Annotated in this window: 84 protein-coding genes, 1 tRNA gene and 1 pseudogene; 41 read left to right on the top strand and 45 right to left on the bottom strand. The window is 54.4% G+C overall.

Going from position 1 to position 89,186, the window contains the following annotated elements; all coding sequences use genetic code 11:
- Nucleotides 1-357 precede the first annotated feature (357 nt).
- A complete protein-coding gene (locus ACUW6V_RS19170) occupies nucleotides 358-534 on the bottom strand; it encodes a hypothetical protein (RefSeq protein WP_012125942.1) in 177 nt (58 codons plus the stop codon).
- Nucleotides 535-569: 35 nt separating this feature from the next.
- A complete protein-coding gene (locus tag ACUW6V_RS19175) occupies nucleotides 570-1,271 on the bottom strand; it encodes a pirin family protein (RefSeq protein WP_004385840.1) in 702 nt (233 codons plus the stop codon).
- A gap of 102 nt (nucleotides 1,272-1,373) precedes the next feature.
- On the opposite strand from ACUW6V_RS19175, the gene yhaJ reads away from it, so the two are divergent.
- Nucleotides 1,374-2,273 (top strand): DNA-binding transcriptional regulator YhaJ, encoded by a 900-nt coding sequence (gene yhaJ, locus ACUW6V_RS19180; protein ID WP_004385839.1) that lies wholly within the window; start codon nucleotides 1,374-1,376, stop codon nucleotides 2,271-2,273.
- On the opposite strand, the gene ACUW6V_RS19185 is transcribed toward yhaJ, so the two are convergent.
- The 8 genes from ACUW6V_RS19185 to ACUW6V_RS19220 form a co-directional block, all read right to left on the bottom strand.
- Nucleotides 2,270-3,283: a LacI family DNA-binding transcriptional regulator gene (locus ACUW6V_RS19185; RefSeq protein WP_105568313.1), complete on the bottom strand. Its 1,014-nt coding sequence runs from the start codon at nucleotides 3,281-3,283 to the stop codon at nucleotides 2,270-2,272. The genes yhaJ and ACUW6V_RS19185 overlap by 4 nt on opposite strands.
- A gap of 28 nt (nucleotides 3,284-3,311) precedes the next feature.
- Complete coding sequence (locus ACUW6V_RS19190; protein ID WP_012125939.1) at nucleotides 3,312-4,721, bottom strand: sucrose-6-phosphate hydrolase; 1,410 nt, start codon at nucleotides 4,719-4,721, stop codon at nucleotides 3,312-3,314.
- Nucleotides 4,721-6,091 carry a sucrose-specific PTS transporter subunit IIBC gene (locus tag ACUW6V_RS19195; RefSeq protein ID WP_007854161.1) on the bottom strand — a complete coding sequence of 457 codons (1,371 nt, stop codon included), beginning with the start codon at nucleotides 6,089-6,091 and terminating at the stop codon, nucleotides 4,721-4,723. Before ACUW6V_RS19195 ends, ACUW6V_RS19190 begins: the two co-directional genes overlap by 1 nt.
- Nucleotides 6,092-6,163: 72 nt before the next feature.
- Nucleotides 6,164-7,681 carry a carbohydrate porin gene (locus ACUW6V_RS19200; protein WP_014729737.1) on the bottom strand — a complete coding sequence of 506 codons (1,518 nt, stop codon included), beginning with the start codon at nucleotides 7,679-7,681 and terminating at the stop codon, nucleotides 6,164-6,166.
- Between the two features lie 166 nt (nucleotides 7,682-7,847).
- On the bottom strand, nucleotides 7,848-8,771 hold the full coding sequence (locus ACUW6V_RS19205) for an aminoimidazole riboside kinase (RefSeq protein WP_454038779.1): 924 nt from the start codon (nucleotides 8,769-8,771) through the stop codon (nucleotides 7,848-7,850).
- Between the two features lie 134 nt (nucleotides 8,772-8,905).
- Nucleotides 8,906-9,271, bottom strand: a complete 366-nt coding sequence (locus ACUW6V_RS19210; RefSeq protein ID WP_004385834.1) for a DUF805 domain-containing protein — start codon at nucleotides 9,269-9,271, stop codon at nucleotides 8,906-8,908.
- 155 nt (nucleotides 9,272-9,426) lie between these two features.
- The gene (locus ACUW6V_RS19215) at nucleotides 9,427-10,413 is read right to left on the bottom strand and encodes a glutathione S-transferase family protein (RefSeq protein ID WP_015387061.1); all 987 of its coding nucleotides are present in this window, start codon (nucleotides 10,411-10,413) and stop codon (nucleotides 9,427-9,429) included.
- Between the two features lie 75 nt (nucleotides 10,414-10,488).
- Nucleotides 10,489-10,881, bottom strand: coding sequence for a DoxX family protein (locus ACUW6V_RS19220; RefSeq protein ID WP_004385832.1), 393 nt, complete (start codon nucleotides 10,879-10,881; stop codon nucleotides 10,489-10,491).
- Between the two features lie 614 nt (nucleotides 10,882-11,495).
- Between ACUW6V_RS19220 and ACUW6V_RS19225 the strand changes: the two genes are divergently transcribed.
- The 11 genes from ACUW6V_RS19225 (at nucleotide 11,496) to ACUW6V_RS19275 (ending at nucleotide 21,321) form a co-directional block, all read left to right on the top strand.
- Nucleotides 11,496-12,173 carry a DUF1120 domain-containing protein gene (locus tag ACUW6V_RS19225; RefSeq protein WP_227003032.1) on the top strand — a complete coding sequence of 226 codons (678 nt, stop codon included), beginning with the start codon at nucleotides 11,496-11,498 and terminating at the stop codon, nucleotides 12,171-12,173.
- A gap of 132 nt (nucleotides 12,174-12,305) precedes the next feature.
- Nucleotides 12,306-12,989 carry a DUF1120 domain-containing protein gene (locus ACUW6V_RS19230; RefSeq protein WP_105622584.1) on the top strand — a complete coding sequence of 228 codons (684 nt, stop codon included), beginning with the start codon at nucleotides 12,306-12,308 and terminating at the stop codon, nucleotides 12,987-12,989.
- Between the two features lie 68 nt (nucleotides 12,990-13,057).
- Nucleotides 13,058-13,756: a DUF1120 domain-containing protein gene (locus ACUW6V_RS19235; RefSeq protein ID WP_014729733.1), complete on the top strand. Its 699-nt coding sequence runs from the start codon at nucleotides 13,058-13,060 to the stop codon at nucleotides 13,754-13,756.
- Between the two features lie 68 nt (nucleotides 13,757-13,824).
- Nucleotides 13,825-14,517, top strand: coding sequence for a DUF1120 domain-containing protein (locus tag ACUW6V_RS19240; protein ID WP_014729732.1), 693 nt, complete (start codon nucleotides 13,825-13,827; stop codon nucleotides 14,515-14,517).
- 68 nt (nucleotides 14,518-14,585) lie between these two features.
- Nucleotides 14,586-15,233, top strand: coding sequence for a DUF1120 domain-containing protein (locus tag ACUW6V_RS19245; RefSeq protein ID WP_007896894.1), 648 nt, complete (start codon nucleotides 14,586-14,588; stop codon nucleotides 15,231-15,233).
- 112 nt (nucleotides 15,234-15,345) lie between these two features.
- Nucleotides 15,346-16,029: a DUF1120 domain-containing protein gene (locus ACUW6V_RS19250; RefSeq protein ID WP_014729730.1), complete on the top strand. Its 684-nt coding sequence runs from the start codon at nucleotides 15,346-15,348 to the stop codon at nucleotides 16,027-16,029.
- 167 nt (nucleotides 16,030-16,196) lie between these two features.
- Nucleotides 16,197-16,898: a fimbria/pilus chaperone family protein gene (locus tag ACUW6V_RS19255; RefSeq protein WP_454038780.1), complete on the top strand. Its 702-nt coding sequence runs from the start codon at nucleotides 16,197-16,199 to the stop codon at nucleotides 16,896-16,898.
- 94 nt (nucleotides 16,899-16,992) lie between these two features.
- Complete coding sequence (locus ACUW6V_RS19260) at nucleotides 16,993-19,353, top strand: fimbrial biogenesis outer membrane usher protein (protein WP_004385825.1); 2,361 nt, start codon at nucleotides 16,993-16,995, stop codon at nucleotides 19,351-19,353.
- Entirely contained in the window at nucleotides 19,344-19,895 is a 552-nt protein-coding gene (locus ACUW6V_RS19265) for a DUF1120 domain-containing protein (RefSeq protein WP_202629929.1), read from the top strand. Before ACUW6V_RS19260 ends, ACUW6V_RS19265 begins: the two co-directional genes overlap by 10 nt.
- Nucleotides 19,896-20,001: 106 nt before the next feature.
- Nucleotides 20,002-20,652, top strand: coding sequence for a DUF1120 domain-containing protein (locus ACUW6V_RS19270; protein WP_097649786.1), 651 nt, complete (start codon nucleotides 20,002-20,004; stop codon nucleotides 20,650-20,652).
- An 18-nt stretch (nucleotides 20,653-20,670) separates the two neighbouring features.
- Nucleotides 20,671-21,321 carry a DUF1120 domain-containing protein gene (locus ACUW6V_RS19275; RefSeq protein WP_014729725.1) on the top strand — a complete coding sequence of 217 codons (651 nt, stop codon included), beginning with the start codon at nucleotides 20,671-20,673 and terminating at the stop codon, nucleotides 21,319-21,321.
- Between the two features lie 125 nt (nucleotides 21,322-21,446).
- On the opposite strand, the gene ACUW6V_RS19280 is transcribed toward ACUW6V_RS19275, so the two are convergent.
- From ACUW6V_RS19280 to ACUW6V_RS19315, 8 genes are all read right to left on the bottom strand, one after another.
- Nucleotides 21,447-21,743: a YqjK-like family protein gene (locus ACUW6V_RS19280; protein ID WP_004385821.1), complete on the bottom strand. Its 297-nt coding sequence runs from the start codon at nucleotides 21,741-21,743 to the stop codon at nucleotides 21,447-21,449.
- Complete coding sequence (locus tag ACUW6V_RS19285; RefSeq protein ID WP_004385820.1) at nucleotides 21,740-22,138, bottom strand: phage holin family protein; 399 nt, start codon at nucleotides 22,136-22,138, stop codon at nucleotides 21,740-21,742. Before ACUW6V_RS19285 ends, ACUW6V_RS19280 begins: the two co-directional genes overlap by 4 nt.
- Nucleotides 22,139-22,140: 2 nt before the next feature.
- A complete protein-coding gene (locus ACUW6V_RS19290) occupies nucleotides 22,141-22,443 on the bottom strand; it encodes a DUF883 family protein (protein ID WP_004385819.1) in 303 nt (100 codons plus the stop codon).
- A gap of 35 nt (nucleotides 22,444-22,478) precedes the next feature.
- Nucleotides 22,479-22,847, bottom strand: a complete 369-nt coding sequence (locus ACUW6V_RS19295; protein WP_007854187.1) for a DUF1090 domain-containing protein — start codon at nucleotides 22,845-22,847, stop codon at nucleotides 22,479-22,481.
- A gap of 152 nt (nucleotides 22,848-22,999) precedes the next feature.
- Nucleotides 23,000-23,383 (bottom strand): EnvZ/OmpR regulon moderator MzrA, encoded by a 384-nt coding sequence (gene mzrA, locus ACUW6V_RS19300; protein WP_004385817.1) that lies wholly within the window; start codon nucleotides 23,381-23,383, stop codon nucleotides 23,000-23,002.
- 3 nt (nucleotides 23,384-23,386) lie between these two features.
- Entirely contained in the window at nucleotides 23,387-24,049 is a 663-nt protein-coding gene (yqjA, locus tag ACUW6V_RS19305; protein WP_004385816.1) for a DedA family general envelope maintenance protein YqjA, read from the bottom strand.
- Between the two features lie 315 nt (nucleotides 24,050-24,364).
- Nucleotides 24,365-25,144, bottom strand: a complete 780-nt coding sequence (gene exuR / locus ACUW6V_RS19310; protein WP_004385815.1) for a transcriptional regulator ExuR — start codon at nucleotides 25,142-25,144, stop codon at nucleotides 24,365-24,367.
- 113 nt (nucleotides 25,145-25,257) lie between these two features.
- Nucleotides 25,258-26,559 (bottom strand): MFS transporter, encoded by a 1,302-nt coding sequence (locus ACUW6V_RS19315; protein ID WP_007872954.1) that lies wholly within the window; start codon nucleotides 26,557-26,559, stop codon nucleotides 25,258-25,260.
- Between the two features lie 470 nt (nucleotides 26,560-27,029).
- Here ACUW6V_RS19315 and uxaC point away from each other — a divergent pair, with 470 nt between their 5' ends.
- The 3 genes from uxaC to ACUW6V_RS19330 all read left to right on the top strand — a co-directional run bounded on the left by uxaC (nucleotide 27,030) and on the right by ACUW6V_RS19330 (nucleotide 30,561).
- A complete protein-coding gene (gene uxaC, locus ACUW6V_RS19320; RefSeq protein ID WP_454038781.1) occupies nucleotides 27,030-28,442 on the top strand; it encodes a glucuronate isomerase in 1,413 nt (470 codons plus the stop codon).
- A gap of 17 nt (nucleotides 28,443-28,459) precedes the next feature.
- Complete coding sequence (locus ACUW6V_RS19325) at nucleotides 28,460-29,947, top strand: UxaA family hydrolase (protein WP_012125924.1); 1,488 nt, start codon at nucleotides 28,460-28,462, stop codon at nucleotides 29,945-29,947.
- Between the two features lie 71 nt (nucleotides 29,948-30,018).
- Nucleotides 30,019-30,561 carry a YgjV family protein gene (locus ACUW6V_RS19330; RefSeq protein WP_007891210.1) on the top strand — a complete coding sequence of 181 codons (543 nt, stop codon included), beginning with the start codon at nucleotides 30,019-30,021 and terminating at the stop codon, nucleotides 30,559-30,561.
- Nucleotides 30,562-30,593: 32 nt separating this feature from the next.
- On the opposite strand, the gene sstT is transcribed toward ACUW6V_RS19330, so the two are convergent.
- From sstT to ACUW6V_RS19355, 5 genes are all read right to left on the bottom strand, one after another.
- On the bottom strand, nucleotides 30,594-31,841 hold the full coding sequence (gene sstT / locus ACUW6V_RS19335; RefSeq protein WP_004385810.1) for a serine/threonine transporter SstT: 1,248 nt from the start codon (nucleotides 31,839-31,841) through the stop codon (nucleotides 30,594-30,596).
- 294 nt (nucleotides 31,842-32,135) lie between these two features.
- Complete coding sequence (locus ACUW6V_RS19340) at nucleotides 32,136-33,104, bottom strand: TerC family protein (protein WP_014729720.1); 969 nt, start codon at nucleotides 33,102-33,104, stop codon at nucleotides 32,136-32,138.
- Nucleotides 33,105-33,369: 265 nt separating this feature from the next.
- Nucleotides 33,370-34,368, bottom strand: coding sequence for a Gfo/Idh/MocA family protein (locus ACUW6V_RS19345; protein WP_105576572.1), 999 nt, complete (start codon nucleotides 34,366-34,368; stop codon nucleotides 33,370-33,372).
- Nucleotides 34,369-34,451: 83 nt separating this feature from the next.
- Nucleotides 34,452-35,144, bottom strand: coding sequence for a SanA/YdcF family protein (locus ACUW6V_RS19350; protein WP_454038782.1), 693 nt, complete (start codon nucleotides 35,142-35,144; stop codon nucleotides 34,452-34,454).
- 24 nt (nucleotides 35,145-35,168) lie between these two features.
- Nucleotides 35,169-35,681: a M48 metallopeptidase family protein gene (locus ACUW6V_RS19355; protein ID WP_014729717.1), complete on the bottom strand. Its 513-nt coding sequence runs from the start codon at nucleotides 35,679-35,681 to the stop codon at nucleotides 35,169-35,171.
- An 85-nt stretch (nucleotides 35,682-35,766) separates the two neighbouring features.
- Here ACUW6V_RS19355 and rlmG point away from each other — a divergent pair, with 85 nt between their 5' ends.
- Nucleotides 35,767-36,897: a 23S rRNA (guanine(1835)-N(2))-methyltransferase RlmG gene (rlmG, locus tag ACUW6V_RS19360; protein ID WP_454038783.1), complete on the top strand. Its 1,131-nt coding sequence runs from the start codon at nucleotides 35,767-35,769 to the stop codon at nucleotides 36,895-36,897.
- Nucleotides 36,898-37,351: 454 nt separating this feature from the next.
- On the opposite strand, the gene ACUW6V_RS19365 is transcribed toward rlmG, so the two are convergent.
- Nucleotides 37,352-39,370: an oxidoreductase gene (locus ACUW6V_RS19365; RefSeq protein WP_454038784.1), complete on the bottom strand. Its 2,019-nt coding sequence runs from the start codon at nucleotides 39,368-39,370 to the stop codon at nucleotides 37,352-37,354.
- A gap of 178 nt (nucleotides 39,371-39,548) precedes the next feature.
- Nucleotides 39,549-40,946 (bottom strand): putrescine aminotransferase, encoded by a 1,398-nt coding sequence (gene ygjG / locus ACUW6V_RS19370; protein WP_074154757.1) that lies wholly within the window; start codon nucleotides 40,944-40,946, stop codon nucleotides 39,549-39,551.
- Nucleotides 40,947-41,356: 410 nt separating this feature from the next.
- Between ygjG and ACUW6V_RS19375 the strand changes: the two genes are divergently transcribed.
- From ACUW6V_RS19375 to ACUW6V_RS19385, 3 genes are all read left to right on the top strand, one after another.
- The gene (locus ACUW6V_RS19375; RefSeq protein WP_454038785.1) at nucleotides 41,357-42,244 is read left to right on the top strand and encodes a diguanylate cyclase; all 888 of its coding nucleotides are present in this window, start codon (nucleotides 41,357-41,359) and stop codon (nucleotides 42,242-42,244) included.
- Between the two features lie 192 nt (nucleotides 42,245-42,436).
- Nucleotides 42,437-43,960, top strand: coding sequence for a methyl-accepting chemotaxis protein (locus tag ACUW6V_RS19380; protein WP_004385797.1), 1,524 nt, complete (start codon nucleotides 42,437-42,439; stop codon nucleotides 43,958-43,960).
- A gap of 444 nt (nucleotides 43,961-44,404) precedes the next feature.
- A complete protein-coding gene (locus tag ACUW6V_RS19385; RefSeq protein ID WP_004385795.1) occupies nucleotides 44,405-45,952 on the top strand; it encodes a methyl-accepting chemotaxis protein in 1,548 nt (515 codons plus the stop codon).
- Nucleotides 45,953-45,987: 35 nt separating this feature from the next.
- On the opposite strand, the gene ACUW6V_RS19390 is transcribed toward ACUW6V_RS19385, so the two are convergent.
- Complete coding sequence (locus ACUW6V_RS19390) at nucleotides 45,988-46,521, bottom strand: PadR family transcriptional regulator (protein ID WP_007780593.1); 534 nt, start codon at nucleotides 46,519-46,521, stop codon at nucleotides 45,988-45,990.
- 238 nt (nucleotides 46,522-46,759) lie between these two features.
- Between ACUW6V_RS19390 and ACUW6V_RS19395 the strand changes: the two genes are divergently transcribed.
- Together ACUW6V_RS19395 and ACUW6V_RS19400 are read left to right on the top strand one after the other, a co-directional pair.
- Nucleotides 46,760-47,524 carry a siderophore-interacting protein gene (locus ACUW6V_RS19395; protein ID WP_104658458.1) on the top strand — a complete coding sequence of 255 codons (765 nt, stop codon included), beginning with the start codon at nucleotides 46,760-46,762 and terminating at the stop codon, nucleotides 47,522-47,524.
- Between the two features lie 123 nt (nucleotides 47,525-47,647).
- Nucleotides 47,648-49,801: a YgiQ family radical SAM protein gene (locus ACUW6V_RS19400; RefSeq protein WP_454038786.1), complete on the top strand. Its 2,154-nt coding sequence runs from the start codon at nucleotides 47,648-47,650 to the stop codon at nucleotides 49,799-49,801.
- 51 nt (nucleotides 49,802-49,852) lie between these two features.
- On the opposite strand, the gene ridA is transcribed toward ACUW6V_RS19400, so the two are convergent.
- The 9 genes from ridA to ACUW6V_RS19445 all read right to left on the bottom strand — a co-directional run bounded on the left by ridA (nucleotide 49,853) and on the right by ACUW6V_RS19445 (nucleotide 57,949).
- A complete protein-coding gene (gene ridA / locus ACUW6V_RS19405) occupies nucleotides 49,853-50,239 on the bottom strand; it encodes a 2-iminobutanoate/2-iminopropanoate deaminase (RefSeq protein ID WP_004388683.1) in 387 nt (128 codons plus the stop codon).
- 73 nt (nucleotides 50,240-50,312) lie between these two features.
- Nucleotides 50,313-50,774 carry an aspartate carbamoyltransferase regulatory subunit gene (gene pyrI / locus ACUW6V_RS19410; RefSeq protein ID WP_007891315.1) on the bottom strand — a complete coding sequence of 154 codons (462 nt, stop codon included), beginning with the start codon at nucleotides 50,772-50,774 and terminating at the stop codon, nucleotides 50,313-50,315.
- 10 nt (nucleotides 50,775-50,784) lie between these two features.
- Nucleotides 50,785-51,720, bottom strand: a complete 936-nt coding sequence (gene pyrB / locus ACUW6V_RS19415) for an aspartate carbamoyltransferase (RefSeq protein ID WP_004388681.1) — start codon at nucleotides 51,718-51,720, stop codon at nucleotides 50,785-50,787.
- 253 nt (nucleotides 51,721-51,973) lie between these two features.
- On the bottom strand, nucleotides 51,974-52,453 hold the full coding sequence (locus ACUW6V_RS19420) for an arginine repressor (RefSeq protein ID WP_007780604.1): 480 nt from the start codon (nucleotides 52,451-52,453) through the stop codon (nucleotides 51,974-51,976).
- Nucleotides 52,454-52,621: 168 nt separating this feature from the next.
- Nucleotides 52,622-54,025 (bottom strand): YfcC family protein, encoded by a 1,404-nt coding sequence (locus ACUW6V_RS19425; RefSeq protein ID WP_454038787.1) that lies wholly within the window; start codon nucleotides 54,023-54,025, stop codon nucleotides 52,622-52,624.
- 48 nt (nucleotides 54,026-54,073) lie between these two features.
- Nucleotides 54,074-55,078 carry an ornithine carbamoyltransferase gene (gene argF / locus ACUW6V_RS19430; RefSeq protein ID WP_054624545.1) on the bottom strand — a complete coding sequence of 335 codons (1,005 nt, stop codon included), beginning with the start codon at nucleotides 55,076-55,078 and terminating at the stop codon, nucleotides 54,074-54,076.
- Between the two features lie 36 nt (nucleotides 55,079-55,114).
- A complete protein-coding gene (gene arcC, locus ACUW6V_RS19435; protein ID WP_007866195.1) occupies nucleotides 55,115-56,026 on the bottom strand; it encodes a carbamate kinase in 912 nt (303 codons plus the stop codon).
- 10 nt (nucleotides 56,027-56,036) lie between these two features.
- Complete coding sequence (gene arcA, locus ACUW6V_RS19440) at nucleotides 56,037-57,257, bottom strand: arginine deiminase (RefSeq protein WP_032988949.1); 1,221 nt, start codon at nucleotides 57,255-57,257, stop codon at nucleotides 56,037-56,039.
- A gap of 368 nt (nucleotides 57,258-57,625) precedes the next feature.
- Nucleotides 57,626-57,949 carry a hypothetical protein gene (locus ACUW6V_RS19445; protein WP_097649801.1) on the bottom strand — a complete coding sequence of 108 codons (324 nt, stop codon included), beginning with the start codon at nucleotides 57,947-57,949 and terminating at the stop codon, nucleotides 57,626-57,628.
- Here ACUW6V_RS19445 and ACUW6V_RS19450 point away from each other — a divergent pair.
- Complete coding sequence (locus tag ACUW6V_RS19450; RefSeq protein ID WP_454038788.1) at nucleotides 57,929-58,381, top strand: YhcH/YjgK/YiaL family protein; 453 nt, start codon at nucleotides 57,929-57,931, stop codon at nucleotides 58,379-58,381. The two genes, ACUW6V_RS19445 and ACUW6V_RS19450, sit on opposite strands and share 21 nt — an antisense overlap.
- A gap of 334 nt (nucleotides 58,382-58,715) precedes the next feature.
- Here ACUW6V_RS19450 and argF (ACUW6V_RS19455) read toward each other — a convergent pair whose 3' ends face one another.
- Nucleotides 58,716-59,720: an ornithine carbamoyltransferase gene (argF, locus tag ACUW6V_RS19455; RefSeq protein WP_454038789.1), complete on the bottom strand. Its 1,005-nt coding sequence runs from the start codon at nucleotides 59,718-59,720 to the stop codon at nucleotides 58,716-58,718.
- Nucleotides 59,721-59,883: 163 nt separating this feature from the next.
- Between argF (ACUW6V_RS19455) and rraB the strand changes: the two genes are divergently transcribed.
- From rraB to ACUW6V_RS19470, 3 genes are read left to right on the top strand one after another with little or no spacing between them, the layout of a single operon-like run.
- Complete coding sequence (gene rraB, locus ACUW6V_RS19460; RefSeq protein ID WP_007854269.1) at nucleotides 59,884-60,303, top strand: ribonuclease E inhibitor RraB; 420 nt, start codon at nucleotides 59,884-59,886, stop codon at nucleotides 60,301-60,303.
- 47 nt (nucleotides 60,304-60,350) lie between these two features.
- Nucleotides 60,351-61,115 carry a tRNA isopentenyl-2-thiomethyl-A-37 hydroxylase MiaE gene (gene miaE, locus ACUW6V_RS19465; RefSeq protein ID WP_007854271.1) on the top strand — a complete coding sequence of 255 codons (765 nt, stop codon included), beginning with the start codon at nucleotides 60,351-60,353 and terminating at the stop codon, nucleotides 61,113-61,115.
- Nucleotides 61,116-61,159: 44 nt separating this feature from the next.
- Nucleotides 61,160-61,966, top strand: coding sequence for a hypothetical protein (locus ACUW6V_RS19470; RefSeq protein WP_012125895.1), 807 nt, complete (start codon nucleotides 61,160-61,162; stop codon nucleotides 61,964-61,966).
- A gap of 46 nt (nucleotides 61,967-62,012) precedes the next feature.
- Here the strand turns inward: ACUW6V_RS19470 and ACUW6V_RS19475 are convergent, their stop codons facing one another.
- Nucleotides 62,013-62,516 (bottom strand): GNAT family N-acetyltransferase, encoded by a 504-nt coding sequence (locus tag ACUW6V_RS19475; RefSeq protein WP_015387054.1) that lies wholly within the window; start codon nucleotides 62,514-62,516, stop codon nucleotides 62,013-62,015.
- Nucleotides 62,517-62,710: 194 nt separating this feature from the next.
- Here ACUW6V_RS19475 and ACUW6V_RS19480 point away from each other — a divergent pair, with 194 nt between their 5' ends.
- A complete protein-coding gene (locus ACUW6V_RS19480) occupies nucleotides 62,711-63,913 on the top strand; it encodes a YjgN family protein (RefSeq protein ID WP_069682167.1) in 1,203 nt (400 codons plus the stop codon).
- 117 nt (nucleotides 63,914-64,030) lie between these two features.
- On the opposite strand, the gene ACUW6V_RS19485 is transcribed toward ACUW6V_RS19480, so the two are convergent.
- From ACUW6V_RS19485 to pepA, 3 genes are all read right to left on the bottom strand, one after another.
- The gene (locus ACUW6V_RS19485; RefSeq protein WP_105573937.1) at nucleotides 64,031-66,886 is read right to left on the bottom strand and encodes a valine--tRNA ligase; all 2,856 of its coding nucleotides are present in this window, start codon (nucleotides 66,884-66,886) and stop codon (nucleotides 64,031-64,033) included.
- A 2-nt stretch (nucleotides 66,887-66,888) separates the two neighbouring features.
- Nucleotides 66,889-67,350: a DNA polymerase III subunit chi gene (locus tag ACUW6V_RS19490; protein ID WP_014729699.1), complete on the bottom strand. Its 462-nt coding sequence runs from the start codon at nucleotides 67,348-67,350 to the stop codon at nucleotides 66,889-66,891.
- Between the two features lie 181 nt (nucleotides 67,351-67,531).
- On the bottom strand, nucleotides 67,532-69,043 hold the full coding sequence (gene pepA / locus ACUW6V_RS19495) for a leucyl aminopeptidase (RefSeq protein ID WP_007780838.1): 1,512 nt from the start codon (nucleotides 69,041-69,043) through the stop codon (nucleotides 67,532-67,534).
- Between the two features lie 269 nt (nucleotides 69,044-69,312).
- Here pepA and lptF point away from each other — a divergent pair, with 269 nt between their 5' ends.
- The 5 genes from lptF to ACUW6V_RS19520 all read left to right on the top strand — a co-directional run bounded on the left by lptF (nucleotide 69,313) and on the right by ACUW6V_RS19520 (nucleotide 75,974).
- On the top strand, nucleotides 69,313-70,425 hold the full coding sequence (lptF, locus tag ACUW6V_RS19500) for an LPS export ABC transporter permease LptF (RefSeq protein WP_454038790.1): 1,113 nt from the start codon (nucleotides 69,313-69,315) through the stop codon (nucleotides 70,423-70,425).
- Nucleotides 70,412-71,494 (top strand): LPS export ABC transporter permease LptG, encoded by a 1,083-nt coding sequence (gene lptG / locus ACUW6V_RS19505; protein WP_007891268.1) that lies wholly within the window; start codon nucleotides 70,412-70,414, stop codon nucleotides 71,492-71,494. The genes lptF and lptG overlap by 14 nt, the downstream gene beginning before the upstream one ends.
- A gap of 64 nt (nucleotides 71,495-71,558) precedes the next feature.
- Entirely contained in the window at nucleotides 71,559-72,026 is a 468-nt protein-coding gene (locus ACUW6V_RS19510; protein ID WP_454038791.1) for a hypothetical protein, read from the top strand.
- A 60-nt stretch (nucleotides 72,027-72,086) separates the two neighbouring features.
- Nucleotides 72,087-73,730: a dihydroxyacetone kinase subunit DhaK gene (locus tag ACUW6V_RS19515; protein ID WP_454038792.1), complete on the top strand. Its 1,644-nt coding sequence runs from the start codon at nucleotides 72,087-72,089 to the stop codon at nucleotides 73,728-73,730.
- 579 nt (nucleotides 73,731-74,309) lie between these two features.
- A complete protein-coding gene (locus ACUW6V_RS19520; RefSeq protein WP_012125888.1) occupies nucleotides 74,310-75,974 on the top strand; it encodes a DnaJ-like cysteine-rich domain-containing protein in 1,665 nt (554 codons plus the stop codon).
- 413 nt (nucleotides 75,975-76,387) lie between these two features.
- Here the strand turns inward: ACUW6V_RS19520 and ahr are convergent, their stop codons facing one another.
- The 3 genes from ahr to ACUW6V_RS19535 all read right to left on the bottom strand — a co-directional run bounded on the left by ahr (nucleotide 76,388) and on the right by ACUW6V_RS19535 (nucleotide 79,110).
- The gene (ahr, locus tag ACUW6V_RS19525) at nucleotides 76,388-77,407 is read right to left on the bottom strand and encodes an NADPH-dependent aldehyde reductase Ahr (RefSeq protein ID WP_012125887.1); all 1,020 of its coding nucleotides are present in this window, start codon (nucleotides 77,405-77,407) and stop codon (nucleotides 76,388-76,390) included.
- 108 nt (nucleotides 77,408-77,515) lie between these two features.
- A complete protein-coding gene (locus ACUW6V_RS19530; protein ID WP_012125886.1) occupies nucleotides 77,516-78,094 on the bottom strand; it encodes a class I SAM-dependent methyltransferase in 579 nt (192 codons plus the stop codon).
- Nucleotides 78,094-79,110, bottom strand: a complete 1,017-nt coding sequence (locus ACUW6V_RS19535) for an HNH endonuclease domain-containing protein (RefSeq protein WP_012125885.1) — start codon at nucleotides 79,108-79,110, stop codon at nucleotides 78,094-78,096. The genes ACUW6V_RS19530 and ACUW6V_RS19535 overlap by 1 nt, the downstream gene beginning before the upstream one ends.
- Nucleotides 79,111-79,369: 259 nt before the next feature.
- Here ACUW6V_RS19535 and ACUW6V_RS19540 point away from each other — a divergent pair.
- From ACUW6V_RS19540 to ACUW6V_RS19585, 10 genes are all read left to right on the top strand, one after another.
- Nucleotides 79,370-79,454, top strand: a tRNA-Leu gene (locus tag ACUW6V_RS19540).
- 189 nt (nucleotides 79,455-79,643) lie between these two features.
- Nucleotides 79,644-80,894, top strand: a complete 1,251-nt coding sequence (locus ACUW6V_RS19545; protein ID WP_454038793.1) for a tyrosine-type recombinase/integrase — start codon at nucleotides 79,644-79,646, stop codon at nucleotides 80,892-80,894.
- 111 nt (nucleotides 80,895-81,005) lie between these two features.
- Nucleotides 81,006-81,815, top strand: a complete 810-nt coding sequence (locus ACUW6V_RS19550) for a DUF6387 family protein (RefSeq protein ID WP_000869873.1) — start codon at nucleotides 81,006-81,008, stop codon at nucleotides 81,813-81,815.
- Nucleotides 81,816-81,981: 166 nt separating this feature from the next.
- On the top strand, nucleotides 81,982-82,197 hold the full coding sequence (locus ACUW6V_RS19555) for a helix-turn-helix transcriptional regulator (protein WP_454038794.1): 216 nt from the start codon (nucleotides 81,982-81,984) through the stop codon (nucleotides 82,195-82,197).
- A gap of 19 nt (nucleotides 82,198-82,216) precedes the next feature.
- Entirely contained in the window at nucleotides 82,217-82,531 is a 315-nt protein-coding gene (locus tag ACUW6V_RS19560) for a hypothetical protein (protein ID WP_454038795.1), read from the top strand.
- Between the two features lie 286 nt (nucleotides 82,532-82,817).
- The gene (locus tag ACUW6V_RS19565) at nucleotides 82,818-84,086 is read left to right on the top strand and encodes a tyrosine-type recombinase/integrase (protein WP_454038796.1); all 1,269 of its coding nucleotides are present in this window, start codon (nucleotides 82,818-82,820) and stop codon (nucleotides 84,084-84,086) included.
- A complete protein-coding gene (locus ACUW6V_RS19570; protein ID WP_454038797.1) occupies nucleotides 84,037-85,362 on the top strand; it encodes a tyrosine-type recombinase/integrase in 1,326 nt (441 codons plus the stop codon). Before ACUW6V_RS19565 ends, ACUW6V_RS19570 begins: the two co-directional genes overlap by 50 nt.
- Nucleotides 85,363-85,377: 15 nt before the next feature.
- Nucleotides 85,378-86,982 (top strand): hypothetical protein, encoded by a 1,605-nt coding sequence (locus ACUW6V_RS19575; protein WP_454038798.1) that lies wholly within the window; start codon nucleotides 85,378-85,380, stop codon nucleotides 86,980-86,982.
- A gap of 9 nt (nucleotides 86,983-86,991) precedes the next feature.
- Entirely contained in the window at nucleotides 86,992-87,390 is a 399-nt protein-coding gene (locus ACUW6V_RS19580; protein WP_454038799.1) for a hypothetical protein, read from the top strand.
- A gap of 94 nt (nucleotides 87,391-87,484) precedes the next feature.
- The gene (locus ACUW6V_RS19585; RefSeq protein WP_454038800.1) at nucleotides 87,485-87,910 is read left to right on the top strand and encodes a hypothetical protein; all 426 of its coding nucleotides are present in this window, start codon (nucleotides 87,485-87,487) and stop codon (nucleotides 87,908-87,910) included.
- A 49-nt stretch (nucleotides 87,911-87,959) separates the two neighbouring features.
- Here the strand turns inward: ACUW6V_RS19585 and ACUW6V_RS19590 are convergent, their stop codons facing one another.
- Together ACUW6V_RS19590 and ACUW6V_RS19595 are read right to left on the bottom strand one after the other, a co-directional pair.
- A complete protein-coding gene (locus ACUW6V_RS19590) occupies nucleotides 87,960-88,274 on the bottom strand; it encodes a cell wall-binding protein (protein ID WP_072061045.1) in 315 nt (104 codons plus the stop codon).
- Between the two features lie 525 nt (nucleotides 88,275-88,799).
- Nucleotides 88,800-89,186, bottom strand: a pseudogene (locus tag ACUW6V_RS19595) (relaxase/mobilization nuclease domain-containing protein); the annotation flags it as partial.

Here is an 89,186-nt window from a genome sequence, read left to right on the forward strand (position 1 = left end):
GACTGTCCACGACGCTTTCCATGAAAAGAACGCGGCTTACCGGCAAGCTTCACACATTAGAAAACCCCGCTCCGGCGGGGTTTTTGCTTTATGGGTGGGGCAAAGAGGAATGATTGTCCACGACGCCTTCTATGAAAAGAACGCGGCTTACCGGTCAGCTTCACACATTAGAAAACCCCGCTTCGGCGGGGTTTTTGCTTTATGGGCGGGATGAAGATGAATGACTGTCCACGACGCTTTCCATGAAAAGAACGCGGCTTGATGTTCGGTATCAACGGGGATGTGAAAAACAAACGCAGACAGGGAAATACAGATGCAGAGACAGGCGAGCCAGCAGGCCCGCCCGGTGAGCGTACGTCAGGCGGCGTCTTCCTCGGCCAGGCGCACTTCGGCTTCAGCGATAATGGCTTCCAGCTCGCTGAGCATGCAATCGTAGGTAAATTCTTGTTGCGCTCCGGCGCGTGTATGCGCTTCCTGCAGGGCGGGTGAAGCAGTCAACTTCGTGACTTTATTTTGCTGTGTGATAGTACTCATTTTATGACTCCTGATGCAGCGTTCTGCATCTTCTGTTACACCGGCAAATCTACCAGTAAAGCGCGCAGCGGCGAATCCGCAATAAGGGTTATGTTAGCCTCGTCACGAATAAACGCGCCGTCTCCGCAGGTTAATGCCTCTTTGTCTTCCGTTTCGGTTTTCACGTGGACCGTGCCGTGGATCGACTGTAAATAGGCGCGTGGCCCGTTCAGGGGCATACTGACCGATTCCCCTTCATTCAGTGCGATATGCCACAACCACACCTGCTGGCGCAGTTGCAGGCTGCCATCCGCGCCATCCGGCGAGGCGAGAAGCTGGCGTGCCTGCGGGCCGACCGCGATTTTCTGCACCGTCGGGTTTTCCCGCTCCGGGCAGGCGTCGAGCCAGAGCTGCATCCGCGTCAGCGAATGGTCTTTGCTCAGGTTATGCTCGCTGTAGCTCACACCCGGCTGGGTCGCGAGCAGTAGCGCGTCGCCCGCTTTCGCGCGCAGATGGTTGCCGTCGCTGTCGCGATATTCCGCTTCGCCGTCGAGGATCAGGTTCAAGATATCGACTTTCGGGTAGGTACGCGGCTGGAACGCGGCGCCGGGCGCCAGCACTTCCTGGTTCAGTACGCGCAGTGAGGCGTAGCCCAGCAGTTTCGGATCGAAGTAGTGGCCAAAGGAAAAGGTATAGCGAGCCTGCAGCCATCCATAGTCAGCTTGCCCACACTGTTTGGCTGTTCTCGTAATAATCATAATTTTACCTCTCTTGACAGGCTTTTATGTTAAGGGTGTGGACGCTGCATTGTTAGCCAGTTAATCTGCTGGGTATATTCAAATTTCCTGAACGAGAACCTGATGGCTAAAGAAAGGGCATTGACGCTTGAGGCGCTGCGCGTGATGGACGCTATCGACCGGCGCGGCAGTTTCGCCGCCGCGGCTGACGAACTGGGCCGCGTGCCGTCTGCGCTGAGCTACACCATGCAGAAGCTGGAAGAAGAGCTGGATGTGGTGCTGTTTGACCGCTCCGGGCACCGCACTAAATTCACCAATGTCGGACGCATGCTGCTGGAGCGCGGACGCGTGTTGCTGGAGGCGGCGGATAAGCTCACCACGGACGCTGAAGCGCTGGCGCGCGGCTGGGAGACGCACCTGACTATCGTCGCTGAGGCGCTGGTGCCTACGCCGTGCCTGTTCCCGCTGGTGGATAAACTCGCCGCCAAAGCCAACACGCAGCTCTCGTTCATTACCGAAGTGCTGGCGGGTGCCTGGGAGCGGCTGGAGCAGGGGCGCGCCGATATTGTCATCGCGCCGGATATGCACTTTCGCTCGTCGTCGGAGATCAACTCCCGCAAGCTGTATACGCTGATGAATGTCTATGTAGCCGCGCCGGATCACCCGATTCACGACGAGCCGGAGCCGCTGTCAGAAGTGACGCGCGTGAAGTATCGCGGCGTGGCGGTGGCGGACACCGCGCGCGAACGCCCGGTGCTGACGGTGCAGTTGCTGGATAAACAGCCGAGGCTGACGGTGACATCCATCGAAGATAAGCGCCAGGCGCTCCTTGCCGGGCTTGGCGTGGCGACGATGCCGTATCCGCTGGTGGAAAAAGATATCGCCGAAGGGCGGCTGCGCGTCGTCAGCCCGGAGTCCACCAGCGAAGTGGACATTATTATGGCCTGGCGGCGCGACAGCATGGGCGAGGCGAAAGCCTGGTGCCTGCGCGAAATCCCCAAACTCTTTAACGTGAAGCGTTAATCCGCCGGATGACGCCATTGCAGCGTAGCCGGAAGGTAACGCTGCAGCGGCGTCGGTTCTTTGTCATCCACCAGTTGGGTGATCATCTCAAAGCAGTCCAGCGCCAGCTGGCGGCAATCCTGCTGCACGGTGTCGATGCGCACCGACAGCGAATCATAGAGATAGTGATCGTCAAAGCTCGCCAGATGGATATTGCTTTCCAGCAGGCGATGCTGGCTCATGTAGCGCAGCACCCCTTCCAGCAGGCCGCAGGCGGCGGTAAACAGTGCTTTCGGCGGGCGTCCCAGCCGGGCGCAGAGCGCGGCGAACATCTCATAGCCGCTGCTCGGATGATAATTGCCGTGAATGATCCACTCGGGGCGTAGCTCAACGCCCGCCCGCGCCAGCCCTTGCTTGAAACCTTCCAGACGATCGCGAGTCGGCGAAAGACGCGGCTGGCCGCCAAGAAAATAGAACTCGTCCGGGTGCTGGCGCGCGATGCGCTCCACCAGATCGGCGGTCGGGGTAATGGAATCGGTGATCACCAGCGGCAGTTGGGTGTCGTTCATATGGCGGTCGAACAGCACCACCGGAAGCTGCTCGCTGAGCTTCACATAGTCGCTGTCGCTCAACATGCTGGAGGCGACGATAAGCCCGTCGACCTGGCGCGACACCAGGTTATTGACCACCACCGTCTCCTGACCCGGATTTTCATCGGTACAGGAGATAAGCAGCTGTAGCCCCGCCTCGCGGCACAAGGTTTCCAGCTCGTAAGAAAACACCGCGAAACCGTAGTTGGTTATCTCCGGCACCACCAGGCCCAGCGTATGGCTGCGGTTGTCGCGCAGCAGACGGGCGTGGATGCTCGGCTGATAGTGATGCTGCTGGGCGATAGCCAGAACGCGCTCGCGCGTCTCCTGCGCCACGCGCAGCTCTTTGCCTCGTCCATTGAGCACCAGGCTGGCGGTGGCTTTGGAAACCCCCGCCAGGGCGGCGATATCACTGATGGTAACGCGTTTGGTTTTTCGCACGGCTTCGGTTCGGTGAGTGGTCAAACCTTCATTCTACCATGCAGGCGCGTAACGACCAGTAGCGCAGCCGGAGATGCGCGTCGCCTTCAAAACCAAGCGTCGCGTTGGCCGCCGGGAAATAGCGGCTGCTCATCACGCCTTCGCCGTCGTTAATGAAAATCTCAACGCTGGAACGGTCGCACAGAATATGCAGGCGCCGGGCGTCGCCCTGCCAGTAGCGATACTGCCATTCGCCGGTGGCGAGGCTCCGGCGTGAAAGCCGCAGGCCCTCGCGCGTCCATTCCAGGCGCAGAGTGGCGGCGAAATCGAGCGTGACGTCGCCCTGCGTCTCCAGCATCAGCTCCAGGCTTTCCGCCGCGAGCGGCGAGAGCGTGGCGGCCACGCCCTCCAGACGCCGCTCCTCGCCGCGCAGCGCGGAAAGCTCGCGCACCGGCTGCTGGCAGAGCAAGCCATCGCGAAGCGAGAGTTCGCGCGGGCAGGTCATCTGGTGGATCCAGCCCTGCGCCACCGTTGGCTGCAACATCTCTTCGCCGTCCGGCACGCCCATCCAGCCGATAAGTAACCGGCGGCCATCGTCGGCCAGCGTGGTTTGCGGCGCGTAAAACTCAAAACCGGCGTCCAGCTCCACCAGCGGGCCGTGACGAAATTCCGGCGTGTCGTAATCAAGCTCGCCGCACAGGTACGCGCTCGGGTAGGTGTTGAGATAGCGTTTTTCTTCGCGCGTCACCCCCTGCGGGCAGGTGATCAGAATCGCTTTGCCGTCCAGCATGAAGAGATCCGGGCACTCCCACATGTAACCCGCCTCGCCAAGCCCGCCGAGCGTGCTGCCGGCGATCTCGCCCAGGTTTTCCCAGTTCCACAGATTATCGGAGCGCAGCAGCAGCACTTTGCCCTGCAATTCCAGATCCTGCGCGCCCAGCACCATGTACCAGTGCTCGCCGTGACGCCAGACTTTCGGGTCGCGCACGTGGCCGGTATAGCCGCCGGGCAGCGGCATCACCGGGCCGAGCTTGTCAAAACCGCCGTCCGCGTTCTGCACCGCCAGACACTGCCAGGCGGTGCGGGTGCCATCGTCAAACTTTACGTTGCCGGTATAGCAGAGCGTCAGTCGCCCGTTGTCATCCACCGCGCTGCCGGAATAACAGCCGCTGCGGTCATACTCTTCATCCGGCATCAGCGCCAGCGGCTCGTGTTGCCAGTGCGTCAGATCCGCCGAGCTCCAGTGCCCCCAGCATTTATGCTGATGCGCACAGCCCAGCGGGTTCCACTGATAAAACAGGTGGTAGCGCCCCTGAAAATGGATAAAACCGTTTGGGTCGTTCATCAGGCCCGTCACCGGCGCCAGATGCCAGCGCGGATAGTGGCGATCGCCAAGCGCGACCGGCTGGCCTTTCATCACAGCCTGTAAAATGGCAGGCAGCAGCGTGCGGGTGGTCATTATTCAGCGTCCGTTTTGTATTTCCACAGGTAAGAGACCGCAAAGGCGATACAGAAGGCGATCGCCATGCCGATGACATAATTCAGCAGCGAGCTGGCCTGAACAATCGCCATACCGGGAATCCCGGTCAGGCCGACCGCCGTCATGCCGACATGGGTGGAGACAACCCACGCGCCGCCCGCCGCACCGCCGATAAGCCCGGAGATAAACGGCTTCACGAAGCGCAGGTTGACCCCGAAAATGGCCGCCTCGGTAATGCCGAGCAGCGCCGAAAAACCCGACGGCAGCGTAATGGCTTTGACTTTGGCATCTTTGGTTTTAAACCACACCGCCAGACACGCGCCGCCCTGCGCCACGTTCGCCATCGCCCAGATGGGCAGCAGGAAATTAACGCCAATAGACGGGTTGCCAAGCAGCCCGGCTTCAATCGCATGGAAGCTGTGATGCACGCCGGTAATTACAATCACCGAGTAAAGCCCGCCAAACAGCAGCCCCGCGAGCCAGCCCGCGTGAGTAATCAGCGTGCTTAACACCAGCGAGATACCGTCGCCCAGCGCGCGGCCCGCCGGGCCAATCACCAGCAGCGCCACGAAACCGGAAATAATCACGGTAAAGAAGGGGGTCAGGATGAGATCCAGCGCGTCCGGGATAATCCGGCGCAGCTGTTTTTCCAGAATACTCATAAACCACACCGCCAGCAGGACCGGGAAAACCGTGCCCTGGTAGCCAATCATCGCGACTTCAATCCCGAAGAAGTTCATGGTGTGAAAGCCCGCCGCCACGCCCCAGGCGTTGGTGAGCGCCGGGTGGGTGAGAATGCCGCCAAGCGTCGCGCCCAGATACGGGTTGCCGCCGAATTCCCGCGCGGCGGTAAAACCAATCAGGATAGGGAGAATGATAAACGCCGCCGAGCTGCACATATCCAGCATGATATAGAGCGCGTTATCCGGGCTGACCCAGCCGTAGGTTTTCACCATGCCGAGCAGGCCCATCAGCAGGCCGGACGCCACAATCGCCGGAATGATCGGCACAAAAATGTTGGAGAGCAGGCGGGCGATGCGCTGGAACGGGTTCAGCTTGCGGGCCGCCACGCTTGCGGCTTCCGATTTGCTCGATTCGCTGATACCGGCGACCGCGATAAACGCGGCATAGACTTTATTGACCACGCCCGTGCCGAAAATAATTTGCAGCTGGCCTGCGTTGCGAAAACAGCCTTTCACGCCCTCGACATTGCCGATGGCGGCGGTGTCGGCTTTGGCGTCATCTACCAGCACCAGCCGCAGACGCGTGGCGCAGTGGGCGGCGCTGGCGATATTCTCTTTGCCGCCGAGCAGCGGCAGAAGCGAGCGGGCAATCTGTTCAAAATCCATAACAACCTCAGTCTTGTGGTTTTTTATGTTGTCGGCAATACGCAGGCCCCCGCGCAACAGGGGCCGTTTTTATCAGAACCAGGTTTCCATCTGTACGCCGAAGTTCCATTCACCGCCGGCGGTAAAGCCGGTGCTGCCAAAGGCATCATTGCTGGCGTAGTTATCCAGGCGATGATCCCAGTCCATCCAGGTGGCGAACAGGCGCAGTTCCGGACGCTTGAGGAATTCGCCCACGTCGCCCGCTTTCAGCGTCGGCGCAAAGGTCAGCTTATAGAAGTTGCCGCTGACCGCGTTGCGGTCGTTGTAACCTTTCGGGCGCAGATCCATGTACTGATAGCTGCCCTCGTACTGCAGCTCAAAGTTCTGGTTAATCTCCTGAATGAGGCGCAGGTTGGCGGTCGCCCACTGGTAGCTGTCGCCTTTGACGTAGCGATCTTTACTGCTCTGCGCCAGCACCGCCGGTGCGATATGCCAGCCGCCGCCGAGCGGCGTCATGCCGTAGGTCGCGAGACGCCAGGTATCGGCCTGCGGCAGCAGCGCGCCATCGGAGCCGATGGATTTCACTTCCGCGCCAAGGCCGTGGCCATACAGCAGTGCGGTTTTCGAGGAGCCGTCGCTCAGACCGTAGAAGCTGTCGTTATGCAGGCCGAGCAGCGCATGCACGCCATCTTCCGCCGCGTCTTTTTTCACGCGGTTGCCCTCGATATCCACGCGGTCTTCGTTATCTTTGGCGCGCATCCCGCTCACCATCAGCTGTACCGGCCCGACGTAGTTATTGAGCGTCAGGATATAGTTCTGGGCGGTGTTTTCGCTGTTTTCGATATCGCCGAAGGTGCGGCCATACAGTGAGAAGTTACTGCGGGCGTTATCGCTCCAGCGCATGTCGTAGATACCCGCACCTGTACCGGCGAGGAACACCACGTCGGAGTCGATCCAGTGGATATCGAAGTTATCACGATCGAAGCGTTTACCGGCCCAGACGGTGGCATCTTTAAACGCGCCGGTGAAGGTCGGCAGGTGACCGAGTTCGGTGAACGCCTGGCGCACGTTGAGATCGCTGGTGGAGGCCGTCCAGTCGTTATAGCTGCGCTGACCGTCAGCGACCATCACTTTAAAGCGCGTGGTGGCGCCGTTCGCCAGCGTCTGTTTGTGCTCCAGGTTCATCTCAAGGTAAGTGTCGGGCTCATTGCCGAGACGCCCGACGTGACCGCCGGTTTCACCCGCTGGCGTGAAGGACGGGCCGCCCTGCGTTTTCGCGGCGGAATCGTTCATCAGCAGGCCCGAGCGGGCGTAGCCGTGGAATTCAAACCCGCTGTTATCCGCCGTTTGCGTGGCGGGCTGCGGCGCAGGTTGCGCGGCGACAGGCTGAACCGGCGGCTGCGCTTTTTGTTGCGCGGCAAGCGCCTGTGCCTGACGCTCTGCGGCTTCAGCGCGGGTTTCCGCCGCGCTGGCGCGCTGTTCAGCCGCCTGAAGACGTTGTTCCAGCGCGGCGAGACGCGCCTCAATGCTGGACATATTGCTGTCGGCAAAGGCGGCGGGAGTACCGGCCATTAAGCCAAGGGTAAGGGCAAGCGTACTTTTTTTAATCATGGTATGGCATCCCTGAGAAGGCGTTATCATCATTATGCAGACTTGCTAAACCGGTTTAGGCGGCAATCATAATCACGGCTTATTTTTACTGGCAATGAAATTAGCTAAACCGGTTTAGTGATTGTGATGAGGTTCGCAAAACGAGCCGCGGCAGCGGCTCATAGGATCAGGCGAGGTGTGGTTGTAGATCGTTAAGGCGGGGCAGGGCGGTCATCGCGCCTTTGGCAGTGGTCGCAAGCGCGCCGCAGGCCTGGGCTGCGGCAATCACGGGCGCAAGCTGTGCGGCGCTTTGCGGCAGGCCTTGCGCGGCAAGGCTCCAGAGCAGCCCGGCAACGAAAGCGTCGCCCGCGCCGGTGGTATCGACGCACTCGACCGGCACCGCCGGGTAGTGGTGCAGTTCACCGTTGAAGCAGGCATCGACGCCTTCTGCGCCGCGGGTGATCAGCAGCAGCGGGATCGCGTAGCGGCGTGCCAGCGCCAGGGCGCTTTCTTCGTCATCCGCTCCGGCAATAAACGCCAGCTCTTCCAGTGAGAGTTTCACCACATCTGCCAGTGCCAGCGCGCGCTCAATGCATTCACGCAGCTGCGCGGTATCTGGCCACAGATCTTCGCGGATATTCGGGTCGAAACTGACAAACCCGCCCGCACGCTTAATGCGCGCCATCGCTTCAAATGCGGTGTCTCGCGAGGGCTGGGCGCAGAGTGCAATTGAGCAGACGTGCAGCCACTCGCCTGCGCCGAACGGCGGTAAGTCGTCGGCGTTAAGAAACAGATCGGCGGACGGGCGCACCATAAAGGTAAACGAGCGTTCGCCACGGTCATCCAGCGCCACCACGACCGTCGAGGTGCGGTGCGCCGGGTCCTGATGCATGGCGCCGGTATCGACATTTTCCTCTTTCAGCGTCTGCGTCATAAATGCCCCGAACGGGTCGTGCCCGACGCGACCGATAAATCCGCTCGCGCCGCCAAGCCGCGCCACGCCGACCGCGACGTTGGCGGGGGCACCGCCAGGGCATTGCAGTAACCGGCCGTGACCGTCGGGCAGCAGATCCACCACGGCATCTCCAAGCGCCCATACTTTTGCTGACATGCGTATCTCCTTCGATTCATCCTGCGCTAAACAATAGTTAAACCGGTTTAGCTAATCAACACTCTTTATGCGCTTAGGAGGCGGCGATGTGGAAGAAGAGCAGAAACGTGCCGCGCCGGAACGCGGCCAGAGGATCAGTGATGATGTTTCGGGTCTGGGCCGAAGCGGTTTTCGCCGTGGGTGCCTTCCTGGGTGTTGAAGGCAAGGATCATCAGCCAGCCGATAACCGGGATCAGCAGGACGAACAGCCACCGCGCGGTGCGGTCTGTATCATGCAGGCGGCGGAACTGTACCGCCAGCGCGGGCAGCAACACGGCCAGCCCATAAATCAGCGTGAGCAGCCCTTGTTCACCGATAACGCGCAGCCCAAGTATGGTATCGAGCGCCACCATGACGCCCGCCAGAATGAGATTTACCAGGGTGAACATCCAGTACTCTTTACGACGCGCCCGGCCGGTAAACCCGAGGTAATTTCTAAACGCTTTTATGTACCAGTACATCTGTTCTCGCCTCCCTTGCCATCAATCACTTGTTTTTAAAGCGATCGCTTAACTAAATGCTAGCTGTCGGGAAGGGAAACGGCCTGAGGGAAAATGCAAAGTGTGAGCGCCGTCGGAACGGCGCATTTTTCAGAAGAGGCTTAGGGCGAAGCGGATTAGCGGAAGCGCTCATCGCGCCCGTGCGGCTCATTAAGATCCTGCCAGGGGCCGATGGAGATAATACCGGTCGGGTTAATGGTTTTGTGGCTGCAAAAATAGTGGTGGCGGATATGCCCGAAATCCACGGTTTCCGCGATGCCCGGCATCTGGTAAATCTCGCGCAGGAAACCATGCAGGTTCAGATAATCGCTGATGCGATGCTTGTCGCATTTGAAATGCGTCACGTAGACCGGGTCAAAACGCACAAGCGTCGTCCACAGACGAATATCGGCTTCGGTGAGCTGGTCGCCTGCGAGATAACGCTGCTGACCGAGGATCTGCTCAAGCCGGGACAGCGAGGCGAACACCTGTTCCACCGCTTCGTCATACGCCTGCTGGCTGGTGGCGAAGCCCGCTTTATAAACGCCGTTATTCACCGTGTCGTAAATCCAGCCGTTCAGCTCGTCGATTTCTGCGCGTAGCGCCTGCGGATAGTAATCGCCTGCACGTGCGCCGAGTGCGTCAAAGGCGCTGTTGAACATACGAATGATATCGGCGGATTCGTTGCTGACGATGGTCTGGCGTTCTTTATCCCACAGCACAGGAACGGTGACGCGCCCGGAGTAGTGCGGATCGGCCTGGAGATAAAGCTGATAGAGAAAATCGTGCTGATACAGCGTGTCGCCGGTCGCTGCCGGGAAATCGTCGCCGAAGGTCCAGCCGTTTTCCAGCATCAGCGGGTGCACGACCGAGACGGAGATAAACGACTCCAGCCCTTTCAGCGCGCGCAGAATTAACGTGCGGTGTGCCCACGGACAGGCGAGTGAGACGTAAAGATGGTAGCGATCTTTTTGCGCTGCAAAGCCGCCTTCGCCTGTCGGGCCTGGTTCGCCGTCCGGAGTGACCCAGTTGCGGTACGCCGACGAGGAGCGCTTAAAGCGGCCGCCGGTGGATTTGGTGTCATACCAGGTGTCGTGCCAGACGCCGTCAATCAGTTGTCCCATGTTGCTCTCCTGTCAGAATGCTTTCCTCAGTATGGCAAAAAGGCAGGCGGTGAGGGCCGCCTGCCGTGAAATCAGTTACCAGTTTTTCTTCAGCAGACGATCCAGGCTGTACGCGCCAGGACCCATCAGCGCCAGCAGCAGATAGCCACCTGCGATGGAGAAGTTCTTCATAAACATGATGGAGTTAACGCCTTCCGCGAAGTTGCTGTGGAACAGGAACGCGGTCAGCAGCGTAAACACAGCGGTAATCAGCGCCGTGGTGCGGGTCAGAAAACCGAAGAGAATCGCCAGACCGCCGCCGAACTCAAGCAGGATAACCAGCGGCAGAATAAAGCCCGGCACGCCCATCGCTTCCATATACTGCTGCGTACCGGCATAGCCGGTAATTTTGCCAAAGCCAGAGACGATAAACAGAATCGGCATCAGAATACGTGCCACCAGTACGCCAGCATCTTCGAATTTTTTCATTTTACTCTCCAGAAATCCCGCTTCATCACGCAAGGTTAATTGTCTTTAAAAGGTTGCATTCCGCGGGGTTATCCGCGTTCCGCCGTTGATGGAAAGCATCATAGGGTGGGCGTAGTGGGAATGTAAGCAAGGAAAACTGGCAGATTTGTTCAAAAATTTTGATTTCAGTGTAAAGCGATCACGTTTTGGATAGCCTTATTATTTAACAAGATTAACCACAAATTAATAACGATAAATTAAGATAACTCCTTCAGTATTTCTAAAGGAATAATTTAGATGTAATTACTTTATAAATATAAAGTCGACAATTATTATTTTTATGAATTCATGAAAAGAAATCTTTTTTTAGAAAACTATGACCATCTTGGGGTTTAAAGTCTTTTTAATAAGAGATGTCTCAAATAAGACAGACTTTTTTATGACTTCAATAGGTGTGAGTCGGTAAAATGTCATTCATTGATCGTTTAAAGTGATCAATTGAAAGCGATGAATTTACGGACTTTCATCTGTTTTTTTGATGCACATCGTAAACTGCCTGTTTACGATAATTTAACCCTAAGTAGCTTTCTTGTCCGGCACGTCTCTGTACCGGGAACTAAATAATGGATGGAATAATGAAAAAGACTCTTCTGGCAGTCGTGCTGGCGGGTATCGCATCTCATGCGATGGCGGCGGATTCAACGGATTTAACGGTTAAAGGCGTACTGGTTAATGCTGCATGTACACCAACTCTGGATAAAAGCGAAGTGAACTTCGGTCATATTCCTGTAGCCAGTCTTGATGCGACCAATGCAAACCAGCTGGGCTCGAAAGACGTCACGCTGACTATCACCTGCGATAGCGCTATGGTGATGGGCTGGACTACCGTCGATGGCCGTACCGATTCCCTGCAGTCGCTCAGCCTCACCAGCGCTGGCGCGGACGACAGCAGCGTGGCGGATGCCACTACAGAGTATGGTCTGGGTAAAGCGGGCACCGTCAACATGGGCGCGTATGCTATTGCCGCTAAAACGACGGGCGTCACCTATGACGGCACCGCGGGCGATCTGCTGGAAGCCGATAATGTCGGTAACGGCAATGCGACGGCCTGGAAGAAAAGCACTACGGGCGTAACGAAACCGGGTGCGCGTACTTTTACCACCGCAGTGACCGGCGAAGTCGCGCCGAAAGCGTTCAAAGTGGGCGTATTCCCGCTGAAAGTGACCGCTGCGGTACAGGGTACCGATATTCTGAAGATCACCGACGATACTGACCTGGATGGTCTGGCGACGATTTCGCTGAGCTATATCTAATCAAAAATCTGGCGGATAAATACAGATGTTAAACCGCAATGTATTGTCCTGAGGGTAAATGCTTAAAAAACGCCAGAATACCCTGGCGTTTTTTAAGGCTGTATTAATACGTAATAGGCAAGGAAATTAACAGTGTTTAATAAGACATTATTAATTGGGGCTGGCCTGATGGCAATGGTTAGCGCAGCGCACGCAACCGACTCTACGGATTTAAAAGTCACCGGTAAACTAATTAATGGATCCTGCACGCCATCACTGGAAAATGGGGGCGTGGTCAATTTTGGTAATATTCCGTTGGGCAATCTTAATACCACGCAGACTAACCAGCTAGGTACGAAGACAACTCATCTGAGCATCCAGTGCACCAATGCGATGCAGGTGGCCTGGGTGATAGCTGATAACCACAATGATTCGGTTGCCAGTGTTGATATTTCTGATGCTCAGGGAACAGTAACGCAAGCTAATCAAAAGTTTGGTTTGGGGAAAACGCTCGATAACATCAATCTCGGTGCCTGGTTTGTGCGTGTAAGCGGCGTTCAGCAATACGATGGTATTAATGGAGACACGTTATATATTGACGGTATTCAAAATTATGTACCTGATAGCGCCTGGGCAACGACAACTTCAGGTGTACCTTATAACGATGGGAGCCGGGGTTATACGCTAGGCGAAAAAGGAACAAAAGAGCCGGCCGCTGCAACTCTCTTTTCTTATACATTAAATATTTCTGCTGCTATTCAGGGCACCGATACGCTAGCTATTAGCGATAAAACGAACCTTGACGGAGCAGCCACAATTTCTCTGGTTTATCTGTAAGGTAATGCCGCGTCATTTTATTAATGCCGCACATCGTCATGCCATTTACGGCGTTTATGGAGTAAACAATGTTTAATAAAGCGATTTTGACAAGCGCCGTAATCATGGCGCTGGCAGGCACTGCTCAGGCAGCGGATTCGGTTGATCTTAATGTAAAAGGTACGTTGGTGAATGGCAGCTGCACGCCAACATTATCTGGCAATGGCGTAGTTGACTTTGGGCACACGCCATTGGGCAATTTAAGTAAAACCGATACAAACCAGCTGGGAGGCCGTAGTTCGTTAGTTCTGACCATCACGTGTGACTCAGCCATGCCTCTCGGATGGACCATGGTTGATAACAGAAATGACAGCGTACAAGTATTAACCATTAAAAATGGTAAATGGGACGGTTCAGATGTCACTGGCGCTGAGTATGAATTCGGTTTAGGTAAAACCGCAGGCGGTGTAAAAATCGGTGCTTATTCTGTCTATGTGGATAAAGGCAATGTCCTGGCAGACGGTGTTAATGCCAAGATGATGTACACCGACGGTGATCCGACGGATAAGACTAAATGGGTAGTTTCAGGCGCTGGCGAAGTAAAAAGTAATAGCAGCCGTGTTTACAGTGTTGAAGCTGAATCTTCTTCTGATGGCACCGTTTTACCCGCGAAAGTTACTACCTGGCCAATTAAGGTCGCTGCTGCCATTCAGGGTACAGATACCCTCGCTATTTCAGATGATACCAACCTGGATGGCTCTGCCACTATTTCACTGGTGTATATCTAAGCTAAATAATCGGCATTGTATTGATATCCATTTTGATAATGCCATTTACGGCGTTTATGGAGTAAAGAATGTTTAACAAAATGATCCTGGCGGGTGCTGTAATCATGGCGCTGGCAGGCACTGCTCAGGCAGCGGATTCGGTTGATCTTAATGTGAAAGGTACGCTGGTGAATGGCAGCTGCACGCCATCGCTGGAAAATGGTGGCGTGGTTGATTTTGGGCATATTCCGCTGGGTAATCTTTCTAAAACTGAAACGAATTCTTTAGGGCAAAAAAAGATAGTATTAACTATCACCTGCGATTCAGAAATGCCGGTTGCTTTTGATGTAAAAGATAATCGGAGCGAATCTATGGTTGATTTGACAGTCAATAGCGCGTTTTATAATGGCAGTAATTGTACCGCGGGGTCGAATAAGTTCGGTTTAGGCAAAACAGCAGGAAATGTAAATATTGGTGCTTATTGCGTCGGTATCAATGTTCCTGAAGCGACTATCGATGGCACGTCTGGCGATGTCATTTATAAAAACCTGGGTAATGCCGCAAATGACTGGAGCAAAACGGGAGATGGGTCTGTGCGTAACTTTTCTCCCGATGACCGTTATTTGACGATTGCTGACTCGGGGACTGTTATTCCTAAAGCGGGTAAAAACTTTACTTTCCCGTTAATTGTGTCTGCAGCTATTCAGGGCACGGATGTCCTTGCGATTACAGATAACACCAACCTGGATGGCTCTGCCACTATTTCACTGGTTTATATCTAAATAATGACTGCGCCATTTATGAATGGCGCAATTGTATCAATCTGTTGTTAGTGTTTATGGAAAAAACCATGTTTAACAAAATAGTTCTGGCAGGCGTCGTAATGACAGCGCTGGCAGGTGCTGCGCATGCGGCAGATTCTGTCGAGCTAAAAGTAAAAGGTACGCTGGTCAACGCCGCGTGCGATATTTCGCTCGATAAAAATGAGATTAACGTAGGCACCATTCCGGTAAAAAATTTGACGTATAGCGAAAGCGAAAATGCTTACTGGACGCAGCACTATGATGCAACGCTGTCGATCACCTGTGGCGCGGCGATGCCTGTTGCCTTTATGACAACGGATAATAATCCGGATTCCAGAATTTCGGTGAATAGCGCGGTCGGTGTTTTTGGCCTGGGCAAAACCGAGGCGGGTGACAATATTGGTGTCTACACGGTTTTTGCTAACAAAAAACCGGCGTCGGTCAACGGTGAAGAGGCCTCAGTGCTTTATTCTACCAATAGCGGCTCAACCTGGAATGGCGGCACTACCGGGCTGACTGCATCGCCTAATGATTATTATACCGTGGCGAAAAAAGGCGCATCCACGCCTGAGCCGCTGACCACGGCGACAATTCCGCTGGATGTTCAGGTAGCGTTCTCAAAAGCGATGGCAGACAAAATTAGCGACTCACAGGCTTTTTCTGGTTCAACAACCTTTACGTTGAGATATATCTAAAAGCGGGATGTGATTCAATTTCGCTGTAGTCATTATTAAATTAACAGACGCGCAGTTAAATTGCGCGTCTGTTAGCCTGCTCGCTATGTCATATTATCGCAGAGGGAAAAACATGTTCAAAATTATTACGCTGCTGGCGGGCTTTTTGTCTGTGCTATCTGGCGTGTCATATGCCAGCGATAGCGTTGATCTTAAAGTTACCGCGACGCTTGAGGCGGCAGCCTGTACACCCACATTATCCGATGGCGGCGAAGCGAAATTTGGCCATATCCCGGTGGGGAATTTAAGTGAAACGCAAACGAATCAATTAGGCTCCCGGTTTCTGACGTTAACTATTGCCTGTTCTGAATCTACGCCCGTTGGCTGGTTTATTACGGATAATAAAAAAGACAGTGTGCAGGCACTTAACATTAAAGATCCAAAATTTAATGGCGAAGATTTATCCGATGCCAGCTACGAGTTTGGCTTAGGAAAGACGGCAGCGGGCGTGAATATCGGGGCTTATGCCATTTATGTCGATAAAAGCAACGTGACGGCAGATGGCAATAAAATCACTATGTTATATAAGCCAGGGTCTGGCAGTTGGTATGTTTCCGGGGCAGGTGAAATCAAAAACGACAGCAGCTATATCTTTGCCGCAGAAGCGAGCGGAGCAACGGATGCCACTATCGTCAGCGCTCAGACCTTTGTCTGGCCCTTAAAGATCACCGCTGCCGTTCAGGCTACCAATACGCTGAACATTAGCGATGATACCTCACTCACTGGCTCTGCAACGATCACGTTAATGTATCTGTAATCTGCTGTTTTTGATGGGCTTAATTAATAAATATCATGAATGAATAAAGCTTAAAGCGTATTTAAATTTTCTGAAATTGTGGCGGCGACACAATCCGGTAATCATGTCAGCAACTTAAGCGGGACGTGCTGAGCGTCTTTGGGTTTAATATTACATAAAGGTGATTCATGAAACTGCAAAAAGGCTTTTTCTTATTATCCATCGTCGCAATGGCGCTTGGCCACGCCGCTACTTCTCAGGCAGCCGGAATGGTACCTGAAACGTCGTTGTTAATTATTAATGAAGCCGATCAGGGCGGCAGTATTAATATTAAAAATACCGATGATAAACCAGAGTTGCTCTATACCAATATTGTTGACCTGCCTGACGATAAAGAAGGCCATCTGGTCGTCACTCAACCGGTAATTCGTGTCGAAGGCGGACAAACACAGCATTTGCGTTTTATTCTCCAGACCGCCTCGCCGATGAAAACGGAACATCTCAAACGTGTTACGTTTGAAGGTATTCCTCAAAAAATGCCAGGCAAAAATAAAGTTGGTTTTAATATTCGCCAGGATATTCCTGTGCTTATTCATCCGGTTAATCTGCCAGTGGTAAAAGATGCCTGGACTCTGCTGGAATGGAGCGCGAGCGGGAATAATGTGACCGTTAAAAACCCAAGCCCGTATGTCGTACGCCTGGCGCCACAGATTGAATTGCTGCCCGGGCATGTGCCAGCGTTGCTGAAGAAAAGCTATATTCTGCCGGGCAAATCTATCACCGTGGCAGCCAAAAGTAGCGCTTCAGGAAATAACCAGGTGCGATTTGTTCCTGCAAGCCGTTACGGTATTCAGGTTGAAAGTTATAACGCGCCATTAAATAACCATTAATCTTTTACTCTGAGTTTAGATCATGCCTATTCGCGTTAAGCGGGTTTCCGCTCTTGTCAGCCTTTGTCTGGCTCAGGCGGCGTTTTGCCCTTTGATGGCCCTGGGCCAGGAGGCGCAATTCGATATGGATATATTAAAAAACCGTGGACTGGATACAACGCTTGGTAATTATTTTGCCGACGCAGCGAAATTCCTCCCAGGACGCAGACCGGTTTCATTAACCATTAACGGTAAAGAAAAAGGTACGGTAACGGCCCGTTTCGGCGATAAAGGGCAACTTTGCGTCGACCGCGCTTTTTTACAGAGCGCGGGGTTACAGGTGCCGTCTGCATTGCGGGGCGATAAAACGGATGAGTCCGGTTGTTATGATTATCAGAAAGATTATCCGTCTACGGTTATCACGCCGTTGCCTGGTGAAGAGAGCCTCTCCATCGTTGTGCCGCAGGAGGCATTATCTAACGATATCGTGATGCCGGAAAATATGACGCATGGCGGTACGGCCGCGATGCTGAACTATTCGCTGATTTCATCACAGTATCGCTACGGAGATGGCTCAAGCCGCTACGATCAATTGTCGCTTGAGAACGGTTTTAACTTTCATGACTGGCTGTTGCGCAGCCGTCAGTCGCTTTCACGCACTGACGGCAACACGCAAAACGATGTGCTCTATACCTACGTTCAGCATACGTTCGAAAGTAAGAAAACTTTAATGCAGGCGGGGCAGATCAACATCAGCAATACGCTGTTTTCCGGCGCGTCGATAAGTGGCGTGCAGTTTATTCCGGAGAGCAGTCTTGCTGGTACATCTGGCAGTGGCGTGACGGTAACCGGCATGGCGCACTCGGCGCAGGCGCGCGTAGAGATTAAGCAAAATGGTCGCGTCATTCACTCCACGCTGGTTCCCGCCGGGCCGTTTACGCTTGATGACGTTCAGGTGATTTCTGGTACGTCGCCGCTTGATGTCACGGTGACTGAAACCGACGGCTCACAAAGCCATTACACCATCGCCGCCGACGCGCTGCGTGGTAATACGCTTTCGCGTCCGCAGGGTTTGGCCATCGCGATGGGACGCACACGAGACAAAGGCGATAACGATCGCCAGCCCTGGCTTGCGACCGTATCAGACGGATGGCACCTGAAGCCGTGGATGAATCTGAGCGCTGGCGCAATGACGGCGCAGCAGTATAACGCACTGGCGGCGCAGCTTGATGTCCAGGCGCTGCCTGGCCTGATGGCTTCCGCAACCCTGCGTGCATCGCAGGATAGCTACGGCGATAACAAAGGGCATAGCACGACGCTTAATATTGGTTATAGCGCGGCGAATAACCTGTCATTCTCCGCGTCCGCCACGCGTTACAGCGAGGGCTATCGTGAATTAACCGATACGCTGGATGACGATTTCAGCCAGTACGCCGGGCAATACAGTGTGAACACGTCGTGGAGCCACCCGTGGCTGGGCTCTTTCTCGTTGGGTTACAGCCTCGATAAAGGGGCGGATGGCGATCGCGATTCCCGTTATGTCAATGCCTCCTGGGGGAAAACCTTCCGCTGGGCGACCGTATCCGTGAACTGGCAAAACTTGCTTAATCCGGCTCACGATGACAGCCATCGCGATAACCAGAACTATGGCGACATGCTGTACGTCAATGTCTCTGTACCGTTGGGCTCTCAGCGTATTTCGGCCTATACCCACCAGCGTGATGACGAAACGCGCAACGGCCTGAACCTCTCCGGGGATCTTTCCCGTAATACCTATTACTCCGTCTCCGTGGAGCGGGATAAGGAAGAAAGCCAAAACAGCTTTAACGGCTCGGTGAACAGCAACCTGCACTACACCCAGCTCGGTCTGAGCGCCGGCAAAGATGGCACGGACAACACCAATACCAGCGTAACGCTCAATGGCGGCATCGTAGCGCACAGCAACGGCGTGACGTTCTCGCCGTATGCCATCCAGGACACGTTTGGTATCGCTTCCGTTAACGATCACGTCAGCGGCGTTGAGATTGAAACGCCGGATGGTCCGGTCTGGACTGACCATTGGGGGCAGGCGGTCGTGCCTTCGCTGCCGGCGTATCAGCCTGCGCGGGTCGAAATGAACACAGAAACGTTGCCGAAAAATATCGATGTGAACAACGGCATCTCGATGGCGGCTGCCGGACATGGCGCGGTGAGCAATATTAGCTTCAGCGTGCTGAATGTTCGTCGCGCCATGCTGAATGTCACGATGAGTGATGGTCGCCCCGTACCGAAGAACGGCACGCTGGTTGATGGTGAAGGCAACTATGTGACCACGGTTGTTGATGACGGACTGGTATTCCTTAATGACGTCGACAGCATCAAGTCATTGATTCTTGTGAATGAAGACGGGCAGCGCCAGTGCGAGATCCATTATCACCTCGCGGAAAAAGGGCATCAGAACGAGCTCTATGAACAAACGAAAGGGGTATGTCAGTGAAACGGTTAACCGGCGCGCTTATTTTCGGGCTCTTCTGCGCAGGGCTCGCCCACGCGGAGTGCCAGCTTACGCTTTCCCGCCCGGAGTTGAATTACGGCAAGGTGCATGAAAAAGATTTTTCAGGCCAACATAAACGCTGGAAAACGCTGCATGAGCGGGAAGTGCGGATCACCGCGCTTTGCGACGCGCCGACCAAAATGGCCATTTTCGGGCAGGGCGGGGCGAATGATGACGGGTTCCGCATGGCGTCTGACAGCCTGATGCTGGTGAAAGCCTCGGATGCTTCGCTCGACGGAAAACCGGTGCTGCTGGGTAAAACTCACAGCCATTCGGCGTTTGTTCCCGAAGGCAGCGGCAGCGATAAAAAACTCTGGCGCGATAACGAAGGCCTGCTGCCCATGAGCGGTGCGGGCGTGGCGGAAGGGAAAGAATTTTCGATGACGCTGACGGTACTCCCGGCATTAAGCACGCGCGATACGCAAGTCACCGATAAAACGACGCTGGAAAGTAACCTGCATTTTACGGTCGAAACCCAGCAGTAATACACCATCCCGCGCCTTGTTAACGGGGGGGCACAATGGCAGGGCGACAGAGGCAGTTATCCGCCAGGGTAACGGGGATATTGTCTATTTATAAAGGAACATTTAGATGAAAAAACTCGCATTAGCCAGTGCATTATTAATGGCTTTCGGTATAAATGCTTATGCCAGCGACAGTGTCGATTTAAAAGTAACGGGCACGCTTTCTTTAACCGCCTGTACCCCGACATTTGAGAATGGCGGTATCATTGATTTAGGGCATATTCCCGTTCAAAGTATGACCCTGGTTGATAATGGCAAAGCTTACGAAGTCACTTCAGCCCAGCATAAAAAAATTGATTTAACGATTACTTGTTCTGCCGATACCCGGCTTGGGTTTACCATTACTGATAATCAGGCAGGAACGGTTCCTGCATCGCTGGCCGGAGACTATATGGCCACTTATGGTTTCGGCAAATCACCGGATAACAAAGAAATTGGCTTATATCAGCTGTATGAAAATGCTGAAAGTATCGATGGTGTGGATGCCTGGTTACTTTTCTCTGAAAATAATGGGGAAACCTGGGGTAAAGCGCATGCGTTAAATTACGAGAATGCCCTTTTTAGCTTCTCTAATAAAGATGAATATATTCCGGCCAGCGGAAAGGTATTTAATTTGAAACTGGATACGGCTTATTACTTTGAAAAGTCTGTTGTAGAAAGCGTAGTAGATGAAATGGATTTCCAGGGTTCGGCAACGTTCTCTCTGGTTTATCTGTAATTTTATTAAGGAGTAAAAATGAAAAAGTTAGTTTTAGCCAGTGCGCTGATGATGGCTTTTGGTATGAATGCCTATGCCAGCGACAGCGTCGATTTAAAAGTTACGGGTACGTTGACTTTAACCGCCTGTAATCCGACGTTTGAAAATGGTGGCGTGATTGATCTCGGTCATATTCCTATTGGCAATATGACCACCACAGATAATGATAAAGCCTATGAAGCGATTTCTGAGCAGCATAAAAAAATAAATTTAACCATTACCTGTACTGCAGATACTGCGGTTGGTTTTACCATTACCGATAATAACGAAGGTACCATTCCTGCTTCACTGGTGACCGATTATAGCGGTGCATACGGTTTTGGTAAAACCGCTGATGATAAAGCGATTGGCTTGTATCAGTTATATGAAAACGCAGAAACGATCGACGGGGCGGCAGCAAATCTGATTTATTCCGGCAATGATGGTCAGGACTGGAGTAAGGCTCGCGCCTTAAACCATATTAATACGCTTTACTCTTTTGCGAATCAGGATGAGCTGACGCCTAAAAGTGGTAAGACGTTTAATTTAAAAATGGATACCACCTATTATTTTGAAAAGACTGTTGCGGATAGCGTGACAGATCAACTGGATTTCCAGGGTTCGGCAACGTTCTCTCTGGTTTACCTGTAATCAACGGTATTTGCCAGTCGCTCTGCGCATGCTGGCCGTATAATTACTACATAAAATAAAACACCCTGTCGTCTTTATGGCGGCAGGGTGTTTTACGTTTAGCGCGGCCAGAAACTGCGAACCATTCAGGGGAGCGGATGTTTCATGGTGGTTTTAATCAACCGCCAGGTGCTCCACGCGGCGAAACCGCGTTTAGCCCAGCGCAGCAGGAAATTAGGGTTCCTGATGCTCCAGATAGCCATCGCGCTACTGCCGACCAGCGCCCAGGAGCGCAGGCTCAGCAACGTGTTCCAGCCGCGGTCATAAGAGCCGGTTGCGGCAAGCCAGTCGCGACGACTGGCGGCCATATCCAGCCGCTGCTGCTGGATTTGACTGAGCAGCAGCGCTTTGCGCCTTTCGCGCTCGGCTTTGCTCATGCTCATGACTTGTCATCCTCCAGCAACTGACGATCGTTAGACAGCTCATGACGCGTGTGACGCAGCAGCGTCGACTGGCGCGATTTCCTGAGCGTCCAGATGCCGCCAATCAGCGCCAGCACAAACAGCGTGACGGTCGTGCCAATCATGACGTTAAGGCGATACTGCGGATCGACTGCCCAGATAAGCAGCACCATCAGACTCATCAGTCCAAAGGCGGCAAACAGCATCGTCAGGCCAGTCATCAGCAGCAGCTGAAAGAGATTTGCTTTCTCCTCTTCCAGCTCCACGACAGCGAGCCGTAAACGGGTTTCCACCATCTCTACAAGCACGGTGACGATACGTTGTCCGATGCCGAGAACGCTTTTACCCGGCCCTTGCGCGTGACGAGGCTCCGTCATAATCAGCGCCGCGTCAGGAGCACGCCCAGCACGACGCCAATGGCCGCACCAATACCCACACCGGTCCACGGATTTTCACGCACATAATCTTCGGCACGCGCCGCCGCTTCGCGGGTCTGTTTGGCAATCACATCACCGGTTTCGGTTAAGTGATAACGGGTGTCTTTCAGCGCGCGCTCTGCTTTATTGCGCAGTTTGCTCATCTCTTCCTTCGATTTGTCCCCGGAGGCGGTCAGCACCTCTTCCAGCGTATCGGCAAGCGATTTCAACTCAGCGCGCAGGTGGTCGGTATTTTCTTTTGACATAATGCTCTCCTGATAAGTGAGGGTTATCCATAAGCTCAGTAATCTTGAGCTTTCAGCGCCTTAAGCTCTTGCTCGGCTTCTGCGAGCTTGTGGCGACGTTTGGCAATTTTTTCAGCATCGCCTTTCTGCGACGCTTCATGCAATTCGGCGCGGCGCTCGGCCACTTCCGCCTGTTTCTTCGCCACTTTCTGCCGGTGCTCGGCGAGCACATCGCCGTCACGGCAGTTGGCTCGTACCTGACTTAGCGCTTTTTTCAGCCCGTCGATGCGCCCCTGATTATGGTGCTGCTCGGCGTAGCGGATCTCCTTTTCAATCTCCTGCGCTTTTTCTTCGCAAGGGGAGGCGGCAAGCGCTGCGGCATTCCAGGAAAAAAGGGCTAAGGCCAGTACTGTGCGGTAATTCATGATTAAACCTTCCATTGTGTTGCGTAAGGCCACAGGCGATACGCGATTCCGGTTGTGTTGCGCGGACAGAACAATGGGTTGCGCTTACTCAAGCATAGTAAGTAATAACGCAAACCCCAAAGTCCGTGAAAAGATTCAGATTCCTGGAAGTGTTAACCCAGGCGCTGAATGTCATGACGCAGGCGAGTGAGCCAGGCGGGGGTGAGGCTTTTTTCTTCCTGCTGGGCGATAACAAAACCGCGCGGCAGCGAGCGATAGAGCACTTTGCGGGCTGCTTCGCTCTGATCGCTGGTATCAAACTTGATAAGCAGAATGTCATCCTGCGGCGTAATGCTTTTAAAACGGATACCGTTGGCATCGAGATGGTGCCAGACGGAAAAACCATCCGGGATAGTCGCACCCTGCGACACCGCGCGTATCTCAAGCGTGGTTTCATGTTTTTGTAGCGCGGCCCAGCAAAGCAGCATGGCGGCCAGCAGCGCGCCTGCCGAAAGCATTAGCGTAAGACGACGAGAAAGCGCGCGTGTGAAAGCCATCCTTTAGCTCCGGTTTCCATGTTTTTTCTTCCATAACACCACGAGCGATCCTATCAGGCCGATAACCAGCAGCACGACCGGCAGCAGCATCAGACAGGACATCAGGGCGTCTTCATATTTAAGAAACACCGGCGTTTTGCCAAGTAAATAGCCAAGCGTGGTGAGAATGACGACCCAAAGCAGGCCGCTCATCCAGTTAAAGAACTGGAAACGAGCGTTATTCAGGCCAGAGAGCCCGGCGATGGTCGGCAGCAGCGTGCGCACAAAGGCGATAAAGCGGCCCAGCAGCAGCGCAGACAGGCCATGTTTATGGAACAGATGATGCGCCCGCTGGTGATAATGCGCGGGCAGATGCGAAAGCCAGTTCTGCACGATGCGCGTATTGCCGAGCCAGCGCCCCTGGATATAGCTCACCCAGCAGCCGAGGCTTGCGGCGGCGGTCAGCAGCAGCACCGTTTGCGGATACCCCAGCGCGCCTTTGGCGATAAGCACGCCCACCAGCACCAGAAGGCTGTCGCCCGGCAGAAACGCGGCGGGCAGCAGGCCGTTTTCCAGAAACAGGATCATAAACAGCACAAAATAGAGCATGCCAATCATGCCGGGGTTGGCCAGCGTTTCGAAGTCCTGGCTCCAAAGCGCAGTAAGTAATTGTGTCAAAAGTTCCATTCAGTGATCCTGGCACATCGGTTAAAGCCAATGGGGTAGAACAGATAGCATTGCGACATTTCTGCGGTATGAAGGACGTCAACAGCGCTCTGTGCGTTCCTGGCGCTGGCACGGCTCCGTGTGCAATGAGAGAAGTAAGCAAGCGCTAACTTTTCACCAGGAAATGCGTCTAATTGTAACAAAGCTCTGCCTGATGCGTCACAGAAATCGTGCTTTGTTGAAGGTTGATTTTGCTTTCCGGGAATAAGGCTGGCGAGGGTATTTACACACGCTGACACTATATATGGTTTGCTTACCCTCGCGGTAAGAAGAGTATTACTTTCCGCCGTTTGCCGCCGCGTCGAGATGGACCACCGGATTTTCGGCAAAAAGATAGCGGTCGGCGTTAAATTCAAAGTCGTCGCTGGTTTCGTTAAACAGCATCTGTTTGGTGTTCTCCAGGTGCTGCCACATGGCGAGCTTCGCCCCGTGTGGATCTTTGCGAATCAGTGCCTTAAGGATTTTGTCATGATCGTCGCACCAGTTATCGACGGTACGTGCGTCGATATGCTCATGCAGTTTTTTCCAGTACGGGTTATGCACGCGCTGGGTCCACATTTTTTCGACTATCGCGGCAAGCGCGCTGTTTTGCGTGGCGAGTGCGACCTGCACGTGAAACTGTAAATCCCATTCGGAGTCGCGGAAGAATTTCTCGTTGCGCGCTTTCTCCTGAATTTCCATCAGTTTAATGATGTCTTGCTTGGTTACCTGGGTGGCGGCGAACTCAGCGATATTACTCTCGATAAGCTGGCGGGCCTGTAGCAGCTCGAACGGGCCGTAGCTTGCGAATTCATATTCTTGCTCAGGGGCCGGGGCGTGATGTTTTGCCTGGTTGGCGATGACATGGATACCGGAACCTTTGCGCACTTCAACATAGCCTTCGACTTCCAGCATGATGATGGCTTCACGCACGACCGTGCGGCTGACGTTTTTCTCGTCGGCGATAAAGCGCTCGGCAGGGAGCTTTTCACCCACCTGGTAAACGCCTTCTTCAATGCGTTGCTTAAGCTCAGCGGCCAGTTGTTGATACAGACGGCGCGGTTCTGCGATTTCCATGTATGACTCCAGTGAACACGATACTGCTTAGATTTGTTATACCACTTTTCGGGGGAGCCCTCCACTCGACGCCCATGAAAAAGCCGCCCGCAGGCGGCTTTCAGGATAAGCGATCAGTGTTGTGTGACGGGCGCGCCACTTCGCGTCTCTCGTTCCAGTTCGCTGGCCGGTTTGTTTTTCAGCACCGTCCAGATAACCAGCGCGCCCAGCAGGTCGAACACGGCCAGCACAGCGAACAGCGGGCTGAAGCCAATGGTGTCGGCCAGCGCGCCGACCACCAGAGCGAACAGCGTGCTCGCGGTCCAGGCCGCCATACCAGTCAGGCCGTTGGCGGTCGCCACTTCATTACGACCAAACACATCAGAGGAGAGCGTAATCAGCGCGCCGGAGAGCGACTGGTGCGCGAACCCGCCGATGCACAGCAGGGCAATCGCCACATAGGGGCTGGTGAACAGGCCAATCATGCCAGGGCCAATCATCAGTACCGCGCCCAGCGTCACCACCATTTTACGGGAAACGATAAGATTCACGCCAAACCAGCGCTGGAACAGCGGTGGCAGATAACCGCCGACGATACAGCCGAGATCCGCGAACAGCATCGGCATCCAGGCGAACATCGCGATCTCTTTCAGGTTAAAGCCGTACACTTTGAACATAAACAGCGGGATCCAGGCGTTAAACGTACCCCAGGCCGGTTCCGCCAGAAAGCGCGGCAGCGCGATGCCCCAGAACTGACGGGTGCGCAGGATCTGCCACGGCGACATTTTTTTACCGTTGTTGGTCTGATGCTGCGCTTCCTGGCCGCCAATAATGTAATCGCGTTCTTCTTCAGTCAGTTTTTTCTGGTCGCGCGGATGTTTGTAGAAAATCAGCCAGGCCATCGCCCAGGCGAAGCTCAGCACGCCGGAAATAATAAACGCCAGTTCCCAGCTATGCATGACAATAGCCCATACCACCAGCGGCGGGGCTATCATGGCACCGATAGACGAGCCGACGTTGAAATAGCCTACGGCGATGGAACGCTCTTTCGCCGGGAACCACTCGGAGCTGGCTTTAAGGCCCGCCGGGATCATCGCCGCTTCCGCAGCACCCACGGCGCCACGTGCCAGCGCCAGGCCGCCCCAGCTGCCTGCCAGCGCCGTTGCGCCGCAGAACACCGCCCAGGTCACGGCAAAGAAGGCGTAACCGATTTTCGTGCCGAGAATATCCAGCACGTAGCCCGCCACCGGCTGCATGACGGTATAGGCCGCGGAATAGGCGGCGATAATATAAGAATATTGCTGGGTGGAGATGTGCAACTCTTCCATCAGGGTGGGCGCTGCGGCCGCTACGGTGTTACGGGTCAGGTAACCCAGCACGGTGCCCAGCGTCACCAGCGCAATCATGTACCATCGTAACCCTTTAATTTTACGCATTGGAAACCTCATCGTTTAATCGTTCGCCGCGCAGGCAGGCATGTTGCCAGGCTTGCGCGATGCTCATTCAGTAACGGGAGGCGCGCCGGAGGTCTTGTCGGTGCCGTCCACGCCCTGCCATACCGTGTTTATGGGACAGGCCGGTATCCGTTCCGGCTGATGGGGTGAATCACACCCTCTAAAACATTCCGTGGGTTTATATGTTGCGACGGCAGAACGATAACTTGTCATACAGCTTTAAAAGTTGAATGCCATCACAAAAGCATTTTTATTTGTAAGGTTACGTCAGGGGCGACACGAAGCCAGACGTGGCGCGGGCTGGCGCGGCGTTTACTTCGGAACGGGATGATTATTTGTGTGCTTTTATTGATCTGACTCACGAAAATAGCTTCGGTCGCTGGAAATTGGTGTGATAACTTTGACAGCATCATGCTAACGCATCTGAAATACTGGCTCAGAGGAAGCATAAAATGACCCCGTTCATGACCGAAGATTTCCTGCTCGACACCGAATTCGCCCGCCGTCTGTACCACGACTACGCTAAAGACCAGCCGATTTTCGACTATCACTGCCACCTTCCGCCGCAGCAGATTGCCGAAAATTACCGCTTCAAAAACCTGTATGACATCTGGCTGAAAGGCGACCACTACAAATGGCGCGCGATGCGCACTAACGGCGTGCCGGAGCGGTTGTGTACCGGCGATGCGAGCGACCGCGAGAAGTTTGACGCGTGGGCGGCGACCGTGCCGCATACCATCGGCAACCCGCTCTACCACTGGACACATCTGGAGCTGCGCCGTCCGTTTGGCATTACCGGCAAACTGCTGTCGCCGAAAACCGCGGATGAGATCTGGAACCAGTGCAATGATCTGCTGGCGCAGGATGCGTTCAGCGCCCGCGGCATCATGCAGCAGATGAATGTCAAAATGGTAGGCACCACCGACGATCCGATCGATTCTCTGGAACACCACGCGACCATCGCGAAAGACAGCGCCTTCACCGTCAAAGTGCTGCCGAGCTGGCGCCCGGACAAAGCGTTCAACATTGAACAGCCGACCTTCACCGACTACATGGCGAAGCTTGCGGAAGTCTCCGATACCGATATCCGCCGCTTCAGCGATCTGCAAAAGGCGCTCACTAAACGTCTGGATCACTTTGCGGCCCACGGCTGTAAAGTGTCGGATCACGCGCTGGATGTGGTGCTGTTTGCCGAGGCGAGCGAAAGCGAGCTCGATGCTATTTTGGCGCGCCGTCTGGCGGGCGAGACGCTCAGCGGCCATGAAATCGCGCAGTTTAAAACGGCGGTGCTGGTCTGGCTTGGCGCGGAATACGCGCGTCGCGGCTGGGTGCAGCAGTACCACATCGGCGCGCTGCGTAATAACAACCAGCGCCAGTTCAGACTGCTCGGGCCGGATGTCGGTTTCGACTCCATCAACGACCGCCCGCTCGCGGAAGAGCTTTCAAAACTGCTCAGCAAACAGAACGAAGAAAATCTGCTGCCGAAAACCATTCTCTACTGCCTGAACCCGCGCGATAACGAAGTGCTGGGCACTATGATCGGCAACTTCCAGGGCGAAGGGATGCCAGGCAAGATGCAGTTCGGCTCCGGCTGGTGGTTTAACGATCAGAAAGACGGCATGGAACGTCAGATGACCCAGCTCGCGCAGCTCGGCCTGCTGAGCCGTTTTGTGGGGATGCTGACCGACAGCCGCAGCTTCCTCTCTTATACCCGTCATGAATACTTCCGCCGCATTCTGTGCCAGATGATTGGCCGCTGGGTGGAAGCCGGCGAAGCGCCGGCGGATATCGATCTGTTAGGCGAGATGGTGAAAAACATCTGCTTTAACAACGCCCGCGACTACTTCGCCATTGAACTCCACTAAGGCCCTTTGAGGTTGATATGCAATACATCAGGATCCATTCGCAGGATAACGTTGCGGTAGCGCTGGCGGATCTGCCTGAAGGCACGGTTATCGCCATTGACGGGCTGTCCGTCATGCTGTTGCAGCCGGTGGCGCGCGGACATAAGTTCGCACTGCGCGCCATCGCTCAGGGAGAGAACGTGGTGAAATATGGCCTGCCGATAGGCCATGCGCTGGCGGATATCGCGCCGGGCGAACATATTCACTCCCACAATACCCGCACCAATCTCAGCGATCTGGATGAGTACAGCTATCAACCCGAAGCACCGTTTACCGGCGAGCAGATGGGCGATCGCGAGGTGCAGATCTACCGTCGCGCCAGCGGCGAGGTGGGGATCCGTAATGAACTCTGGATCCTGCCAACTGTCGGCTGCGTCAACGGGATCGCGCGCCAGATCCAGAACCGTTTCCTGAAAGAGACGAACGACGCCGAAGGCACCGACGGCGTGTTTCTCTTCAGCCACACCTACGGCTGCTCGCAGCTCGGCGATGACCACATCAACACCCGCACCATGCTGCAAAACATGGTGCGCCACCCGAACGCCGGGGCGGTTCTGGTGATTGGTCTTGGCTGTGAGAACAACCAGGTGGACGCATTTCGCGAGACGCTCGGCGATTTCGACCCTGCGCGCGTACATTTTATGGTGTGCCAGCACCAGGATGATGAAGTGGAAGCGGGGCTTGCGCATCTGCACGCGCTTTATGACGTCATGCGGCACGACAAACGCGAGCCGGGCAAACTCAGCGAGCTGAAATTCGGGCTGGAGTGCGGCGGTTCAGACGGGCTTTCCGGCATTACCGCCAACCCGATGCTTGGCCGTTTCTCGGATTACGTCATCGCCAACGGCGGCACCACGGTACTGACCGAAGTGCCGGAGATGTTCGGCGCGGAGCGCATTCTGATGAGCCACTGCCGCGACGAAGCGACGTTTGAGAAAACCGTCACCATGGTGAACGACTTCAAACAGTACTTTATCGCGCACAACCAGCCGATTTACGAAAACCCGTCGCCGGGCAACAAAGCGGGCGGCATCACCACGCTTGAAGAGAAATCGCTCGGCTGCACCCAGAAAGCGGGCGCAAGCCAGGTTGTCGACGTGCTGCGCTATGGCGAGCGCCTGCATACGCCTGGCCTGAACCTGCTGAGCGCGCCGGGCAACGACGCTGTCGCCACCAGCGCGCTGGCGGGCGCGGGCTGCCATATGGTGCTGTTCAGCACCGGGCGCGGCACGCCGTACGGCGGTTTCGTACCGACGGTGAAAATCGCCACCAACAGCGAGCTGGCGGCGAAAAAACCGCACTGGATAGACTTCGACGCCGGCCAGCTGCTGCACGGCACCGCGATGCCGCAACTGCTGGAAATGTTTGTCGATAAGATTGTGGAAATCGCCTCCGGCAAACAGACCTGCAATGAGAAAAACGATTTCCGCGAGCTGGCCATCTTTAAGAGCGGCGTGACGCTGTAGGCCCCGGATAACGTCATCATCAGACGGCGTTTCATTTATGAAGCGCCGTTTCTTTTTGAGAGGGACGCTTTATGACCGCGTATTGGCTGGCCCAGGGCGTTGGGGTCATCGCCTTTCTGATTGGCATCACCACCTTTTTCAACCGCGACGAACGGCGCTTTAAGCTGCAACTGGCGCTCTACAGCGCCGTCATCGGCGGGCACTTTTTCCTGATGGGCGCGACGCCTGCGGGCATGAGCGCGGAGCTCAACGCCCTGCGCACGGTGATTTCGCTACGCACCCGCAGCCTGTGGATTATGACGCTGTTTATCGTGCTCACGCTGACGCTCGGGCTGGTCAAGCTCCATCACGCCATCGAGCTGCTACCGATTATCGGCACGGTCGCCAGCACCTGGGCGCTGTTTCGCTGCACGGGGCTTACCACCCGCTGCGTGATGTGGTGCTCCACCGCCTGCTGGGTCACGCATAATTTCTGGATTGGCTCGATAGGCGGGACACTGATTGAAGGCAGCTTTCTCATCATCAACGGGCTTAACATTGTTCGTTTCTGGCGGATGCAACAACGCGGCATCGATCCGTTTAAGGTCGAAAAAGAGATAGTGCAGAAGCGGTAAAAAACGGCGGCCCGCAGACCGCCGAAGAGGGATTAATTCCGCAGCGCGTGGCTCGCAAGACGCGCATCTTCCGCCTGGCATGCCGCCGCGGTGAAGAGCACGTCGGTGGAGGAGTTCAGCGCGGTTTCGCAGGAGTCCTGCAACACGCCGATGATAAAGCCCACCGCCACCACCTGCATGGCGATATCGTTCGGGATACCGAACATATTGCACGCGAGCGGAATCAGCAGCAGCGAACCGCCCGCCACGCCCGACGCGCCGCAGGCGCACAGCGACGCCACCACGCTCAGCAGCAGCGCGGTCGGTACATCCACCGCGATCCCGAGCGTATGCACCGCCGCCAGCGTCAGCACCGTAATGGTGATCGCAGCACCCGCCATGTTGATGGTCGCACCGAGCGGGATAGACACCGAGTACGTATCGCGGTCCAGATTCAGCTTCTCGCACAGCGCCATATTAACCGGAATATTCGCCGCCGAGCTGCGGGTAAAGAACGCGGTCACGCCGCTTTCGCGCAGGCAGGCGAACACCAGCGGGTACGGGTTACGACGGATTTTCGCAAACACAATCAGCGGGTTTATCACCAGCGCCACCAGCAGCATACAACCGACCAGCACGACCAGCAGTTGCGCGTAGCCCCACAGGGTATCGAAACCGGTAGTGGCGAGGGTGGACGCGACCAGACCGAAAATCCCGATGGGCGCGAAGCGGATCACCAGCTTCACCATAAAGGTGACGGCATCCGACATATCATTCACCAGATTTTTGGTGGTGTCGTTGCCGTGACGCAGCGCGAAGCCGAGACCCACAGCCCAGACCAGAATGCCGATGTAATTGCCTTTCAACAGCGCATCAATCGGGTTCGCGACCATGCTGAGCAGCAGGTCGCGCAGCACGCCGACAATGCCGGTCGGCGGCGTAATATCCGTCGCGCCTGCAACCAGATGCAGCGTGGAAGGAAAGAGAAAGCTGAACAGCACGGCGGTCAGCGCCGCGGAAAACGTGCCCAGCAGATAGAGCCAGAGAATGGGGCGGATATTGGTTTTCTGCCCGTGTTTATGGTTGGCGATAGAGGCCATTACCAGCATCAGCACCAGTACCGGCGCCACGGCTTTCAGCGCGCCGACGAACAGCGTGCCGAGCAGCCCGACCGCGATAGCCGCGGGTTTGGAAAGCCAGGCCAGCAGAATACCGAGCACCAGTCCCACCAGAATCTGTTTTACCAGACTGCCCTGTGCCAGGCGGTGTAGCAGGCCGCCGCCCTGAGATTGCGTAGTCATACTATTTCCTTCAGAAGTGATGTGGTTGCATCCCGCGCCATGTTCTGTGCCACGTTGCGTCAGGATGTAACAAAAGTTTGCACAGATGAGTATAAGGATTTGGCTACGCGGAGAAAGGGGATAGTGCTGGATTTTCTGAATTGCTCCCGTTTTTTAACTATCTCTTAACGTTATTGTGACAATATCGGCAATTCCGTCATCGGGCGCGTTGCAAAAGCGCGGGGAGCGAATAACCCATAAAAAAACGCCGTCCGCAGGAGCACGGACGGCGTCAAAGCCATGACGGCGAAATCCTTATTCCGCCAGCTTTCTCTTGTCGTTACGATGGTTAACCCAGGCGTTAATCACAAGCGTTGTCACCAGAATGCCGCCGACCACGCCAAGCGAAATGGCGATTGGAATATGATAGAAATCGACAATCAGCATCTTGATACCGATAAACACCAGGATCACCGATAGCCCATATTTCAGCATCGAGAAACGCTCCGCCACGCCCGCCAGCAGGAAGTACATGGCGCGCAGACCGAGGATCGCGAAGAGGTTAGAGGTCAGCACGATAAACGGGTCGGTGGTGACGGCGAAAATCGCCGGGATGCTGTCCACCGCGAAAATCACGTCGCTCAGCTCCACCATAATCAGTACCAGCAGCAGCGGGGTGGCGTACAGCAGGCCGTTTTTACGCACGAAAAAGTGCTCGCTCTCGATGCTGTCCGTCATGCGCAGATGCCCGCGCAGCCAGCGCACCAGCGGTTTATCGCCGATCCCGCCTTCATCTTCTTTCGCGAGCGCCATCTTCACGCCGGTAAAGAGCAGGAACGCGCCGAACACATACAGCAGCCATTCAAACTGCGTAATAAGCCAGCTACCGGCGAAAATCATAATGGTGCGCAGCACGATAGCGCCCAGCACGCCGTAAATCAGTACCCGGCGCTGGAGCGCCGGCGGTACGGCGAAATAGCTAAAGAGCATCAGCCAGACGAAGACGTTATCGACCGCGAGCGCTTTTTCGATGAGATAACCGGTCAGGAAGGCGAGCGCCTGGGTATCCGCCACTTCACGCCCGGCGGTGCCGGTGAGATACCACCAGAAGGCGGCGTTAAACAGCAGGGAAAGCGAAACCCAGACAATGGACCAGGCGGCCGCCTGCTTCATGGTCATCGCGTGCGCGCCGCGTCGCCCCTGAAGCAGAAGGTCGATAGCCAGCATAATCACCACGATGACGGCGAAGCCGCCCCACAGCAAGGGAGTGCCGACAGTATTCATAAGCGAAATCCTCTAAACAAAAACGGCTAACGTCAGAAGACGTCAGCCGCTTTGCTTAAGAGCACCGCACAGACCTCGCCTTCCGGCAAGGTCTCACTTACAGCCGCCGCGTTATCATGTAGATAACAGGCTGACTGCCCGACGACCGGATGCATGGCATCGTAATGACGACCGTCGGCGTTAGAAGTTACTCCCCTTTGCAAGTAACAAACTATTACAAAGCATTTATGCGGTCAATGACTCACCGTGGCGCTTTTACAAAGCTTTACGCCGGGAGCGGCGCGCTGACATCATCTGCCGGGAATTTCACGCCCGTCTGGGCGCGGATCTCGGTGAGCAATTTCGCTGTCGTGCGGCTGACCGCGAGGCCCGGATGATTCACTTCGTTTGCCTCGACCAGGCGCGCAAAGGTGTCCGCTTCATAGAGCATCGTATTGATGTGCTGAGGCAGCGTCAGCTCCTGCGGTTTGCCGCCGCGCGGAATAAAGGTGATGCGCTGGCACTCGGAGAGCTTTTCAATCACCAGCGAGCCCGCCTCGCCCTGAATTTCACTTGGAAGCGCAGAGTCGCTCACTTTGGAGTGCAGCAGCGTGACGTCGAAATCGCCATAATTCATCTCAACCACGCCGTGCGCGTCCACGCCGCTTGCCAGCAGGCTGGCGGTGGCTTTCACTTCATGCGGCTCGCCCCACAGCGCAACGGCGCTGGCGAGCGTATAAAAGCCGATGTCCATAATCGAGCCGTTGGAGAACGCCGGATTAAACGTATTCGGGTTCTCGCCGTTGAGGTAACGCGGGTAGCGCGACGAATATTGGCAGTAGTTAAACAGCACTTTGCGAAGCGTGCCCACTTTCGGCAGCGCCTGTTGCAGCGCGATAAAATTCGGCAGGCTGGCGGTTTTAAACGCCTCGAACAGCACCACCTGATTTTCACGCGCGCAGGCGATCGCCGCTTCCACTTCGCGCAGGTTAGAGGCCAGCGGCTTTTCGCAAATCACATGCTTTTTATGGTTCATAAACAGGCAGGACTGGGAAAAGTGCAGGGCGTTGGGGCTTGCGATATAGACCGCGTCGATGGCGTCGCTTTCGGCCAGCGCCTCCAGTGACGTGAAGAGATGCTCCACCGGGTAGTCGCTCGCGAACGCCTGCGCCTGTTCAAGGCTTCGGGAGTAGATCGCGGTCAGGGTAAATTTGCCCGTCTCGTGGGCGGCATCGACAAACTGGCGCGTTATCCAGTTCGTTCCAACAACGGCGAAACGTATCATAAAGGCGTGTCTTCTCCGACAGTGAATATCTTTTCAGAGTAACACGCGAAAATGACAAAACCAGTGCGCGCGGGCGCAGATTGTTATGGTGTTGGGGCGTAAATATTGCAGCCGCGCGGCGCGTCTTTTGGGCCTATCGCCACGGTGGGGCCGAGAAAGTGCGGTTCGCGGCGAAGCCAACGCGCGTCAAGCAGCGCACGCACGCGGGCGAACCGTTCGCGCAGCAGCGTATATTGCGTATGGCGCAAGGCCGGATCTTCAGCGTTAAACCCGATGGCGTCGATGCCATAATGTTGCGCCAGGTAGATGGCGCGCTGATTATGAAACGCCTGCGAGATGACGGTAATGCGGTTTTCCTGAAAGACTTCCCGCGCGCGCACGACGGAATCGAGCGTCGAAAACCCCGCGTAGTCACAGAAAATCGCGGCAGCGGGCACACCGCGGCGGTTAAGCGCTTCGGCCATTGCCGTCGGCTCATCGTAATCAGCGCGGCTGTTATCGCCGCTCACCAGCAACCAGGAGACTTTCCCGGCGTGATAAAGCCCGGCGGCGGCCTCGATACGGCGGTTGAAGAAGCGGTTGTCAGGACGTGCGCCGAGCACCAGCCCCACTTTGCGGGCAGGAATATTGTCGACCGTGTCATACAACCGGCCAGCCGCGGCGTGTGTGACCGCGCGGTCGGCACCGATAATGGCCATCACCGACACCAACGCGCCAGTCAGGATAATCACGGCGGCGAAAGTTAAGCCGCGTTTTGAGCGAGAGGAAAATTTCACGTTGCGTCCTTGCAAAATTTGAGGTTAAGCCGTCTGCCCGCCATTTTGCGTCAGCGCAAGCTGGGTCAGCCACAGGCGGGTGTCGAATTCGAGCTGATGATACTGCGGTTCCATATGGCAGCACAGTTGATAAAAGGCTTTGTTGTGTTCCTTTTCTTTAATATGCGCCAGCTCATGCACCACGATCATCCGCAGGAAATCTTCCGGTGCCTGGCGAAACACCGTGGCGACGCGAATTTCCGCCTTGGCTTTCAGCTTGCCGCCCTGCACGCGTGAGATTGCGGTATGCAGCCCGAGCGCGTGCTTCATCACATGAATTTTATTGTCATACGCCACTTTATTGAGCGGCGGGGCGCTGCGCAGATAGCGGTTTTTCAGCGCCTGCGCATAGTCATAAAGCGCTTTATCGGTGGTTATCAGGTGTTTGTGCGGATAGCGCTTCTCAAGGACGTCGCCGAGGCGGTTCTGGTCAATCAGCGTGCGCACCTGGACAAGCAGCGATTCCGGGTAGCCCTGGAGATACGTCAGTGTGGTCATCACGGCCTCAGCGGGTGAAAAAAAGGTTTACTCAGGGGTGTAATTAAGGGATAAAACGCGCGGATTTTACCATTCGGGAGGGCCGATGAGCCAGGTGGAGTTACTTAATCAAACACTGACGCTGCAGCGTTTTCCGCCGATGCCGGAAGAGACGCCGCTGCAGGCCTGGGAGGCAGCGGATGAATACCTGCTGCAACAGGTCGAACAGCCCTCCGGCCCGGTACTGATTTTCAACGACAGTTTCGGCGCGCTCGCCTGTGCGCTGGCGGATGTGCGCCCGGTCAGCGTGAATGATTCGTTCATCGCCCACCAGGCCACGCGCCACAACCTGCTCCTGAACGATATCGACGACTCTCTCGTGACGATGCAGGACAGCCTTAGCCCGCTGCCCGACGCACCCGAGCTGGTGCTGATGAAAATCCCGAAACAGCTCGCGCTGCTGGAGCAGCAGCTGCGCGCGCTGCGAAAAGTAGTAACGCCGCAGACGCGCATTATCGCCGGTGCCAAAGCGCGCGATATTCACACCTCAACGCTTACGTTGTTTGAGAAAATTTTAGGGCCGACCACCACGACGCTCGCCTGGAAAAAGGCGCGCCTGATTCACTGCGCCTTCAGCGCCCCGGCGCTTGCCGACGCGCCTGAAACCTTAAGCTGGAAGCTCGACGGCACGCCGTGGACGATTCACAACCACGCCAGCGTGTTTTCCCGCACGAGTCTCGACATCGGTGCGCGCTTCTTTATGCAGCACCTGCCGGAAGCGGTGGAAGGCGAGATGGTGGATCTCGGCTGCGGCAATGGCGTGATCGGCCTGACGCTGCTGGCGCAAAACCCGCAGGCGAAGGTGCGGTTTGTCGACGAGTCTTATATGGCGGTGGCTTCGAGCCGTCTGAACGTTGAAACCAATCTGCCGGAGGCGATGGAGCGCTGCGAGTTTCAGGTGAATAACGCGCTGACGGGCGTCGAGCCGGAAAGCTTTCACGCGGTGCTTTGCAACCCGCCGTTCCATCAGCAGCACGCGATTACCGATCATATCGCCTGGCAGATGTTCCAGGACGCCCGCCGCTGCCTGAAATGGGGCGGCGAGCTGCGCATCGTCGGCAATCGCCATCTCGATTATTTCCGCAAGCTGAAGAAGATTTTCGGCAACTGTACGACCGTCGCGACCAACAATAAGTTTGTGGTGTTGAAGGCGGTGAAGTTGCGTAAAAGCCGCTGAGAAGGGCGGTTAACGCGAGGTTTGTGGGGTGGTGGGTGCGCTTCGCTTACCCACCCTACATCCTGTGAGGGAGCCTCAATCGTAGGGCGGGTAAGCGAAGCGCACCCGCCATCACAGAAAGTAAGAAGACCGGTGAGGCAGGGTAAATATATCAGGGTAGGGAACGTGTTCCGTTCGCCATAATGTCTTTTTTATATGGACGCTTTCCTCACGCGAACGTGCAAAGGGGGCTCGCCGCCGCCCCCTTTGCAATCCCGGCTCCCGGCGGAAATCGGCCCTCATGGGCCGATTTTTTTTAGCCGGAGTAAAACCATCCACCTTGCCGTCCGCGTTGTGGCCGGGGAAAAACGGTGGGTGCGCTTCGCTTACCCACCCTACATAATTTGAGGGTGTCTCAATCGTAGGGCGGGTAAGCGTAGCGCACCCGCCATCACCACCGCACCCGCCCTATGCCTTAAATTGCCAGCGCCAGCAGAGTGCCCTGGGCGATGGCGCGGCGGGCGTCGAGCTCCAGCGCCACGTCGCAGCCGCCAATCAAATGCACCGGCTTGCCCATCGCGCGCAGCGGCGCCGCGAGCGCCTGTTGCGGCTCCTGGCCCGCGCAAATAATCACGTTATCCACTTCAAGCACCTGCGCTTCGCCGTTGATCAACACATGCAAACCACGATCGTCGATACGCTGATAACTCACCGCCGGGATCATCTTCACGCCGCGCGCCAGCAGCGTCGCACGATGGATCCACCCGGTCGTTTTGCCAAGCCCGTCGCCGGGTTTCCCGGCGCGGCGTTGCAGCATCACTATCTGGCGCGGGCTTTTCGGCAACACCGGCCCTTCCGGGCGCAGGCCGCCCGGCGCGTTAAGGCTGGTGTCGATGCCCCATTCCACGCAAAATTCGGCGATATTCTGGCTGGTGGCTTCTCCCGGCTGGCTTAAATACATCGCGGTATCAAAGCCGATGCCGCCGCAGCCGATAATCGCCACGCGCTGCCCGACCGGCGCTTTATCGCGCAGTACGTCGAGATAGGTCAGCACGCTCGGATGATCGATGCCTTCGATATCCGGCACGCGCGGCACAATGCCCGTCGCGAGCGCCACCTCGTCAAACGCCGCCAGCATCGCGGCATCGACGCGCGTGTTAAGCGCGAGCGTCACGCCGGTCACTGCCAGCATCCGGCGGAAATAGCGCAGCGTCTCGTAAAATTCCTCCTTGCCAGGGATCTGTTTGGCGATAGTAAACTGCCCGCCAATCTCCGCGCTGGCGTCAAACAGCGTCACCACGTGCCCGCGCTGTGCGGCATTCACCGCAAACGAAAGCCCCGCGGGGCCCGCGCCTACCACCGCCAGCTTTTTCGGCATGCGGGCAGGCACAGAGACCATTTCGGTTTCATGGCAGGCGCGCGGGTTCACCAGACATGACGTAATTTTGCCCGCGAAAATCTGATCGAGGCACGCCTGGTTGCAGCCGATGCAGGTATTAATTTCCGCCTCGCGCCCGCTCGCGGCTTTGGATAGCAGCTCGGCATCGGCCAGAAACGGCCGCGCCATCGAAACCATATCGGCATCGCCCGCGGCGAGAATCGCCTCCGCCACATGCGGGTCGTTAATGCGGTTGGTCGTCACCAGCGGCAGACGAGTCAGCCCGCGAAGTTTACGCGTCACCCAGGTAAACGCGCCGCGCGGCACCGGTGTGGCAATCGTCGGAATACGCGCCTCGTGCCAGCCAATGCCGGTATTCAGCAGCGTCGCGCCCGCCGCCTCAATGGCGCGGGCAAGCTGCACGGTTTCATCGAAGGTCGAGCCGCCCTCAACGAGATCCAGCATCGAGAGACGATAAATAATGATAAAGTCCTGGCCCACGCGCTCACGCACCGCGCGCACAACGTCAACGGCGAAGCGCATCCGGCGGGCGTAATCGCCGCCCCATTCGTCCTCGCGATGGTTGGTGCGCGCCGCCAGAAACTGGTTTATCAGATAACCTTCCGAGCCCATGATCTCCACGCCATCATAGCCAGCCTCGCGCGCCAGCGACGCGCACCGCGCGAAATCTTCAATCAGCGCGAGTATTTCGTCATGGGTCAGTTCATGGGGCGCAAAGCGGTTGATCGGCGCCTGTAAGGGCGACGGCGCGACCGGGTGCGGCTGATAGCTGTAGCGCCCGGTATGCAAAATTTGCAGCGCGATTTTGCCGCCTTCGCGGTGCACGGCGTCGGTAATGACACGATGATGGGGCAGGTGATGCGCGTCATTGAGCACCGCGCCGCCCTGAATCGCCACGCCGGAGGGCGACGGCGCCACGCCGCCGGTGACAATCAGCGCCACGCCATGTCGGGCGCGCTCGGCGTAAAAGGCCGCCAGCCGCCGTGCGCCGTCCGGGTGCTCCTCAAGCCCGGTATGCATCGAGCCCATCAGGACGCGGTTTTTCAGCGTGGTAAAGCCAAGATCGAGCGGGGCGAACAGCGACGGGTAGCTCATGATTGCACTCATCCAGTGTAAAATAATTGTTATGTGGTCGGATGAGTTAATGATTAAGCGATCGACGGCCAAAAGGGAAAGAGACAATCCGCTGATTGTGATGGCAATCAAATTTCAGACGCGGGGGAAAAGGCGACGCGCCTTCGCCGGATGAGAACGAAGACGCGCGGCCTGAGGGTTAGCTTTCGGTGGCGACCGCCGTTGTGCTCTGGGCGGTGCTGAGCGTCTCAAGCGCCTTACGCGCGGCAGTGAGCACCTGCTCGCACTGCTCAATGGTCAGCGTCAGCGGCGGCTCAATGCGGATCGTTTTGGCGTTGTTGAGCGTGCCCGCCACCAGCACACGCTGGCGGAACATCTCGCTTGCGAAGCGGTAGCCAGTTTCGTTATCGACAAACTCAATAGCCATCAACATCCCACGACCGCGCGCCTCCTGCACCAGATGCGGGTATTCACGCGCCAGTTGACGGAAGCCGTCCAGCAACATGTCGCCTTTCTGCTCCGCCTGGGCGGGCAGGTTTTCTTCCAGCAGGACATGAATGGTGGCGAGCGCCGCCGCGCAGGCGAGCGGGTTGCCGCCAAACGTGGTGGTGTGCAGAAACGGGTTGTCGAACAGCACCGAGAACACCTCTTCTGTCGCCACCGTCGCGCCAATCGGCATGACGCCGCCGCCAAGCGCTTTGGCAAGACAGAGAATATCCGGCTGCACGTTTTCATGCTCACAGGCAAACATCTTGCCGGTGCGGCCCATGCCGGTCTGCACTTCGTCGAGGATAAGCAGCGCGCCGTATTCATCGCACAGCTTGCGTACCGCCGGCAGATACCCCGGCGGCGGCAGAATAACGCCGCCTTCGCCCTGAATCGGCTCCAGGATCACCGCCGCCACGTCATCGCCGGTTTTCTTGCACTCGCCAAGCAGCTCGCGCAGCGCGTCGATATTGCCGAACGGCACATGACGAAAGCCCGGCAGCAGCGGCATAAACGGTTTGCGAAACGCCGCTTTGGCAGTGGCGGAGAGCGCGCCGAGCGACTTACCGTGGAAAGCGCCGCTCGCGGCCACAAAGGTGAATTTGCCGCGCGGCGACTGGTACGCTTTGGCGAGCTTAATTGCCGCTTCGACCGATTCTGTTCCGCTGTTGCAAAAGAAGCTGTATTTGAGTTTGCCGGGCGTCAGCGCGGCGAGGGTTTTGGCGAGCATCGCTCTTAGCGGGTCGAGCAGCTCCTGGCTGTGCAGAGGCTGTTTCGCGAGCTGATTTTCTACGGCGGATACAACAACTGGATTACGGTGCCCCACGTTAAAAATGCCAAACCCACCCAGGCAATCAAGGAACTCCTGTCCCTGGGTGTCGACAAGCGTATTAAGACCTCCCGCCTGCCACTCTACGGCTCCGTAATCCCCGCCAGCGGTGACTGATTTTCGATACTCTAAGAACCCTGGATTGACATGCTGTTCGAAGTAGTCGTGGACCTCCCGGTTAAGTGCTTTCATCTCCTCATGCGTCAGCGTGCGCTTTTCGATGAGATTCAGTGCGTGCGCGGTACAGGCAAGAGCCGAGGCGCTGTTAGGTAACCTGTTCAAAATGTGCCCCTTTGGATCGCGTATCACATGATACCGATGTTAAGTATTGCAGCCTTTACGCCACATCGGTGAGGGGCATGAAAATCGGGATAAACCGCTGTGAAGCCGCGGGGGTGGCGGCACGAAATCATTCTTAAAAAGGCATAGCGGCGCTAAATGCTACCGCCGCGCACAGCGTCCGCGCGGGCCTGACGACGCGTTGCACCATAACAGGGCGGGGGTGCGCGGCGGCGGCGCATCTGCGAGCAGTTATTTCATCGAATGTGTTTCTGTATATAATTCACAAAAAATATATTTTACCGGCGTTATTACGCGATTTACTGATTTGCCGCCAGGTTATTTTTCACGCGTCTCTTTATTCTTGCGCGTATTCCTGATAGCCAGGGCGGTTATTGTTTTATGAGGTTAGCATGGATTTGCAACAGATAGATTTATCGTTAAAAGAATTAAACCAGGCCGTTAAACTACATTATGAGTGGAGCGGCAAATTTTTAGAGCTTGTATTATTAGGCAGTGAACCTGATAACACCTTTATACATCCGCAGTCTCATCTTTATTGCCGTTTTCACCATTGGGTTGTCTCGTGCGATAATATTCCTTCCCGCTACGCTCGCTTTATTGGGAATATTAGCGAAACGCATAAAACGATGCATGACTATGCGCTCACGTTAATTCAGTCGATTGCCAGTAAACGGGTGGATTCTGATGAACTCTATGCTTACCACGACGCACAGCAGCAGTTCGTGGCAAGCGTTGATGACTATCGCCAGCAGCTGATCTCACTACGCAACCGTCATGACACGCTTACCGGGTTGCCGCTGCGCCAGTTAATGTATGAAGATTTCGCTTTCCTGCACGCCCATGCGCGCGAACAGACGCTATGGCTGCTGATAATCGATATCGACCGCTTTAAAAAGGTTAATGATACGTATGGGCATAACGCGGGCGATGACGTGCTGCGTGAGGTGGCGCAGCGGTTAAAGACCGAAGCGCGCAGCGGCGAGCGGGTGTATCGCTTTGGCGGAGAAGAGTTCATCGTGCTGCTTGACGCACATACGTCGCAAGCCGCGCGTGAGGCGGGGTTACGGTTCTGCGGCTCTCCTGGTCGGCGTCCGCTGAGGCTCAATGGCGAGACGCTAACGGTGACGGTTACAGGCGGCCTGACATGCGTACGACCGGATGAAACATTGCATGAGGCAATTGGTCGTGCGGACGATGCCATGTATTTCGGGAAAAATAATGGACGTAACCGCTGTATTCTGACGCTCGACGGGCTGATGCGGGAAACGCTGAAATAACCCAGGTGTATTATTCACTGTGGTAAATAATTGCGGATATAAATTATCGGCAGCGTGCATAAAAAAAATGACCGCGAAATGCTTAATTTGCGAGCTGAATCGTATTTAACAGCTAAAGATAATTTATATATCGCCGACATAACAAGGCAGAAAAAAGATTAACAATTGGATAACCTGCCTAAGGACGCCGTTATGTCTTCTCCGCCGTTCGTGACGCAGCGTGAAGTTACGCTTGCTAACGACACTACGCTTATGTCTACCACCGATCTGCAAAGCTATATCACCCATGCCAACGATGCTTTTATCGAGGTAAGCGGATATACCTCAGAGGAACTGACCGGCAGCCCGCACAATCTGGTGCGTCACCCCGATATGCCCAAAGCGGCTTTCGCCGATATGTGGTACACGCTGAAGCAGGGCGAGCCCTGGACCGGCATCGTTAAAAACCGCTGTAAAAACGGCGATCACTACTGGGTGCGCGCCAACGTGGCACCGATGGTGCGCGGCGGAAAAATAACCGGTTTTATGTCGATCCGTACGCGAGCCAGCGCGGAAGAGATTGCGGCGGTAGAGCCGCTTTATAAAGCGCTGCGTGAAGGGCGTAAACCGCGCCGTCTGTTCAAAGGGCTGGTGCTGCGCAACGCCTGGTGGGGCAAACTCCCGGCGGTTCCATTGCGCTGGCGTCTGCGCGGTGTGATGGCGGCGCTGTTTGTGGCCTGGATGGCAGTGATGGCCTGTACGGGCGCACCAATGCTGATTCCGGCGCTCGCGGCGGCAGTGATGTTGCTTCTCGGCGGCGCGGCGCTGGAGTGGCAGATTGTGCGCCCGGTTGAAAATGTGGCGCGCCAGGCGCTGCGCATCGCGACCGGCGAATCGCAAAGTATTACGCATATTAACCGCGTTGATGAGGTCGGCGTGACGCTGCGCGCGGTCGGCCAGCTGGGGCTGATGTGCCGCTGGCTGATGAATGATGTCTCAGGGCAGGTCAGCAGCGTGCGCAGCGGCAGCGAGACGCTGGCGCGCGGCAATGACGATCTTAACGAACGTACCCGCCAGACAGTGGTGAATGTGCAGCAAACCGTCACCACCATGAATCAAATGGCGGCGTCGGTGCAGAACAACTCCGCCACCGCGGCGGCGGCCGATAAACTCTCCAGCGAGGCGAGCGACGCGGCGCGTCTCGGCGGTCAGACGATGGAAACCGTGGTCAATACGATGGACGAAATCGCCGACAGCACGCAGCGTATCGGCTCCATCACGGCGCTGATTAACGATATCGCCTTTCAGACTAACATCCTGGCGCTTAACGCCGCTGTGGAAGCCGCGCGGGCGGGCGAGCAGGGCAAAGGTTTTGCCGTGGTGGCGGGCGAAGTGCGCCATCTGGCGAACCGCAGCGCGAACGCGGCCAACGATATCCGCAAGCTGATTGACGCCAGCGCCAGTAAAGTGGCGTCCGGTACGGTGCAGGTGCATGAAGCGGGGCGCACCATGCAGGATATCGTCAACCAGGTGGAAAACGTGACGCGTCTGCTGGGGCAGATAAGCCAGGCCACCACCGAGCAGGCCGACGGCCTTTCGGATCTCACCCGTGCGGTAGCCGAACTGGACGCCATCACTCGCAAGAACGCGGCGCTGGTGGAAGAGAGCGCGCAGGTTTCGTCGATGGTGAAACACCGCGCTGGACGCCTGCAGGATGCCGTCACGGTATTGCATTAATTTTGGTTAAAGGCGGCGCAATGCCGCCTTTTTCTTGCTGGATGACGCTGTAAAATTTGTCAATTTGTGCCCTTTTTACGGTGTGTTATATTGTTGGGTTAATGTTAAAAATAAATTAAATAAATGTATTTAATATAAACCCTTCATTTTAAATTGTTTTTCCCATCTTCCTGAACCCACACATAAAAACGTTTCCGCTTCGTTGTAATTAATTGCGCGATTAAGTGATCTGGCGCACATTTGGCCGATCAATCGTCGCTTATTAATAGTCAATGACTATTGTTTTAATGGTTTCTAACAGAGAAAAACGATCAAACTCATAAAGTTACAAAACGGCCGGACGATAACGACCTTTGTCGATCCCCGCAGGTTCGGCGGATCACGTTATCCATCGCTGCGATTTCCGTTTCGTCAGCGCAAAATAACCCGTTCAACGGAGTGAATATGTCCATCCGCGATATTAAAATCCGCACAAAGCTTATTTTCGCTTTTGCTTTTTTTATTGTTTTATTACTTATCAGCGCCGGTTTATCACTCGGTAGTCTGAGCCAGGCCAATAATAATATTCAGCAGGTTATCGCTGAGGATTATCCCACGACCGTAAAAGCCAATCAGCTTATTGAAAATTTCCAGAGCTTCGTCAGTACGCAGCAATTAATGCTGATGGACGAAAACCAGCGCTGGACGCAGCAGTCAGAAGCGCAGCTCAGCGCCATTAGCGGGCGTATTGGCGCGCTGCTGGCCGATCTCAATAAAACGCTGACCGATGACGCTTCGCGTCAGGCGCTGGCGCAGATAGCCGAGGTGCGTAAGCAGTACCTGGCGTCGCGGTTTCGCATTCTCGATGCGGTAAAACGCAACGATCGTAATGCGGCGCTGGAGGAGATGATGTCCACCACGGTGGCGCTCCAGAACGAGTACAAATCGCGGGTTCAGGCGCTGATTAAAATTCAGGATAATCATATGCGCGAGGCAGGCGTGACGGTGGCGAAGGATTTCAGCAGCAACCGTGCGCTGACAATTGGCCTGACGCTGTTGTGCGTGGTGCTGGGTTCTCTGATGGGTTGGCTTATCGTGCGTGCCATTACGCGCCCGCTCGATCAGGCGGTGCGCTTTGCCGGCGCGATTGCCGAGGGCGATCTCACCCGTTCGGTGGACGTGCAGTCGCGTGATGAAACCGGCGTGTTGCTGAATGCGCTGATGGATATGAAGCAGCGTTTGCAGGCAATCGTGCAGGAGGTGCAGTACAGCGCCGAAAGCATCTCCAGCGCGGCGTCGCAGATTGTCGCGGGTAACCAGGATCTGGCCGCGCGCACCGAAGAGCAGGCCAGTTCCGTTGAGCAGACCGCCGCCTCGATGGAGCAGATCACCTCGACCGTGAAAAACACCGCGGATAACACCAGCGAGGCGACGAAACTGTCATCCGAGGCTGCCGATGTGGTGAAACGCAACGGCGAAATGATGCAGCAGGTGACGGACAAAATGCGCGTCATTCGCGGCACGTCGGATCGTATGTCAGACATCATCAACCTGATCGACTCCATCGCGTTCCAGACCAACATCCTGGCGCTGAACGCTGCCGTGGAAGCGGCGCGCGCGGGCGAGCATGGCCGTGGTTTCGCGGTCGTGGCGGGCGAAGTGCGCCAGCTGGCGCAGAAGAGCGCGTCATCGGCAAGCGAGATCCGTGCGCTTATTGAGGACTCCACCGGCCAGACCCGTGAAGGCATGGAGCTGGTGGAAAAAGCGAGCGGCCTGCTGAATGGCATGGTGGCGAACGTCGGAGAAATGGACACGATCCTGCGGGAAATCGCGCAGGCGAGCCGTGAACAGACCGACGGCATTTCGCAGATCAACAGCGCCATTGGCATGATTGACACCACCACGCAGCAGAACTCCGCGCTGGTGGAGGAATCGGTCGCGGCGGCCTCGTCGCTCAATGACCAGGCGCATAATTTAAAAGAGATGATTAAAGTGTTCCGTCTCAGCGCCTGATAAACCGCGGCGGTGGCCTGCCACCGCCGTTATTGCTAATCGAGCTGAGAAATCTCCAGCGCCGCGCGATCGATAATTCCGATAATCTGTTTTAACGTCTCCGGGCTGATTTCCGCCTGATTCACTTTCAAATCCAGCACCGCTTTCATGTTATCAAGCGCCCGTTTCATCTGCGGATCTTTACGCAGCTTATGCCCGATGGCGCGCGCCCGCATCCGCGCCTGAATATGATCCAGCGCCTCGCGGTTTTCCCCAAGCCACGCGCGGCCCGCGTCGGTAATCGCGATTTTCTTCCGGCCATTTTCTTCGTCATGCAACACCACAAACCCCTGCGCCTCCAGCGCGTCGAGCGTTGGGTAGACCACGCCTGGGCTTGGCGCGTAGTGGCCTGCGGTCAGCGTTTCGATGGCTTTAATAAGTTCGTAACCGTGGCTCTCGCCGGCGCACAGGATATCCAGCATCACCAGGCGCAGTTCACCGTTACCGAAAAAGCGCGGGCGGCGATGGCCATCCGGCCCGTGTCGGCCCTCACGGCGGGGGGATGAAGCGTGGCGGTCGTCTGAGCGCATAAGAAGTCTCCGGTTAAACAGATATATCTTAACTATATCTTTTTTGCTTTTTAAAGTCGCTCTATAAATTTCATAAAAAATAATCGATTGTTTAATAACGAATAAATAAAGTAATTTTGCGCGATGTGCGGTTTTTGCTCAGGCTATCTAAAAAGTGCTTGCCATTTCTGTTGTTGGCAATCATTATCATTTACGACAATTTAGATATATCGAATTTACCGTTTACGTTGGCAGGTTGATGATGAATCAGATAACTCAATTCCCGCAGCGCGTGCGCAACGAACTGCGTTTTCGTGAAATTACCGTGCTTAAAAGCGAGCGCGTCAGCGGCTTTCAGCGCATCGTGTTTGGCGGCGACGCGCTGGCGGGCTTTACCTCGCGCGGCTTCGACGACCATATCAAAGTGTTTTTCCCGCAGGACGGCGCGCCGTTTGTGCCGCCTGAAGTGACCGATGAAGGCATCGTCTGGGCAGGCGACGTGCGCCCGCCGTCGCGTGACTACACGCCGCTGTTTGACGAGGCGAGCCAGCAGTTGACTATCGATTTTTACGTGCATGAGGCTGGCGTGGCGAGCGACTGGGCGGTGGCGGCTAAACCCGGCGACACGCTCTGCATCGGCGGGCCGCGCGGCTCGTTAGTGGTGCCGGAAGATTACGCCTGGCAGCTTTACGTGTGCGATGAATCCGGGATGCCCGCGCTGCGCCGCCGCCTGGAGGCGCTCCGCGCTCAGGCGAAACCGGTGCAGGTGGACGCTATCGTGACGGTGGCGGATGAAGCGCTGAAAGGGTATCTGGCGCACCTCGGCGAATTTAACATCCAGTGGGTCATCGGCCACGACGCGCAGGCGGTGGAAGCGAAACTGGCGGCGCTGACGGTGCCCGAGGACGATTACTACCTCTGGATAACCGGCGAAGGCAAAGTCGTTAAGCGCTTAAGCGAGCCGTTTGAAGGGCGTGTGGATCCCCAGCTGATGCGCGCCGCGGCGTACTGGCACAGCAAGTAATCATGGCGTGTGCGGGAAAGGGCGCTGGCGCTTTTTTCCGCAGAATAACCCTTCTTTTTTTGTTGCTTCCGGACGTATAATCGCCGCCCTTTGTCGATTCTTTTGCCTTTTTCCGGAAGCACTATGAGTTCCCTGAGCCTGATCCAGCCGGATCGCGATCTGTTCTCCTGGCCCCAGTACTGGGCCGCCTGTTTTGGGCCTGCGCCCTTTTTACCGATGTCGCGCGAGGAGATGGACCAGCTCGGCTGGGACAGCTGCGACATTATTCTCGTTACTGGCGACGCCTACGTCGATCACCCGAGCTTCGGCATGGCCATTTGTGGCCGCATGCTGGAGGCGCAGGGTTTTCGCGTCGGGATCATCGCGCAGCCGGACTGGACGACCAAAGACGACTTTATGCGGCTTGGCAGACCGAACCTGTTTTTCGGCGTCACCGCCGGGAATATGGATTCGATGATCAACCGCTACACGGCGGATCGCAAACTACGCCATGACGACGCTTACACGCCGGATAACGAAGCCGGGAAACGCCCGGATCGCGCAACCCTGGTCTATACCCAGCGCTGCAAAGAGGCCTGGCGCGACGTGCCGGTGGTTCTGGGCGGTATTGAGGCGAGCCTGCGCCGCACTGCGCATTACGATTACTGGTCTGATACCGTGCGCCGCTCGGTACTGGTGGATGCCAAAGCCGACATGCTGATTTTCGGCAACGGCGAGCGCCCGCTGGTGGAAGTGGCGCACCGTCTGGCGATGGGTGAGCCCATTACGTCGATCCGCGATGTACGTAACACCGCGATTATGGTGAAAGAGGCGCTGCCGGGCTGGGCGGGTGTGGATTCCACGCGTCTCGACACGCCGGGGCGCATCGATCCGATCCCGCATCCGTATGGCGACGATCTGCCGTGCGCCGATGGCAACACCCCGGAAAAACCGGCGACGAAAGCCGTTACCGTTCAGCCGCCGCGCCCGAAGCCGTGGGAGAAAACCTACGTGCTGCTGCCGTCGTATGAAAAAGTGAAGAGCGACAAAGTGCTGTATGCGCACGCCTCGCGCATTCTACATCACGAAACCAACCCCGGTTGCGCCCGCGCGCTGATGCAAAAGCATGGCGATCGTTATATCTGGATCAATCCGCCTGCGATCCCGCTCTCCACCGAAGAGATGGACAGCGTCTTTGCGCTGCCGTACCAGCGCGTGCCGCACCCGGCTTACGGCACCAAGCGCATTCCCGCTTATGAGATGATCCGCTTTTCGGTGAACATTATGCGCGGCTGCTTTGGCGGCTGTTCGTTCTGCTCAATTACCGAGCACGAAGGGCGCATTATCCAGAGCCGCTCGGAAGAGTCGATCATTAATGAGATAGAAGAGATCCGCGATTCAGTGCCCGGCTTTACCGGCATTATCTCCGATCTCGGCGGGCCGACGGCCAATATGTATATGCTGCGCTGCACGTCGCCGCGCGCCGAGCAGACCTGCCGCCGCCTGTCGTGCGTTTACCCGGAGATCTGCCCGCATATGGATACCGATCATACGCCGACGATCAATCTCTACCGGCGTGCGCGCGATCTCAAAGGCATCAGGAAGATCCTGATCGCCTCCGGGGTGCGCTACGATCTGGCGGTGGAAGATCCGCGTTATATCAAAGAGCTGGCGACGCACCACGTTGGCGGTTATCTGAAGATTGCCCCGGAGCATACCGAAGAGGGGCCGCTGTCAAAAATGATGAAGCCGGGCATGGGCAGCTATGACCGCTTTAAAGCACTGTTCGACACCTATTCAAAGCAGGCGGGCAAAGAGCAGTATTTGATCCCTTATTTTATCTCCGCGCATCCCGGCACGCGTGATGAAGACATGGTGAATCTGGCGCTGTGGCTCAAGCGCCACCGTTTCCGGCTCGATCAGGTGCAGAACTTCTATCCGTCGCCGCTCGCCAGTTCAACCACGATGTATTACACCGGCAAAAACCCGCTCGGGAAAATCGGCTACAAAAGTGAAGATGTGGTGGTGCCGAGAGGCGATCGCCAGCGCCGCCTGCATAAGGCGCTGCTGCGCTATCACGATCCGGCCAACTGGCCAGTTATTCGCGAGGCGCTGGAGGCGATGGGCAAAAAGCATCTGATTGGTTCGCGCCGCGATTGCTTAGTGCCTGCGCCGACGATTGAAGAGATGCGCGCGGCGAAGCGTCACTACCGCAACACGCAGCCCGCGCTGACCAAACACACGCCAGTGAACGTTTCGCGCCAGAGCCCACTGAAAGCGAAGAAAACGGCGCGCTGAGCCCATAAAAAAGCACCGCTCGCGGTGCTTTTTCTTTTACGTCAAACGCGATTAGCGACGTACGGCGATCGCTTCGATTTCGATTTTCACATCTTTCGGCAGACGCGCCACTTCCACGCAGGAGCGTGCCGGGAAGGTCGCGTTGTGTTCGGTGAAAAACGCTTCGTAAGTGGCGTTAACGGTCGCGAAATCGTTCAGATCTTTGACGAATACCGTGGTTTTCACGATATCACCGACTTTAAGGCCTGCGGCTTCGATAATCGCTTTCACGTTATCCAGCGACTGACGCGCCTGGGCGGCGATGTCGTCCGGCACGCTGCCGGATTTTGGGTCAACCGGGATCTGACCGGAGGTGATAACCATGTTGCCCAGATCGACGGCCTGAACGTAAGGGCCGATAGCGGCAGGGGCATTTTCCGTGGCGATAGTGCGGGACATAATTTCTCCTGAAGTTAACAGCGGTAAGGCTCCCGCTCATTATAGGGAGCCGTAAGGCCATTGCCAGCCACAATTAATCCGCCAGCACGACGTGACGGGCGAACTCTTTCTCGCAATATTTGCACTTGAGCTGCACCGCGTCGCCGCGCGTTTTCACGGCAAAGCTGGAGGAAACCGGCTCGATACGGCTGATGCAGTTACCGTTCGGGCAGACCAGCACGTTCTCGATGCGATCCGGCAGGCTTGGTTTGCTTTTGCCTACCACTTCATAATCGTCGATGCGGTTCACCGTTGCCTGCGGCGCATACAGCGCGAGCTGGTTCACCTGCTCGTCGGTCAGGAAGGTGTTTTCAATCTTGATCAAATCTTTGCGGCCCATTTCGCCGGAAGGCAGGTTCAGGCCGATGGTGATACGCTGATCCGTTTCGGTAAGCTTAAACAGGGAAAGCAGTTTGAAGCCGACCTGCGCCGGAATATGATCAATCACCGTACCGCGACGGATGGCTTCTACCTGAAGTTTATTATCATGGGTCATGGGCTTCTCCTTACAGCGCTAAATCGCGATTCAGTACCAGCGCCAGCAGCGCCTGACGGGCGAAAATGCCGTTGCCCGCCTGCTGGAAATACCAGGCGTGCGGCGTTTTATCCACATCGGTTGTGATCTCATCAATGCGCGGCAGCGGGTGCAGCACTTTCATATTCTCGCGCGCGCCCTGCAAATCGGCGGCGCGCAGCACAAACTGGGCCTTCACGTTGGCGTATTCCGACGGGTCGAGACGCTCTTTCTGTACGCGGGTCATATAGAGGATGTCCACCTCCTGCACCACGTCCTCGATGGCGCTGTGCAGGCTCCAAGGAATGCCTTTTTCATCGAGCATATCGAGGATGTATTGCGGCATCGCCAGCGCGTCCGGGGCGATAAAGCAGAAACGGTTGCCGTTGAATTTCGCCAGCGCCTGCGCCAGCGAATGCACCGTACGGCCATATTTCAGATCGCCGACCATCGCGATGGTGAGGTTCTCAAGACGTCCCTGGGTCTCCTGGATGGTAAAGAGATCGAGCAGCGTCTGGGTCGGGTGCTGGTTGGCGCCGTCGCCTGCGTTCAGCACCGGCACGCCGCCGGAAAACTCGGTCGCCAGACGCGCCGCGCCTTCCTGCGGGTGGCGCATCACGATGGCGTCCACATAGGTACTGATAACCGAAATGGTATCCGCCAGCGTTTCGCCTTTTTTGCCAAGCGAGGTGTTGCTGCTGTCGGAGAAGCCGACCACCGCCGCGCCGAGGCGGTGCATGGAGGTTTCAAACGACAGGCGGGTGCGGGTCGAGGCTTCAAAAAAGCAGCTGGCGATCACTTTGTGCTTCAGCAGCTCCGGCTGCGGGTTCGCTTTCAGCTTCGCCGCCGTCTCCAGCACCAGCTCTAACTCGGCGCGGCTGAGATCGTTGATGGAAATAATATGTTTTTGATAAAGCGGATTAGCCATTTTTGTCTCCTCTTCAGGCCGGCGGACAAACGCTGGACAAAAAAAAGCCCCTCATTGAGGGGCTTTTAACAGCAATTCTGGAACGGAAAGAGCAACGGCCTGGCCGTCAGCTTTCTGACGACGCGGTAAGACAAACTGTCGAACACACTGGACCATGCTTCCTCCGGCAAATTGTCCGGCATTATACGCATGTGCGGTTAGCTGACAAGCAGGAAATGCACACTTTAGCCGCGGGAATCGATTGCTGTGAATATTAATGCATTTGAAGTAAATAATTAATGCGCTTGTGTACCAGCGCGGTGCGCTTCACATCGCGCGGCGCTATCCAGACGATACTGCTGCCCGCCACCACGCCTAAGATCTCCGGCAGGGCGTGATAATCCAGCACTTTCGCCACCGCGCGGCCATATCCCGCCACCGTATGGACAAGGATAAATTCGCTGTTATGTTCAACGCTCACCACCATTTCCGAGATAGAGCGCGCGGCGTCTGGCGCGGGCTGCAACAGCGGATTTAGAGAATAAATTTTTTGTCCTTTGGCGTTGCGGATTTTAATCACGCCCAGCAGTTTCAGCAGGCGTGAGACGGAGGACTGGCTGATATTGTCAAACCCCTGGCGCTGCATATCGCGCCGGATCTCCTCCTGAGAGCAGTAGGTTTTATTACTGATAAGCCGCTGGCACACCGCCATTTGCTCCTGCTCTTTCCCGGAATAATCACCGTAATCCTTCATGGACCGTCACTCCTGCGTTGATGAAAGTTGAAGAAAAACGATATTGTTTTCCCGGCCCGCGTCCAGGGAAACCACAATCACCTGGCGAGGCGCGGGCTTTTCCAGAAATGGGAGGCGTTTCATGCGGCGCGATGCCCCTGATTGACAGCGCCGCAACGCCATGTATGGCTAAAACAGCGCGCCGAGGCTGAGCGCTGCCATGTTCAGCACCGTCAGAATCAGTATTAGCGGTGCGACCCATTTCAGATAACGAACGTAAGGCACGCGGGCGATAGCGAGCCCGCCCATTACCACCGCCGAGGTGGGCGTAATAAGATTCACGATGCCGGAGGCGGACTGATAGGCGGTGACGACCAGGTCGCGGCCCACGTGGGCGAAATCGGCGAGCGGCGCTATAATCGGCATGGTCAGTACGGCAAGGCCGGAGGACGACGGCACCAGAAACGAGAGCACCACTTCAATCCAGTACGTCACGTTAATAAACACCGTGGTGGAGAGGCCAGAGACCAGGTTTTCCGCGCTGTGCAAAATGGTGTGGGTGATCATGCCGTTGTCCATCACCACCACGATGCCGCGCGCGATACCGATGATCAGCGCCACGCCGAGCAGATCCCGCGCGCCGTCGATGAACGTACTGGTGAAGGCCTCTTCGCTCATGCGCGCCACCACGCCGGTGATAATGGCGGCGGCGAGAAAAACGCCGGAAATCTCGCCCATCCACCAGCCGCGCACCGCCACGCCGTAAATCATTACCGCAAACGAGGCGGCGAAGATAACCAGAATGATTTTGCGCGTGGCGGTGAAGGGGAGCATCTCGCCGGAGCGGCTGCCGAGAAAGTGCGCGCGGTTGGCTTCCCACTGGTCCGCCACTACGGAGAGTGACGGGTCGCGACGCACGCGGCGGGCGTAACGCATTACCCACAGCACGCAGATAACCCAGCCAATCACCAGCAGCGCCACGCGCAGCCAGATACCGCTGGTGAATGGAATGCCTGCGGCGTTGGCGGCAATCACCGTCGCAAAGGGGTTAATGGTGGAGCCGAGCGTGCCGATGCCCGCGCCAAGCAGCACCGTGGCGGCGGCGACCAGCGGGTCGAAGCGCGCGGCCATCATCACCGGCACCAGCAGCGTATAAAACGGCAGCGACTCTTCCGCCATGCCGTAGATGGTGCCGCCTGCGGCGAACAGCGCCATCAGTATCGGGATCATCCACTCTTCTTTGCCGTGTAGCCGCTCGGTGACGCGCTCAATCCCGGCATCAATCGCGCCGGTTTTATTCACCACGCCCAGAAAGCCGCCGATGATCAGCACAAACAGCGCCACGTCGATGGCCCCTGCGGTGTAGGTCACATGGTTGTAAAGGCCATCCACCGGGGCCAGCAGAATGGCGGTAATGCCCTGCGGATGCGCCTCGACGGGCGCGTACGTGCCTGCGACCGGCACCTCTTTGCCGAGCGTGTCGTTCATCGCCATCTGGTATTTCCCGGCGGGCACGACCCAGGTGAGCGCGGCGACCAGCGCGATCAGCACAAATAAAATGGTGTAAGCGGAAGGAAATTTGAACCTGTGCATGAGGGTATCTCCGAAGCGGCGGGCGCACCGGCGGCGCGCCCGCAAAGGTTATTCGCCAAGCGTCGCCACCATCACGGCTTTGATGGTGTGCATACGGTTCTCCGCCTCATCAAACACAATGGAGCAGGGGGATTCGAACACGTCATCGGTCACTTCCAGCCCCTTCAGGCCGTAAGCGGCTTCGATCTCGCGCCCGACGGTGGTGTGCTCGTTATGAAACGCGGGCAGGCAGTGCATGAATTTGACGTTCGGGTTGCCGGTCGCTTTCACCACCGCCTGATTGACCTGATAGGGTTTCATCAGCGCGACGCGCTCGGCCCAGGCCTCTTTCGGCTCGCCCATCGACACCCAGACGTCGGTGTAGAGGAAATCCACGCCGTCCACGCCTTCATCCACATGCTCGGTGAGGATGATGCGCGCGCCGGTTTCCGCCGCGATGGCGCGGCACTGCTCGACTAACGCCTCTTCCGGCCAGAAGGCTTTCGGGGCCACCAGGCGGATCTCCATGCCCATTTTCGCGGCGCCCACCATCAGCGAGTTGCCCATGTTGTTGCGCGCGTCGCCAAGGTAGGCAAAGCGGATCTGCGGGAGCGTTTTGCCTGGCGAGTGCTCCAGCATGGTCATCAGGTCAGCCAGGATTTGCGTCGGGTGAAACTCATTGGTGAGGCCATTCCACACCGGCACGCCCGCGAATTCGCCAAGTTCCTCGACGATCGCCTGGCCGTAGCCGCGATATTCGATGCCGTCATACATGCGCCCCAGTACGCGGGCGGTGTCTTTCATCGACTCCTTATGGCCAATCTGCGAGCCGCTCGGCCCGAGATAGGTCACCTGCGCGCCCTGATCGAACGCGCCGACTTCAAACGCGCAGCGGGTACGGGTGGAGGTTTTTTCAAAAATCAGCGCGATGTTTTTGCCCACCAGCGTTTTCTTCTCGCGCCCGGCTTTTTTATCGGCTTTCAGTTGCATGGCGAGATCGATGAGGTACTGGATCTCCGCCGGGGTGTAGTCGAGCAGTTTCAGGAAGTTGCGGTTTTTCAGGTTGATAGTCATGGTGAAATCCTTGTTGCGTGAAAGCGGTGAGAAAACTTACTGGCGGATCAGCGTGCCTTTGTCGCCCGCGAGAATGGCGAGACCGTCGCCCAGCGCGCCGATGCCTGCGATGCCGCCGCACTGCTCAACAAAGGCGCAGCAGGCGGCCACTTTTGGCCCCATCGAGCCTGCGTCGAAGCGCAGCTCCGCCAGCTGTGAAGGCGTTACTTGCGTGAGCGGACGCTGGGTCGGCTTGCCCCAGTCGGCGTACACCGCGTCGGCGTCAGTCAGGATCAGCAGCGCGTCGGCGTGTAACTGACGCGCCAGCAGCGCGGCCGAGAGATCTTTATCGATAACCGCCTCGATGCCGTGGTAGCCGTCGGCGTTGTCCACCACCGGCACGCCGCCGCCGCCGTTGCAAATCACCAGATGGTCGCGCTCGATAAGCGCCTGGATGGCGTCGCTCTCGATAATCCGCTGCGGCTGGGGCGAGGGCACCACGCGGCGGAAGTAAGGCCCGTCGGCTTTCATCGTCCAGCCTTTGTCGGCGGCGAGCTGGTCGGCCTGGGCTTTGTCATAGACCGGGCCGATGTATTTGGTCGGGTTCTTAAACGCCGGATCGTTGTCATCTACCGCCACCTGCGTCAGCAGCACGCTAACTTCGCGATCCGGCAGCTGATTTTTCAGCGACTGTTGCAGCAGGTAGCCGATCATTCCCTGGCTTTCGGCACCCAGAATGTCGAGCGGATAAGGCGTCACGTTCTGGTAAGCGCTGTTTTGCAACGCCAGCAGACCGACCTGCGGGCCGTTGCCGTGCACCAGCACCACGCGCCACTGGCGGGTGAGCTGAGCGATGGTGTGAGCCGCCAGTTCGACGTTATGACGCTGAATATCGGCCTCCAGCGGTTCGCCGCGTTTCAGCAGCGCGTTGCCGCCAAGCGCCACCACCAGCGTGGGTTTCTTCTCCATGGTCTTCTCCTTAAATGCCGTCGCGTTCCAGCGGGCAGCTCATGCAGCGCGCGCCGCCGCGTCCGCGGCCCAGCTCGTCGCCAGGGATCGGCAGCACGGTGATGCCAGCCTTGTCATATTTCTCGTTGGTCCAGGTGTTGCGCTCATAGCCAATCACCACGCCGGGGCGCACGGTCAGCACGTTGTTGGCGTCGTTCCACTGCTCGCGCTCGGCCTCAAACGCATCGCCGCCGGTGGTGATGAGCCGTATCTGATCGATGCCGAGCGCCTGTTCCAGCGCATAAACCAGCGTTTTCTCTTCGGTACGCGCGATGCCGCCGCGCCCGTCCGGCGTTAAGGTCCAGCACTTCACATCGGGGCGCACCACTTCGGGGTAGACGGAGAACGTGTCGATATCGATATGCGTCATGACGGTATCGAGGTGCATGCAGGAGCGGTGTTTCGGTAATTCCACGGCGATAACGCGCGTCGCCTGTTGGTGTTTAAACAGGGCGCTAGCCAGGAATTCCACCCCCTGCGGCGTGGTGCGTTCAGACATGCCGATTAATACCGCGCCGCGGCCAATGACTAATACATCGCCGCCTTCCAGCGTGGCGTGGTCGTAATTAATATTCTGGTCGCCGAAATATTTAATAAATTCGCCATCGGCAAATGCCGGATGCCAGCGATAAATCGCACGCAGATTATTGGTTTCACGCTGGCGAGCCGGTTTTGCCATTGGGTTAATCGACACGCCGTTATATATCCAGCAGGAGGTGTCACGCGTAAATAAATGATTAGGCAGCGGCTCCATAATAAAATCATTAGCGCCATGCGTATCCACTACCATATTATGAATCGAGGCCGGGATCTCACTAAACGTCAGCCCGCCGCTTAAGCGCCGCGCCAGCTCCCGATGCGGCAGGTCGGCAAGCCAGCCGCGAACATCCGCGGCAAAAGAGGGGCCAAGGCGGTATTCAGAAACCTGCGTCTCCAGCAGCCAGTCTTTCGCCTCCGGGATATCCAGCGTGCGTGTCAGGAGATCCGTCAGTAATAATACTTCCACACCCTGGTCGCGCAGGGTGCGTGCGAAAATATCGTGCTCTTCCCCCGCGCGCTCGACCGATAATACATCGTCAAACAGTAATTCCTGGCAATTAGACGGCGTCAGTCTTTTCAGGCTTAAATTAGGGCGGTGCAGCATAACGCTGCGTAATTGACCTATTTCCGATCCCACGTAATGCTTTTCCATATTTATTCCTTGGCTGATTTTCAGAATAAAAACGGCGGCATTATGCGACGCGTGTTCGCATAACGAGTTACCGTGCAGATTGAATTCGAAATAGATAGTAATGGAGCGCTGATTTGATTGTGTGATGAATATCACGAGCGATGCAGTGATTTTATTATTCCGCCGTAATAATGATTTATTTCATGGAAAGTTTAATTAATTTATCGGGCTATATGAATCACTACGCAGAATAGACGGCGCTTATTCCGTGTTGTTAAAAATCTGTTTTTGGACAACAAATAAGCAAATTATTAATTAATTGAAAATTAAGAGTTTTATTTTTTAGAAAAAATGATTATGCAGTTATGGCGCGCGTTTATTTTTGAAACTCAGGAATAAAGCAAATAATTATGGTGCTGCCGTGCCTGTTTGTGAGGTAAACGAAACGTGATGGTGCCGTCTTTTTTCATTTTATCGCTTATAAAACAAACTCCTACAGTGAGGCTGCCAATAGTATTCGCCAGGGTTATGCATAAAACCTGCATAAACGTCTGGCGGGGATTAACAAGCTGGTAACGCGCCGCACGATAACCATGCGCCAGAACAGATTTTACCGAGAAAGCAGTAGCGCCCCGGCACGATAGCTCGTATAAAACAATAAAATGAAACGCTGTTTTATATAAGGAGAAGGCATGATTATCGGTAATATTCACGCGTTGGGCGAATGGCTGCCCGCGCCTTTTCGCGAGGCGATTGAGCAGGTGAAGCAGCAGGTAACGCCGCAGACCGCGCCGGGCAAGTACGAACTGGACGGCAATCGCCTCTTTTTTCTGCTCTCGCAAGACACAACCGAGCCGCTGGCGGAGCGCCGCGCTGAGTATCACGCGCGTTATCTGGATATCCAGATTGTGCTGGCGGGCCGCGAAGGAATGACCTTCAGCACGTTACCGCCGGGCGCGCCCGACACCGACTGGCTGGCGGATAAAGATATCGCGTTTCTGCCCGAAGGCGTGCAGGAGAAAACCGTGGTGCTGGAGGAGGGCGATTTCGTGATTTTCTGGCCGGGGGAAGTGCATAAGCCGCTGTGTGCGGTGGGCGACCCGGCCCCCGTGCGCAAAGCTGTCGTGAAGATGTTGATGGCGTGAGGGAGTTGTAGAGTGGGAAAGCGAAGCGCCTTATTAACCACCATCAGCAAGGCGGGTGCGCGAGGCTTACCCGCCCTACGCTAAGCATTGTTCTGTAGGGTGGGTAAGCGAAGCGCACCCACCATTTAATTATCAGCAAGGCGGGTGCGCGGTGCTTACCCGCCCTACGGTGAGCGTTGTTTTGTAGGGTGGGTAAGCGCAGCGCACCCACCATTTACTTATCAGCAAGGCGGGTGCGCAATCTTTACCCGCCCTACGATAAGCGTTGTTCTGTAGGGTGGGTAAGCGTAGCGCACCCACCAACCGACCACCAACCCACCACCCGCCCCGCAAGCTACTCAGACAGCGTTGCCACCATCACCGCTTTGATCGTATGCATCCGGTTTTCGGCCTGATCGAACACGATACTGTGCGCGGATTCAAACACCTCGTCGGTCACTTCCATGCCGCCTTTCAGGCCATACTCCTGCGCCATCTGCTTGCCGAGCGTGGTTTCGTCGTCATGAAACGCCGGCAGACAGTGCAGGAATTTCACGTTCGGGTTGCCGGTCTGCGCCAGCATCTGGCTGTTAACCTGATATGGCCGCAGCAGCGCGATACGCTCCGCCCACTTCTCTTTGGCTTCGCCCATCGACACCCAGACATCGGTATAGATGAAATCCGCGCCCTTCACACCTGCGGCGATATCCTCGGTGAGCGTGATCCGCCCGCCGGTTTCTTTCGCCATTGCCTGGCATTCGGCTACAAGCTCGGCGGCAGGCCAGCAGCGCTCAGGCGCGACCAGGCGCAAATTCAGGCCCATCAGCGCGGCGGCTTCCAGCATTGAATTGCCCATGTTGTTGCGCGCATCGCCCGCATACACCAGCGTCATCTCGTTAAACGTTTTGCCCGGCAGATGCTCCTGCATGGTCAGCAGATCTGCCAGGAGTTGCGTCGGGTGAAACTCATCGGTCAGGCCGTTCCACACCGGCACGCCCGCGTACTGCGCCAGCGTTTCGACGATTTCCTGGCCAAAACCGCGATACTGAATGCCGTCATACATGCGGCCCAGCACGCGGGCGGTATCCTTAATTGACTCTTTATGCCCAATCTGACTGCCGCTCGGGCCGAGATACGTGACGCGCGCGCCCTGATCATATGCGGCAACTTCGAAAGAGCATCGCGTGCGGGTTGAGTCTTTTTCGAAGATGAGCGCAATATTTTTTCCGGCAAGCTTTTGAACTTCAACCCCTTTTTTCTTATCGCTTTTAAGCTTTGCGGAAAGCTCCAGCAGCAGGTGGATTTGAGCGGGCGTAAAATCGAGCAGTTTTAAAAACGATTTCTGGTACAACGCAGACATAATTTCCCTCGCTGGCTGACGCCACTTATTGAATTAATATTCAACATATATGTATGAATATTCATTTGCAACCCCCGGTGTTAAAACTTTGCCGTGAAAGGTGGAGGCATTCCCGCGGGTGTGTGAAAATAGAAGGTATCTGCCACACACTGAGGAACGAGCCATGGCAAACCCGGAATTACTGGAAGAGCAGCGCGAAGAGACGCGTCTGATTATTGAAGAGCTGCTTGAAGATGGCAGCGATCCTGACGCGCTGTACACCATTGAACACCATTTCTCGGCAGACGATTTCGACACGCTGGAGAAACTGGCGGTGGAAGTGTTTAAGCTTGGCTATGAAGTGACGGACCCGGAAGAGCTGGAGCTGGAAGAGGGCGGTGAAACCGTCATCTGCTGCGACGCGCTGAGCGAGTGCGCGCTGAACGCCGAACTTATCGACGCCCAGGTTGAACAACTGATGAACCTGGCGGAGAAGTTTAACGTCGAATATGACGGCTGGGGCACTTACTTTGAAGACCCGGACGGCGAAGAAGACGAAGACGACGACGGCATGGATGAAGACGACGACGGTGTTCGTCACTAAGTCGCAGTTTGCGGCAGCGCTGCGCTGCCGCATTTCAGGAACCCCGCATGAATTACGACGCACTCCTCCTCCCCGTTAAAAATTTCCTTCACTGCGCCACTCCGCAAGCCTGGATAGATGAAGCCAGAGCGCCGGAAAACTTACCGCTGCTGCTGACCGACCACATGATTTGCGAGTTAAAAGCCGCGCAAACGGCGATGCTGCTCATTCGGCGCTATGTGGCGGATAAAAGCGGTTCTGACGAACTGCTCGGCTGGCTACAGCCCTATGAAGATTTCACCTATCGCGAAGGGCCGGAGCCCGATTTCCTGGCGCTGCATAAGCGCATCGGCAAGAGCGTGATGCCGCACACCGACGATCCGTGGGGCCAGACGCTGATAGACAGCATGGTGCTGCTTATCAAAGAAGAACTACACCACTTCTGGCAGGTGCGCGAAATGATGCAGGCGCGTAACATCCCGTATGTCAAAATCACCGCCAGCCGCTATGCGCGCGGGATGCGACGCGAAATGCGCACGTATGAGCCTGCGACGCTTGTCGATAAACTGATTTGCGGCGCGTATATCGAAGCCCGCTCGTGCGAGCGTTTCGCCGCGCTGGCGCCGTATCTGGACGACGATTTGCAGAAGTTTTACCTGTCGCTGCTGCGCTCGGAAGCGCGCCACTATCAGGATTATCTCTCGCTGGCGCAGCAGATTTCGCCCGAGGACATCGCGCCGCGCGTACAGGCGCTGGGCGAAGCGGAAGCGCGGTTGATTAATCAGCCTGACACAGAATTCCGTTTTCACAGCGGCGTACCGGTAAGCGCGTGAGCCGGCGGGCTTTATAAAAACTATCAATACCAAAGGGATAAAGGATGAACTGGAACCATGTCATGCTCTCCGCGCTGGTGGGCATCGTGCTCGCTGTGGTGGCGTCTGCGCTTTATAAGAAAGGCAAGGTCAATAAACTCGCGGCCGTCGCGATTTTTGTCGTCGGCATTGTGCTGTGGAATATCGCCGACATCGCGTGGCTGAGAAACGCGAACACGTCGCCGGAGCAGGGCTTTGACGAAGTGTTTAACAGTATGCCGTTGTATAAACTCATTAAAGAGAAAGATCCGGCGTTCTACGCGCGCCTGCGTGGTCAGGCGCTGGAAATGGCGAAGCAGGGCAAAACGCAGCAGGATATTATCGACGCGATGCAGGCGAATATGGCCGAGCTTGAGATGCAGCGCATCCAGTTCGCGCCGGATGAAGATGTGATCGCGTATATGCGCGTTAATATGGAACAGACCCGCGAAATGCAGCAGCACAGCGACGACGCCTGTTTCCGCTTCCTGATGCCGCAGGTGAAAGGCGGCGTGAATCCGGTTCAGATGCTGTCGAAAGACGTTATCGCGAAGCGTATGGATGTCGAAACGAAGCTGCTGTCGGCAAGTTACAGCCAGAACGCGCACAAAGTGACGCCGCAGGAGCAGAAAATGGCGGAAGAGACGCTGGCGCCGATTGGTCAGTCGCTGGCGGCGAAATATGGCGACACGATTGAGGTCTTTACCGATCCGCAAAAAGGCGTCGGTCAGGAAAAACAGGTCTGCAATATGGTGCAGGATCTCTGGCATGACGTGCTGGCGCTGCCGCCGGAAAAAGCCGGGCCGGTTATCCGTATCTCCATGCAGCAATAATCAAAAAGCCGGGTCAGCCCGGCTTTTTTATTTCACGCGTTTACGCTCAGAGCGTTTTTAACATTCGCACTTCGCAATCCACATGGCCGGTGCAGCCGAGCGGCTCGGAAATATGCGCGAAGCCCAGGCGTTCATACAGCGCAATCGCCTCTTTTAAAAAGGCGGTCGTTTCGAGATAGCAGCGGCGATAGCCTTGCGAGCGGGCGAAATCCATCGCCTGTAACGCCAGCTTTTTCGCAAGCCCTCTGCCGCGCGCGACGGGCAGAAAATACATTTTTTGCAGCTCGCAGATGTCCGTTTCGCTACAGGCCAGCGGCGCAATACCGCCGCCGCCTACGACTTCACCGTCTAATTCAATCACCCAGTACGCATGGCCTGGCTTGCTGTATTGCGTATACAGCACGTCGAGATTGGGGTCTGCGACGGTGTAGCCTTTATCCGCCGTCAGGCCATATTCCGCGGAAACCTGGCGGATCACTCTGGCGACCGTCGCGTTATCCGCGGCCGTCATTCTGCGCATAATAATGTCTACCGGCGCCTCAACATTCATCATTTACTCTGATGTCATCTGTTCAACATAGTGTTGTGCTTAATACCACTACAGGAAGAGTGACGCAAGCCCAGGAATATTGGCTGCTATTATTCTTTCCGGGGCTTTATTACACTAAAGTACGCACTGGATTAACCCTAAGATATTAACGGTTATAACGGCGCTTTTTTCTTTTTTACAGAATAAGGATTGTTATGTCGGACGATAATAAATTCCTGGCAGGGAATAAGACACACGCGTTCTCGTTTCAGGGCAGCGGCGGCGGATATTTCCCCGTCTGGCTGGTCAACATACTGTTAACGGTGTTCACCGCCGGGCTGTTTTTACCCTGGGCGATGGTGCGTGCACGCCGTTATTTTTACGAAAATACCGAACTGGCAGGCGCACGTTTTTCTTATCACGCCACAGGCGGCGCGATTTTCGTCGGCTGGATCTGCCTTGCGCTTCTCTACGTCGTATTTGTGATTAATGCAGTCTATGAAAATACCTTTTTAACCCTCTGCATGGTGCTGCTGTTTATCGCGTTTGCGCCGTTCCTTATTATGCAGGGCCTGCGCTACCAGCTGCTGATGACGAAGCTTAACGGCCTGCGTTTTAGCTTTAAAGCCAGCCCGCTGCGCGCCTGGTGGGTGATGCTCGGCTGCCCGCTGCTGATTGCGATTCTGGTGACAGCCGTGATGGGGCTGGTCTTTACGATTGCGGGTTCCAGCCAGAGTATGACCGGTATTATTGTCGGTATTGTGCTGTCGGTTCTGGTGGGACTTGTGGGTACCGCGCTGATGCAGGGTATTTACGCCGCGCAGTGGTACGGCCTGCTGGTCAATAACCTGCAATATGGCAAACACCGTTTTGCGATTAACCTGAATGTAAAAACCTGCACCTTTATTTATCTCAAGGCGATGCTGCTGTTTGTGCCGTTTATCGCGGTAGCTTTGATTATGCTGGCGCCAGTGATGACTCAGATGTTGCATTACAGTGTATATGGTATGAATAGCCAGGAAGAAATGCTTAGCTTTTTGATATCGCTTATTATGAGCGTTTTACTGCCGTATTTCATTTATATGATTGGCATTCTGGTCTGCTTTAGCTTCGCGTTTGTGAAACTGCGTAACTACGCCTATCAGCAGATGTCGCTGGAAGGCGGGATTACTTTCCGCTCCACCGCGAGCGTCGGTTCTTTTGTCTGGATCATTCTGAGCAATTTCATGGTCTGCGGTATCACCTTTGGTCTGGCGTGGCCGTGGGCGAAAGTGCGCCTGACGCGCTACCTGCTGGAAAACACCCATGTTGACGGCGAGCTGGACAACCTGGCGCTGGTCGATCACGACGAACAGCCGCGTAACGATCCGGCAAGCGTGCTGGGCCGTGGTTTCTCCATTCTGCCTTTCGCACTCTGAAAATAAGCTCAGGGCTTCGGCCCGCTAAAAGCATAACGGCGCTCAGTTGAGCGCCGTTTTTTTTGCGAAATACCGCCATAAAAAAAGCCGGGTCGTCCCGGCTTTTATTCAACTGACTTACAGCGCGCTAATCACGCCCTGCTGTTCTATCAGTTTGGCTTTTGCCTCGTGATAGCCCGCCAGTTTTTCGCGCTCTTTGGCGATAACGGCTTCCGGCGCGCGGGCCACAAAGCCTTCGTTACCGAGTTTGCTTTCGATGCGGCCGATTTCGCCTTCGATTTTGGCCACTTCTTTCGTAAGACGCGCCAGCTCGGCGTCTTTATCAATCAGCCCTGCCATCGGGATCAGCAGCTCGGCACCGTCGATAATTTTGGTCACCGACACCGGGCCTTTGTCATCGGCAGGCAGCACTGTGATGCTTTCAAGGCGCGCCAGCGTCTGCAGGAAGCCGCGGTTGTCGTTAACACGACGCTGCGCGTCCTGGCTGCAACCGCGCAGCAGCAGCGCCAGCGGTTTGCCCGGCGCGATGTTCATCTCGGCGCGAATATTACGCACGGCGATGATAGCCTGCTTCAGCCACTCGGTATCCGCCAGCGCCGCGTCGTCCACGCGGGAAGCATCAAACGCCGGGAACGGCTGGAGCATAATGGTGTCGGCATCGATACCGGCAATCACTTTCACGCGCTGCCAGATGGTTTCCGTAATGAACGGGATGATCGGATGCGCGAGGCGCAGCAGACCTTCCAGCACGGTCACCAGCGTGTTGCGGGTACCGCGCAGTTCAGCTTCCGAACCGCCGTTCATGACCGGCTTGGTCAGCTCCAGATACCAGTCGCAGAACTGGTTCCAGGTGAATTCATACAGGATGCCCGCCGCGATATCGAAGCGGAAGTTATCCAGCGCTTCACGGTACGCTTTCACGGTCTGGTTGAATTCCGCCAGGATCCAGCGATCGGCCAGCGACAGCACTTTCTCGCCGCCGTTAAAGCCGCAATCCTGATCTTCGGTGTTCATCAGCACGAAACGGCTGGCGTTCCACAGCTTGTTGCAGAAGTTGCGGTAGCCTTCAAGACGCTTCATGTCCCAGTTGATGTCGCGACCAGTAGAGGCCAGCGCCGCCAGCGTAAAGCGCAGGGCGTCGGTGCCGTGCGGCTCGATGCCTTCCGGGAACTGCTTCTCGGTGCGCTTGCGGATTTTCTCCGCCAGCTGCGGCTGCATCATGTTGCCGGTGCGTTTCTCCAGCAATTCTTCCAGCGTGATGCCGTCCACCATATCCAGCGGGTCAATCACGTTGCCCTTAGATTTGGACATCTTCTGGCCTTCGTCGTCGCGGATAAGACCGGTCATGTAGACGGTCTTGAACGGCACCTGCGGTTTGCCGTTTTCATCTTTGATGAAGTGCATGGTCATCATGATCATGCGGGCAATCCAGAAGAAGATGATGTCAAAGCCGGAGACCATGACGCTGGTCGGGTGGAACTGACGCAGCGCGTCGGTGTTTTCCGGCCAGCCGAGGGTGGAGAACGTCCAGAGCGCGGAGGAGAACCAGGTGTCCAGTACGTCGTCGTCCTGGCGCAGCGCGACGTCTGCGGACAGGTTATTTTCCTGACGTACTTCCTCTTCGCTGCGGCCTACGTAGACGTTGCCTTCGGCATCGTACCAGGCCGGAATGCGGTGGCCCCACCAGAGCTGACGGGAGATACACCAGTCCTGAATATCGCGCATCCAGGAGAAATACATGTTTTCGTACTGCTTCGGCACGAACTGGATATCGCCGTTTTCTACCGCTTCCACCGCCGGTTTCGCCAGCACGTCGGCACGGACGTACCACTGGTCGGTCAGCATCGGTTCGATAACCACGCCGCCGCGATCGCCGTAAGGCACGGTCAGATCGTGCGGTTTGATCTCTTCGAGCAGGCCGAGTTCATCGACCGCCGCCACGATCGCTTTACGCGCGGCGAAGCGCTCCATTTTCTGGAACTGCGCCGGGATCTCGTTTGAATAAACGTCAGATTCGTTGCCTTTGGTGTCGTAGACTTCCGCGCTTTCACGGATATCGCCGTCAAAGGTCAGGATGTTGATCATCGGCAGCTGATGACGACGACCCACTTCGTAGTCGTTGAAATCGTGCGCCGGCGTGATCTTCACGCAGCCGGTGCCTTTTTCCATATCGGCGTGTTCGTCGCCGACGATCGGGATGCGGCGGTTAACCAGCGGCAGCACGACGTATTTGCCGATCAGATCTTTATAACGAGGATCTTCCGGGTTTACGGCAACGCCAGTATCGCCCAGCAGGGTTTCCGGACGCGTGGTGGCGACCACCAGGTAATCTTTGCCGTCGGCGGTTTTCGCGCCGTCCGCCAGCGGATAGCGGATATGCCACATCGAGCCTTTTGACTCGCGGTTTTCCACTTCCAGGTCAGAGATGGCGGTGCGCAGTTTCGGGTCCCAGTTCACGAGACGCTTGCCGCGATAGATCAGATCTTCTTTATAAAGACGGACGAACACCTCTTTCACCGCGTTGGAGAGGCCTTCATCCATGGTGAAGCGCTCGCGCTCCCAGTCCACCGAGTTACCCAGACGACGCATCTGGCGCGTGATGGTGCCGCCGGATTCCGCTTTCCACTCCCAGATTTTGTCGATAAAGGCGTCGCGCCCGTAGTCGTGGCGGGTTTTCCCTTCTTCAGCAGCGATTTTACGCTCGACGACCATCTGGGTCGCGATACCGGCGTGGTCGGTGCCGACCTGCCACAGGGTGTTTTTACCCTGCATGCGCTGGTAGCGGATCATGGTGTCCATGATGGTTTGCTGGAAGGCGTGACCCATATGCAAACTGCCGGTGACGTTCGGCGGCGGGATCATGATGCAGAAGCTTTCCTGGCTCTCGTCGCCGTTGGGTTTGAAATAGCCCTGCTGCTCCCAGTGCTCGTAAAGCGGCTGTTCGATATCTTGGGGGTTATATGTCTTTTCCATTTCTACTGTGTCGTTCCGGGCGCCGTGAAGGTGGCCGTGGTCAAGTGGAAACCGGCGGCGCGATAGGCTTTGTAGCGTTCGCGCGCCAGTTGTTTCTGGGATTCGTCGTAAGGTACGAAGTCTACCACTTCATAGAAAGCAGTGGCAAAAGCTGCGAATTCCGGCAGCAGGCTTATCAGAAGCTCCCGCGGGCTGCTGCCGCGTTTTTGCGGCCAGGCTATTTCCACCGGCGCGCCGCCGCGCGGCCCTTCACCTGCGAGATTGTGCGGCACGAAACTGTCCGGGTCGCGCTTCCAGAGCGCTTCGTCGATGCGGGTGGCCTGGGCTTCGTCGACGCAGGCAATCAGGATGCGTTTCCCTGCGCGCCAGCGCGCAGCGGCAACGTCGCACACCAGTTGTTCCACGGCGCTCAGGCCGTCGGCGGTGTCGTCGTTGTCCAGCAGGTAAAACGTTGCGTTCTTCATAAGCGATACCCGTGGTGTTTCACGTTGCCTCGTTGTTGGCTGCAAACGTCGCCCTGATTCGGGTAGGGCGAGTCTTTTTAGCGGAATGGTGGTTTTTTGTAGGGTGGGTAAGCAAAGCGCACCCACCGTCTGTCAGCGCGTCGGGCGATTCCCTCTCCCCAACGGAGAGAGGGAGAGCGTCTTACTCTTCGCCGTTAAACCCGGCGCGGTTTAGCAGGAACTGCGACAGCAGCGCAACCGGGCGGCCAGTCGCGCCCTTCGCCTTGCCGGAGCGCCAGGCGGTGCCGGCGATATCCAGGTGCGCCCAGTTATATTTACGCGTAAAGCGCGACAGGAAGCACCCGGCGGTAATCGCGCCGCCAGGGCGGCCACCGATATTCGCCATATCCGCGAAGTTCGACTCCAGCTGCTCCTGGAACTCGTCCGCCAGCGGCAGACGCCAGGCGCGGTCGCCCGCCTGCTCGGACGCGCTGATAAGCTCATGCGCCAGCGGGTTGTGGTTCGACATCAGCCCGGTGATGTGATGGCCAAGCGCAATCACGCACGCGCCGGTCAGCGTCGCCACATCGATGACCACTTCCGGGTCGAAGCGCTCGACATACGTCAGCACATCGCACAGCACCAGACGGCCTTCGGCGTCGGTATTCAGCACTTCCACCGTCTGGCCGGACATGGTTGTCAGCACGTCGCCCGGACGATACGCGCGTCCGCCTGGCATGTTTTCACAGCCCGCCAGAATACCGGTCACGTTCACCGGCAGGTTCAGCTCGGCCACCATGCGCATCACGCCGTACACCGCCGCCGCGCCGCACATGTCATATTTCATCTCGTCCATCCCTTCGGACGGTTTAATCGAGATGCCGCCGGAGTCAAAGGTCAGCCCTTTGCCCACCAGCACAATCGGACGGGCGTCCGGCTCGCTGCTGCCTTTATATTCAATCACCGACATCAGGGATTCGTTCTGCGAGCCTTCGCCCACCGCCAGGTACGAATGCATGCCCAGCTCTTTCATCTGCTGTTCGCCAATCACGCGGGTGACGACGTTTTTGCTAAAGGAGTCGGCCAGCTGGCGCGCCTGAGAGGCGAGATACGCGGCATTACAGATGTTTGGCGGCATATTGCCCAGATCTTTAGCGGCTTTAATGCCGGAGGCGATTGCCAGACCGTGCTGAATCGCGCGCTCGCCGCTGGTGAGTTCACGGCGGGTCGGCACGTTGAACACCATTTTGCGCAGCGGACGACGCGGCTCGCTCTTGTTCGTCTTTAACTGATCGAAGCTGTAGAGCGTCTCTTTCGCCGTCTCTACCGCCTGGCGCACTTTCCAGTACGTGTTGCGGCCTTTGACGTGCAGCTCGGTCAGGAAGCAAACCGCTTCCATCGATCCGGTATCATTCAGAGTATTGATGGTTTTCTGAATCACCTGCTTATACTGACGCTCATCCAGCTCGCGCTCTTTGCCGCAGCCGATAAGCAGGATACGTTCTGACAACACATTCGGAACGTGATGAAGCAACAAGGTCTGGCCCGGTTTGCCCTCCAGCTCACCGCGACGCAGCAAGGCGCTGATATAGCCGTCGCTGATTTTATCGAGTTGTTCGGCGATGGGAGAGAGACGGCGCGGCTCAAAGACGCCTACAACAATGCAGGCACTGCGCTGTTTTTCCGGGCTCCCGCTTTTTACACTGAACTCCATGCACTACGCTCCTGAATCTTAAAGACAACGGCGGCGGCTACAGATAGAATTAACCACTTCGTAACTCTTGCTCCGCTGTTGCGATGACTTCGTGTTAATCTTAACGAATGTTGTTTTGGTTTCGGCTCGTCAGCAACGCTTGAAGCGCGAAGCCGTTAAGATAAGTAATCTTAGCGATCTTTTCGACGACTCAAGAGAATAAATGACGTTTAAGCCATGAAACAAGCGATTTTCCTGCAAAAAGACTCGTATTCACAGGCGTATTTAATGTGATAATCATAAGATATCTGGTTCGGGAGACGCTCAAAAGCCAACTGGCGATTTTGTTCATCCTGCTGCTGATCTTCTTCTGCCAGAAACTGGTGAGAATTCTTGGCGCGGCGGTGGACGGCGATATTCCGACAAACCTCGTGCTCTCGCTCCTTGGTCTGGGCGTGCCCGAAATGGCGCAGCTCATCCTGCCGTTAAGCCTGTTCCTCGCGCTATTGATGACGCTTGGCAGGCTCTATACCGAAAGTGAAATCACCGTCATGCACGCCTGCGGGCTGAGTAAAGCGGTGCTGGTGAAAGCCGCGATGGTACTCGCGCTGCTGACCGGCATTGTCGCGGCGGTGAACGTGATGTGGGCAGGCCCGTGGTCGTCGCGCCATCAGGACGAAGTGCTCGCGGAGGCGAAAGCCAACCCCGGCATGGCGGCGCTCGCGCAGGGCCAGTTCCAGCAGGCGACCGACGGTAACGCGGTACTGTTTATCGAAAGCGTGGACGGCAGCAAATTCAAAGACGTGTTCCTGGCGCAACTGCGCCCGAAAGGTAACGCGCGTCCTTCTGTGGTTGTCGCCGATTCTGGCGAACTCTCGCAGCGTAAGGACGGCTCGCAGGTGGTGACGCTCAATCAGGGCACCCGCTTTGAAGGCACCGCGATGCTGCGCGATTTCCGTATCACGGATTTTAAAGATTATAAGGCGATCATTGGCCACCAGGCCGTCGCGCTGGACCCGGACGACGCCGAGCAGATGGACATGAAAACGCTCTGGCAGGCTAACTCCAAATCGGCGCGCGCCGAGTTTCACTGGCGTCTGACGCTGGTGTTCGCGGTCATCGTGATGGCGCTGATGGTCGTGCCGCTCTCGGTGGTCAACCCGCGTCAGGGCCGCGTGCTCTCAATGCTGCCCGCGATGCTGCTTTATCTTATCTTCTTCCTGCTCCAGACTTCGCTGCGCTCCAACGGCGCGAAAGGCAAGCTTGATCCGCTGATCTGGATGTGGGCCGTTAACCTGCTTTATCTGGCGCTGGCCGTGGCGCTGAACCTGTGGGACACGGTGCCAATGCGCCGCATCCGCGCCCGCTTTGCTCGTCGGGGAGTGATCGATGCTGGGATTTAGCGTTCTCGACCGGTATATCGGCAGAACAATTTTCAACACCATAATGATGACGCTGTTCATGCTGGTGTCGCTGTCGGGCATTATTAAATTCGTCGATCAGCTGAAAAAGACCGGCGAAGGCAGCTACACCGCGCTTGGCGCGGGGACATACACGCTGCTGAGCGTGCCGAAAGATATCCAGATCTTCTTCCCGATGGCCGCGCTGCTTGGCGCGCTGTTGGGGTTAGGGATGCTGGCGCAGCGTAGCGAGCTGGTCGTTATGCAGGCCTCCGGCTTTACCCGTATGCAGGTGGCCGCCTCCGTGATGAAAACCGCCATTCCGCTGGTAATCTTCACGATGGCTATCGGCGAATGGGTGGCACCGCAGGGCGAGCAGATGGCCCGCAACCTGCGCGCGCAGCAGATGTATGGCGGTTCGTTGCTTTCGACCCAGCAGGGGATGTGGGCAAAAGACGGCAATAATTTTGTGTATATCGAACGCGTAAAAGGCGAAAACGAGCTGGGCGGTATCAGCATCTACGCCTTTAACGATAAGCGTCGTCTGGAATCGGTCCGCTACGCCGCGAACGCGAAGTTTGACGCTGAACACAAGCTGTGGCGTCTGTCGCAGGTGGATGAGTCAAACCTGAAAAACCCGCAGCAGATCACCGGCTCCCAGACGCTGACCGGCACCTGGAAAACTAACCTGACGCCGGACAAGCTCGGCGTCGTGGCGCTGGATCCAGACGCGCTGTCGATAAGCGGGCTGCGTAATTACGTCAAATATCTGAAGGCGAGCGGCCAGGATGCCAGCCGTTATCAGCTCAACATGTGGAGCAAAATCTTCCAGCCGCTCTCTGTGGCGGTGATGATGCTGATGGCGCTGTCGTTTATCTTCGGACCGCTGCGCAGCGTGCCGATGGGCGTGCGCGTCGTAACGGGTATCAGCTTCGGCTTTATCTTCTACGTGCTGGACCAAATCTTCGGGCCGCTGAGCCTGGTGTACGGCATTCCGCCGATTATCGGCGCGCTGCTGCCGAGCGCCAGCTTCTTCCTGATAAGCCTCTGGCTGCTGATGAAACGCGCCTGATGCCTTGCGCACTCCCTCGCTCGGGGGAGTGCGGTTCCTCGCTTTTCACGTTTGCCGGGAAGCCATGAAAAGACTCGCCTCGCTGTTCCTCCTTTTCTTCGCGCATCTCGCCTTTGTGCCTGAAGCACTGCTGATGATTCTGATAGTGGGCGCTTACTTTTATTTTCGCGATCCGCTGCCGTGGCTGGTCTTTGAGGGGGCTGTGTTCGCTGTGCTGGCGCTGCTTTTCGCGCTGCTCGCACGGCATGTGGATCGCCGCAGCCTGGCGGTGGGCGTGGTGACCGCCGGTTCCCCACAGGAGAAAGAGGCTGACGAGGTGCTGCGCCTGTTCTCGCTTGGCGAACACCTGCTTTTTGCAATAACCAGCGCCACGCTGCCGTATTTCATCCTGAGCTTTTTTATCTTCGACGGGCGTGTCGCCTTCTGGCTGCACACCGCGTTTCTGGCCGCCGTGTTAGTGGGCGTTCACTTTGCTGGCCGCTGGTTGGATCGCCTGCAAAAGCGGCGCGGTTACGGCGAATACGGCCTCTGACCGCCGCTTGCCTGCGAAACGGCTATGCTTTGCATACCGTTCACTGATTCGCAGGAAACCATGTCCAGATTCTTTTTTGACGACCGTAAACGCCTTATCAACGACGCCGTTGACGGGCTTATCCTCAGCGCCCGCCACCAGAACCTCACCCGCCTTGATATCGACCCGGCGATTCGCATCGTGGCACGCCGCGACTGGGATAAAAGCAAAGTCGCGGTGATCTCCGGCGGCGGCTCCGGCCATGAGCCCGCGCACGCAGGTTTTGTGGGTAAGGGAATGCTCACTGCCGCCGTCTGCGGCGATCTCTTTGCCTCGCCGAGCGTGGATGCCGTACTGAACGCCATTGTGGCGGTGACGGGCGACCACGGCTGTCTGCTCATCGTGAAAAACTACACCGGCGACCGGCTGAACTTCGGCCTGGCGGCGGAGAAAGCCAAACGCCACGGGCTGAAAGTGGAGATGGTGATTGTCTCTGACGACGTCGCGCTGCCGGATAACAAACAGCCGCGCGGCATCGCCGGCACGGCGCTGGTGCATAAAATCGCCGGTTTCGCCGCCGAACAGGGCAAATCGTTAAGCGACGTGCGCGCGCTGGCGCAGCAGGCGAGCGACGCGGTGAAAAGCCTCGGCGTGGCGCTGCAGACCTGTAGCCTGCCGGGAAGCACCGAAGACGGGCGTATCAAACAGGGCGAGGCTGAGCTGGGGCTTGGCATTCACGGCGAGCCCGGTGCCAGTACGATCGGCACCCAGAACAGCCGGGAAATTGTGGCGACGCTGGTGGAGAGCCTGACAGCGCAGGTGCCCGCCGACGCGCGCCTAGCGGTGCTGATTAATAACCTCGGCGGCACGTCTGCGCTGGAGATGGCGCTGCTGACCCGTGAGCTGTCGCGCTCGGCGCTGAAAGACCGCATCGACTGGCTTATCGGCCCCGCGCCGCTCGTGAGCGCGCTCGACATGAAAGGTTTTTCGCTCTCTTTGTTGCCGCTCAACGACATTTTCACAGAGGCGCTGAACGCGCCGGTGGAGACCGCAGGCTGGATAGTGCCGGTGGCGTTCGGCGAGCCGCACGCGCAGTCGCTCCCGCTGGTGCGTGACAGCGTTGAGGCCACGCCTTCCGATAATCCACACGTGCGCAGGCTTCTGGACCGCGCCACGGCCGCGCTTATCGCGCAGGAAGCGCACCTTAACGCGCTTGATGCGAAAGTGGGCGACGGCGATACCGGCTCCACCTTTGCTGAAGGCGCGCGGGATATCGCGCAGAAGCTTGCGAATAATCAGTTGCCGCTGAACGACGCCGCCGCGCTGTTGCAGCTCATCGGCGAGCGTCTTGCGACGGTGATGGGCGGCTCCAGCGGCGTGCTGATGTCGATTTTCTTTACCGCCGCCGGGCAGAAGGTTGCCGATGGCGCAGCGCTGCCCGACGCGCTGCTGGCGGGTCTTGCGCAGATGAAGCATTACGGCGGCGCGGCCCCAGGCGATCGGACGCTCATCGACGCCCTGCAACCGGCGCTGGAAGCGTTAAGAGACAAAGGGATTGCCGCCGCCGCGCAGGCCGCGGAGCAGGGCGCAAAAGCCACCGCGCAGATGGGCCAGGCCAGAGCCGGGCGCTCGTCCTATGTGGGGAGCGATAACCTCGCAGGAGTGGAAGATCCGGGCGCCGTGGCGGTCGCAGGCGTGTTTAAGGCGATAACCCAGGGTGAGTGAGTTTTCTGTAAGGCGGGTGTGGGCGTGGCGTTAAGGCGGGTGCGCTTCGCTTACCCGCCCTACGGTGAGCCCAAGGTTTTGTAGGGTGGGTAAGCTTCGCGCACCCACCATGAACCCACCACCACTTCCCGTGTAGGGTGGGTAAGCTTGCGCACCCACCATGAAACTCACCGCCACTTCCCGTGTAGGGTGGGTAAGCTTGCGCACCCACCATGAACCCACCGCCACTTCCCGTGTAGGGTGGGTAAGCTTACGCACCCACCATGAACCCACCGCCACTTCCCTTGTAGGGTGGGTAAACTTGCGCACCCACCATAAAACTCACCACCACTTCCCGTGTAGGGTGAGTAAGCTTGCGCTCCCACCATGAACCCATCGCCGCTACCCGTAGGGTGGGTAAGCTTGCGCACCCACCACCTCAATCCCCACCACCTCAATCCCTCTTCCCCACCAGAATCAGGAGCATAGCCTTGCGCCTCGCTATGCTACCATTCCGCCTCTTCCCCCTTAAAAAGCGACGAGCGGCCCACTCTGACGGCGGCCTGCATTTTGACGGGTCATTTCGCCTGAGGAGACATCATGAAAGACGCCTGGCTTGCCGCCTGCGATACCACCATCCAGAACTTCGTCCGCGACTCCACGCGCCTTGAGCCGGGTGAGCTTAGCGTCGTGCCTGTCGACTATATCGATTTCCACTACCAGATAAGCCTGCGGCTGATTTTTAATGTCCGCACCGACACGGCAACCCAGGCGGGGCGGGTCTCCGCGGGCCTTAATACTGATGTCTGCCACTCGCGCACGGAGTACGAGCGCGCCTTACAGGCGCAGACCAGCGCCATCCTCGCCCGCGACAAAACGCTGGATGACGCGCGGGCGTCGCTGCTCTCGCGGCCTTACGGCGACTGGAAAAGCGAAGAGGTGGTCTATCTTCACCCAATGCAGGTCTGCCTGACGGAAAACTGCAACAACTGTCACGGCAGCGGTTCGGTCAACTGCGGCCAGTGCCACGGTTCCGGAAAAACGTCCTGCTATGGTTGCGGCGGCAGCGGTCAGGTAATGCGCCAGCGCAGCTATTACGACCATTACACCAAACAAAACCGCACCGAAAACTACTACGAGAGCTGCCCCACCTGTTACGGCGGCAGAGTGACCTGTAACAGTTGCGGCGGCTCCGGCAACAAACAATGCTCACCGTGTAGCGGCACAGGGATGATTTCACACATTACGTCGCTGAAAGCGACCGCCACGCCGGACTACCAACTCGTTTACCCGCAGGCGGACGTGCCGGAGTATATCCGCGAGGGATTATACAAGGCAGGCGTACCGTCGCTCGGCAGTTACGGCCCCGTTGCGCTGATGGATAACGATGTCGATTACGCGCGCCGCGACGTGCATGTTCTCTATGACGCGAACGTGCCCTTTGGCCGAATGGAGAGCCCGCTGCCGGAAGCGGGCGAAGAGCCGATTCGCTGGATCCTCTACGGCGTGACGCCGCATATTTTCGACGCCGGGCACGTATTGCAGGCGCTGCTGAAAAACGATCTCGATATGCTGGTGCGCCAGGCGACGCCGGGCAAACGGCGCAACCCGCGGGTAGGGGCCGCCAGCCGTAAAACGGTGCAGACGTTTATGGAATCGGAAGCGCACCAGGCGATGCTTATCGAACATAGTCGCGGCAAGCGGGGCGACGCGCTGCGTGAAGCGCTCAACCGCGCCTTCGCCACGCCGTATCTTAACGAGGCGATCGAAAGCCTCGGCAGTCTGGTCAGCGCGGTACAGCGCTGGTCGCTGGCGAAGTGGAGTCTATTTACCGCGCTGATGATGTATCTGCTACTGCCGGTAGTAACGACCTGGCAGCGGCAGGGAATGATGAACTTCGATACCGGGCGCATTTACCTGACGGCACCTGGCCATATTAATGACGTGTGGAACGTGGAAGCCGGGCTAAAGGGTATCGCGATGGTGCATGGCATACCGATGCTGTGCATCGCGCTGGTGGGCACGCTGGTGGGGTATCTGTGGCGAAGCCACTGGTTGAACCGGCAGTTCGGCAAGCCGCTCACCGCGTGGGGCAAACAGCAAGGGCGGTTGCGCAGCCGCTGGCTGCTCGGCGCGGTGCTTTCGATGGTTATCGCCACCGCGCTGCTGCTGGTGGCTCCGGTCTGGATCTCGCAGGACGAGATGCTCTATGGCGTGGTGCCGGTGCATGAGTTGATTCAGAAAGTGGCGGAGTTAAGGCAGTAAGCGCGTTGCCGGCGGTGGGCATTAATGGCGGGTGCGCTGCGCTTACCCGCCCTACGAAGGACATGCGTGGGTTGGGTGGCGGGTGCGCGTTGCTTATCCGCCTTACGGAAAAACGTGTATGGGTTGGGTGGCGGGTGCGCTTTGCTTACCCGCCCTACGGAAAAACGTGCATGGGTTGGGTGGCGGGTGCGCGTTGCTTACCCGCCCTGCGGAGAAACGTGCATGGGTTGGGCGGCGGGTGCGCTACGCTTACCCGCCCTACGGTGAGGCCAGGGTTTTGTAGGGTGGGTAAGCGAAGCGCACCCACCATGAAATCCGCAGCCACACCCACCCTGGAAAATCTCTCGCGAACCCACTATCTACAACGGTTAAAAAAGGCGCCCTGCGGCGCCTTTGCTTTTTACTCTTACTAGTCAGAAATCCGCTTTCAGCACCACGCGGTAGCGCGCTTTACCATCGCGCACGTGTTGCAGCGCCTCGTTGATACGGGACATCGGGAACTCTTCGGTTTGCGGTGCCACTTTGGCGCGCGCCGCCAGCTTCATCAGCGAGCGCAGCTCGTGCGGCGAGCCGGTCGCGGAGCCGGTGACGCTGCGATCGCCCATAATGAGCGAAAACGCCGGTACTTCGAACGGCTTCATCACCGCGCCGACGGTGTGGAAATTCCCGCCCCAGGCCAGCGCCTGGAAATACGGCATCCAGTCGAGCGACACATTCACCGTGTTGATAATCAGATCGAACTGACCGGCCAGTGCCTGAAGCGCTTGCGGATCGCGGCTATTCACCACTTTATCCGCGCCCATCGCCAGGATCTCTTGCTCTTTCGACGGATTCGAGCTGAACGCCGTCACTTCACAGCCCATCGCGCGCAGCAGCTTGATAGCGATATGGCCGAGACCACCGATGCCGATCACGCCGACGCGGCTGGTGGCAGTGATGTGATGCATCAGCAACGGTTTAAACACCGTGATGCCGCCGCACAGCAGCGGACCGGCGGACGCGGCGTCGATGCCTTCCGGCATCGGGATCACCCACTGCCAGTTTGCGCGAATCTTATCAGCGAAGCCGCCGCGGTTCAGAATGGTCGGCACGCTGCCGTGCTGACAGTTCACCTGGTTGCCGCTGATACAGGCGTCGCAGTGCTCACAGCTTGACGCCGTCCAGCCGATACCGACGCGCTGGCCCACTTTCAGGCCCTTGTTCTGCGCGCTGCCACCCAGTGCACTGACGCGGCCAATCACCTCGTGGCCCGCAATCAGCGGATACGCCGAAATGCCCCATTCGTTATCGATCATCGAGAGATCGGAGTGGCAGATGCCGCAGTACTCAACCTCAACCTCCACATCCTCAGGCTTCAGCTCGCCTGCGTCGTACTCATAGAGCTCAAGCTCTGCGCCAGCTTTATGCGCGGCGTAACTTTTGATGATGGTCATCGCGGTTTCCTTTGTTGTGGATATCCCGGAGATTGTAGAACATTCAGGTTACAGAGGCCGTTCACGCACTGAGCATGGCTCAAAGTGTGAAAGGGGATAAGGGCAGGGTTAGCGCTTTACAAGCAGCCCGTTGAGCCACTGCTCGCGGCGCTCCGGGCGTTTATCCTGCGTCACCCATAATGCCTGCGGCGACAACTCAGGAAAGGCGGCCAGCAGCGTCATCAGGCGGGCTTCGTTCATATCGGTAAAGCGCCGCCCCTGCTGTTCGCGCTCGCCCTCGCCATATTTAAACGAGAGATACCAGACGCCGCCGGGCTTCAGCGCGGCCGACAGCTTTTGCATGGCAGCGGGCAGTTCGTCATGCGAGAGATGCAGCAGCGACGCGCAGCACCAGATGCCGTCGTAGCGTTCAACCGCATCAAGCTCGCTAAACGTCATCTCCTTTACCGGCAGGCCGCTGTGCGCCCGCGCCAGCGCGACCAGTTCGCCGCAGGCGTCGAACGCCTCAATCTCGTAGCCCATCTGACGGAACGCGAGCGCATCGCGCCCGGAGCCGCAGCCTGCGTCCAGAACACGCGCGCCCGCAGGCAGGTGCGGGGTGAATGCGTCATATAACGAGGACATATCGACCGCGACGGTGCCCTCGAAAAATTCATGCGCGTGGGCCTGGTAATAGTTCTGCGTCATCAGAAAATCAGCTCCTGTTGTGGCTCAGGCGCCCACTGCCTCAGACGGTTCGCAAAGGCGGCGTTCCAGGCATCCTGCAAAAAGGTTTTACGCTGGCGCTCATTATTACCCGTCTGGTTAATGATTGCCTCATGCAGCGGCAGGCGGCTGTTAATAAAGTATTCGTTACGGGCGTGCAGCCGTGCCAGTAGCGCAAGCGTCGGGACGCGGGCGGATTTGCCGTTTTCGCCGCGGTTACAGCTGCGACACGCAAGCACCAGATTCCAGACGCCGTTGAGATTCACGCCCGGCAGTTGAGCGGCAAGCGGCAGAAAATGGTCGACATCGGCAAGCGTCGGGTGATGTTTCTCAAGGCTGATGGGCGCGTTGCAGTAAAAACAGTGGCCTTTCTGGTAGCCGTTCAGGCTGTTGCGACAGCTCGTCAGCGCAATGCGCGATGAGCTTAAGCGGGTGAAGAGGGTTTCCTGCTCGGGGTCGTAATGGACATCCAGCAACTGCGGCGGCAGGTTCATCTGCCAGGCTTTTTCGACCAGCCGCCAGCGGGCGTCGGTTTCCTGCGTAAGATTCGCGAACTGTGTGGTTTCCGTGAGGCGATAAAAGTCATCCGTCAGGCGAATGGCCTTGTGGGCGCGCGGTTCGTTGATGAAAAACGGTTTCGCGATCGGCCCGCCGCTGACATTGTGAAACGCCTTCAGCACGACGTTAAACCCGTGCCTGACCGTCGCCTCGATAAGCTGCCCCTGCGTTATCTCCTGCTGGTTAAACTGCTGACAGGCAAGGATGAACTGACCAGGACGCTTTATATTGAGGATTTGCTTAGGCGCTTCTCTGAGGTGAGCGCAGATATGCGTGCTGAACGGCAGCGCCAGATCTTCCAGCTTCACGAGGCTGTTTTCGCGCTTCACCTCATACAGCGCCTGCGCCAGCGCGAACTTGTACGTCGCGAAGTTGTTTCCAAAAAGGATCACGCCGCGCCAGTAGTTTTCCGGCGTGGGATCTTTCTCGAAAAAATCCATATGTTGTCCTGTCAGGGGAGGAGAGGGCGAGCCGCATGGGTAGTGAAGCCCGTTACAGGATCACATAACAAATGAAAGGTGATGTAAACCTGCAAATGATTGTTTTGATGAATTTGTGAGCGGGAAGAAGACGGAAAGGATGGAGAAAGGAGGATGCGTTATGCTGAAATTTTCAGCACTCGACAGGACGGCGCAAGAGCGCTGCTTGCATGGCGGCCCCTGACAGGTATAATCCCAACGTTTTCCGCATCCCTTCCGTGCCGGAGTGGCGAAATCGGTAGACGCAGTTGATTCAAAATCAACCGTAGAAATACGTGCCGGTTCGAGTCCGGCCTTCGGCACCATACAAAGCTTTTTTCAAGTCCACTAACGTCTACTTTAGTCCACAAAAACAGTAAGTTAAGCGAATTTCTGACTTGGCTTAGTCTGTTCACGTCTACTCAATTCCTTGAACATATACCAACCGATGATGGTATAACTGATGGTATTCCCGGTTCGATTGATTTTGGTACCAACACTGGAGGTATCAACTGATGGCTCTCACCGATATCAAAGTTAGGACTACCAAGCCCTCCGACAAACCCTTCAAACTCACAGATGGGCAGGGTATGCACCTGCTGATCAATCCTAACGGCTCGAAGTACTGGCGATTACAGTACCGTTTCGATGGCAAACAGAAAGTTTTAGCATTGGGTGTTTATCCAATGGTCTCTCTTGGTGAAGCCCGCAGGAAGCGAGATGAAGCCAAAAAGTTGGTATCTGATGGTATCGACCCTTCTGAGAAGAAAAAAGCCGACAAAATCGAGCAGAGCGAAGCTCTTACTTTTGAATCTGTTGCCAGGGACTGGCATAAGGCTTGTAGAAGAAAATGGTCAGATTCCCACAGCGAGAGAGTTCTAAAAAGCATGGAAGATGGTCTTTTTACTGCAATCGGTAAAAGAAAAATATCCGAGCTTAATACCAGAGATCTTCTTGCACCTATCAAGGCTGTTGAAGCTTCCGGGCGATTGGAAGTTGCTTCCCGCCTACAGCAAAGAACAACAGCAGTAATGCGATATGCCGTCCAGAATGGGCTGATAGATTACAACCCTGCTCAGGAGATGGCAGGAGCTATTGCCGTAGCCAAAAGAACCCACAGGCCAGCTTTGCCATTCGAACGATTCTCAGAACTCTTAGAACGAATTGATAACTTCAAAGGTAGGAAACTCACGAAGTTAGCCGTGAAGCTGACATTGCTCATTTTCATTCGTTCCAGTGAACTCAGATTTGCAAGATGGTCGGAAATCGATTTCGAGAATGCTATGTGGACTATTCCTGCAGAGCGAGAGCCATTACCCGGAGTGAAACATTCACATCGTGGTTCGAAAATGCGAACTCCACACCTTGTTCCTTTGAGTTGTCAGGCATTGGCTGTCTTGATGGAAATTAAAGAGATCAGCGGTGATCATGAACTCGTGTTCATTGGCGACCATGATTTCAGAAAGCCTATGAGTGAAAATACGGTAAACAAGGCTTTGAGGTCTATGGGCTATGACACAACCGTGGAGGTTTGTGGACATGGATTCAGGGCTATGGCTTGTAGTGCCTTGATTGAATCCGGCTTGTGGTCGAAAGATGCTGTTGAACGGCAAATGAGCCATCAGGAGCGGAACTCAGTTCGTGCTGCCTACATTCATAAAGCAGAGCACCTTGATGAGAGAAAGCTTATGTTGCAGTGGTGGGCCGATTACCTTGACCTCCTTAGAATACGACAAGTTTCACCATTTGATTTTAAAAAGACTTAACTATGAATAAGTAGTTAATTAATCGTTCTCCCTTATCAACCTTGTTAAGGGAGAATTAAATCAAATAAGCAGTGTTAACTCATTCAAGCTTTGAATACAGTGGAGGGATTAATGAAAGTAGTAAGTCCTTATGAAGAATTAAAAAGCTGGTTTAGTCTCGAAAACTATGAGCAGTTAAAATCACTTACAATCAAAGAACTGCATACTGAGCTTGCCTTTAGAGAAGCGATTTTTGACAGTGTAAATTTTGGATGGGAAGATGATAATCAAAATTTAAGGTCTATCCTTGAAGGCAATCCTATTTTAAGCAGACGAGATAATAATCATGGTCATTTTGGCAAGGGTCAAAGACATGTTGCGCAGGTTAGCTTTGGTGATATAAAAAAATTAGAGAACAAGTTAATAATGTTTAGCATGGATTTTTTTGAAGAAAATGGTGATTTCAAAAAAGAGTTGAAAAAGAAACCAATAACAAAAACTATGAGAGACTTTTTTCTAAACCAAAATAGTAGCAAGATGTATGTTTCCTTTGATTTAGGATTATCCAGCGATGAAGAAATTATAACAACCTTACAAACGATGTTACCAGATCTTAGGAAAGAATATGAAATTGAGCCAGTCAAAACAGAAAAAATTGGACTTGCAAAAATAAGAAAACTTGTCGATTACAATATTATCCCAATGATGGATCTATTGATTTGGGCAAAATTTAAAAAAGTAAAAATCTCAAATATGATCTTGTCTCGTGTCTTGTATCCCGACTTTACAAGTGAGATCAGAGGAGAAGATCACATTAAAGATACAGACAGGCCTGTTGCAGAGAAGTCATTGAGTGGAGAAACAACCCGTAGTCTGGAACATTTTATCAGCAAAAACAGCCATCTCCTCAACATACCGATTTCAGAACTAGGCTCTTTCTAGTTGTAAATCATCATGTTAATTGTCAAGGGGAGGGCATAAATATTTTTCTTCCCTGGAATTTCCTTTCATTCTTCCCTCATCTAACTTTTCAGTTATCAGCATTCCCTTCATAGATACAAATCTGTGTGGCTAATATCTTCGTAACGGAAGCGGAGGAGGTAGCCAAATGAATACAACCGATACAACCAATCAAAGCTTAATTCGTTTACCAGAAGTCTTGAAACGAACTGGTTTCGGCAAAGCCTGGGTCTATCGTCTGATCAAAGATGGTAAGTTTCCTGCCCCTGTCAAAATTGGAACTCGTGCAGTAGCTTTCGTTGAAAGTGAGATTGATACCTGGATTCAGTCCGTTATCGAAACAAGTCGAAATAATGTTGCTTAGTTAATTTGGGAGACATGTTATGAATATCGAAGAATTTGTGAGTGAAGATAACCATATGTGTAATCTGGGTCAGGAACTTTTTTGTGAAATTTTGGAACCCGGAGCGATTTACGATTTACCTGATAATGAGTTTAACAGAAAAATTGTTTACTGGTTAAGCCAGTATTTAGTGGGGAATCTAAGAGAACCGTTAGATTCGATCTCTGAGCTTAATATTTTCGAACAGTTTTATGTTTATGAGACATGGTTCTCGCTAATTAAATGCCCAGATGAAATTAGAAATTTATCGAAACGGATAATTCGATATCAGATTGGGTTGAAAACCATTCTTTGAATGAACCTATATTTAGTACTATTTTGTAAATTGCATTGTTGAAATGATAGTGCTATTTACTTTTTGATTTACAAAACACCTTTAATTCCTTTTAAAATAATGGGTTAACTATTTCAAGTGAAAAGAAAGGACTATAATATCCCTCTAGAGGGATATTATAAATTTTCGACTGGGATGCGTCATTGTAAAAGGGATTAATGTTAAATTCAGCAAAATATATTTGTAAATTGCTTATGTTATATGCTTTATTTATTTTCACTGACGATAAAATGTAAATAGAGGTGATATGACTTTGAAATATAGAATAAAAAGATTGAAGAACAAGGATGGTATTAGAAGTTGCATTATTATTAATGAGAGCAACGGATTACCCTTGGTTTATCCTAACTTATATATGAGTGTTATTTCACGAACAAATAGCTATTCATTTTCAACAATGGAAGCAATAGCAAATGCTTTGCTTTTATTTGAAAGATATAATGCTGACATGAATGTGGGGGTTTTTGATATGGTAAATTCTGATATCGAAAAACTTGTCTCGAACAAAGGATATTTATTCGGGTTAATGAATGCCCTCACTTACAGAAACGACTTAGAGAAAGTTACAAGCATTCTTAGAGAACAACATGTCTCTAAAAGAACCCTTTATTTCAAGATAATGACAGTTGAAAATTACGTCAAATGGTATTTTGATAACATCGCTATCAATAATATTGATTCTTCTCGTTATGAAACAATCAGTCGAGCATTTGATTTTATAAAGCCAAGAATAGAGAACGGAAAGAATTACAATATTGAAAGCGAAAGCAAATCATTGACAAATGAACAAGTTACAACTTTGACTGATATGGTAAGCGTTAAATCTAAGAATAATCCATTTTCGGAGCATGTAAGGTTTCGAAATAATCTAATAATTGAAATTTTGTTAGAGACAGGTATTAGGGGAGGGGAACTACTTAATATTAAGTTGGTTGATTTTGACTATGTCCACAAAAGTCTATGCATAGTAAGAAGGCCAGATGATCAAAACGAACCACGATTAAGGCAACCATTGGTTAAAACTTTAGAAAGAAAAATACCATTGAGTATAGAATTGACTGAGTTAATACAGAATTATATTAGTGATTTCAGAAGTAAGCAGTGTCATGCTGGGGAGCATGGCTATCTGCTTGTTACTCATAGCAGTAAAGGTCAATTAGGTCATGCATTGACTATTTCAGGTTATCAGAAAATTTTCGAACAAATTAGGAAAAATAGTAATATATTGAGCGATATTGTGGGGCATTCGCTAAGACATACCTGGAATGTGAAATTCTCAGAAATGATGCTCATGAATTCGAACTCTCAGGATTATATTACTTATGAGAAAGTAAGAAATTATCTTATGGGGTGGAAAAAGAATAGTACAACCTCAGATATCTATAACCAAGCTTTTATAGCACAAGAAAGCCGAAAAATAATGGCTGTTATTAACCCACTCAAAAACATAGTAGAGGACAAATCCAATGTTTCAAACTCTAAGAAAGCTACAAGAAAGTCAATATTCGGTTTTTGAAACCAAGGATGGTAATTTCAAAGTGAACTTTTCTTATTCCAAGTGGAAGATAAGTGAAAGTATAACATTGAACATTGATTCTTTAAGAATGGTCATCAGTGCATATATACCTATCAAAACCACTTTGGCATATTTCGCTATAAATTATAGTGCCAGTTATACTAAGAAAATGTTTTATGCAGTAAAACATTACATTAAGGCCTGTAATACGAATGATAGCTTGTTTTCTAAAGATTGCATAAAGTATTACTATAAAGTTGTGAGCTCATTAGATTACACACATGCAGAGACAGTGAAATATTTTTTTATGAAGATGAGTAGTCTTTACCCATCTTTGTTTTCGGCAGAAGCAATCATATTTTTAGAAAATATTAAAGTTAAAAAAACAAATGCAAACAAGTCTATAAAGATACATGATTATAAAAAAGGTCCCTTTAGTGACTCGCAATTAAAGGTAATTATCGATTCTGTAGCGATAGCTTATAAGGAAGAAAAGATAAGTCTGTCAAACTATCTGCTAACCTTCCTTGTTGCATATTCCGGGCGGCGACCTATGCAAATATCTCAACTTGAAGCTGGTGATCTCTTAGCTTTTAATGGAGAGTACTTTCTCAATATCCCAAGAATTAAACAACGAAATGGATATAGAAAAGAGTTTAGAAAATTACAAATTCCAGAGGAGCTTTTCAGCCAATTGACATATCTCGTTGAAGCTGTGAATTCGCTGGTCAATGACACATTAAAAATCGATTTAAGTGAAAAACAAAAGAGAAAACTACCAATTTTTATAAACACATATCCATTCAAAAAAGGATGTGTTGAGCTAAACATGATTGAAAGTGGTGGATTAAAACTTAACCCCTATGCCATAACACTAAAAATAAGGAACACTATAAATCGTTCAATAAATGAATATCAAGCCTATCTGGGGTGTATAAATTCGCGCAGATTTAGATATTCATTAGGCACTAAGGTTGCACAATTGGGTTATAGTCCTTCATTGATAGCAAATGTTTTGGACCATTCTTCAATCAATTCTGTTATGAGTTATATAGAAAATACAGCGGAAAATGGCAAGAGGATTAATGAAGCTGTAAACGAACTAATGAAGCCACTGGCTAACAAATTTATTGAGGGAAAAGAGCTTCAGCAAGAGTTAGATTCTTTGAAGCATTTGATAGAAGAATACTGCGGTGGATCTAAAACTAACTCTTTTGATAATACAGCAATATCGTTAGTAACTAATTCTATCGACGATATGATCAATAGCATTTAAAAGAAGGATAAAGTGATGAAAGAAATCCATGATAGAATGATCAATAACTTCATTATCGCTAATAAGGCTCATGCGAAAAATTTTGGAAATTTTGAGTGGGATAATTCAAGTTGGGGAGGCGGAATTACATTTTTTAGCGGAATCAAGGTTAGAATGGGGAACAAGAATAAGAAATTAATGAATTATAACATTGCAGAGTTCGCAAAAGCATATGTATGGCATGAGTGCTTTCATGATTTATCTGTAGCTTTCAGAGTGCTGAGATTATTTAGGATGTTAGAAATTGCCATAGTTAAAACAAATAAAGAAGTTAAGGTTTCAAGTATAGATCATAAAGTATTAGATGAAGTTATGACTATTGTCCAAGAAAATTTTGCAATATCCACTTCTTATAAAATATATTTAGATCTTAGGGTATTATGTTCTTTTATGTCTAAGAACGAAATGTTGCCAGAATCCATTACACGATGGTCATATCCATTTAAGGCATATGATGCTTACACAAATAGCACAATGGATTCGATGGGAAATTTATCCAATCAGAAAAAACTTCCTGATGAAAAGGCTATAGATTTTATTGGTAAAATATTTAGCTCTAATCCAGTTAATGAAAGGGACATATTTACATCTTCTATTTTTGCATTGCTCTTATGTGCTCCATCTCGAATTAGTGAAATTATGCTTTTGGAAGAGGACTGTGAAGTTATAGTTGAAGATAGTAATGGCATATCAAGATATGGTTTGCGATTTCTTTCTCTGAAGGGCTTTGGATACAATACAAAATGGATTCCAGACTGTATGGTTTCTGTAGCTTCAAAGGCTATCATGCGATTGAAAAAACTTACAAGGAATGCAAGGGTTGTTTCTCGGTTAATAAAATCAGGGGAAATTAATTTATACGAGTCATTAAACAAAAGTGCGTTTGATTGTTTAACAATTGAAGATCTCCACAAACTTGGCTTTGTTATAAATCAATTAAATATCTCCCAAGAAAATCTAAAATTCTTGTCTAAGATAAAACATGGCACAGTCAGTGTAAAAGCATTCTGGATTTATTTAGAGCGAAAGAATGTTAATTCTGAAAATATTAATGCTAATTTATGCTCCATAAATTATAATTTATTGGACTCCATCAAGGGTGCTGATATTTTTACAACAATTAAGGCATCTTCAAAGTATTTTAGGGCGGATTTTCGCACCGATAATATGAATAACATATTTCATAGGAATATACATTTTAACTGTGATGGTCCTGTTTCAATTTTCCGCAGCCATCAAATTAGACATTTACTTAATACTATAGCTCAACGAAGCATATTGTCAGAGATACAAATTGCGCAATGGTCTGGGAGAAGGAGTGTTAAGCAGAATTCAGTATATGATCATATGTCTCACAACGAGTTATCAGAACTATCAAGGAAACTATTGAACAGAAACACCTGCGAAAAAACAAAAATTTCAGAATCTTCATTTAACGAACAATCGATTATTATGAATTTGATTAAAGATAAATTTGAAAAACTAGAATTAAAAATCCAAAATTCAGATCCAAGAAAAAGAAAATATATTCTGGAAAAAATTAAAGATTTAAGATTGGAAATTGAATACATATTAATGTGAGGAGATTATATGGCAAGAAAGTTTTATGATAAAGAAATAAAAACTATTGTTAAACTTATTGAAACCTGGAGTAAGCCTGATTTTACTTGGGATTCTTTATGCGTGGCTTGCAAAAAAATTTTAGGTAAAGTACCTACACGGCAAGCATTAAGCCAGCATAGTGAGATTGTCGTTGCGTATAGGACCAGAAAAAGATCTGGTGTGGTTAAACGCCAAAATACGAAGTTACCCGGTAGTCTGAGCCTTGCGGCGAAAAGAATAGAACGACTTGAAAAGGATAATTCGGCACTAAAATATGAAAATAATAATTTACTGCTTATGATTCAAAGAATGCATGAAAATGCTTACAGGCATAATATATTGGCTTCTATTCTTGAAGAAGAATTTCCACAGAGAGCAAGAAAATAATATTTTGATAGGTTTTATCTATTGACAGGAGGTGTTTATATGCTATTTATAGATGGTCAGGAAGACAAAATCAAATTTTGCAAGGATGCAATTTATGGACAAAAACAATTTTAATTCAGTAATGACACTGGAAGAACAGCTTGTTGTCATCGTAGATAAATACATATCGAAACAATATCAGTCACACGATAAAAGTTTCTCTCACCAACTCTACTTGGTGTTCGTTGGCTATCACTTAAAATATTTCTATCCTAAACAACTATACACTCGTTCTAACCGCAACATAGACAACATTATGACGATGTTCAGTTCTGTGTATAAATCTCTGACGAGTAGTTTACTAAGGCAATTAAATAATAAAGAAGCTGTTCTTAGTGAGTTAAACTCTCTCCTTGATTACATAGATAACAATCAAGAAAAAGCAGAAGAAATCTATGCTACTGTCAGAACACAATATGAAATGAAAGTAATTGAGAAAGAGTTAACCCATGAAGTTCGCGTAAGAACCATTAGGCTGTAGCAAAAAAGCCCCTATGTAGGGGCTGACAAAGAGTGTTTGATAGCGGCTGTTACTGAACTTCTTTCCAGACACCATCAGCTTTAACTAATTTAATTGGCTTTGTCTGTTTATTGTTGCTAATAGAAGCATCTACAATGCAGTTATATACATTATTTGCTTCTTCTGAACAGCTAACTTTCTTCACATAATCGATTCTTAAAAGATCCTTTTCTGAAACTCTTGAATCAAAAGCTTTCATACTTGCGTTTGTTCTATCTACAACACTTTTGAATGCATTATAGATGTCTTTGTCTGATGGTTCAGAATTACATGCGGTTAATAGGAAAGTAGAAAGAATGATTGTAAGCATAACATATGCTTTCATGTTTAATCCCTTTTGTACTAAATTAATGTTTGTGTGTGAAAACTGCTCTGTGTGCAAATTTCTTACGTAAATAAAATCTTAAAAAAATTGCTGAGGCAAAATAGATAACGACAGTTAATATAAAACTTTGACTGATAGTGAATATGAGGAAAGCAATCGCTAACAGCACAATTCCTATTAGTAAAGCAAGCCACGGTGAAACAACACCATAGTTAATTGTTGCGTGACAGCCAGTGCAGACACGTACTCCGAACTGGCTCTCTTTGAAACAGAACGGGCACTTTATTGTTTCGTTTTCCATAGCTATCCCAATCTGGAAGATTAAATGGTGCGTTTACAGAGATTCTCGATGACCGACTCGCTTTAGTAAAATTGCTTGTACCGATCGATGATTGTTACTTGATAGTCATTGGCTATCATAATTGAGTTATCGATCTGTAATAACGATCAATATTTTCTTGACTAAACACAAATTTATTACTGTTTGATAGAGTGCGTTTACGAAAAGGATTTGTAATTGACTGTCTATAAACGAATTTTTCTCGCCTTGTTTAAAGATTTCATTGCATAGATAGTTGAAAAGGTAGTGTGGGTTTTGTGAAGAATGGTCTTACCAAAGCTTCTTAGAAGCTCAACGTAATGCTTCAGGGAGGAGAGCCACTCTACGAACCTAAGATGCTTTTGCTGTTTAACTGCATTCTTTTGAAGAATCTTTTCAACGATCTCGTTTCGTCTGTCTTCTCTGAGTCGTAGTTCGAGTTCAGCAATTTTTTCACTTATGCTTTCCCTTGGAATATCCGTTGTTGCAACATCTTTTGCAGGAGCAGGAGCAGGAGCAGGAGCAGGAGCAGGAGCAGGAGCAGGAGCAGGAGCAGGAGCAGGAGCAGGAGCAGGAGCAGGAGCAGGAGCAGG

This window comes from Cronobacter sp. 153480017-3, assembly GCF_053627815.1.

Coding starts and splice junctions, on each gene's coding strand:
- ACUW6V_RS19425 (WP_454038787.1), bottom strand. CDS start 54,025: ATGCACAGGTTCAAATTTCCTTCCGCTTACACCATTTTATTTGTGCTG.
- ACUW6V_RS19355 (WP_014729717.1), bottom strand. CDS start 35,681: ATGACCACACTGACGTATCTCCAGGGCTACCCGGAATCGCTGCTTGTC.
- ACUW6V_RS19535 (WP_012125885.1), bottom strand. CDS start 79,110: ATGGATTTTTTCGAGAAAGATCCCACGCCGGAAAACTACTGGCGCGGC.
- ACUW6V_RS19450 (WP_454038788.1), top strand. CDS start 57,929: ATGATTATCGGTAATATTCACGCGTTGGGCGAATGGCTGCCCGCGCCT.
- ACUW6V_RS19515 (WP_454038792.1), top strand. CDS start 72,087: ATGTCCAGATTCTTTTTTGACGACCGTAAACGCCTTATCAACGACGCC.
- ACUW6V_RS19380 (WP_004385797.1), top strand. CDS start 42,437: ATGTCTTCTCCGCCGTTCGTGACGCAGCGTGAAGTTACGCTTGCTAAC.
- ACUW6V_RS19395 (WP_104658458.1), top strand. CDS start 46,760: ATGATGAATCAGATAACTCAATTCCCGCAGCGCGTGCGCAACGAACTG.
- rraB (WP_007854269.1), top strand. CDS start 59,884: ATGGCAAACCCGGAATTACTGGAAGAGCAGCGCGAAGAGACGCGTCTG.
- pyrI (WP_007891315.1), bottom strand. CDS start 50,774: ATGACCCATGATAATAAACTTCAGGTAGAAGCCATCCGTCGCGGTACG.
- ACUW6V_RS19205 (WP_454038779.1), bottom strand. CDS start 8,771: ATGTCAGCAAAAGTATGGGCGCTTGGAGATGCCGTGGTGGATCTGCTG.
- ACUW6V_RS19475 (WP_015387054.1), bottom strand. CDS start 62,516: ATGAATGTTGAGGCGCCGGTAGACATTATTATGCGCAGAATGACGGCC.
- ridA (WP_004388683.1), bottom strand. CDS start 50,239: ATGTCCCGCACTATCGCCACGGAAAATGCCCCTGCCGCTATCGGCCCT.
- ACUW6V_RS19280 (WP_004385821.1), bottom strand. CDS start 21,743: ATGAGCATGAGCAAAGCCGAGCGCGAAAGGCGCAAAGCGCTGCTGCTC.
- ahr (WP_012125887.1), bottom strand. CDS start 77,407: ATGACCATCATCAAAAGTTACGCCGCGCATAAAGCTGGCGCAGAGCTT.
- ACUW6V_RS19285 (WP_004385820.1), bottom strand. CDS start 22,138: ATGACGGAGCCTCGTCACGCGCAAGGGCCGGGTAAAAGCGTTCTCGGC.
- ACUW6V_RS19580 (WP_454038799.1), top strand. CDS start 86,992: ATGGCAAGAAAGTTTTATGATAAAGAAATAAAAACTATTGTTAAACTT.
- lptG (WP_007891268.1), top strand. CDS start 70,412: ATGCTGGGATTTAGCGTTCTCGACCGGTATATCGGCAGAACAATTTTC.
- ACUW6V_RS19235 (WP_014729733.1), top strand. CDS start 13,058: ATGTTTAATAAAGCGATTTTGACAAGCGCCGTAATCATGGCGCTGGCA.
- ACUW6V_RS19470 (WP_012125895.1), top strand. CDS start 61,160: ATGAACTGGAACCATGTCATGCTCTCCGCGCTGGTGGGCATCGTGCTC.
- ACUW6V_RS19520 (WP_012125888.1), top strand. CDS start 74,310: ATGAAAGACGCCTGGCTTGCCGCCTGCGATACCACCATCCAGAACTTC.
- rlmG (WP_454038783.1), top strand. CDS start 35,767: ATGAGCCAGGTGGAGTTACTTAATCAAACACTGACGCTGCAGCGTTTT.
- ACUW6V_RS19400 (WP_454038786.1), top strand. CDS start 47,648: ATGAGTTCCCTGAGCCTGATCCAGCCGGATCGCGATCTGTTCTCCTGG.
- ACUW6V_RS19275 (WP_014729725.1), top strand. CDS start 20,671: ATGAAAAAGTTAGTTTTAGCCAGTGCGCTGATGATGGCTTTTGGTATG.
- ACUW6V_RS19240 (WP_014729732.1), top strand. CDS start 13,825: ATGTTTAACAAAATGATCCTGGCGGGTGCTGTAATCATGGCGCTGGCA.
- ACUW6V_RS19340 (WP_014729720.1), bottom strand. CDS start 33,104: ATGAATACTGTCGGCACTCCCTTGCTGTGGGGCGGCTTCGCCGTCATC.
- ACUW6V_RS19315 (WP_007872954.1), bottom strand. CDS start 26,559: ATGCGTAAAATTAAAGGGTTACGATGGTACATGATTGCGCTGGTGACG.
- ACUW6V_RS19220 (WP_004385832.1), bottom strand. CDS start 10,881: ATGAAAAAATTCGAAGATGCTGGCGTACTGGTGGCACGTATTCTGATG.
- ACUW6V_RS19265 (WP_202629929.1), top strand. CDS start 19,344: ATGTCAGTGAAACGGTTAACCGGCGCGCTTATTTTCGGGCTCTTCTGC.
- ACUW6V_RS19390 (WP_007780593.1), bottom strand. CDS start 46,521: ATGCGCTCAGACGACCGCCACGCTTCATCCCCCCGCCGTGAGGGCCGA.
- argF (WP_054624545.1), bottom strand. CDS start 55,078: ATGACTATCAACCTGAAAAACCGCAACTTCCTGAAACTGCTCGACTAC.
- ACUW6V_RS19480 (WP_069682167.1), top strand. CDS start 62,711: ATGTCGGACGATAATAAATTCCTGGCAGGGAATAAGACACACGCGTTC.
- arcA (WP_032988949.1), bottom strand. CDS start 57,257: ATGGAAAAGCATTACGTGGGATCGGAAATAGGTCAATTACGCAGCGTT.
- ACUW6V_RS19575 (WP_454038798.1), top strand. CDS start 85,378: ATGAAAGAAATCCATGATAGAATGATCAATAACTTCATTATCGCTAAT.
- ACUW6V_RS19490 (WP_014729699.1), bottom strand. CDS start 67,350: ATGAAGAACGCAACGTTTTACCTGCTGGACAACGACGACACCGCCGAC.
- ACUW6V_RS19290 (WP_004385819.1), bottom strand. CDS start 22,443: ATGTCAAAAGAAAATACCGACCACCTGCGCGCTGAGTTGAAATCGCTT.
- ACUW6V_RS19570 (WP_454038797.1), top strand. CDS start 84,037: ATGTTTCAAACTCTAAGAAAGCTACAAGAAAGTCAATATTCGGTTTTT.
- ACUW6V_RS19250 (WP_014729730.1), top strand. CDS start 15,346: ATGTTCAAAATTATTACGCTGCTGGCGGGCTTTTTGTCTGTGCTATCT.
- ACUW6V_RS19420 (WP_007780604.1), bottom strand. CDS start 52,453: ATGAAGGATTACGGTGATTATTCCGGGAAAGAGCAGGAGCAAATGGCG.
- ACUW6V_RS19170 (WP_012125942.1), bottom strand. CDS start 534: ATGAGTACTATCACACAGCAAAATAAAGTCACGAAGTTGACTGCTTCA.
- ACUW6V_RS19530 (WP_012125886.1), bottom strand. CDS start 78,094: ATGACGCAGAACTATTACCAGGCCCACGCGCATGAATTTTTCGAGGGC.
- ACUW6V_RS19175 (WP_004385840.1), bottom strand. CDS start 1,271: ATGATTATTACGAGAACAGCCAAACAGTGTGGGCAAGCTGACTATGGA.
- sstT (WP_004385810.1), bottom strand. CDS start 31,841: ATGACTACGCAATCTCAGGGCGGCGGCCTGCTACACCGCCTGGCACAG.
- ACUW6V_RS19560 (WP_454038795.1), top strand. CDS start 82,217: ATGAATATCGAAGAATTTGTGAGTGAAGATAACCATATGTGTAATCTG.
- arcC (WP_007866195.1), bottom strand. CDS start 56,026: ATGGAGAAGAAACCCACGCTGGTGGTGGCGCTTGGCGGCAACGCGCTG.
- ACUW6V_RS19255 (WP_454038780.1), top strand. CDS start 16,197: ATGAAACTGCAAAAAGGCTTTTTCTTATTATCCATCGTCGCAATGGCG.
- ACUW6V_RS19295 (WP_007854187.1), bottom strand. CDS start 22,847: ATGAATTACCGCACAGTACTGGCCTTAGCCCTTTTTTCCTGGAATGCC.
- ACUW6V_RS19385 (WP_004385795.1), top strand. CDS start 44,405: ATGTCCATCCGCGATATTAAAATCCGCACAAAGCTTATTTTCGCTTTT.
- ACUW6V_RS19555 (WP_454038794.1), top strand. CDS start 81,982: ATGAATACAACCGATACAACCAATCAAAGCTTAATTCGTTTACCAGAA.
- ACUW6V_RS19345 (WP_105576572.1), bottom strand. CDS start 34,368: ATGATACGTTTCGCCGTTGTTGGAACGAACTGGATAACGCGCCAGTTT.
- ACUW6V_RS19550 (WP_000869873.1), top strand. CDS start 81,006: ATGAAAGTAGTAAGTCCTTATGAAGAATTAAAAAGCTGGTTTAGTCTC.
- mzrA (WP_004385817.1), bottom strand. CDS start 23,383: ATGGCTTTCACACGCGCGCTTTCTCGTCGTCTTACGCTAATGCTTTCG.
- miaE (WP_007854271.1), top strand. CDS start 60,351: ATGAATTACGACGCACTCCTCCTCCCCGTTAAAAATTTCCTTCACTGC.
- ACUW6V_RS19585 (WP_454038800.1), top strand. CDS start 87,485: ATGGACAAAAACAATTTTAATTCAGTAATGACACTGGAAGAACAGCTT.
- ACUW6V_RS19260 (WP_004385825.1), top strand. CDS start 16,993: ATGGCCCTGGGCCAGGAGGCGCAATTCGATATGGATATATTAAAAAAC.
- ACUW6V_RS19590 (WP_072061045.1), bottom strand. CDS start 88,274: ATGAAAGCATATGTTATGCTTACAATCATTCTTTCTACTTTCCTATTA.
- yqjA (WP_004385816.1), bottom strand. CDS start 24,049: ATGGAACTTTTGACACAATTACTTACTGCGCTTTGGAGCCAGGACTTC.
- ACUW6V_RS19510 (WP_454038791.1), top strand. CDS start 71,559: ATGAAAAGACTCGCCTCGCTGTTCCTCCTTTTCTTCGCGCATCTCGCC.
- pepA (WP_007780838.1), bottom strand. CDS start 69,043: ATGGAGTTCAGTGTAAAAAGCGGGAGCCCGGAAAAACAGCGCAGTGCC.
- ACUW6V_RS19485 (WP_105573937.1), bottom strand. CDS start 66,886: ATGGAAAAGACATATAACCCCCAAGATATCGAACAGCCGCTTTACGAG.
- exuR (WP_004385815.1), bottom strand. CDS start 25,144: ATGGAAATCGCAGAACCGCGCCGTCTGTATCAACAACTGGCCGCTGAG.
- ACUW6V_RS19545 (WP_454038793.1), top strand. CDS start 79,644: ATGGCTCTCACCGATATCAAAGTTAGGACTACCAAGCCCTCCGACAAA.
- uxaC (WP_454038781.1), top strand. CDS start 27,030: ATGACCCCGTTCATGACCGAAGATTTCCTGCTCGACACCGAATTCGCC.
- ACUW6V_RS19190 (WP_012125939.1), bottom strand. CDS start 4,721: ATGACCACCCGCACGCTGCTGCCTGCCATTTTACAGGCTGTGATGAAA.
- ACUW6V_RS19245 (WP_007896894.1), top strand. CDS start 14,586: ATGTTTAACAAAATAGTTCTGGCAGGCGTCGTAATGACAGCGCTGGCA.
- ACUW6V_RS19365 (WP_454038784.1), bottom strand. CDS start 39,370: ATGAGCTACCCGTCGCTGTTCGCCCCGCTCGATCTTGGCTTTACCACG.
- ACUW6V_RS19210 (WP_004385834.1), bottom strand. CDS start 9,271: ATGTACTGGTACATAAAAGCGTTTAGAAATTACCTCGGGTTTACCGGC.
- ACUW6V_RS19375 (WP_454038785.1), top strand. CDS start 41,357: ATGGATTTGCAACAGATAGATTTATCGTTAAAAGAATTAAACCAGGCC.
- yhaJ (WP_004385839.1), top strand. CDS start 1,374: ATGGCTAAAGAAAGGGCATTGACGCTTGAGGCGCTGCGCGTGATGGAC.
- ACUW6V_RS19270 (WP_097649786.1), top strand. CDS start 20,002: ATGAAAAAACTCGCATTAGCCAGTGCATTATTAATGGCTTTCGGTATA.
- ACUW6V_RS19565 (WP_454038796.1), top strand. CDS start 82,818: ATGACTTTGAAATATAGAATAAAAAGATTGAAGAACAAGGATGGTATT.
- ACUW6V_RS19325 (WP_012125924.1), top strand. CDS start 28,460: ATGCAATACATCAGGATCCATTCGCAGGATAACGTTGCGGTAGCGCTG.
- ACUW6V_RS19330 (WP_007891210.1), top strand. CDS start 30,019: ATGACCGCGTATTGGCTGGCCCAGGGCGTTGGGGTCATCGCCTTTCTG.
- pyrB (WP_004388681.1), bottom strand. CDS start 51,720: ATGGCTAATCCGCTTTATCAAAAACATATTATTTCCATCAACGATCTC.
- ACUW6V_RS19225 (WP_227003032.1), top strand. CDS start 11,496: ATGAAAAAGACTCTTCTGGCAGTCGTGCTGGCGGGTATCGCATCTCAT.
- argF (WP_454038789.1), bottom strand. CDS start 59,720: ATGTCTGCGTTGTACCAGAAATCGTTTTTAAAACTGCTCGATTTTACG.
- ACUW6V_RS19200 (WP_014729737.1), bottom strand. CDS start 7,681: ATGATTAAAAAAAGTACGCTTGCCCTTACCCTTGGCTTAATGGCCGGT.
- ACUW6V_RS19215 (WP_015387061.1), bottom strand. CDS start 10,413: ATGGGACAACTGATTGACGGCGTCTGGCACGACACCTGGTATGACACC.
- ACUW6V_RS19195 (WP_007854161.1), bottom strand. CDS start 6,091: ATGGATTTTGAACAGATTGCCCGCTCGCTTCTGCCGCTGCTCGGCGGC.